At 71.0% G+C, this 112436-nt stretch carries 105 protein-coding genes and 1 pseudogene; 64 read left to right on the top strand and 42 right to left on the bottom strand.

The features are described 5' to 3' along the window. Positions 1-118: 118 nt before the first annotated feature. The 9 genes from ACWD3I_RS26980 to ACWD3I_RS26940 all read left to right on the top strand — a co-directional run bounded on the left by ACWD3I_RS26980 (position 119) and on the right by ACWD3I_RS26940 (position 9283). Entirely contained in the window at positions 119-2182 is a 2064-nt protein-coding gene (locus ACWD3I_RS26980) for a tetratricopeptide repeat protein (protein ID WP_365399280.1), read from the top strand. Positions 2183-2317: 135 nt separating this feature from the next. Beyond that, complete coding sequence (gene ald, locus ACWD3I_RS26975) at positions 2318-3442, top strand: alanine dehydrogenase (protein WP_365399282.1); 1125 nt, start codon at positions 2318-2320, stop codon at positions 3440-3442. Between the two features lie 346 nt (positions 3443-3788). After that, entirely contained in the window at positions 3789-4967 is a 1179-nt protein-coding gene (locus ACWD3I_RS26970) for a ParA family protein (protein ID WP_171145042.1), read from the top strand. Beyond that, positions 4952-5515 carry a hypothetical protein gene (locus tag ACWD3I_RS26965; protein WP_095046257.1) on the top strand — a complete coding sequence of 188 codons (564 nt, stop codon included), beginning with the start codon at positions 4952-4954 and terminating at the stop codon, positions 5513-5515. Before ACWD3I_RS26970 ends, ACWD3I_RS26965 begins: the two co-directional genes overlap by 16 nt. Positions 5516-5533: 18 nt before the next feature. Beyond that, positions 5534-6607 (top strand): segregation and condensation protein A, encoded by a 1074-nt coding sequence (locus tag ACWD3I_RS26960; RefSeq protein WP_365399286.1) that lies wholly within the window; start codon positions 5534-5536, stop codon positions 6605-6607. Then, the gene (gene scpB / locus ACWD3I_RS26955) at positions 6604-7260 is read left to right on the top strand and encodes an SMC-Scp complex subunit ScpB (RefSeq protein ID WP_365399289.1); all 657 of its coding nucleotides are present in this window, start codon (positions 6604-6606) and stop codon (positions 7258-7260) included. The genes ACWD3I_RS26960 and scpB overlap by 4 nt, the downstream gene beginning before the upstream one ends. After that, a complete protein-coding gene (locus ACWD3I_RS26950; RefSeq protein WP_365399292.1) occupies positions 7260-8384 on the top strand; it encodes a pseudouridine synthase in 1125 nt (374 codons plus the stop codon). The genes scpB and ACWD3I_RS26950 overlap by 1 nt, the downstream gene beginning before the upstream one ends. Positions 8385-8495: 111 nt before the next feature. Next, positions 8496-8741, top strand: a complete 246-nt coding sequence (locus ACWD3I_RS26945) for a hypothetical protein (RefSeq protein WP_365399295.1) — start codon at positions 8496-8498, stop codon at positions 8739-8741. Continuing rightward, positions 8738-9283 carry a TIGR03086 family metal-binding protein gene (locus ACWD3I_RS26940; RefSeq protein WP_365399298.1) on the top strand — a complete coding sequence of 182 codons (546 nt, stop codon included), beginning with the start codon at positions 8738-8740 and terminating at the stop codon, positions 9281-9283. Before ACWD3I_RS26945 ends, ACWD3I_RS26940 begins: the two co-directional genes overlap by 4 nt. Positions 9284-9304: 21 nt before the next feature. Here ACWD3I_RS26940 and ACWD3I_RS26935 read toward each other — a convergent pair whose 3' ends face one another. Further along, positions 9305-10273: a DUF72 domain-containing protein gene (locus ACWD3I_RS26935; protein ID WP_365399301.1), complete on the bottom strand. Its 969-nt coding sequence runs from the start codon at positions 10271-10273 to the stop codon at positions 9305-9307. 77 nt (positions 10274-10350) lie between these two features. Between ACWD3I_RS26935 and ACWD3I_RS26930 the strand changes: the two genes are divergently transcribed. Together ACWD3I_RS26930 and ACWD3I_RS26925 are read left to right on the top strand one after the other, a co-directional pair. Next, on the top strand, positions 10351-11070 hold the full coding sequence (locus ACWD3I_RS26930) for an NUDIX hydrolase (protein WP_365399304.1): 720 nt from the start codon (positions 10351-10353) through the stop codon (positions 11068-11070). Beyond that, entirely contained in the window at positions 11067-12086 is a 1020-nt protein-coding gene (locus tag ACWD3I_RS26925; protein ID WP_365399307.1) for an ADP-ribosylglycohydrolase family protein, read from the top strand. Before ACWD3I_RS26930 ends, ACWD3I_RS26925 begins: the two co-directional genes overlap by 4 nt. Here the strand turns inward: ACWD3I_RS26925 and ACWD3I_RS26920 are convergent. Genes ACWD3I_RS26920 through ACWD3I_RS26910 form a run of 3 tightly spaced genes read right to left on the bottom strand, consistent with a single transcriptional unit; the run spans position 12083 to position 13772 of the window. Continuing rightward, a complete protein-coding gene (locus tag ACWD3I_RS26920) occupies positions 12083-12502 on the bottom strand; it encodes a Rieske (2Fe-2S) protein (protein ID WP_365399310.1) in 420 nt (139 codons plus the stop codon). The two genes, ACWD3I_RS26925 and ACWD3I_RS26920, sit on opposite strands and share 4 nt — an antisense overlap. Next, positions 12499-13083, bottom strand: a complete 585-nt coding sequence (locus tag ACWD3I_RS26915) for a DUF6529 family protein (protein ID WP_365399314.1) — start codon at positions 13081-13083, stop codon at positions 12499-12501. Before ACWD3I_RS26915 ends, ACWD3I_RS26920 begins: the two co-directional genes overlap by 4 nt. A 26-nt stretch (positions 13084-13109) precedes the next feature. Beyond that, complete coding sequence (locus tag ACWD3I_RS26910) at positions 13110-13772, bottom strand: hypothetical protein (RefSeq protein WP_266894393.1); 663 nt, start codon at positions 13770-13772, stop codon at positions 13110-13112. 174 nt (positions 13773-13946) lie between these two features. Here ACWD3I_RS26910 and ACWD3I_RS26905 point away from each other — a divergent pair, with 174 nt between their 5' ends. The 6 genes from ACWD3I_RS26905 (at position 13947) to der (ending at position 18860) form a co-directional block, all read left to right on the top strand. Further along, positions 13947-14351 carry a YidB family protein gene (locus ACWD3I_RS26905; RefSeq protein ID WP_365399318.1) on the top strand — a complete coding sequence of 135 codons (405 nt, stop codon included), beginning with the start codon at positions 13947-13949 and terminating at the stop codon, positions 14349-14351. A gap of 91 nt (positions 14352-14442) precedes the next feature. After that, positions 14443-14805 (top strand): chorismate mutase, encoded by a 363-nt coding sequence (gene aroH, locus ACWD3I_RS26900; RefSeq protein WP_046256736.1) that lies wholly within the window; start codon positions 14443-14445, stop codon positions 14803-14805. Then, entirely contained in the window at positions 14802-15887 is a 1086-nt protein-coding gene (locus ACWD3I_RS26895; RefSeq protein WP_365399321.1) for a prephenate dehydrogenase, read from the top strand. Before aroH ends, ACWD3I_RS26895 begins: the two co-directional genes overlap by 4 nt. Positions 15888-15974: 87 nt before the next feature. Further along, positions 15975-16661: a (d)CMP kinase gene (gene cmk, locus ACWD3I_RS26890; RefSeq protein ID WP_365399324.1), complete on the top strand. Its 687-nt coding sequence runs from the start codon at positions 15975-15977 to the stop codon at positions 16659-16661. A gap of 53 nt (positions 16662-16714) precedes the next feature. Further along, positions 16715-17302, top strand: coding sequence for a lysophospholipid acyltransferase family protein (locus ACWD3I_RS26885; protein ID WP_365399431.1), 588 nt, complete (start codon positions 16715-16717; stop codon positions 17300-17302). A 79-nt stretch (positions 17303-17381) separates the two neighbouring features. Beyond that, on the top strand, positions 17382-18860 hold the full coding sequence (der, locus tag ACWD3I_RS26880) for a ribosome biogenesis GTPase Der (RefSeq protein ID WP_266894403.1): 1479 nt from the start codon (positions 17382-17384) through the stop codon (positions 18858-18860). Positions 18861-18912: 52 nt separating this feature from the next. On the opposite strand, the gene ACWD3I_RS26875 is transcribed toward der, so the two are convergent. After that, positions 18913-19302 (bottom strand): hypothetical protein, encoded by a 390-nt coding sequence (locus ACWD3I_RS26875; protein WP_046256781.1) that lies wholly within the window; start codon positions 19300-19302, stop codon positions 18913-18915. A gap of 68 nt (positions 19303-19370) precedes the next feature. After that, complete coding sequence (locus ACWD3I_RS26870; RefSeq protein WP_365399328.1) at positions 19371-20153, bottom strand: hypothetical protein; 783 nt, start codon at positions 20151-20153, stop codon at positions 19371-19373. 507 nt (positions 20154-20660) lie between these two features. Between ACWD3I_RS26870 and ACWD3I_RS26865 the strand changes: the two genes are divergently transcribed. Both ACWD3I_RS26865 and ACWD3I_RS26860 read left to right on the top strand, forming a co-directional pair. Continuing rightward, a complete protein-coding gene (locus tag ACWD3I_RS26865) occupies positions 20661-21290 on the top strand; it encodes a transglycosylase family protein (protein WP_365399331.1) in 630 nt (209 codons plus the stop codon). A 120-nt stretch (positions 21291-21410) separates the two neighbouring features. Further along, positions 21411-22034, top strand: coding sequence for a transglycosylase family protein (locus ACWD3I_RS26860; RefSeq protein ID WP_365399334.1), 624 nt, complete (start codon positions 21411-21413; stop codon positions 22032-22034). On the opposite strand, the gene ACWD3I_RS26855 is transcribed toward ACWD3I_RS26860, so the two are convergent. From ACWD3I_RS26855 to ACWD3I_RS26845, 3 genes are read right to left on the bottom strand one after another with little or no spacing between them, the layout of a single operon-like run. Further along, a complete protein-coding gene (locus ACWD3I_RS26855; RefSeq protein WP_365399337.1) occupies positions 21967-22641 on the bottom strand; it encodes an ATP-binding cassette domain-containing protein in 675 nt (224 codons plus the stop codon). The genes ACWD3I_RS26860 and ACWD3I_RS26855 overlap by 68 nt on opposite strands. Continuing rightward, positions 22638-25310, bottom strand: a complete 2673-nt coding sequence (locus tag ACWD3I_RS26850) for an ABC transporter permease subunit (protein ID WP_365399340.1) — start codon at positions 25308-25310, stop codon at positions 22638-22640. Before ACWD3I_RS26850 ends, ACWD3I_RS26855 begins: the two co-directional genes overlap by 4 nt. Further along, positions 25310-25783: a hypothetical protein gene (locus ACWD3I_RS26845; protein ID WP_365399343.1), complete on the bottom strand. Its 474-nt coding sequence runs from the start codon at positions 25781-25783 to the stop codon at positions 25310-25312. The genes ACWD3I_RS26850 and ACWD3I_RS26845 overlap by 1 nt, the downstream gene beginning before the upstream one ends. Positions 25784-25906: 123 nt before the next feature. On the opposite strand from ACWD3I_RS26845, the gene ACWD3I_RS26840 reads away from it, so the two are divergent. Both ACWD3I_RS26840 and ACWD3I_RS26835 read left to right on the top strand, forming a co-directional pair. Beyond that, positions 25907-26458 (top strand): hypothetical protein, encoded by a 552-nt coding sequence (locus tag ACWD3I_RS26840; RefSeq protein WP_365399346.1) that lies wholly within the window; start codon positions 25907-25909, stop codon positions 26456-26458. Then, positions 26427-27719 carry an ABC transporter substrate-binding protein gene (locus ACWD3I_RS26835; protein WP_365399349.1) on the top strand — a complete coding sequence of 431 codons (1293 nt, stop codon included), beginning with the start codon at positions 26427-26429 and terminating at the stop codon, positions 27717-27719. Before ACWD3I_RS26840 ends, ACWD3I_RS26835 begins: the two co-directional genes overlap by 32 nt. A 10-nt stretch (positions 27720-27729) precedes the next feature. Here the strand turns inward: ACWD3I_RS26835 and ACWD3I_RS26830 are convergent, their stop codons facing one another. Beyond that, positions 27730-28863 carry an epoxide hydrolase family protein gene (locus ACWD3I_RS26830; protein WP_365399352.1) on the bottom strand — a complete coding sequence of 378 codons (1134 nt, stop codon included), beginning with the start codon at positions 28861-28863 and terminating at the stop codon, positions 27730-27732. Between the two features lie 62 nt (positions 28864-28925). Between ACWD3I_RS26830 and ACWD3I_RS26825 the strand changes: the two genes are divergently transcribed. Further along, positions 28926-29966 carry a helix-turn-helix transcriptional regulator gene (locus tag ACWD3I_RS26825; protein WP_365399355.1) on the top strand — a complete coding sequence of 347 codons (1041 nt, stop codon included), beginning with the start codon at positions 28926-28928 and terminating at the stop codon, positions 29964-29966. Here ACWD3I_RS26825 and ctaD read toward each other — a convergent pair. Beyond that, positions 29965-31536 (bottom strand): annotated as a pseudogene (gene ctaD, locus ACWD3I_RS26820) (aa3-type cytochrome oxidase subunit I); the annotation flags it as partial. The gene ACWD3I_RS26825 and the pseudogene ctaD sit on opposite strands and share 2 nt — an antisense overlap. Positions 31537-31932: 396 nt before the next feature. Here ctaD and ACWD3I_RS26815 point away from each other — a divergent pair. Then, positions 31933-32148, top strand: coding sequence for an I78 family peptidase inhibitor (locus ACWD3I_RS26815; RefSeq protein WP_365399358.1), 216 nt, complete (start codon positions 31933-31935; stop codon positions 32146-32148). Between the two features lie 99 nt (positions 32149-32247). Here the strand turns inward: ACWD3I_RS26815 and ACWD3I_RS26810 are convergent, their stop codons facing one another. Both ACWD3I_RS26810 and ACWD3I_RS26805 read right to left on the bottom strand, forming a co-directional pair. Further along, complete coding sequence (locus tag ACWD3I_RS26810) at positions 32248-33246, bottom strand: phosphatase PAP2 family protein (RefSeq protein ID WP_365399361.1); 999 nt, start codon at positions 33244-33246, stop codon at positions 32248-32250. A gap of 237 nt (positions 33247-33483) precedes the next feature. Continuing rightward, positions 33484-34800, bottom strand: a complete 1317-nt coding sequence (locus ACWD3I_RS26805) for a mannosyltransferase family protein (protein WP_365399364.1) — start codon at positions 34798-34800, stop codon at positions 33484-33486. 262 nt (positions 34801-35062) lie between these two features. Here ACWD3I_RS26805 and ACWD3I_RS26800 point away from each other — a divergent pair, with 262 nt between their 5' ends. Beyond that, a complete protein-coding gene (locus ACWD3I_RS26800; RefSeq protein WP_365399367.1) occupies positions 35063-36658 on the top strand; it encodes an MFS transporter in 1596 nt (531 codons plus the stop codon). An 89-nt stretch (positions 36659-36747) separates the two neighbouring features. After that, the gene (locus tag ACWD3I_RS26795) at positions 36748-37938 is read left to right on the top strand and encodes an acyl-CoA dehydrogenase family protein (protein WP_365399370.1); all 1191 of its coding nucleotides are present in this window, start codon (positions 36748-36750) and stop codon (positions 37936-37938) included. A 39-nt stretch (positions 37939-37977) separates the two neighbouring features. Here ACWD3I_RS26795 and ACWD3I_RS26790 read toward each other — a convergent pair whose 3' ends face one another. Further along, positions 37978-38418 carry a cell division protein SepF gene (locus ACWD3I_RS26790; RefSeq protein ID WP_365399373.1) on the bottom strand — a complete coding sequence of 147 codons (441 nt, stop codon included), beginning with the start codon at positions 38416-38418 and terminating at the stop codon, positions 37978-37980. Positions 38419-38708: 290 nt separating this feature from the next. On the opposite strand from ACWD3I_RS26790, the gene ACWD3I_RS26785 reads away from it, so the two are divergent. From ACWD3I_RS26785 to ACWD3I_RS26755, 7 genes are all read left to right on the top strand, one after another. Beyond that, positions 38709-39884, top strand: a complete 1176-nt coding sequence (locus ACWD3I_RS26785; RefSeq protein ID WP_365399376.1) for a DUF5685 family protein — start codon at positions 38709-38711, stop codon at positions 39882-39884. A 591-nt stretch (positions 39885-40475) separates the two neighbouring features. Continuing rightward, on the top strand, positions 40476-42233 hold the full coding sequence (locus ACWD3I_RS26780; protein ID WP_365399379.1) for an FAD/NAD(P)-binding protein: 1758 nt from the start codon (positions 40476-40478) through the stop codon (positions 42231-42233). Between the two features lie 107 nt (positions 42234-42340). After that, positions 42341-43390, top strand: coding sequence for an LLM class flavin-dependent oxidoreductase (locus ACWD3I_RS26775; protein ID WP_365399382.1), 1050 nt, complete (start codon positions 42341-42343; stop codon positions 43388-43390). Continuing rightward, positions 43387-44691: an NtaA/DmoA family FMN-dependent monooxygenase gene (locus ACWD3I_RS26770; RefSeq protein WP_365399385.1), complete on the top strand. Its 1305-nt coding sequence runs from the start codon at positions 43387-43389 to the stop codon at positions 44689-44691. Before ACWD3I_RS26775 ends, ACWD3I_RS26770 begins: the two co-directional genes overlap by 4 nt. A 4-nt stretch (positions 44692-44695) precedes the next feature. After that, a complete protein-coding gene (locus ACWD3I_RS26765; protein ID WP_365399387.1) occupies positions 44696-45523 on the top strand; it encodes a DUF1684 domain-containing protein in 828 nt (275 codons plus the stop codon). Positions 45524-45688: 165 nt separating this feature from the next. Beyond that, complete coding sequence (locus ACWD3I_RS26760; protein WP_365399390.1) at positions 45689-46594, top strand: S1 family peptidase; 906 nt, start codon at positions 45689-45691, stop codon at positions 46592-46594. A gap of 123 nt (positions 46595-46717) precedes the next feature. Further along, positions 46718-47410, top strand: coding sequence for a hypothetical protein (locus ACWD3I_RS26755; protein WP_365399393.1), 693 nt, complete (start codon positions 46718-46720; stop codon positions 47408-47410). On the opposite strand, the gene ACWD3I_RS26750 is transcribed toward ACWD3I_RS26755, so the two are convergent. Further along, positions 47405-48274 (bottom strand): alpha/beta fold hydrolase, encoded by an 870-nt coding sequence (locus tag ACWD3I_RS26750; protein WP_365399397.1) that lies wholly within the window; start codon positions 48272-48274, stop codon positions 47405-47407. The two genes, ACWD3I_RS26755 and ACWD3I_RS26750, sit on opposite strands and share 6 nt — an antisense overlap. 90 nt (positions 48275-48364) lie before the next feature. Here ACWD3I_RS26750 and ACWD3I_RS26745 point away from each other — a divergent pair, with 90 nt between their 5' ends. After that, positions 48365-49255 carry a slipin family protein gene (locus ACWD3I_RS26745; RefSeq protein ID WP_365399400.1) on the top strand — a complete coding sequence of 297 codons (891 nt, stop codon included), beginning with the start codon at positions 48365-48367 and terminating at the stop codon, positions 49253-49255. A 233-nt stretch (positions 49256-49488) separates the two neighbouring features. Continuing rightward, positions 49489-50571: a S1 family peptidase gene (locus ACWD3I_RS26740; RefSeq protein WP_267016298.1), complete on the top strand. Its 1083-nt coding sequence runs from the start codon at positions 49489-49491 to the stop codon at positions 50569-50571. A 227-nt stretch (positions 50572-50798) separates the two neighbouring features. Here ACWD3I_RS26740 and ACWD3I_RS26735 read toward each other — a convergent pair whose 3' ends face one another. Continuing rightward, positions 50799-51848, bottom strand: a complete 1050-nt coding sequence (locus tag ACWD3I_RS26735) for an ABC-2 transporter permease (protein ID WP_365399404.1) — start codon at positions 51846-51848, stop codon at positions 50799-50801. A gap of 133 nt (positions 51849-51981) precedes the next feature. Between ACWD3I_RS26735 and ACWD3I_RS26730 the strand changes: the two genes are divergently transcribed. From ACWD3I_RS26730 to ACWD3I_RS26720, 3 genes are read left to right on the top strand one after another with little or no spacing between them, the layout of a single operon-like run. Beyond that, positions 51982-55437, top strand: coding sequence for a DNA polymerase III subunit alpha (locus ACWD3I_RS26730; protein WP_365399407.1), 3456 nt, complete (start codon positions 51982-51984; stop codon positions 55435-55437). Beyond that, positions 55434-56438 (top strand): DNA polymerase Y family protein, encoded by a 1005-nt coding sequence (locus tag ACWD3I_RS26725; protein ID WP_365399410.1) that lies wholly within the window; start codon positions 55434-55436, stop codon positions 56436-56438. The genes ACWD3I_RS26730 and ACWD3I_RS26725 overlap by 4 nt, the downstream gene beginning before the upstream one ends. A 14-nt stretch (positions 56439-56452) precedes the next feature. After that, positions 56453-57502: an NADAR family protein gene (locus ACWD3I_RS26720; RefSeq protein ID WP_365399413.1), complete on the top strand. Its 1050-nt coding sequence runs from the start codon at positions 56453-56455 to the stop codon at positions 57500-57502. Here the strand turns inward: ACWD3I_RS26720 and ACWD3I_RS26715 are convergent. Further along, a complete protein-coding gene (locus ACWD3I_RS26715) occupies positions 57480-57854 on the bottom strand; it encodes a cupin domain-containing protein (protein ID WP_266894460.1) in 375 nt (124 codons plus the stop codon). The genes ACWD3I_RS26720 and ACWD3I_RS26715 overlap by 23 nt on opposite strands. Before the next feature lie 104 nt (positions 57855-57958). Between ACWD3I_RS26715 and ACWD3I_RS26710 the strand changes: the two genes are divergently transcribed. After that, a complete protein-coding gene (locus ACWD3I_RS26710; protein ID WP_365399416.1) occupies positions 57959-58402 on the top strand; it encodes a MarR family winged helix-turn-helix transcriptional regulator in 444 nt (147 codons plus the stop codon). Positions 58403-58585: 183 nt separating this feature from the next. Further along, positions 58586-59446, top strand: coding sequence for an esterase/lipase family protein (locus ACWD3I_RS26705; protein WP_365399419.1), 861 nt, complete (start codon positions 58586-58588; stop codon positions 59444-59446). Between the two features lie 58 nt (positions 59447-59504). On the opposite strand, the gene ACWD3I_RS26700 is transcribed toward ACWD3I_RS26705, so the two are convergent. Continuing rightward, a complete protein-coding gene (locus ACWD3I_RS26700) occupies positions 59505-60503 on the bottom strand; it encodes a lytic polysaccharide monooxygenase (protein WP_365413703.1) in 999 nt (332 codons plus the stop codon). 159 nt (positions 60504-60662) lie between these two features. On the opposite strand from ACWD3I_RS26700, the gene ACWD3I_RS26695 reads away from it, so the two are divergent. Continuing rightward, the gene (locus tag ACWD3I_RS26695; protein WP_365413701.1) at positions 60663-61112 is read left to right on the top strand and encodes a GNAT family N-acetyltransferase; all 450 of its coding nucleotides are present in this window, start codon (positions 60663-60665) and stop codon (positions 61110-61112) included. A 29-nt stretch (positions 61113-61141) separates the two neighbouring features. On the opposite strand, the gene ACWD3I_RS26690 is transcribed toward ACWD3I_RS26695, so the two are convergent. Continuing rightward, on the bottom strand, positions 61142-61276 hold the full coding sequence (locus ACWD3I_RS26690) for a hypothetical protein (protein WP_365413699.1): 135 nt from the start codon (positions 61274-61276) through the stop codon (positions 61142-61144). 173 nt (positions 61277-61449) lie between these two features. Between ACWD3I_RS26690 and ACWD3I_RS26685 the strand changes: the two genes are divergently transcribed. Continuing rightward, complete coding sequence (locus ACWD3I_RS26685; RefSeq protein WP_365413697.1) at positions 61450-62064, top strand: class I SAM-dependent methyltransferase; 615 nt, start codon at positions 61450-61452, stop codon at positions 62062-62064. Here the strand turns inward: ACWD3I_RS26685 and ACWD3I_RS26680 are convergent. Together ACWD3I_RS26680 and ACWD3I_RS26675 are read right to left on the bottom strand one after the other, a co-directional pair. After that, positions 62061-62564, bottom strand: coding sequence for a DUF402 domain-containing protein (locus ACWD3I_RS26680; protein WP_365413695.1), 504 nt, complete (start codon positions 62562-62564; stop codon positions 62061-62063). The genes ACWD3I_RS26685 and ACWD3I_RS26680 overlap by 4 nt on opposite strands. Beyond that, complete coding sequence (locus ACWD3I_RS26675) at positions 62545-63474, bottom strand: GNAT family N-acetyltransferase (protein WP_365413693.1); 930 nt, start codon at positions 63472-63474, stop codon at positions 62545-62547. Before ACWD3I_RS26675 ends, ACWD3I_RS26680 begins: the two co-directional genes overlap by 20 nt. A gap of 72 nt (positions 63475-63546) precedes the next feature. On the opposite strand from ACWD3I_RS26675, the gene ACWD3I_RS26670 reads away from it, so the two are divergent. Next, positions 63547-63915: a GntR family transcriptional regulator gene (locus ACWD3I_RS26670; RefSeq protein ID WP_365413691.1), complete on the top strand. Its 369-nt coding sequence runs from the start codon at positions 63547-63549 to the stop codon at positions 63913-63915. Between the two features lie 107 nt (positions 63916-64022). Here the strand turns inward: ACWD3I_RS26670 and ACWD3I_RS26665 are convergent, their stop codons facing one another. Continuing rightward, positions 64023-65117: a DUF5925 domain-containing protein gene (locus tag ACWD3I_RS26665; RefSeq protein ID WP_365413689.1), complete on the bottom strand. Its 1095-nt coding sequence runs from the start codon at positions 65115-65117 to the stop codon at positions 64023-64025. 158 nt (positions 65118-65275) lie between these two features. Between ACWD3I_RS26665 and ACWD3I_RS26660 the strand changes: the two genes are divergently transcribed. Further along, positions 65276-66697, top strand: a complete 1422-nt coding sequence (locus ACWD3I_RS26660; protein ID WP_365413687.1) for a GH39 family glycosyl hydrolase — start codon at positions 65276-65278, stop codon at positions 66695-66697. A gap of 62 nt (positions 66698-66759) precedes the next feature. Here the strand turns inward: ACWD3I_RS26660 and ACWD3I_RS26655 are convergent, their stop codons facing one another. From ACWD3I_RS26655 to ACWD3I_RS26625, 7 genes are all read right to left on the bottom strand, one after another. Continuing rightward, positions 66760-70599: a lipopolysaccharide biosynthesis protein gene (locus tag ACWD3I_RS26655; protein ID WP_451084192.1), complete on the bottom strand. Its 3840-nt coding sequence runs from the start codon at positions 70597-70599 to the stop codon at positions 66760-66762. After that, the gene (locus ACWD3I_RS26650; RefSeq protein ID WP_365406519.1) at positions 70592-71392 is read right to left on the bottom strand and encodes a polysaccharide deacetylase family protein; all 801 of its coding nucleotides are present in this window, start codon (positions 71390-71392) and stop codon (positions 70592-70594) included. Before ACWD3I_RS26650 ends, ACWD3I_RS26655 begins: the two co-directional genes overlap by 8 nt. Then, positions 71385-72374: a glycosyltransferase gene (locus tag ACWD3I_RS26645; protein WP_365406516.1), complete on the bottom strand. Its 990-nt coding sequence runs from the start codon at positions 72372-72374 to the stop codon at positions 71385-71387. Before ACWD3I_RS26645 ends, ACWD3I_RS26650 begins: the two co-directional genes overlap by 8 nt. Further along, complete coding sequence (locus tag ACWD3I_RS26640) at positions 72371-73192, bottom strand: glycosyltransferase family 2 protein (RefSeq protein ID WP_365406513.1); 822 nt, start codon at positions 73190-73192, stop codon at positions 72371-72373. The genes ACWD3I_RS26645 and ACWD3I_RS26640 overlap by 4 nt, the downstream gene beginning before the upstream one ends. Positions 73193-73569: 377 nt before the next feature. After that, entirely contained in the window at positions 73570-74667 is a 1098-nt protein-coding gene (locus ACWD3I_RS26635; protein ID WP_365406510.1) for a GNAT family N-acetyltransferase, read from the bottom strand. A gap of 1 nt (position 74668) precedes the next feature. Continuing rightward, complete coding sequence (locus ACWD3I_RS26630) at positions 74669-75091, bottom strand: hypothetical protein (RefSeq protein ID WP_365406507.1); 423 nt, start codon at positions 75089-75091, stop codon at positions 74669-74671. A gap of 179 nt (positions 75092-75270) precedes the next feature. Continuing rightward, positions 75271-76473, bottom strand: a complete 1203-nt coding sequence (locus ACWD3I_RS26625) for a S8 family peptidase (protein WP_365406505.1) — start codon at positions 76471-76473, stop codon at positions 75271-75273. A gap of 317 nt (positions 76474-76790) precedes the next feature. Between ACWD3I_RS26625 and ACWD3I_RS26620 the strand changes: the two genes are divergently transcribed. Further along, positions 76791-77585 carry an SGNH/GDSL hydrolase family protein gene (locus tag ACWD3I_RS26620; RefSeq protein WP_365406502.1) on the top strand — a complete coding sequence of 265 codons (795 nt, stop codon included), beginning with the start codon at positions 76791-76793 and terminating at the stop codon, positions 77583-77585. Between the two features lie 4 nt (positions 77586-77589). Here ACWD3I_RS26620 and ACWD3I_RS26615 read toward each other — a convergent pair whose 3' ends face one another. From ACWD3I_RS26615 to ACWD3I_RS26600, 4 genes are all read right to left on the bottom strand, one after another. Beyond that, on the bottom strand, positions 77590-79185 hold the full coding sequence (locus ACWD3I_RS26615; RefSeq protein WP_365406499.1) for a serine/threonine-protein kinase: 1596 nt from the start codon (positions 79183-79185) through the stop codon (positions 77590-77592). Positions 79186-79242: 57 nt separating this feature from the next. After that, positions 79243-80964, bottom strand: coding sequence for an urease accessory protein UreH domain-containing protein (locus ACWD3I_RS26610; RefSeq protein WP_365406496.1), 1722 nt, complete (start codon positions 80962-80964; stop codon positions 79243-79245). Continuing rightward, the gene (locus ACWD3I_RS26605; RefSeq protein ID WP_365406493.1) at positions 80961-82328 is read right to left on the bottom strand and encodes a tetratricopeptide repeat protein; all 1368 of its coding nucleotides are present in this window, start codon (positions 82326-82328) and stop codon (positions 80961-80963) included. Before ACWD3I_RS26605 ends, ACWD3I_RS26610 begins: the two co-directional genes overlap by 4 nt. Positions 82329-82495: 167 nt before the next feature. Then, a complete protein-coding gene (locus ACWD3I_RS26600) occupies positions 82496-84031 on the bottom strand; it encodes a DUF4331 domain-containing protein (RefSeq protein ID WP_365406490.1) in 1536 nt (511 codons plus the stop codon). Positions 84032-84262: 231 nt separating this feature from the next. Here ACWD3I_RS26600 and ACWD3I_RS26595 point away from each other — a divergent pair, with 231 nt between their 5' ends. The 3 genes from ACWD3I_RS26595 (at position 84263) to ACWD3I_RS26585 (ending at position 86022) form a co-directional block, all read left to right on the top strand. Then, the gene (locus ACWD3I_RS26595) at positions 84263-84805 is read left to right on the top strand and encodes a sigma-70 family RNA polymerase sigma factor (RefSeq protein WP_266894506.1); all 543 of its coding nucleotides are present in this window, start codon (positions 84263-84265) and stop codon (positions 84803-84805) included. Beyond that, entirely contained in the window at positions 84802-85626 is an 825-nt protein-coding gene (locus ACWD3I_RS26590; protein WP_365406487.1) for an anti-sigma factor, read from the top strand. The genes ACWD3I_RS26595 and ACWD3I_RS26590 overlap by 4 nt, the downstream gene beginning before the upstream one ends. A gap of 126 nt (positions 85627-85752) precedes the next feature. After that, positions 85753-86022, top strand: a complete 270-nt coding sequence (locus ACWD3I_RS26585; RefSeq protein ID WP_095046249.1) for a hypothetical protein — start codon at positions 85753-85755, stop codon at positions 86020-86022. A 237-nt stretch (positions 86023-86259) separates the two neighbouring features. On the opposite strand, the gene ACWD3I_RS26580 is transcribed toward ACWD3I_RS26585, so the two are convergent. Both ACWD3I_RS26580 and ACWD3I_RS26575 read right to left on the bottom strand, forming a co-directional pair. Then, entirely contained in the window at positions 86260-87042 is a 783-nt protein-coding gene (locus ACWD3I_RS26580; protein WP_365406483.1) for an ABC transporter permease, read from the bottom strand. Then, complete coding sequence (locus ACWD3I_RS26575; protein WP_365406480.1) at positions 87039-87986, bottom strand: ATP-binding cassette domain-containing protein; 948 nt, start codon at positions 87984-87986, stop codon at positions 87039-87041. The genes ACWD3I_RS26580 and ACWD3I_RS26575 overlap by 4 nt, the downstream gene beginning before the upstream one ends. Before the next feature lie 62 nt (positions 87987-88048). Between ACWD3I_RS26575 and ACWD3I_RS26570 the strand changes: the two genes are divergently transcribed. Then, positions 88049-88768, top strand: a complete 720-nt coding sequence (locus tag ACWD3I_RS26570; RefSeq protein WP_365406477.1) for a TetR/AcrR family transcriptional regulator — start codon at positions 88049-88051, stop codon at positions 88766-88768. A gap of 64 nt (positions 88769-88832) precedes the next feature. Here the strand turns inward: ACWD3I_RS26570 and ACWD3I_RS26565 are convergent, their stop codons facing one another. From ACWD3I_RS26565 to hmgA, 3 genes are read right to left on the bottom strand one after another with little or no spacing between them, the layout of a single operon-like run. Further along, the gene (locus tag ACWD3I_RS26565) at positions 88833-89990 is read right to left on the bottom strand and encodes a type ISP restriction/modification enzyme (RefSeq protein ID WP_365406474.1); all 1158 of its coding nucleotides are present in this window, start codon (positions 89988-89990) and stop codon (positions 88833-88835) included. Positions 89991-90016: 26 nt separating this feature from the next. Continuing rightward, positions 90017-90766, bottom strand: coding sequence for a GntR family transcriptional regulator (locus ACWD3I_RS26560; protein WP_365406471.1), 750 nt, complete (start codon positions 90764-90766; stop codon positions 90017-90019). 27 nt (positions 90767-90793) lie between these two features. After that, positions 90794-92110 carry a homogentisate 1,2-dioxygenase gene (gene hmgA / locus ACWD3I_RS26555; protein ID WP_365406468.1) on the bottom strand — a complete coding sequence of 439 codons (1317 nt, stop codon included), beginning with the start codon at positions 92108-92110 and terminating at the stop codon, positions 90794-90796. 170 nt (positions 92111-92280) lie between these two features. Here hmgA and ACWD3I_RS26550 point away from each other — a divergent pair, with 170 nt between their 5' ends. From ACWD3I_RS26550 to ACWD3I_RS26495, 12 genes are all read left to right on the top strand, one after another. Continuing rightward, positions 92281-92880, top strand: a complete 600-nt coding sequence (locus ACWD3I_RS26550) for a hypothetical protein (RefSeq protein ID WP_365406466.1) — start codon at positions 92281-92283, stop codon at positions 92878-92880. Next, entirely contained in the window at positions 92877-93494 is a 618-nt protein-coding gene (locus ACWD3I_RS26545) for a TetR/AcrR family transcriptional regulator (RefSeq protein ID WP_365406463.1), read from the top strand. The genes ACWD3I_RS26550 and ACWD3I_RS26545 overlap by 4 nt, the downstream gene beginning before the upstream one ends. A 103-nt stretch (positions 93495-93597) precedes the next feature. Beyond that, positions 93598-95835: a molybdopterin oxidoreductase family protein gene (locus ACWD3I_RS26540; RefSeq protein WP_365406460.1), complete on the top strand. Its 2238-nt coding sequence runs from the start codon at positions 93598-93600 to the stop codon at positions 95833-95835. 139 nt (positions 95836-95974) lie between these two features. Further along, entirely contained in the window at positions 95975-97393 is a 1419-nt protein-coding gene (locus ACWD3I_RS26535; RefSeq protein ID WP_266894532.1) for a CitMHS family transporter, read from the top strand. 81 nt (positions 97394-97474) lie between these two features. Then, entirely contained in the window at positions 97475-98707 is a 1233-nt protein-coding gene (locus ACWD3I_RS26530; RefSeq protein WP_365406457.1) for an MFS transporter, read from the top strand. Between the two features lie 101 nt (positions 98708-98808). Then, positions 98809-99441: a hypothetical protein gene (locus ACWD3I_RS26525; RefSeq protein ID WP_365406454.1), complete on the top strand. Its 633-nt coding sequence runs from the start codon at positions 98809-98811 to the stop codon at positions 99439-99441. A gap of 58 nt (positions 99442-99499) precedes the next feature. After that, entirely contained in the window at positions 99500-100315 is an 816-nt protein-coding gene (locus ACWD3I_RS26520; RefSeq protein WP_365406451.1) for a class F sortase, read from the top strand. Positions 100316-100487: 172 nt separating this feature from the next. Further along, complete coding sequence (locus tag ACWD3I_RS26515) at positions 100488-101828, top strand: ABC transporter ATP-binding protein (protein ID WP_365406448.1); 1341 nt, start codon at positions 100488-100490, stop codon at positions 101826-101828. 108 nt (positions 101829-101936) lie between these two features. After that, on the top strand, positions 101937-102380 hold the full coding sequence (locus tag ACWD3I_RS26510; RefSeq protein ID WP_365406445.1) for a DUF3574 domain-containing protein: 444 nt from the start codon (positions 101937-101939) through the stop codon (positions 102378-102380). 106 nt (positions 102381-102486) lie between these two features. After that, positions 102487-103875: an aldehyde dehydrogenase family protein gene (locus ACWD3I_RS26505; protein WP_365406442.1), complete on the top strand. Its 1389-nt coding sequence runs from the start codon at positions 102487-102489 to the stop codon at positions 103873-103875. 11 nt (positions 103876-103886) lie between these two features. After that, entirely contained in the window at positions 103887-104966 is a 1080-nt protein-coding gene (locus tag ACWD3I_RS26500; RefSeq protein WP_365406439.1) for a Zn-dependent alcohol dehydrogenase, read from the top strand. 166 nt (positions 104967-105132) lie between these two features. After that, positions 105133-106455 carry an MFS transporter gene (locus ACWD3I_RS26495; RefSeq protein WP_365406436.1) on the top strand — a complete coding sequence of 441 codons (1323 nt, stop codon included), beginning with the start codon at positions 105133-105135 and terminating at the stop codon, positions 106453-106455. On the opposite strand, the gene ACWD3I_RS26490 is transcribed toward ACWD3I_RS26495, so the two are convergent. The 3 genes from ACWD3I_RS26490 to ACWD3I_RS26480 form a co-directional block, all read right to left on the bottom strand. Continuing rightward, complete coding sequence (locus ACWD3I_RS26490) at positions 106447-107361, bottom strand: DMT family transporter (RefSeq protein ID WP_451084194.1); 915 nt, start codon at positions 107359-107361, stop codon at positions 106447-106449. The two genes, ACWD3I_RS26495 and ACWD3I_RS26490, sit on opposite strands and share 9 nt — an antisense overlap. 136 nt (positions 107362-107497) lie before the next feature. After that, the gene (locus ACWD3I_RS26485; RefSeq protein WP_365406430.1) at positions 107498-108220 is read right to left on the bottom strand and encodes an ArsR/SmtB family transcription factor; all 723 of its coding nucleotides are present in this window, start codon (positions 108218-108220) and stop codon (positions 107498-107500) included. Positions 108221-108254: 34 nt separating this feature from the next. Then, positions 108255-108896 (bottom strand): TetR/AcrR family transcriptional regulator, encoded by a 642-nt coding sequence (locus ACWD3I_RS26480; RefSeq protein WP_365406427.1) that lies wholly within the window; start codon positions 108894-108896, stop codon positions 108255-108257. A gap of 78 nt (positions 108897-108974) precedes the next feature. On the opposite strand from ACWD3I_RS26480, the gene ACWD3I_RS26475 reads away from it, so the two are divergent. The 3 genes from ACWD3I_RS26475 (at position 108975) to ACWD3I_RS26465 (ending at position 111130) form a co-directional block, all read left to right on the top strand. Further along, positions 108975-110126: an acyl-CoA dehydrogenase family protein gene (locus tag ACWD3I_RS26475; RefSeq protein ID WP_365406525.1), complete on the top strand. Its 1152-nt coding sequence runs from the start codon at positions 108975-108977 to the stop codon at positions 110124-110126. Between the two features lie 61 nt (positions 110127-110187). Further along, a complete protein-coding gene (locus tag ACWD3I_RS26470) occupies positions 110188-110433 on the top strand; it encodes a YiaA/YiaB family inner membrane protein (RefSeq protein WP_365406424.1) in 246 nt (81 codons plus the stop codon). 70 nt (positions 110434-110503) lie between these two features. After that, positions 110504-111130 (top strand): TetR/AcrR family transcriptional regulator, encoded by a 627-nt coding sequence (locus ACWD3I_RS26465; RefSeq protein ID WP_365406421.1) that lies wholly within the window; start codon positions 110504-110506, stop codon positions 111128-111130. A 4-nt stretch (positions 111131-111134) separates the two neighbouring features. Here the strand turns inward: ACWD3I_RS26465 and ACWD3I_RS26460 are convergent, their stop codons facing one another. Further along, positions 111135-111596, bottom strand: coding sequence for a MaoC family dehydratase (locus tag ACWD3I_RS26460; RefSeq protein ID WP_365406417.1), 462 nt, complete (start codon positions 111594-111596; stop codon positions 111135-111137). A gap of 91 nt (positions 111597-111687) precedes the next feature. On the opposite strand from ACWD3I_RS26460, the gene soxR reads away from it, so the two are divergent. Beyond that, a complete protein-coding gene (gene soxR / locus ACWD3I_RS26455; protein ID WP_365406413.1) occupies positions 111688-112191 on the top strand; it encodes a redox-sensitive transcriptional activator SoxR in 504 nt (167 codons plus the stop codon). Positions 112192-112436 lie beyond the last annotated feature (245 nt).

Raw genomic sequence — 112436 nt, 5'->3', positions numbered from 1 at the left:
CTCCGTCCGTCACCGCCGCGCTCCTCACGGAACGTTGCAGAGCGTGAACTAGGCTCTGAAACTGCCCGGACCGGGGTCCCGGCGGGCTTGCGCGTGCGGTGGGACGGGAGTGTGGCCCGTGACGGATCAGGCGGTGGACACGGACGGCGTTCAGCTGTCGGTCGAGGGTCATTTCCTGGGCCGGACACGGGAGTTGAAGGAGCTGCTCGCCGACATCGAGCGAGCGGGCCTCGACACCCTCTCCGGGAAGAAGGCCCCCCGCGCGCGCGTGCTGCTCATCGCGGGCAGACCCGGCTCCGGCCGCACCGCGCTCGCCGAGGAACTCGTAGGGCAGGTCGCGGAGCGTTACGACGACGGAGTGCTGCGCGCCCGGCTCAGCGAACCCGACGGCACCCCCGTCCCCGTCGAGCACACCGCCCGCGAACTGCTCACCGCCCTGGACCTTCCGACGCCGGCCGGCGCTTGCGAGGACGACCTGACGGCAGCCCTCCGCGACGCCCTCGCCGACCGGCGCGCCCTGCTTCTGCTCGACGACGCGGTGAGCGCGGACCAGGTCGACGCCCTGCTGCCGGAGACCCCGGAGTGCCTGGTCGTGGCCGTTTCCAGCGGTCCGCTCACCGGTATCTCCGACGTCCGGCCCTGCACGCTCGGCGGCCTCGACACCAAGTCCGCCCTGGAGCTGCTGAGCCGCTCCACCGGCTCGGTCCGCATCACCGTCGACCCGGTGGCCGCGGAGGGCCTCGTCGAGGTCTGCCAGGCCCAGCCCGCCGCCATGATGCTCGCAGGCGGCTGGCTCGCCGCCCGCCCCAAGGCCGCCGTCGCCGACCTCGCCAAGCAGCTGCGCACGGAGGGTGACGAGGGAACCCCGCTCAGCCGCGTCTTCCGGTTCGCCTACTCCGCCCTGCCCAGCCCCGCCGCCCGGATACTGCGGCTGCTCTCCCTCGCCCCGGCGGGCCTGGTCGACCCGCACACCGCCTCCGCCCTCGCCGGCTGCTCCGTGGGCGGTGCCCGCACCACCCTGGACGACTTCGTCGGCCTCGGTCTGCTGCACGCCGTGGAGTCGCCGCTGCCGCAGTACGTGGTGCCGGGCTGTCTGCACCCCCTGCTCAAGGCGCTCACCGAGACCCAGGACCGCCCCGGCGAGATCCAGCTGGCCCGCGCCCGCATGCTGGAGCGGACCGTGCGGCTGCTGCAGTCGTCCCGCGCGATCACCGAGACCGACAGCCCCGAGGCCCGCGAGAAGCTCCAGGGCATGTCCCGCTCCCTGCGCTTCCCCAGCCCACGGGCCGCCGAGGACTGGCTGCGCATCCGCAGGTCCGCGCTGCTGGCCTCGGCCCGCCTGGCCGTCGCCGACGGGGAGCTCGACACCCTCGCCCGCCGTCTGATGTCCCAGCTGGTCAGGGCGCTGGTCGCGCACTTCGGCACCCAGGCCGCGGCAGCCGACCTGTACGGCCTGCACCGGCTCGTCCTGGATGTGGCCGAGCGCCGGGAGCTGCCCCGGGAGAAGGCGGCGGCGCTGCTGAACCTCGGCGACCTGGACGCGCAGACCGGTCGCACGCAGGAGGCGCTGACCCGGTACCGGGCCGCGCTGGACGCCGGGCGCGAGGCGAATGACCCGTATGCGACCGGTCGCGCGATGGAATCCGTAGGCGGTGCGCATCTGGAGCTCGCGGACTACGACCGGGCCGCCGACTGGTTCGGTCGCGCCCTCGCCCAGCGGCTGGCCCGGGACGAGCGTGCGGACGCCGCGCGGCTGTACGGCCGTATCGCCGCGGCGCACACCTACGCGGGCCGCTACGGCGAGGCGATGCGCGGGTGGCGGGCCGCGGTCGCCGGGCACCGCAAGAACGGCGATGTGGCCGCCCACGCACGGGCGTTGAGCGAACTCGCACGCGTCCAGGAGTACGCGGGGCGGCCCGAGGAGTCGCTGCGCACCTGCCAGGAGGCCGTCGAGTGGGCGCGGCGCGCCGAGGACGCACGGCTGCAGGCCGCGCTCCAGTTGAGGCTCGCCGACACGCTGGAACACCTGGGCGATCCGGCCGCGGCGGGGCTGCACCGAGGGGCCGCCGAGCGGCTGCTGGGAGAGGAACTTTCGGAGGCGGAACCGGAACCGGAACAGCCTGATCCTGCGAAACAAGACTCTGATGCCTGCGAAATCCGTAGTACATCCACTGAAGATTGATGCAATGAAAGGCTAGACAGCGGGAACACCTTCATTAGACTGGCTCTGCCGCACCTTCTCCTGCGGTGCATCCCGGTGTGCTCATGCGTGCCCGGGTATGTGTTGTATTGCCCCACACCCTCTGAGCCAAGGACCGTGATCGACGTGAAGGTCGGCATCCCCCGCGAGGTCAAGAACAACGAGTTCCGGGTGGCCATCACCCCCGCCGGCGTCCACGAGCTGGTGCGCCACGGCCACCAGGTCCTCGTCGAGCAGAACGCCGGTCTCGGCTCGTCGATCCCGGACGCGGAGTACGTCGCCGCGGGCGCGCAGATCCTTGCCACGGCCGACGAGGTGTGGGCCACCGCCGACCTGCTGCTCAAGGTCAAGGAGCCCATCGCCGAGGAGTACCACCGCCTCCGCAAGGACCAGACGCTCTTCACCTACCTGCACCTGGCCGCCTCCAAGGAGTGCACCGACGCGCTCATCGAGTCCGGCACCACGGCGATCGCCTACGAGACGGTCGAGCTGCCCTCGCGCGCGCTGCCGCTCCTCGCCCCGATGTCCGAGGTCGCGGGCCGGCTCGCCCCGCAGGTCGGCGCCTACCACCTGATGCGCTCGGTCGGCGGCCGTGGGGTGCTCCCCGGTGGCGTGCCCGGCACCCAGCCGGCGCGGGCCGTCGTCATCGGTGGCGGTGTCTCCGGCTGGAACGCCACGCAGATCGCCGTCGGCATGGGCTTCCACGTCACGCTGCTCGACCGCGACATCAACAAGCTGCGCGAGGCGGACAAGGTCTTCGGCACCAAGGTCCGGGCGATCATGTCCAACACCTTCGAACTGGAGAAGGCCGTCCTGGACGCGGACCTCGTCATCGGCGCGGTGCTCATCCCGGGCGCCAAGGCCCCGAAACTGGTCACCAACGAGCTCGTGGCACGGATGAAGCCCGGAAGTGTCCTTGTCGACATCGCGATCGACCAGGGCGGCTGCTTCGAGGACTCCCGGCCGACCACCCACGCCGAGCCGACCTTCAAGGTCCACGACTCGGTCTTCTACTGCGTCGCCAACATGCCCGGCGCGGTGCCCAACACCTCCACCTACGCGCTCACCAACGCGACGCTGCCGTACATCGTCGAACTCGCCGACCACGGCTGGGTCGAGGCGCTGCGCCGCGACGCCGCGCTCGCCAAGGGTCTCAACACCCATGACGGCAAGGTCGTTTACAAGGAGGTCGCCGAGGCGCACGGCCTGGAGCACGTGGAGCTCGAGGCACTGATCGGCTAAGTCACCTTTTCGTAAAGGCGATACGTCAACAAGGCGCGTCAACCACTCACAGGCGGCCGGACCTTGCCCGACAAGGTCCGGCCACATGTGTGTATGGTCACTTTGCGACGCTCGGTCAACTCGCCTCGAACGTAACCCTTTGGTCGATTCGCACACCGGTGAAACCTGCTGTGCGACGGCCGTACGCCCTTGACAGCGCGATGTTTGATTGCCGACACATCCTGCCGGGTCCGGCGGATTGTGTTGCTGTGAACACCCGACACGCCATAGAGTCGCCAACCGTCGGCATGGTGCCACGCTGACCTTGTCTAGAAGTTTCCTGGTCACCAAGGAGGTAAGACGACTTGTGAATGAGTCGACATTTACTCCCGGAGGTGGTCAACCAGGAACGCCTGCACGGGCTGAGGGCCCCGCGGGGTTCGAGGCTGTCGGCTCCGTCGCGGTGCGCACCTTCGCAGCCCACCAGAGCCACCTGAACCGAAGGGTGACTCTGTCAGCACACCAGAGCATGGATGGCCATCACGTGAACGCCATGGCCGGCGACGGAAGTGGCGCGCCCCACAGCCAGTTCGCCGACTACGACGAACTGCCCGAGGGGCACTTCTACGACCCCGACGCCGAATACGAGCCCGACCCGGAGTACGCGGCCACGCTCGCTCCCGACGCTGCCCGCCAGCGCCGTGAGCGCATCGGCCCGACCGGTCGCCCGCTGCCGTACTTCCCGATCCCGGGTCCGCTGACCGATCACGGACCCGCGAAGATCATCGCGATGTGCAACCAGAAGGGCGGCGTCGGCAAGACGACGTCGACCATCAACCTGGGTGCCGCGCTCGCGGAGTACGGACGTCGCGTGCTGCTCGTGGACTTCGACCCGCAGGGCGCGCTGTCGGTGGGCCTCGGTGTCAACCCGATGGAGCTCGACCTCACCGTCTACAACCTGCTCATGGAGCGGGGCATGGCGGCCGACGAGGTCCTGCTGAAGACCGCGGTTCCCAACATGGACCTGCTGCCGAGCAATATCGACTTGTCGGCGGCGGAGGTCCAGCTGGTCTCCGAGGTCGCGCGCGAGTCGACATTGCAGCGGGCCCTGAAGCCGCTCATGGCCGACTACGACTACATCGTGATCGACTGTCAGCCTTCACTGGGTCTGCTCACGGTCAACGCCCTGACGGCCGCGCACAAGGTGATAGTGCCACTGGAGTGTGAGTTCTTCGCCCTCCGTGGTGTCGCCCTGCTGACGGAGACCATCGAGAAGGTCCAGGAGCGGCTCAACCCGGAGCTGGAGCTCGACGGGATCCTCGCCACGATGTACGACTCGCGCACCGTGCACAGCCGTGAGGTGCTCGCGCGTGTCGTCGAGGCGTTCGACGACCACGTCTACCACACGGTCATCGGGCGCACGGTCCGCTTCCCGGAGACCACGGTCGCCGGTGAGCCGATCACCACGTACGCCTCCAACTCCGTCGGCGCCGCCGCCTACCGCCAGCTCGCCAGGGAGGTGCTCGCCCGGTGTCACGCCGAGTGAGTCTGCCGGGGGCCGACGAACTCTTCCGTACGACAGGGGGAATGGCGCTCCAGCCGTCCACTCCGCGGCGGGGGGCCAACGGCGAAGCCCGGGTGCCCGCACCCGCGGGGGAGAGCGACGGGGCCGCGGCCGGGTCGTCCGAGGACGCGCCGCAGTCGGTGCCCGCGCAGGGCGGTGACGGCGACGGGGCGGAGCATGTGGCCACGGAACCGGCCGCGGCCGGCGAGTCCCGCAGCCGGGACGCGGAGCGCTCCGGGCGACGTCAGGACGCGCAGGAAGGTTCTGCCGCGCCGCGCAAGCAGCGTGGCGGTGGTCGGGCGGCCTCACGCCGGCCCAGCGGGCGTGAGCGGCACGACGAGAAGATCACCGTGTACGTCTCCGCCGAGGAGCTCATGGATCTGGAGCATGCCCGTCTGGTGCTCCGCGGCGAGCACGGGCTGGCCGTCGACCGCGGGCGTATCGTCCGCGAGGCGGTCGCCGTGGTGCTGGCCGATCTGGAGTCCCGGGGAGACGCGAGCATCCTCGTACGCCGACTGCGCGGGCGGTAGCGGTAGCCTGCGGGGGCCATGACCTCGAACGACGTTCCCGCCCCCGGCGCACCTGCCGGTCGTCGGCGTGTGCTGGGGCGGGGCGCTCTGCGGGTTGAGCCGGAGAGCGAGTCGGTGGCTGAGGCCGAGTCTCCGGCCGAGGCCGGTGGGCCGTGGTGCCCACCCGTGCCGGTGGCGGCGGAACCGGAGCCGGAGGCCGCGGAGCCCGAGGCCGTCGTACCGGAACCCGAGCCGGAGCCCGTAGCCCCGCCCCGTGAGACCCCCGCCGAACCCCAGGAGCCCGACGACGGTGTCTTCAAGGTCCGTCTCTCCAACTTCGAAGGTCCCTTCGATCTCCTCCTCCAGCTGATCTCCAAGCACAAGCTGGATGTGACCGAGGTCGCCCTGTCCAAGGTGACCGACGAGTTCATGGCGCACATCAGGGCGATGGGGCCGGACTGGGACCTGGATCAGACGACCGAGTTCCTCGTGGTCGCCGCCACGCTCCTCGATCTCAAGGCGGCCCGTCTGCTGCCCTCCGCCGAGGTCGAGGACGAGGCCGACCTCGCGCTCCTCGAAGCACGGGACCTGCTGTTCGCGCGGCTGCTCCAGTACCGCGCGTACAAGCAGATCGCCGACATCTTCAACCATCGCCTCGACGAGGAGGCCCGCCGCTACCCCCGTACCGTCGGCCTCGAACCGCACCACGCCGAACTGCTGCCCGAGGTCGTCATCAGCATCGGCCCGGAGGGGTTCGCGAAGCTCGCCGTGAAGGCGATGCAGCCCAAGCCCAAGCCGCAGGTGTACGTCGACCACATCCACGCGCCGCTGGTCAGCGTGCAGGAGCAGGCCGGGATCGTGGTGGCCCGGCTGAAGGAGCTCGGCGAGGCCAGCTTCCGGACGCTGGTCGAGGACGTCGACGACACCCTCACCGTCGTGGCGCGATTCCTCGCGCTGCTGGAGCTGTACCGGGAGAAGGCCGTCGCGCTGGACCAGGAGACGGCCCTCGGTGACCTCATCGTGCGGTGGACCGGCGGGGAGGGCGACGCCGAGCCGATGGTGACCGACGAGTTCGACCGACCCCCCGAGCCGCCCAAGGAGGACAAGGCGTGAGCGAGGAGACCACCGACGTCCCGGCCGGGCAGCGCACCGTCGCCGACCTCGATCTCAAGCCCGCTCTGGAGGCCGTCCTCATGGTCGTGGACGAGCCCGCCACCGAGGAACACCTTTCGAAGATCCTCCAGCGGCCCAGACGGCAGATCGCGGACGCGCTGCGGGCACTGGCGGACGAGTACACCGTCCAGGGGCGCGGTTTCGAGCTGCGGCTGATCGCCGGCGGCTGGCGTTTCTACAGCCGGCCCGAGTTCGCGGCGGCCGTCGAGGGCTTCGTGCTGGACGGCCAGCAGGCCCGGCTCACCCAGGCGGCCCTGGAGACCCTGGCCGTCGTCGCCTACCGTCAGCCGGTGAGCCGCAGCAGGGTCTCGGCCGTACGAGGAGTCAACTGTGACGGGGTCATGCGGACCCTCCTCCAGCGCGGTCTGGTCCAGGAGGCGGGCGCGGAACCCGAAACAGGTGCGATCCTGTACGTGACGACGAACTACTTTCTGGAGCGGATGGGCCTGCGAGGCCTGGACGAGCTCCCGGAGCTCGCGCCCTTTCTCCCCGAGGCGGAGGCGATCGAGGCCGAGACGCTGGAAGGGGTCCCGTCGTTCGATCCGGACGCACCGGATGCAGATGCAGACGACACGACGACGACGGAACTTTGATGCGAAGCAGTGGCAGCGGCAGTGGCAACAACAGCGGGCGCGGCAAGCCCCGGGGAACCGGTGGGGGCGGCAACCCCCGCGGGACGGGTGGACGCGGCGGCTCCCAGCCGAAGGGCGGGGGAGGGCGCGACGACAAGCCGAAGCGCGAGGGCAAGCCCCGTCCCGAGGAGCGCCGCTATGACGTAGGGCCGGGCGGGACCCATGAGGGACCGAAGTCCGGGCGCGGCACCTCCGCGCGCGGCGGTGCCAAGGGCGGGCCCAAGCAGGGCCAGGGCACCGGGCGCGGCCGCTGGGTCCCCGCGACCTCCCGCGAGTACGAGGCGCGGGCCGAGGAGCGCAACCGCGAGCGGTACGCGAACAAGAAGGACGTCAAGCTGCCCAAGACCTTCCCGGGCGCCGAGCAGGAGGGCGAGCGGCTGCAGAAGATCCTCGCGCGCGCGGGCTACGGCTCCCGGCGGTCCTGCGAGGAGCTCATCGAGCAGGCACGGGTCGAGGTCAACGGCGAGATCGTCCTGGAGCAGGGCAAGCGTGTCGACCCGGAGAGGGACGAGGTCAAGGTCGACGGCCTGACGGTCGCGACGCAGTCGTACCAGTTCTTCTCGCTGAACAAGCCGGCCGGTGTGGTCTCCACGATGGAGGACAACGAGGGCCGTCAGTGCCTCGGCGACTACGTCACCAACCGTGAGACGCGGCTCTTCCACGTCGGTCGGCTCGACACCGAGACCGAGGGTGTCATCCTGCTCACCAACCACGGCGAGCTGGCGCACCGCCTGACCCACCCCAAGTACGGCGTGAAGAAGGTCTACCTCGCGCACATCGTGGGTCCGATCCCGCGGGACCTGGGCAAGCGTCTGAAGGACGGCATCCAGCTGGAGGACGGGTACGCGAAGGCGGACCACTTCCGGGTCGTCGAGCAGACCGGCAAGAACTACCTCGTCGAGGTCACCCTGCACGAGGGCCGCAAGCACATCGTGCGCCGCATGCTGGCGGAAGCCGGCTTCCCGGTCGACAAGCTGGTGCGGGTCGCCTTCGGCCCGATCACCCTGGGCGACCAGAAGTCGGGCTGGCTGCGGCGGCTGTCCAACACGGAGGTCGGGATGCTGATGAAGGAAGTCGACCTCTAGGCCTCGCCGTCTCGTCCGTACGACGGCCGGTTCCGGATTCTTCTCCGGGGCCGGCCGATTCGGTTTCGCGCTCCCGCCGGTCTCTGTCCCACACGGACGAAGGGAGCGGGCATGACCGCGACGACGGATCTGAGGGCCCGGCGGGGCCACGACGGGGACGAGGGCCGGGCGCCCTCACGGACCGGGCCGCACCGGATCGCCGCCGGCACGTGTCTGACGGACCTGGGGAGCCGCGCGCGGCGTCCGGTGCCCTCCGGGCTCGGCGGGCCGTCAGAGGCGCCTGAGGAGCCACTGAGGGCCCCTGCGGCGGGTGCGGGGCTGTTCGCCCGCGTCGGGCTGCCCGAGGTGCGGTCATGAACCCGGGGGAGCTGCTGGAGCGTTCGCTCGCGTATGCGCTGGGGAGCGTGGCCGTGGTGGGGGATGCCGGACCGGGCCGGGCGACGCCCTGTGCGGCGTGGGATCTGGGGGAGTTGCTCGAGCATCTCGACGATTCCCTGGACGCGTTGCACGAGGGGCTGACCGGCGGTCGGATCGGACTGCTGCCGCAGAGCGACCGCGTGTGCGGCTTCCGTACGCGCGCGTGTGCGGTGCTCGGTGCCTGGGCGGCCGGCCCTCGTGATCCGGTCCTGGTCGGAGAACGGCCGCTGGACGTAAGGGTGTTGGGCGCGGTCGGCGCTGTCGAGATCGCCGTGCACGGCTGGGACGTGGCGCAGGCCAGTGGGCGGTCGCGGCCCTTCCCGGTCGCGCTCGCGGCCGAGTTGCTGCCCATCGCGCGGTGCGTGGTCACCGAGGAGGACCGCGGGGTGCGGTTCGCGGAGCCGGTCGCCGTTCCGCCCTGTGCGCCGCCCGACGCCCGGCTCCTGGCCTTCCTGGGGCGGCGCGATTCCTTCCCGGGATGAGTCCGGTGGGTTCTTCGGCGGCTAGGACTCCCGGGCCGCCTTCCCCGACGGCCGCGGGGCCGCGCTCCAGGTGACGGCGGTCGGTGCGGCATGCGCATCGCCCGTCCGGGCGGGCTCACCGTCGTCGAGCGCCCAGGAGCGACCGGCGCCGGCCAGCAGGCGCCGCATCGTCTCCGCGGCACGGACGGACGCGGTGCCGCAGCAGTTGTCGAACAGGACGTGGAGCTGCTCGACCCGTCCGGCGAGCGAGCGCAACCGGGGCAGCCACTCGGCGAGTTCGTCCTCGCCGTACTCGTACCGGAAGCGGTCCTCCTTGCTCTCCGGTCCCCAGGCGGCGCTGCGACCGTGGAAGCGGACGACGGACAGCCGCGGTGAGGTGACGGGAGCGACGGGCGGGATCGAGGAGGGGAGTGTCTGGGCCATGTCGACGGCCACGGCGGTCATGCCGTACCGGGCGAGCAGCGCGCAGGTCACGTCCGCCCACTCCCTGCGCCACCAGCCGGGATGCCGGAACTCCACGGCGATCGGCCACCCGGCGGTCCGCTCGGCGCAATCCCGCAGGAACTCCCCGGCCCGCTGTCCGGGCCGGAACCACGGCGGGAACTGGAACAGCACGCTGCCGAGCCGGCCGGCCGCCCGGAGCGGCTCGATCCCCTCGGTGAACCGCGCCCACACCTCGTCCAGCACCGCAGGGTTCCCGGGTTCGGCGGGCAGCCCGCCCGGCATCGCGGAAATCCGTGTCGGATGCCCGGTGAGCAGCGAGAACGCCTTCACGTCGAAGACGAAGCCCGGTGGCGTCCGCTCGGCCCACTGCCGGCTGGTGCGGGCGTCGGGCAACGCGTAGTACGCCGAGTCGACCTCGACGACCGGGAACCGCTCGGCGTAGTGCCGCAACCGTCCCTCGGCGTCTCGTCGCCCCGGCGGATACCAGCCGCTGCCGGTCAACGCCCGGTCCGTCCACGAACACGTGCCCACCAGGATCTCGCTCATTCGGTGCGGTTACCCGGGTTGCGCGATCCCATCCGGCGACTTTATAGTCCTACTGACCATTAAAGGGGTGGGTGCACGTGGCCGCATACGACAAGTACGCCTACGAGCCCTTCGCCGTCACCGTCGATCTCGCCGTCCTCACCGTCACCGAGGGCGCTCTGCACGTCCTGCTCGTGGAGCGCGGACAGGAGCCGTACGCCGGGCGCTGGGCGTTGCCCGGCGGCTTCGTGCAGCCCGACGAGTCCGCCGAGACGGCCGCCCGGCGTGAACTCGCCGAGGAGACCGGGCTGTCGGACGTCTCCGGGCTGTACCTGGAACAGCTGCGCACCTACAGCGAGCCCGACCGCGACCCCCGGATGCGCGTCGTGTCCGTAGCCTTCGCCGCGCTGCTGCCGGACCCGCCCGAGCCGCACGGCGGCAGCGACGCCGCGGACGCCCGCTGGGTGCCGTACGGCACAGCGCGACCGCTCGCCTTCGACCACGACCGGATCCTGGCCGACGCCCAGGAACGCGTCGGCGCCAAACTCGAGTACACCTGCCTCGCCACCGCCTTCTGCCCGTCCGAGTTCACGCTCGGCGAGCTGCAACAGGTCTACGAGACCGTGTGGGGCACCGCCCTCGACCGCCCCAACTTCCGGCGCAAGGTGCTCGCCACGCCCGGCTTCGTCGAACCGGTCCCGGGCGCCGCGCGACTGACCGGCGGCCGCGGCAAACCGGCCGCGCTCTACCGTGCGGGCACGGCCACGACGCTCCATCCGCCTCTGCTCCGAACGCCTCGGGAAGGACGTCCCGCATGACCGCCACGACCGTCAGGAAGCGTGCCGCCACGGGGGCCCTGCTGGGGCTAGCCCTGGGTGACGCGCTGGGCTTCCCGACCGAGTTCAACGACGTGCCGTCGATCCTCGCCAAGTGCGGGCCGTGGCGGGAGATGGAGCTGCCGAGGCCGGCGATCGTCACGGACGACACGCAGATGACGCTGGCGCTGGGACGAGGGCTGCGGACGGCCATGGACCGCGGGCTGCTCGCGCCCAAGCGGATGGAGCGTCCGGTGCGCGAGGAGTTCGTGGACTGGTACCAGTCGCCGGAGAACAACCGCGCGCCGGGCCGGACCTGTCTCGTCGCGTGCAATCTGCTGAAGACCGAAGGACGGCTGTGGCAGGACGCCAGCCAGATCCACTCCAAGGGCTGCGGCGCCAACATGCGCGTCGCCCCCGTCGGCCTGGTCCCCGGTCTGAGCGACGAACAGCGCTCCGGCGCCGCCCAGTTGCAGTCCGCGCTCACCCATGGGCACCCGACCGCGCTCGCCGCGTCCGACCTCACCGCGCACGCCGTGCGGCTGCTCGCCCAGGGGGCCGAGCCGACCGGACTGGTCGGGCTGCTGCGGTCGTACGCCGTCGAGAACCGCACCCGTTACCACGACCGCTGGCTCGGCGACCTGTGGACCCGCAGCCAGGACCCGACGCCCGAGCACTTCATCGCGCGCGGCTGGGACGAGTGCCTGGAGATTCTCGCGCGCCTTCAGGAGGCGGTCCGTTCGGTGTCCCCGGAGACCGATCCGTGTCTGGCCACCGGCGAGGGGTGGATCGCCGAGGAGGCGCTGGCGACCGGGCTGCTGTGCTTCCTGCTGTTCGTCGACGAGCCGGTGACGGCCCTGCGGCGGGCCGCCTGCACCGCCGGGGACTCCGACTCGATCGCCTGTCTGGCGGGGGCCTTCGCGGGGGCGTACCACGGGGCCGACGTATGGCCCACCGAGTGGGCGGACCGGATCGAGTACCAGAGCGAGTTGGCGACGCTCGGCGCCCTCTGGGACTAGGCCAGCTGGATCGAGTCGCCCTGCACCGCGATCTTCTTCTCGGCCAGCGGCTGGGTCGCCGGCGGGTTCTCCACCGAGCCGTCCGTGATGCTGAACTTGCTTCCGTGGCAGGTGCAGTTGATGGTGCCGCCGTCGACGTTGGCCACCGGGCACTGCTGGTGGGTGCAGATGTTGGTGAAGGCCTTGAACTCGCCTTCCTTCGGCTGGGTGACGACGACCTGCTCGTCCTTGAAGATCTTGCCGCCGCCGACCGGGATCTCACTGGTCTTCGCCAGTACCTGACCGGCGGAGGCCTCGACGGTGTCGGACCCGGAGTCGCTGTCGCCTTCGTTGCCGTACTCGCCGCAGCCGACGGTGAACGCCGCGGCCCCCGTCGAGAGGAGGACCGTACGTCGCGTCGGGCCGTGAGTCGTCATGTAGTCACTCCGAAGGTGCGGAAGAACCAGAGGGCGGAGGTCAGCCAGACGATCGTGAGCGCGGTGAAGACGAGCCCGCCGACGATCGGCAGCAGCCAGTTGGGGAGTCGCTCCGAGCGGAGCAGCAGCATCTTGGCACTGAACACTCCGAAGAAGAAGCAACCCAGGAGGGAGTGCCAGAAAACGCGCGTTTCGTACGTCTGATAGCCCAGCGCGTACAGACAGTGCACCGCCACCGGCACCGACACCAGGAACGCCACCCGGCCCGACCAGCGGTGCAGCACCCCTGACCAGCTCGGGCCCGGCAGCCTGCCGTACATCATCAGCGCGGAGAAGAACTGGACGACGGCGAAGAAGATCGCGACCGTCGCCATCCAGGACTTCACCGCGCCCGTGCTGCTGAAACCGGCGAGGTTGAAGGCGGTCCCCGCCGGGTCGTGGACCTTGCCGTACACGCCGAGGGCGACCGCCACCGCGGCGGCGACCAGCGCGGGGACCAGATAGCGCGCCGGGCTCGGCCGCGGCTCGGAGGGCTGGGGAGAGGGGAATCCCTGGGTGGCGGCGTTCGGGTCGACGGTCATGTCGGCTCCCTCGTACGGACTGGAGTTCAGGGGGTGACGGGGCGGGCAGTGAGCTGCTGTCCGTCGACCGTCACCACGCCGGTCTCCGGGTCGATCTCGGGCGCGGGGGAGGGCTTGCCGTCCTTCTTGAGGATGCCGACCTGGCTGCCGTCCTTCAGCACGATCCAGCCGCCGTCGAACTTCGCGTCGCGCACGGTGGCCGTCGCCCGGTACAGGCCGGACGGCTTGATCGCCTTGTCGGCGGTGAAGGTGTAGTGCCCGCCGCCGATGTCGACCGTGCCGCTGATCCGCTTGCCCTCCTTGAGGGTGCCGTTCAGCTTCGAGCCGTCCTTGGCGGTGAGTTTCATGGTGCCGTCGTCCTCGACGTCGCCCTTGAGCCACGACTCCTTGTCGCGGCCGTCGCAGAAGTACGCGATCGCCCGGCCGTCGCGCAGGGACACGGCGATCGCGGAGGAGTCGTCGTCGGTGCGGCCCGCGTAGTCGGCGTTCGGGACGGGCACCTTCGACGGCGAGGGTGACGGAGACGGGGTCGTCCGGGTGGGAGTCGGGCTCGGTGACGCCTTCGTGCTCGGCGACTCCTGCACCGACGACGACGTGGTCTTCTCGCCCGTCGTCGCGTTCAGCGACAGCATGAACAGGCCTACCAGCAGACCCGCGAGAAGGGTGAGCAGCGGTCCGGAGCGCTTCATACGGGCCTCCCCCGAGGCGAGCTTCCTGCCATGAGAGCGGACCCGGGGCCTTGAGTCCAGAGGCGCACGGGCGCGTTCTCACCACAAGTAGCGGAATAGGGCAATCTGGGTGACATTGGCAGAGTTCGGCGCCGGGTTCCCCCGGGCTCGGCCGACCTCGCGAAAGGCACGACCATGGCGGGTAACGACCTCGGCAGTCTTCTGGGAGGACTCCTCGGCTCGGGCAACGGTTCCAGCGGGAGCAACATCCTTGGCGCGCTGCTCTCCGCGCTCGGCAAACAGGGCGGCAACGGCAACAACCCGCTGGGCGGACTGCTCGACACCCTCGCCAGGTCCGGCCTCGCCGAACAGAAGGACTCCTGGGTCGGCACCGGCGCCAACCAGTCCGTGACCGGCGCGCAGATCCAGCATGCACTGCCCGACGAGACCCTCCAGCAGGTCGCCGAGGAGACGGGCGTCTCCACGGACAAGGCCGCGGACGAGCTGGCCCAGGTGCTGCCGCGGGTCGTGGACAGACTGACGCCGGACGGACAGGTGCCGGCCAGCCTCGAAGAGCTCGCCAGGCAGCAGAATCTGTAGGTGTCTCAGCGGGCGGGCGGCGCACACCGGCCCGACGCGGGCTGACTAGGCTGGATGTACCAAGAGCCGTACATCAGCAAGGAGCAGAGCCGTGGCGGTACGAGCTGTCCGGGGCGCCGTCCAACTCGAACGGGACGAAGCCGGTCACATGGACGAGCAGGTCGGAGCGCTGCTCACCGCCGTCCTGGAGCGGAACGACCTCACCGCGGACGACCTGATCAGCATCTGGTTCACGGCCACACCGGATCTGCACAGCGACTTCCCGGCGGCCGCGGCCCGCAAGCTCGGCATCGTGGACGTCCCGCTGATCTGCGCCCAGGAGCTCGACATCGAGGGCGCCATGCCCCGCGTCGTGCGGATCCTCGCGCACATAGAGTCCGACCGGTCCCGTACCGAGATCAACCACGTCTACCTGGGCACCGCGGCCGCCCTGCGCAAGGACATCGCCCAGTGAGAACCGCACTCGTCATCGGCACCGGCCTCATCGGCACGTCCGCCGCGCTGGCGCTGGTCAGCCGGGGCGTCCACGTCCACCTGGCCGACCACGACCCCGAGCAGGCCCGCACCGCCGCCGCGCTCGGCGCCGGCACCGACGAGGAGCCCGAGGGACCCGTCGACCTCGCGATCGTCGCCGCCCCGCCCGCCCATGTGGCCGCGGTGCTCGCCGACGCCATGCGCCGGGGCGTGGCCCGCGGCTACATCGACGTGGCGAGCGTCAAGGGCGGACCGCGCCGCGAGCTGGAGGCGCTCGGCGTCGACCTCGCCTCGTACATCGGCACGCACCCGATGTCCGGCCGTGAGAAGTCCGGCCCGCTGGCCGCGACCGGCGACCTCTTCGAGGGCCGCCCCTGGGTGCTGACGCCGACCCGGGACACCGACACCGAGGTGCTGAACCTCGCCCTGGAACTGGTCTCGCACTGCCGTGCCGTACCGGTCGTGATGGACGCCGACGCCCACGACCGTGCCGTCGCGCTGGTCTCCCACATGCCCCACCTGGTGTCGAGCATGGTCGCCGCGCGGCTGGAGAGCGCCGAGGAGGCCGCCGTACGACTGTGCGGCCAGGGCATCCGTGATGTGACCCGGATCGCCGCGTCCGACCCCCGGATGTGGATCGACATCCTCTCCGCGAACCCGGGACCGGTCGCCGACCTGCTCACCGACGTCGCCGCCGACATCGAGGAGACGGTGCAGGCGCTGCGGTCCCTGCAGTCCTCCGACGAGGCCAAGCGCGGTGAGGGAGCCGTGGGCATCGAGGACGTGCTGCGGCGCGGGAACGCGGGCCAGGTGCGGGTACCCGGCAAGCACGGGTCCGCCCCGCGCACCTACGAGGTCGTGGCCGTCCTCATCGACGACCAGCCCGGTCAGCTGGCCCGTATCTTCGCGGACGCGGGACGGGCCGGGGTCAACATCGAGGACGTGCGCATCGAGCACGCGACCGGACAGCAGGCGGGTCTGGTGCAGCTGATGGTGGAGCCGCAGACGGCGCCGGTCCTGACGGCGGCACTGCGGGAGCGTGGCTGGGCCATCCGCCAGTAAAGAGGCCGTCGGCGAGCCAGTACCCTTGTGCGGGGCCCCATCGCGCCCCGCACTCCCCACCACACCGCACCAGGAAGGTGTCCTCCCGTGGAAAACGGCGCCGCCCAGCCCGTGATCGTCGCTATCGACGGTCCCTCCGGCACCGGCAAGTCGAGCACGTCGAAGGCTGTCGCGGCGCAGCTCGGTCTGAGCTACCTGGACACCGGCGCCCAGTACCGGGCGATCACGTGGTGGATGGTGACCAACGGGATCGACATCGAGGACCCGACCGCGATCGCCGCCGTGGCGGGCAAGGCGGAGATCATCTCCGGCACCGACCCGGCCGACCCGACGATCACCGTCGACGGCACCGACGTCGCGGGGCCGATCCGCACCCAGGAGGTCACCTCCAAGGTCAGTGCGGTGAGCGCGGTGCCGGAGGTGCGGGCGCGGATCACCGAGCTGCAGCGCTCGATCGCCGCCTCGGCGGAGCAGGGCATCGTCGTCGAGGGCCGCGACATCGGTACGACCGTGCTGCCCGACGCCGACCTCAAGATCTTCCTCACCGCCTCCCCGGAGGCGCGTGCCGCCCGCCGCAGCGGTGAGCTGAAGGGCGCGGACGTCAACGCCACCCGCGAGGCCCTGGTCAAGCGGGACGCGGCCGACTCCAGCCGGAAGACCTCGCCGCTCGCCAAGGCAGGCGACGCGGTCGAGGTGGACACCACCGAGCTCACGCTGACGCAGGTCATCGAGTGCGTCGTCACCCTCGTCGAGGAGAAGCGGGCCGGGAAGTGACCGTGCCTTCGGAGCGGGGTGCCGAGGTCGGGCGGCGCATCGGCGTCGGCCTGATGTACGGGCTGTGGAAGCCGCGCGTGCTGGGCGCCTGGAAGGTGCCCGCGACCGGCCCGGTGATCTACGCCGTCAACCACTCCCACGCCATCGACGGCCCGATGGTCATGGGCGTGGCGCCCCGGCCGACGCACTTCCTGATCAAGAAGGAAGCGTTCATCGGCCCCCTCGATCCGTTCCTGCTCGCCATCGGGCAGGTCAAGGTCGACCGGTCGGGCACCGACCGCACGGCCATCACCCAGGCCCTGGACGTGCTCTCGGCCGGCGGTGTCCTCGGGATCTTCCCGGAGGGCACCCGTGGCGAGGGTGACTTCGCCGCGCTGCGCGCCGGGCTCGCGTACTTCGCCGTACGCACCGGCGCCGCGATCGTCCCGGTCGCCGTGCTGGGAAGTTCCGACCGTCCCGGACGGTTGATAAAGGCGCTGCCTCCGTTGCGCAGCCGTGTCGACGTGGTCTTCGGTGACCCGTTCGAGGCGGGCGACGGCAGCGGGCGGCGTACCCGTAAGGCGCTCGACGAGGCGACCGAGCGCATCCAGAAGCAGCTCACCGCGCACCTGGAAAACGCCAGGCGCCTGACCGGGCGCTGAGCGACACTAAGTAGTGGATCAAACCGGAGAAACCGGGTGGTCCACCGATCACCACGATGAACGACGAGGTACGGACTTCATGAACGACCACATCCACTCCGACGGCTCGGGCGAGCAGCACGACCACGGAGCGCTTGGCGATGCCGAGTACGCGGAGTTCATGGAGCTCGCCGCGGAAGAGGGCTTCGATCTCGAGGACGTCGAGGGCGCGATCGAGGAGGCCGGTCACGGGCCGCTGCCCGTGCTCGCCGTCGTCGGCCGCCCGAACGTCGGCAAGTCGACTCTGGTGAACCGCATCATCGGCCGCCGCGAGGCCGTCGTCGAGGACAAGCCCGGCGTCACCCGCGACCGCGTGACCTACGAGGCCGAGTGGGCGGGCCGCCGCTTCAAGGTCGTCGACACCGGTGGCTGGGAGCAGGACGTCCTCGGCATCGACGCCTCCGTGGCCGCGCAGGCCGAGTACGCGATCGAGGCCGCCGACGCGGTCGTCTTCGTCGTCGACGCCAAGGTCGGCGTCACCGACACCGACGAGGCCGTCGTCCGGCTGCTCCGCAAGGCCAACAAGCCCGTGGTGCTCTGCGCCAACAAGGTCGACGGCCAGAGCGGCGAGGCCGACGCCACCGCTCTGTGGTCCCTCGGCATCGGCGAGCCGCACCCGGTCTCCTCGCTGCACGGCCGCGGCACCGGCGACATGCTGGACGCCGTCCTGGAGGCCCTGCCGGAGGCGCCTGAGCAGTCCTTCGGCACCGCTGTCGGCGGTCCGCGCCGCATCGCTCTCATCGGCCGCCCGAACGTCGGCAAGTCCTCCCTCCTGAACAAGGTGGCCAACGAGGAGCGCGTCGTCGTCAACGAACTCGCGGGCACCACCCGTGACCCGGTCGACGAACTCATCGAACTCGGCGGTGTGACCTGGAAGTTCGTCGACACGGCGGGCATCCGCAAGCGCGTCCACCTCCAGCAGGGCGCCGACTACTACGCCTCGCTGCGCACCGCGGCCGCTGTCGAGAAGGCCGAGGTCGCGGTCATCCTGATCGACGCCTCCGAGTCCATCTCGGTGCAGGACCAGCGCATCGTCACCATGGCGGTGGACGCGGGCCGCGCGATCGTCATCGCCTACAACAAGTGGGACACCCTCGACGAGGAGCGCCGCTACTACCTGGAGCGGGAGATCGAGACCGAGCTCGCCCAGGTCGCCTGGGCGCCCCGGGTCAATGTCTCGGCGCGCACCGGCCGTCACATGGAGAAGCTGGTCCCGGCGATCGAGACAGCCCTGGCAGGCTGGGAGACGCGTGTTCCGACGGGCCGCCTGAACGCCTTCCTCGGCGAACTGGTGGCCGCCCACCCGCACCCGGTCCGCGGCGGCAAGCAGCCCCGCATCCTCTTCGGCACCCAGGCCGGCACCAAGCCCCCGCGGTTCGTCCTCTTCGCCTCCGGCTTCATCGAGGCGGGCTACCGGCGCTTCATCGAGCGCCGGCTGCGTGAGGAGTTCAGCTTCGACGGCACGCCGATCCATATCTCGGTGCGGGTGCGCGAGAAGCGCGGCGCCAAGAAGAAGTAAGCGCGGAAACGCAGGAAGGGCGGCCCCGACAGGGGCCGCCCTTCCTGCTGCGTCAGAAGCCGCGGCGTTGGCCGGGCGGCAGCGCCGGCACATGCTGCACCATCGTGCCGTGCTGCCCGATCTGCCCGACGCGCTGCCACTGCGACTGCTGCTGCCCGACGCGGGCACTGTGCGCGCCCGCGCTGTAGGCGCTGTACGAGCTGCTGAACGACCCCGGCCGGTGGCCGCCGTACGCGTCCTGCGGAAGGTTCCCGAACGCGGTGAACCCCAGCTCCTCCTCGCCACTGCGGTCACCCGGCAGCGAGCGGAACGACTTGACGTACTCGGCGTAGAGCGCGTCGTAGATCGGCGTGGCCGATGGGCCGCACAGCGGGTCCGGAGTCGGCCGCGAGGACGGGATCGACTGGTAGGACTGGCGGCGGGGAACGTCGTAGGTGTGCACGTATGTCCAAACGACCCTGAGCATCAGGAGATGCGGCCGCTCTCAGGGGCGCGGGACCGCAGGCGTCCTCAGGTCCCGGCGAGAGGCATCGCGGAAGCGACCAGCTTCCCGTTCGCCGCAGCCTTGTCGATCGCGTCCCGCAGCAGGTCCTCACGGGGCTGACGCCCGATCGATCCCACCGGCGCCGCGAACATCAGCACCTGCTGATGCTTGTTCGCGGCGGCCCGCCAGCTCTCCGTGACCTGGAGCGGCTGATGCGCCTGCCACCACGCGACCGGCTGCCCACCGGTCGGTCCCGGCTGAAGGACCGCGTGCAGCTGGCCCATCGCCAGCAGCACCGACCACCCGTGCAGCACCGGCGGCACCTCCGTCAGCTGCGTCACCGGCATGAACCCCTGCTCGATGAGGAGCGGCAGGAAGTCGTCGCCGACGTCGGTCGCGCCGGGGCGCACGATGGGGGCCGTCGGTTCGACCACGAGCGCCGGGTGCAACTCCCCGGCGATCAGCACGAGTCCGCTGGTGACGCCGAGCACCGCCTGCTCGGGTACGGCCTTCTCGGGGTTCGGCTCGACATGGTCGCCGTTGATGGAGCGCACGGCTCCCTGGAGCTGCTCCTCGGTGACCTGGACGATCTGCGAGGGCAGACAGGTGGCGTGGGCGAAGGCGAGGACGGCGGTCTCGTCGCCGATGAACAGGACGGTGCTGGTGCGCTCCGCTTCGGAGTCGCCCGGGGTGCGGCAGGACGTGCAGTCGTAACTGCCGGGGGCGTTCTCTCCGGCGAGCAGCCGGTTGGCCTCATCGTCGCCGATCTCGGCGCGAACCTCGTCGCTGACGTCGAGCATGCGCGGCACGGGTGACTCCCTCAGGAAGCGGTGCCCGGGTGGGTCCCGGGCTCATGAAGAAGACAACGGGCGATCTGTGGCGGGAGTCACGCTCCAGAGCGAACGGAATCGAACCATCCGGCGCACAGGGTCACGTCGGGTCCGGAATCGGGCACTCAACGTCAATTCCTGGGAAATCCAAGGAAGTTGGTTGCGTGAAGTGGGTCACAGATCACCAGCGCGACTGGTCGACAAATCAGGAAATCAGGGAATGAAGTGGGTGGCCGAAAAAAGTTACTACCTGCGGTAACGGCGAACTGGCCTGGAGTGACAAGCGATTGGTTGATACCGGGCGGTCGCCCTCCCTAGATTCCTCGGCCGTGTGCAACGAGCACCGCTCGGGTTCGTCCGCCGGCCGTACCAAAGCCAGCTCGCAGCACCAGCCTCCGGCGGACGGGGCGGAGCGCGACGACCCTGCCCCTGCGCAGGGAGCGCGCCCCGCTTGGGGGGACCCCGGGTCCTTCGAGAGGGAATTACATGTCCGAATGTGCCGATACCACTCGCGACAACGTTCGTAAGACGCGTACGACAGCGGTTCTCGCCGGGGCGGCCCTGCTCGCCCCTCTCGGACTGCTGGCCGCGACCGGCAACGCCGCGGCGGCGGACGGCGGAGTGTGGGACCGCATCGCCCAGTGCGAGAGCGGCGGCAACTGGCACATCAACACCGGCAACGGCTACTACGGCGGCCTGCAGTTCTCTCCTTCCACCTGGCGCGCGTACGGCGGCAGCGCCTACGCGGCGACGGCGGACAGGGCGAGCAAGTCCCAGCAGATCGCCGTGGCCACCAAGGTCCAGCGCGCCCAGGGATGGGGCGCCTGGCCCACCTGTTCCGCCCGGGCCGGGGCCTCCGGCAGTGCCCCCTCGGTCTCCTCCGGTTCGGCCACCACGAAGGCCGCTCCGTCCAAGCCGTCGAAGGCGCCGGCACGTTCCCAGAGCCACTCGGGCCGCAGCGCGTCCCGTGGCGACTACACCGTCCGCAAGGGCGACACGCTGAGCGGTATCGCCGCCCGGCACGGGACCACCTGGCAGCGGATCCACGCCGCCAACAAGGCCGTCATCGGCGGTGATCCGAACATGATCGTGCCCGGGCAGCGTCTCGAGATCTGAGCTGCTCCCCCCTTTCCGGGCACGGGGCCCCGCCCGTTCGGTGCGCCGACCGGGTGGGGCCCCTGGGGTCTTCCGCCGCGTATCGACGGCCGTCCGCGCGGCACTGCTTAGCGTGGGCCGATGTACCGCACGCCGATCAAGCTCCTCCTCGCCGCCGCCTGTCTGTTCGCCGGAGCGGCGCCCACCCCGGCGTACGCGGCACCACCGCCCCCGGCCCCCGGTCCGTCGCCCGTCTCCGTGCCGTACGACTGTGCCCGCGACGGGTGGCCCTGGAGCTGTGTCGCGCTGTGCGAGAGCAGCGGGCGCTGGGACGCCGACACCGGCAACGGCTTCTACGGCGGACTGCAGTTCTGGCAGCCCACCTGGGAGGAGTTCGGCGGCCTGACGTACGCCCCGCGCGCGGATCTCGCCACCCGTGAGCAGCAGATCGCCGTCGCCCAGGAGGTGCTGGCCGTGCAGGGCTGGGAGGCCTGGCCGGTCTGTTCGAAGCGGTACGGGCTCAAGGGCCGTATGCACACGGTGAAACCCGGCGACACGCTCTCGGCGATCGCCCGCAAGTACGGCGTCCAGGGCGGCTGGCGGGCGCTCCACCAGGCCAACAAGGAGATGATCGGCGACTACCCGGACCGGCTGAACGTGGGCACGCTGCTGGTCGTCCCGAAGGAATCGAAGAGTGCTACCCGGGACTCGGCCGTGTTCGGTCCGCCCCTGTCGGCGGGCCCAGTTCGGCCGCCTCTCCGCTGAACACGACCGTGCCGCGGCGCAGTTCGTACACGACGGCCCTCCGGCCGTGCAGGACGGGCGGCAGCCGCTGCTCGGCGACGACCACGCAGGCGTCGAGCCCGCTCAACAGGTCGTACGTGCGGGCCGCGACCGTCGGCGACATGCCCTGCGTCGGTTCGTCGACGAGCACCACGCGCGCGCGTGCCAGCAGGGCGCGCGAAAGGGCCAGCATGCGCTGCTCGCCGCCGGAGAGGGTGCCCGCGCGGCGCGGGAGCAGCGCGGCGAGCTGGGGATAGGCGTCGAGGGCCCGGTCGTACGACGGTGCGGCCAGCGCCAGGTTCTCGCGCACCGTGAGCGAGCCGAACACCGCCTGCCGCTCGGGGACCAGGCACAGGCCGTGCCGGGCGCGCTCGTGGGCGGGCACGCGGGTCACATCGGTGCCGTCCCACACCACGGCGCCGCCGGACAGCGGCACGGTGCCGGCGAAGGCGCGCAGGGCGGTCGTACGGCCGCTGCCGTTGCGGCCCAGCAGGACGGTGAGGCCGGGGCCCGGGGCGGCGAGGGTGATGCCGTGGAGGGCCTCCAGAGGGCCGTAGCGCACGCGCGCGTGGCGCAGGGAGATGGTCATGGGGCGGCTGTCCGGGCGGTGTCCAGGACATGGTCGGGCGGGCCCGAGGCGACGATGCGGCCCGCCGACATGACGTGCACGACGTCGGCGAGGCCGGCGACCAGGTCGAGGTCGTGTTCCACGACGAGGAGGGCCGTGCCGTCGGCGGCGAGGGCCTTCAGCACACGGGTCAGGGCGGTCACTTCAGCCGTGTCCAGGCCGGCGGCGGGTTCGTCCAGGAGGAGGACCCGGGGGCTGCCGGCGAGGGCTCTGGCGAGTTCCACGCGCCGCAGGGTGCCGGTGGGGAGGTCTGCGGCGGGGAGGTCTCGGAGCGGGCCGTCCAGGGCGAGGAGCCTGAGGGTTCGCTCTGCGGCGGCCGGGTCGGGGAGGCGGCCCTGTTCGGCGCCCACGTGAACGTTTTCGGCGACGGTCAACGAGGGGAAGACCGCGAGTTGCTGGAAGGTGCGGGCGATGCCGAGGCGGGTGCGGGCGTGGGCGGGGAGGCGGGTGATGGTGCGAGTGCCGAGGAGGATCCTGCCGCTGGTGGGGCGGAGCGTTCCGGCCAGGCAGTGGAACAGGGTGCTCTTGCCTGCGCCGTTGGGGCCGATGATCGCGGTGACACTGCCTGGTGCGATGTCCAGGTCGACCCCGTCCAGGGCGGTGAAACTGCCGTAGCGGGCTTCGAGGTTGCGGGCTCTGAGCGTGGGTGCGGATGGCCCCTGTGGGGGTGGAGCGCCACCGGCGGCTGCGACATGCATGGCGGCGGCCGACGGTCGTCCTGCCTGTGCCCCGCTCGCCGCTCCGGACAACACCGCTGCACGCGCGGGGCGTTGCTCCACCGGCCGCAGCCTTCCCCGCACCCGCTCCCCGAGCGGTGTCAGCGCCGCTCGCCGCCGCAACCGCAGTCTTCCCGCCGCCGTTCGCAACGCCTCGTACGGGCCGCCCGGGAAGCGGCCGACCAGTACCGCGAGTACGCCGATCAGGGCCGCCGCCATCCCGCCCCGGGCGCCCGCGTCCAGTCCCACCAGGAGTGCCGCTGCCAGCAGTGCGCCCAGGGTGCTGTCGGCGCCCAGGACCACCACGGCCGCGAACCACAGCAGCCCGCGGACGGGGTCGTAGGCGCCGGGGTCGAAGGCGCGCAGGCCCATGCCGAGCATGCCGCCGCCTAGGGCGGCCAGCGCGGCGCCCGCCACGAACGCCAGGAGTTTGAGGGACGGGACCCGGACGCCGGCTGCCGAGGCGCCCGCCTCGTGGTCCCGCATCGCCGCGAGGGCCCGGCCCGTGCGGCCCCTGCGGAGGAGCCGTGTCGCCAGCAGGGCTCCGGCCAGCAGCGCCAACTCCAGGACGTAGTACGCCCGGTCGCCGTCGAAGCCCGACGGGCGGCCCAGCGACAGCCCCGACGTGGCGTACGGCTGGGCGAAGACGAAACGGCTCACCCCCACGCCCACCGCGAAGGTGGCCAGGGCCAGCGCCAGGCCCCGGCGGTTGATCGCCGGCCAGCCCGTCAGCAGGCCCAGGGGCGCCACCAGCACGACGGCCACCGCGAGCGCCGCCAGCTCGGGCAGGCGAGGCAGTCCGGGGAAGCGGCCCGCCGCCAGCAGCGCCGTGAACAGGGCGCCCAGTCCGGCGTACGCCGCCTGCCCCAGCGAGATCTGACCGCCGCGGCCCGTGACCACCACCAGCGACAGCAGCACCACGCCCAGCGCCGGCACCTGCACCGACGTCTGCAGATCCGAGCCCGCGAAGCCCAGCGGCAACAAGAACAGCACCACCGCCACGATCCACGCGCCCGGCGGAGTCGCCACGCGCGCGGTGGCCGTGCGCGGGAGGGCGTCGCGGGTGCCGATCCGCGGCAGCACGAGCGCCGCGACCAGCAGCGCCACCACGAACAGGTTCGCTCCCACCGCCTGCAGCAACGGCTCGCCCCAGCCCGACGGATGCAGTCGTGTCAGCTGGCTCTGCGCCACTCCGATGCCCAGCGCGACCACCACGGCGACCGGCAGACTGCGCATCCGCGCCGCCACCGCGACCGCCACGACCTCCATGACCAACAGCGGCAGCCCGTACGGGTCCAGACGTACGAACGGCGCCAGCAGCACGCCCGTCAGGCCCGCCGTGAACGAGCCGAACGCCCAGCCCGCCGCGGCCACCCGGTCCGCGTCGATCCCGCCCAGCACGGCCAGTTGCCGGTCGTCCACCACGGCCCGCAGCTCCCGCCCGAAGCGCGTCCAGCGGATCACCGCCCCCACTCCCACGGCCAGCACCAGCACCACGGCGAGCTGCCCCCACGGGTCCGCCGACACCAGCTCCGGAGCGTCGTCCCGCGCCCCCTGCCCCCACACCAGCGCCGCCCCGCCCACCAGCAGCACGAACACCCCGATGGACGCGACCAGTGTCTGCGCCGGGTCGCCGCCCAGGACCGACAGCGGACGGAAGACGAAACGCTCCAGCACCACGCCAAGGCCCGGCGCCAGGACCAGCAGCGTCAGCGTGGCGCCCGCCCACAGGGGCCAGCCCCACTCCACCACGCACTGCCGCAGCACGAACGCGCACACCATCGCGATCGCCCCGTGCGCGAAATTCAGCACCCCCGTCGCGCGGTACGTCACGATCAGGCCGATTCCGGTGAGTGCGGCGGCGCTGCCGACCGAGAGGCCGGCGAGTGTCAGGTCGTACGTGAGGGACGACATCAGTCGGTTTCTTCGGCGGGCTCGCAGATGGGACAGGGGCCCAACTCGCCGCTCGCCGCCGGCTTGGCGTCCACCGGCACGGCCTCCGCCTTTCCGGAGACCAGCGGGCAGTCCGCGCGGTGCCACAGGGTGCCGCCCGGCACCATCAGCAGGTCCCCGCTCACGGCGATCGGCGCCGTGGCCCGGCCGGGCTCCTCGGCGTCCGCGGGTTCCGTGGCGACCAGGAGGCCGTACAGCTCCTCCACGCGCAGCGCGGCGATCGTGTCGCGGCCGTGCGCGAGCAGCACCGCTCCGGCGATGATCAGTGCGGCGCCGGGGACCGTGCAGGAGGCCAGGTAGGGCAGCTGACGTTCGGCGTAGCGCTCACCGGAGACGCCGTACCAGCCGATGACGCAGAGCACCGCACCCGCGGCGAGCGCGGCCCAGCCGGCCCACAGAACGGGGTGCACGGTCCGCAGTCGGCCTGTCCGCATCTCTGGCTCCCACGTGTCATGTGTCTGTCCATGTCAGCCAATGGCTTGCACTATGCCTTCTGGAAGCTGACCCTGAAAGCACCGGGCGCACATGGCCCGGACCGACACCCGGTGGTGAGCCAGATGGTTCTCGGGAGCGACCGCAAGTGGGAGAACGGCAGCCGAGGGCTGGTGGCGGTGGTGTTCGTCCTCGCCGCGGGCCTCACGGCGTGCAGCGACGACAGCGGCGGGACCGAGTCGCCGTCCGTGCCCCCGACCCCGGAGACGACGACCAGCGCGCCGCAGACGAGCGCACCGGCCAGTGGGCCCGCCGACCAGGCGGCGGCCGAGAAGGAGGTCAAGGAGAACTGGGAGAAGTTCTTCGACCCGAAGACCTCCACGAAGGAGAAACAGGCCGTCCTGGAGAACGGCGAGGCGATGGGCCCGGTCATGGCCGCCTTCAGCGGTGACGAGCGCGGCGGACAGGTGGAGGCGCAGGTCACCGAGGTGGAGTTCACCTCACCGACCAAGGCGACCGTGACGTACACACTCCTCATGAACGGCGCCACCGCCCTGCCGGACACCTCCGGGACGGCGGTCGAGGACGACGGCACCTGGAAGGTGTCCGTCAGCACGCTGTGCGCTCTGGTCCAACTGAGCGGCAATGCGTCGGCGTCGGCCCTTCCGGGCTGTTGAGGCCGCGGCCGCGGTGCTGCTGCTCGCCCTCAGCGCGGCCTGCGGCAGCCGGCTGCCGGAGAGCGACTTCGAGCACGGGGAGCGGGCCGGTCCCGCGCCGGACGGCACGCCGATCCGCGTCGGCGTCATCACCAGCGCCACCAGCCCGGTCGGCGGCGACACCTTCGTCGGCCCCCGCGACGGCGCCAAGGCCTGGTTCGACCGGCTCAACGCGCGCGGAGGCATCGACGGGCGCCGCGTCGAGGTCCGTGAGTGCGACGACGGTGGCAGCGGCGTCGGCAACAACACCTGTGTGCACCAGCTGATCGACGAGGACGAGGTGGTGGCCCTGGTCGCCACCACCGCCCTCGACTACGCGGGCGCCTCCCGCGTCTCCCACGCGCGGGTGCCCGACATCGGCGGCCAGCCCATCGGGGCCGCCTACGACACCTATCCGCACCTGTACGGCATCTACGGCAGCCTCGCGCCCCGCGACGGCACCAAGGGGTGGAACGGCAAGCAGTACGGCGGCACGGAGGTCTACCGCTACTTCAAGCGGGAGCACGGGGCACGTACGGCCGCCGTCGTCTCGTACAACCAGGCCGCCTCGGCCGCCTACGCCCGGCTCGTCGAGCGGGGGCTGGAGGCCGAGGGCTACGAGGTGGTGAGCGAGCAGGTCGACTTCGCGCTGCCCAACTTCCGTGCCGTCGCGGCCGATCTGAAGGAGCAGGGGGCGGACCTGGTCTTCGACGCCATCGACTCCCATGGCAACGCCCAGCTGTGCGAGGCGATGGACGACGTCGGTGTGCGGGTCACCGCCAAGGTCACCAATGTGCAGAACTGGAGCTCCACCGTCCCCGACGACTACAAGGACTCCCCGCGCTGCCGCAACGCCCTGTGGGCCACCGGGTCCAGCCGCAACTACGAGGACACGGACCAGAAGGCCGTACGGGAGTTCCGGGACGCCACGAAGGGTCTGGAGACGCACTCCCAGTGGCAGTTGGAGGGCTGGGCGGCCGCGATGTGGTTCACGCAGGCCGCCGAGTCCTGTGCGGAGAGCGGCGGTGGTGTCACGCGCGCGTGCGTGGACGAGTTCATGAACCGCAGGGAGGACTACACCGCCGACGGGCTGCTGGTTCCCGTCCGGTTCGAGCGGTCGGCCGGGCCACCGACGACCCGCAGGACGTGTCTGTCGGTGGCCCGGTGGCAGGACGGCAAGGGGTGGGTGTCGCAGGGCGACATGGACGACACCTGCTTCGACGTGCCGCAACTGCCCTACTGACCCGTCGCGCTCACCGCAGCGAGTCGAAGAACTCCCTGACGTCGCCGGCCAGCAGATCCGGGACCTCCAGGGCGGCGAAGTGGCCGCCGCGGTCGAACTCGGTCCAGCGGGCGAGGGTGTTGGCCTGCTCGGCCCAGCGGCGGATCGCCACGTCCTCGCCGAAGTTCGCCACCGCCGTGGGCACACCGGAGTTCGTGACCGGGAACCAGTCGCCGACGTGGCTGTTCTCGTAGTACATGCGCGCCGCCGAACCGGCCGTACCCGTCAGCCAGTACAGCATCACGTTGGTGAGCAGGGTGTCCCGGCCGATCGCGTCCTCGGGCAGCGCGGCCGAGGAGTGCGTCCAGGCCTGGAACTTCTCCATGATCCAGGCGAGTTGGCCGACGGGGGAGTCGGTGAGGGCGTAGGAGAGGGTCTGCGGGCGGGTGGACTGGAGCGCGTTGTAGCCGAAGCCGTCGGTGGTGAACTCGGCGATGCTCGCCAGGCTCCGCACCTCGCGGTCGGTGAGCCCCGCCCGCTCCTCCTCGCTCACCGGGCCGAGCGGGATGAAGCCGACCGACGCTGCGTTCACATGGACGCCGACCACCGACTCGGGGGCGATGCGGGCCAGCGCGGGGGAGATCAGCGCGCCCAGGTCGCCGCCCTGCGCGCCGTACCGCTCGTAGCCGAGCCGGCGCATCAGCTCGGCCCAGGCGCGGGCGACCCGGTTGACGTTCCAGCCCTTCTCGCGGGTGGGGCCGGAGAAGCCGAAGCCCGGGATGGCGGGGATGACCAGGTGGTGGTCCTCGCTCAGCCGGTCGATCACGCCGAGGAACTCCACGATCGAGCCCGGCCAGCCGTGCGTCAGGATCAGCGGCAGGGCGTCCGGAGCGGACGAGCGGATGTGCAGGAAGTGCACCTGGGCGCCGTCGATCTCCGTGACGTACTGCGGGATCTCGTTGAGGGCCGCCTCGTGTTTGCGCCAGTCGTAGGCGCCCCGCCAGTAGGCCGCGAGGTCGCGGAGATACGGCAGTGAGGCGCCGTACTCCCAGCCCGCGTCCGGCAGTTCGTCCGGCCAGCGGGTCAGGTCCAGGCGGGTGTGCAGCTCGTCGAGCCGGGCCTGGGGGATGTCGATCCGGTAGCTGTGCACGCTGTTGTCTGCCATGAGTCCAAGGTAGGAACCCTTGCGGACAGCGACTGTCCGCAATGCCTGCCAGACTCGGATTCATGTTGGAGACCTCGGCACGACTCCTGCGCCTGCTCTCGCTGCTCCAGGCCCACCGCGACTGGTCCGGCGCCGACCTCGCCGAACGCCTCGGCGTCACCCCGCGCACCGTGCGCCGGGACGTCGACCGGCTGCGCGAGCTGGGCTACCCGGTCAACGCCAGCCCCGGCACCGGTGGCGGCTACCAGCTGGGCGCGGGCGCCGAGCTGCCGCCGCTGCTCCTGGACGACGACGAGGCGGTCGCCGTCGCCGTAGGGCTGCGCACGGCCGCCGGGCAGGGCATCGAGGGCATCGGCGAGACCTCGGTGCGCGCCCTCGCCAAGCTGGAGCAGGTCCTGCCGAGCCGGCTGCGCCGTCGCGTGGGCGCCCTGAACGCCTTCACCGTGCCGATGCTGCGCGGCCCGCAGCCCTCCGCGGTGGACCCGGCCGTGCTGACCGAGCTCGCCAACCTCTGCCGGGACGCCGAGCGCCTGCGCTTCGCGTACCGCAGCCACAACGGCGACTCCACCCGCCGCACCGTCGAGCCGCACCGTCTGGTGTGCACCGAGCGGCGCTGGTACCTGGTCGCCTGGGACCTCGACCGCGACGACTGGCGGACCTTCCGCGTCGACCGCATCACCCCCAGGCCGCCGCACGGCCCCCGCTTCACCCCGCGCACACCCCCGGCGGAGGATCTGGCCGCGTTCGTCTCCCGGGGCGTTTCCACGCGCGCGTACGCGGCGCACGCCGTCGTACGGCTCCTGGTGCCCCTGGAGGAGGCCATCGGGCGCGTCTCGCCCTCCGCCGGGCAGCTGGAGGCCGACGGGCCGGACGCCTGCATCCTGCGCACCGGGGCCGCGAGCCTCGACGTGATGGTGATCCACGTGATGCTGATGGGCTTCGAGTTCGAGGTGCTGGAGCCCGCCGAGCTGACCGAGGCGATCAGGACGGCTCGGGACCGGCTTGCTCGCTCTTTGGCTCGGGCTGAGACGTCAGCGCCGCGTACTCGGGATGGTGCAGATCGAACGCCGGAGACTCGGAGCGGATCCGCGGCAGCGTCGTGAAGTTGTGCCGCGGGGGCGGGCAGGAGGTCGCCCACTCCAGGGAACGGCCGTAGCCCCAGGGGTCGTCGACCTCGACCTTCTCGCCGTACTTGGCGGTCTTCCAGACGTTGTAGAGGAACGGCAGCGTGGAGATGCCCAGCACGAACGCGCCGATCGTCGAGATCGTGTTGAGCGCGGTGAACCCGTCGGCGGCGAGATAGTCGGCGTACCGGCGCGGCATGCCCTCCGCGCCCAGCCAGTGCTGCACCAGGAACGTGGTGTGGAAGCCGATGAACAGCGTCCAGAACTGGATCTTGCCGAGCCGCTCGTCGAGCATCTTGCCGGTGAACTTGGGCCACCAGAAGTAGAAGCCGCCGAAGATCGCGAACACGACGGTGCCGAACACGACGTAGTGGAAGTGCGCGACGACGAAGTACGAGTCGGAGACATGGAAGTCCAGCGGCGGCGAGGCCAGGATCACCCCGGTCAGACCGCCGAACAGGAACGTCACCAGGAAGCCGGTGGCCCACAGCATCGGGGTCTCGAAGGACAGCGAGCCCTTGAGCATGGTCCCGGTCCAGTTGAAGAACTTCACGCCGGTCGGCACCGCGATCAGGAAGCTCATGAACGAGAAGAAGGGGAGCAGCACCGCCCCGGTCACGAACATGTGGTGCGCCCACACGACCACGGACAGCCCGGTGATCGCCATCGTCGCCCCGACCAGCGTCAGATAGCCGAAGAGCGGCTTGCGGCTGAAGACCGGGAGGATCTCCGTGATGATGCCGAAGAACGGCAGCGCGATGATGTACACCTCGGGATGGCCGAAGAACCAGAACAGGTGCTGCCACAGCAGCGCCCCGCCGTTGGCCGAGGCGAACACCTGGGAGCCGAACCGGCGGTCCGCCTCCAGACAGAGCAGGGCGGCCGCGAGCACCGGGAACGCCATCAGGATCAGGATCGACGTGAACAGCGTGTTCCAGGTGAAGATCGGCATCCGGAACATCGTCATGCCGGGGGCGCGCATCCCGATGATGGTGGTGATGAAGTTGACCGCACCGAGGATCGTGCCGAAGCCGGCCAGTGCGAGACCCATGATCCACAGGTCCGCGCCGATGCCGGGCGAGCGCTCCATGCTGTTGAGCGGCGCGTAGGCGAACCAGCCGAAGGCCGCGGGCCCGGACGGCACGAGCAGCGAGCCCAGCACGATCAGACCGCCGAAGAGGAACAGCCAGTAGGACAGCATGTTCAGCCGGGGGAAGGCCACGTCGGGAGCGCCGATCTGCAACGGCATCAGCTCGTTGGCGAAGCCCGCGAAGCTCGGGGTCGCGAAGAGCAGCAGCATGATCGTGCCGTGCATCGTGAACATCTGGTTGAACTGCTGGTTGTCGATGATCTGCATCCCGGGCCGGGCGAGCTCGGCGCGCATCAGCAGCGCCATGAGACCACCGGCCAGGAAGAACACGAACGACGTGATCAGGTAGAGATGGCCGATCTTCTTGTGGTCGGTGGTGGTCAGCCAGTCGACGATCACCCGGCCGTGGCTCTTGCTCCGCACGGGTCGCACCGTCGTCTGCACGGTCTCGGTCCCCATCGCTCGCTCGCCCCTTCGCTCGTCGCGTCCCGGGTCCGCCGTCATGATGCTCGCGTCGTCGCGTACAGCGACAGGGGGCGTACGGGGATTCTGTGTCGGATCCGTGTTTTTCCTACGCGGTGTCAGCTCCCGTGACCCCACACCGAATCGGAATGCAAAGGCTCCGGCGGCATGTCTTCCGGCACTTTCCGTCCGGTTATTCGAAGAGCCGCTCCGACACGCGGGAATTCCGTTTGATTGCGCGCGGAAGGCCTACGGAACCGCCCGTACGTGTGACGGAGTTCGACGGAAACGGCTGTCGGCATCCTGTGACAGAAGCGTGACCGGAGAGGGATCAGTGACCCACAGTGTCCTGGTTCCTGGCCCCACCCCACGGACAGGGCCTAGCGTGGCGGTATGGCACCGATACCGACACCACCCGCCGAACCCCACGACAGCCCCGACGCGTACGTGGGTCTGGAGTCCGCCAGGGCTGAGCGACTCGCCCGCGAGAAGGGCTGGCCGAGCGTGCGCTCGCTGCCACCGGGGGCGATCATCACGATGGAGTACCGCGCGGGGCGGCTGAACTTCGAGGTGAAGGACGGCCGCGTGGCCCGCGCCTGGAAGGGCTGACACCCGTCCTGGAACACGACGACGGCCCCGGCTCCTGAGAAGGAACCGGGGCCGTCGTTGCGGGGTGGGTGGGTGCGTACCGTCCCCGCTGTCCGCCGGCTAGCCGCCTGTCAGGGGGCGGGCCGCCGAGGTCGTGCCGCGTGCGACGCGGTCCGGGTGGGGTGGCCGGCGAGGGCCGACCGGGGTGACCGGGGTGCGCTCCGAGCGGGTCGTGTGCGGGCCCGGTGCCAGATAGGCGGGCGCCCGGGCCGAGCGGGCCGCGGGCTCGCTCTGGGTGGCGGGGGTGCGCGGCTTGAGCGGCATCGGGACCTCGACGGGCTTGACGGACGCCGGTGCGCTGCGGCGGGTCCGCCAGCGGTCGCGCAGGTCGAAGATGGCGGTCTCGGTACGGGCGATCAGCGGCTCGCACCACGGCAGCGCCAGCAGGACCAGCAGCCCCGCGACCCAGCCGAGAACGACGTCGCTCAGCCAGTGCGTACCGAGGTAGACGGTGGCGAGGCCGACGCCGAGCGAGGTCACCGCGGAGACGGCGGACAGCCATCTGCGGGCTCTCGGGGTGGAGGCCAGATAGGCCAGGATGCCCCAGGTCACCACGGCGTTCGCGGTGTGGCCGCTGGGAAATATATCGCCGCCCAGACCCATCTCGTTCGCGCCGATGGTGGTCGCGTAGTGCGGGCCGAGCCGGCCCATGCCGAGCTTGGCGGCGCCCACGGTGATGTTCAGCAGGAGCAGCACGGCCCCCAGGGTGAGCAGCGGGCGCAGGGTGTGCTGCCGCCAGGAGCGCCAGCCCAGCCAGGCCGCGACCATCACCGCGGTCGGGCCGCGCTGGCCGAGCACCACGTAGTAGTCCACGAACCAGTGGATCTCCGCCCACTGCTGGTACGGCCGGAAGAACATGACCTGCCAGTCCAGGCGGACCAGCCACGATGTGTCGACCACGAGCCACACGATCGCCAGATAGAAGGCGAGGCCTCCGGCGATCAGGGCGACCCGGTGCCGGGACATCCTGGGCACGTCAATGTGAGCCGGTCGTTCCGGCTCACGGTCCAGCCTCGCGAACACCCGGTCCAGACGGGTGAGGTTTCGTTCGGTACGCACCCAATCGACGTTACAGCGAGTGAGGTCCGATGCCCGTCGAATCCACGGCTTTGTGATGACGATGTGATGTGGGATTCCTCTCAGGGAGACGTTTATTTCCGAGGAATCCACTATCCGGCCCGGTTGCCCCCTTCAATTCCTTTGATCGTTCCGGGTTCCGGTTTATGGCCGCTTATGAATTCGTTCACCGAATCATGGGGCGGAATTCTCCCGGTGCTCATCGGACCCGCGAGTCGATCATGGCGGTCCTGAGCCGTTCAGCCAGAACGCCCCGTACACGGCCGACGCGAGGGCGATACCGCACACCACCAGCACGGACCTCGACGTCCGCAGCCTGGCGAGGGCCAGGGCGAGGGGGAACAGAAGGGGGAAGGCGGGCAGCAGCAGGCGCGGTTTCGAGCCGAAGTAGCTCGACGCGCACAGGGCGAGCGTGGTGACGACACCCGTGTACACCAGAAGCGGCAACGGCTGACGCTGCCGTACGCCGACGACGTACAGCCACACCACGAGCCCGACCCCGACGATCAGTCCCACTCCGGCGAGCGCCGACGGGAACGACGTGAACTTCTCGCCGACGAACCGGGCGAAGGCGTAGCCCCCGTCGAACCCGTTGCGCCAGCCGGCCTGGACGTCGAGATACCCGAGAGGGCCCTTGCCGGTGTGATGGCCGACCCAGAGGACGTAGGCGGCGGCACCGAGGGGGGCGATGAGCAGGGCCAGGGCGCGGGGGAGGGGGTGTGCGCCGGCCGCTGCCCGCACGCCCGGGGCGCGCGGCGGGTGTTGGGTGTCGTCCGTTCCCGGGTCGCGCCCGTCCGTGACCTCGGCCGCCGGTTCCGGGGCGCGTTCCCCGGTGTCCGCGCCGCTCTTCCGTGCCGCGCTTCGCTCCCGCTCGGACGGGGGACCGCCCGCGACTGCCCGGTCCCGCCTGAACGCGACGATCGCCGCCACCCACACCGCCGCGACCACCGCGAGTCCCACCGGCCGGGTCAGACCCGCGAGGGAAGCGAGAACGCCCGCCGTCACCCAGCGGCCCGTCAGCACCGCGTACAGCGACCACGCGGCGAGGGCGGTGAACAGCGACTCGCTGTACGCCATCGACTGCACGATCCCGACCGGCAGCACCGCCCAGACCAGCACCGCGCAGACCCCGGCCCTGCGGCCGTGCACATGGTCCGCCACCGCGAAGACGCCCCAGGCCGCCGCGAGCGAGGCGAGCAGGCTGACGCCGAAGCCCGCGTCGGCGTGGGACAGGGGCGTCACCGCCGCGATGCCCCGCTCCAGCCACGGCAGCAGCGGGAAGAAGGCCAGGTTCGAGTGGACGTCCCCGTTGGGCAGCCGCACCTCGTAGCCGTACCCCAGCTCGGCGACCCTCGTGTACCAGAGGGAGTCCCAGCGGGCCGTCAGCAGCGTGTACGCGCTCTTGTCGCGCGCGGCGCTCCACAGGACCAGGGCGAGCAGGCCCAGGGCACGGACGGCCGCGTACCCGAGGAGGGCCGGGGCGGCACGGCGCAACGCGCTCTCGGGTGGCGCCGGGCGCGTCTCAAGATCGGTCACGGGTCCGATTATCGACCGCCCGCCGAACCGCACCGCCCACCGGGGCGTGTAGGGAGGGGAGGGGGAGTGGTGTACGCCACACGTGTTCTCCGCGGAGTGTGAGAGGTCCACCACTTGGCCGACGCGTGAACTCGCGTACGCTGACGTGTCACTCGCCTTCGTTGCGCGGGCCGGAGATCACCGCTCCTCTCCGGCCGAGATCACGGGGAGTCCCCACCCCGTGTGCCCGCCGACCGCGAGGGAACATCTGGGAGGTACGTGCATGTCCGGGACGACCACGGCCGCCGCTGCGCTGCGCCGTCGGGCGGCCGGGGCCGGTGCAAACCGCTGGGTCGTCCTCGTCGTCCTCTGCGTGAGCCTGCTGCTGGTCGCGGTCGACGCGACCGTGCTGCACGTGGCGGTCCCCGCCGTCACCGAGGACCTCAAGCCCGGCGCGATAGAACTGCTCTGGATCGTCGACGTCTACCCCCTCGTCTGCGCCTCGCTGCTGATCCTGTTCGGCACGCTCGGCGACCGTGTCGGCCGCAGACGGGTCCTCCTTCTCGGCTACGCCCTGTTCGGCGTCGCCTCCGGCATGGCCGCCCTCGCCGACAGCGCCCAGGTGCTGATCGTGGCGCGGGCCCTGCTCGGCGTCGGCGGCGCGATGATCATGCCCGCCACGCTCTCGATCCTCCGCCAGGTCTTCCCCGACCGGCGTGAACGCGCCCTCGCCATCGGCATCTGGAGCGCCGTGGCCGCCGTGGGCGCCGCGGTCGGGCCGCTGCTCGGCGGCTTCCTCCTCGAGCACTTCTGGTGGGGCTCGGTCTTCCTCGTCAACATCCCGCTGATGCTGGTCAGTCTGCCGGTGGGCCGCCTCCTGCTGCCCGAGTCGAAGGGCACCGCCGACGGTCCCTGGGACGTGGTCGGCGCGCTGATGGCCGCGGCCGCACTGTTCGGCCTGGTCCTCGGCGTGAAGCGGCTCGGCAGCGGGGAACTCGACGGGATCACGCTGCTGCCGCTGGTCGTGGGCGCCGTGCTGCTGGTTCTCTTCGTGCGACGGCAGCGGCGCCGTACCCATCCGCTCGTCGACCTGCGGATGTTCTCGCGCCCTGCCTTCAGCACGTCCGTCGGCTGCATCGTGCTGGCCATGCTCGCGCTGGTGGGCCTGGAGCTGATCGCGGCGCAGTATCTGCAGTTGGTGCTGGGGCTCTCCCCGCTGGAGACCGGGCTGCGACTGCTGCCGCTCACCATCGCGGCGATGGCCTCCGGACTCGCCGGCGCCCGGATGCTGCGGCGCTTCGGACCGCGTCGGATGGTCTGCTTCGGCTTCGTCCTGACGGCGGTCGCCGTACTGACCCTCATGGCGATGGGCGGCGAGGACAACGCGCCGTTGCTGCTCTTCGGCTTCCTCCTGCTGGGCTTCGGCCTGGAGACCACGCTCTTCGGGGCGTACGAGTCGATGCTGAGCGAGGCACCGCCGGAGCAGGCGGGCGGGGCCGCGGCGATCGGCGAGACCTCGTACCAGCTGGGCGCCGGTATCGGCATCGCTCTCCTCGGCAGCGTGATGAACGCGGCGTACGCGCCCGGCCTTTCGTCGGTGCCGGGTGTCCCGGCGTCGGACTCGGCCGCGGCGGGGCATTCGCTGGGCGAGGCCTATGAGATCGCCGAGCGGCTCGGCGGGTCGGCCGGGGAGGCCCTGCGCCGTACCGCGCGGGACTGCTTCGTGCACGGGCTGCATGTGACGCTGCTGGTCAGCGCGGGTCTGCTGCTGCTCGGCGCGGCGATGGCGCTGCGGCTGCCGCGGGCCATGCAGTGCGAGCCGATGGCGGTCGAGGTGCCCGCGCCCCGGGAAGTCGCCGAGGCCCGCGTCTCCGCCTGAGGTACTGGACGTGCGCGACACTGCACCCGTAACGTCGGCCGGAGAGTCGTAACTAGCACTGCTAGTTTTCAGTTGCCGGAGGGTGCCCCATGTCCGCGTCCGTGAAGCTGCCCCCGTTCGATCCGACCGACCCGCTCGGCCTCGACGACCTGCTGGACCCGGAGGACCTCGCCATCCGGGACACTGTGCGGTCGTGGGCGGCGGACCGGGTGCTGCCCCACGTCGCCGAGTGGTACGAGAGCGGCGAGCTGCCCGGCATCCGCGAACTCGCCCGTGAGCTCGGCGGGATCGGGGCGCTCGGGATGTCGCTCGACGGGTACGGGTGCGCCGGGGCCAGTGCCGTGCAGTACGGGCTCGCCTGTCTGGAGCTGGAGGCCGCCGACTCCGGGATCCGCTCCCTCGTCTCCGTGCAGGGCTCCCTCGCCATGTACGCCATCCACCGGTTCGGCTCCGAGGAACAGAAGCAGACCTGGCTGCCGCGGATGGCCGCCGGCGAGGTCATCGGATGCTTCGGGCTGACCGAGCCCGACCACGGGTCCGACCCCGCGGCGATGCGGACCTTCGCCAAGCGGGACGGCACGGACTGGGTGCTCAACGGGCGCAAGATGTGGATCACCAACGGGTCCGTCGCCGGGGTCGCCGTCGTGTGGGCACAGACCGACGAGGGGATCCGCGGGTTCGTCGTACCGACCGACGTGACCGGCTTCTCGGCACCCGAGATCAAGCACAAGTGGTCGCTGCGCGCCTCCGTCACCAGCGAACTCGTCCTCGACGACGTGCGGTTGCCCGCGGACGCGGTACTGCCGGAGGTCGTCGGGCTCAAGGGCCCGCTGAGCTGTCTGTCGCACGCCCGCTACGGCATCGTCTGGGGTGCGATGGGGGCGGCGCGGTCCTGCTTCGAGGCGGCCGTCGACTACGCGAAGTCTCGGGAGCAGTTCGGGCGGCCCATCGGCGGCTTCCAGCTCACCCAGGCCAAGCTCGCCGACATGGCGGTCGAACTGCACAAGGGGATTTTGCTCGCCCACCATCTGGGGCGGCGGATGGACGCCGGGCGTCTGCGTCCCGAACAGGTCAGCTTCGGCAAGCTGAACAACGTACGGGAGGCGATCGAGATCTGTCGTACGTCGCGCACCATCCTCGGGGCCAACGGGATCTCCCTCGAATACCCCGTCATGCGGCACGCGACCAACCTCGAGTCGGTGCTCACCTACGAGGGCACCGTCGAGATGCATCAGCTGGTACTGGGCAAGGCGCTCACCGGGCTCGACGCCTTCCGGTGAAAACCCTGCGCGGGGGCAGGGCCGGTGAGCGGCCCTGCCTCAGCTCTGGTTGAAGAAGCCGTCCGTGCGGTGCGCGGCCGGGTCGCCGTTCACGATCTCCGTGTTGGCGGGGGTCAGCAGGAACACGCGTGTGGACACGCGCTCGATCGAACCGCGCAGCCCGAAGATCAGGCCGGCAGCGAAGTCGACGACCCGCTTGGCGTCGCCGGCCTCCATCGCGGTGAGGTTCATGATGACGGGCACCCCGTCCCGGAAGAGCTCGCCGATGGCGCGCGCGTCCCGGAAGCTGTCCGGAGTGACCGTGCCGATGCGACGGCCCTTCTCCTCGGCGACATCCGTGGCCACCTTGACCCGCGGGTCGGTGACCCAGGCATCCCCGGGCTCGGTTCCTTCGGAGTAGCCGTCGTCGTCGTAGTAACGCTCGTCATCGTTGTCGTCAACGAGGCCCAGCCAGGCACTCGCCTTGCGCACCGATCCCATGGACGCCTCCTCTCACAGCGGTCTTTCTCGCTTTACGTATCCCTATGGTCATCCATGATGCGGATGACGCGCCATGTGGATAGACGCCGCGCGGGGGGTTTGTGACGGTACTGGTGCACAGCGCATTCGTCGAGAGCCCGGCATTCACAAGGGCCGTTCCCCATACGGCTGCTGACTGTGAGTGAAATATGATTCTTCGCGGCGTATGGGTGACGGTCGGGGCGTACGGGTGAACGACAGGGTCGATACGATGCCGCCGCTCAATGTCGCATTGACCACGGGGGATCGTCGTGTTCGGAATCGTCAGGCCCTGCCGCCATCGGCTCGGTGAAAATCTCAAGACCCAGTGGATGGCGCATTTGTGCGGGCTGTGTCTCGCGCTGCGCAAGGACCACGGGCAGTTCGCGCGCATCGTCACCAACTACGACGGCCTGCTCATATCGGTTCTGACGGAGGCTCAGGCCGAGCGGGGGGCTTCAGGGCGTCGTACGGCGGGCCCGTGCCCGTTGCGCGGAATGCGCACCGCCTCCGTCGCCGACGGCGAGGGCGCACGGCTCTCGGCCGCCGTCTCGCTCGTGCTCGCCTCCGCCAAGGTCCGTGACCATGTCGCCGACGGGGACGGACTGCTGGCCCGCAAGCCGGTGGCGCTCGCCGCCCGCCGGGTCGCGTCGAGCTGGGGTGCGGCGGGGGCCCGTAGCGGGTCCGCGGTCGGGTTCGACACCGCCGTGCTCGTCGATGCCGTGGACCGGCAGCTCGGCATCGAGACCCTGGCCGGGCCCGGGACGCCGATCCTGACCGTCACCGAGCCGACCGAGACGGCCACCGCGGCGGCCTTCGCGCACACCGCGGTCCTCGCCGGGCGGCCGGGCAACGCCGAGCCGCTCGCCGAGGCGGGGCGGCTCTTCGGGCGGCTCGCGCATCTGCTGGACGCCGTGGAGGACCGGGAGACCGACGCCGCGTCGGGGGCGTGGAACCCGCTGACGGCCACCGGGACGTCCCTGGGTGAGGCGCGGCGGCTCGCGGATGACGCGGTGCACGGGATACGGCTCGCGCTGCGGGAAGCCGAGTTCGGCGATCAGAAGCTGGCACATGTGCTGCTCGTGCATGAGCTGCGGACGTCCGTGGACCGGGTCTTCGGCGCGACGTCCTGTGGGCACGGGGCCGGGCCGGCCGGGTTGTCGCACCCTTACGCGCCTCCCGGACCGGGTGGTCCGGGTGTTCCGCCGCCCCCGGAGCCGCCTCGCCGGGACCGGCGCGGGCTGCTCGCGGGGTGTGCGGTGTGGATGGGGCTGGCCTGTACGTGCCAGATGTGTTGCGGGGAGTTCGAGGACCCGTGGACGCGGCAGCGTCGGGAGGGACTGTGCAGTCAGTGCGACTGCGGCGATTGCTGTGACTGTTGCGAGTGCGGCGATTGCTGCGGGAACTGCTGTGACGGGTGCGACTGCGGGTGTGACTGCGGCTGCTGATTCGCCGCAGGGGCGTGGGTTGTTCGGCGGCTGCGGGTCCGGCGTGGCTGGTCGCGCCCACGAGGAGACAGCCGCAAATCGATACAGTCCCGCGCCCCTTCAGGTGGGTGCTGGGCCGTCGGCGATGGAGGACAAAGGGGGCTGTACGGAAGCGCGAGGTGAGGGGAGGCGCGTGTGAAGGCGGGGAAGGAGAACGTGAAAGGGCGCCCGGGAATCAGGGCGCGCAGGGGGTCAGCTCAACAGGAACAGGACCACACGCGACCGAAGTCGATGTGGGAGCGCTTGACCAGCCACTGCTGTGGATGCATGGGGTAAGTGGAACAGGCATCCGGTTGTGCGTCAACCGACTTGAGACGTACGGCTCACAGTATGGACAGCCTTGACAGTGAGGGGAAACGCCCCCGTAGTCTCAAGGAGCGGCCCTGCTGAGGGGCTCGGCCGCGATCCGCGCCGCGCGGCGCGCTTGTGTGAAGGCACCCGTCCGAGTTCGAACGACTCGCTGCCACGGAGCCTTCACATGCCCTCCGACACCCTCGCCGAACCCGCCGCCCTCCGGGGCCAGGCTGACCGACACCCCCAAGAGCTCCTCCGATGACCCGGCACTCTCTGGTGATCGTCGGCGCCGGGCCGCGGGGGGCCGGTCTGATCGAACGGATCGCGGCCAACGCGCCCGAGCTGTACGACGGCTCGGGCTTCGACATCCATCTCGTCGACCCGCACATGCCGGGTGCCGGGCGCATCTGGCGCGAGGCGCAGTCGCCGCTGCTGTGGATGAACTCGCACGCCGAGGACGTCACGATGTTCACCGACGAGACGGTGGACATGGCCGGACCGGTGCGTCCCGGACCCACGCTGCACGAGTGGGCCGGCATCGACGGCACCACCTTCGCGGACCGGCAGCTCCAGGGCGGATATCTGCGATGGGTGCACGAGCGGGCGGTGGCCGAGCTGCCTGCGTCGGTGCGGGTGCACCACCATCCGCGGCGCGCCCTGCGGGTCAGCGGGCCGCGCGAGGGGCGCCAGCAGGTGTGGCTGGAGGGCCGCCCGCGCCCGCTCCTCGCCGACCTGGTCGTCCTCGCGCTCGGTCATGTCGACGCCGAACTCGACGACGAGCAAAGGGCGTTGGCGGCCTACGCGGCAGAGCACGGTCTCGTCCACCTCCCGCCCGACTTCACCGCCGACAGCGACCTGTCCGCGCTCACGCCCGGCTCGCAGGTCCTCGTCCGCGGCTTCGGGCTCGCCTTCGTCGATCTGATGGTGCTGCTGACCGAGGGACGGGGCGGGCGGTACGAGGGCGACACCTATGTGCCGTCCGGACGCGAGCCGGTGCTGTACGTCGGGTCGCGGCGCGGAGTGCCGTACCACTCGAAGATCGGCTACGACTGGACCGGTGAACGGCCGCCGCTGCCCCGGTTCTTCGGGCCCGCCGAGGTCGACGAACTGCTTGCCCGGCCGGCGGGGTTCGACTTCCGGCGGGACGTGTGGCCGCTGGTGGAGAAGGAGTTGGGGTTCGCGCACTACCACCGGTTGTTCACGGTGCACGGGGAGCGGACCGCGATGTCCTGGGCCGACTTCGAGGAGAAGTACGCGGTCGGCGACCGCGCGGATGTCGAGGCCCTCGTGGAGGCCGCCGTGCCCGACCCGGCCGACCGGCTGGACCTGGGCACGCTGGACCGGCCGCTGGAAGGGGTGCGGTACGGGTCGTTCGAGGAGCTCCAGGAGGGGCTGCGGGGGTATGTCGAGCGGGATCTGAGCAGACGGCACGACCCTGCGTACAGCCAGGACCTGTCGGTCTTCCTCGGGTTGCTGTCCGTCTACGGCCAGTTGGTCCGGCTCGGGGGCACCGGGCCCTGGTGGCACGGCTTCTTCAGCTATCTGGCCTCGGGGCCGCCCGGACCCCGGCTGCGACAGCTGCAGGCTCTCTCGCGGGCGGGTGTCGTCAGGTTTCTCGGCGCTGACGTCTCGGTGGCGGCGGAGGACGGTGTCTTCCGGGCCGCGAGCGCGAGTCTGCCCGGGTTCTCCGTCGAGACACGCGCGCTGGTCGAGGCGCGGTTGCCCGAGCCCACGGTCGGGCGGGCCCGCGACGCCCTGCTGCGCGAGCTCCGGGAGGACGGGGCCGCCGAGACCCCGGAGGGGCTGCTCCGGGTGGACCCCGGCGACGGGCGGATCCTGGACCGGGCCGGCCGGCCGCATCCCCGGCGCTTCGCGCTCGGCCCCTTCACCGACGGCCGTACCCCCGGCGCCTTCACCCGGCCCCGCACCGGCGGCCCGGCGTTCCGGCAGAACGACGCGACGGCCAGGGCGGCACTGGAGTTCCTCGCCGCCCTCGCCGGGCGCGCGGCCGCCTGAGACCCCGCCGGCCACTCAAGACACCCCCTACTCCGAGGATTTCCCGCGATGAGCGTCATGGCCGACATCGGATCCGTCCACAAGAGCTTTCTCTCGAAGGTGCTGTGATGTTGCATCTCTCCGCCGCTGTCGATCAGCCGTCGGCCCAGGACGCCGACTCCTACGTCGAACTGGCCCGGCTCGCGGAAGACGGTGTCCTCGACTTCGTGACGCTGGACGACACCTTCGCCCGCCCCGGGCTCGACGCGCTCGCCGTCCTGTCCCGGGTGGCCCCGGCCACCCGCCGGATCGGTCTCGTGCCGACCGTCACGACCACCCACACCGAGCCCTTCCACGTCCAGGCGGCCGTCGCGACCCTCGACTGGGTCAGCCGGGGCCGGGCCGGCTGGCGGCTCGACGTGTCGACCACCGAGGGGGAGGCCCGTCTCTTCGGCCGCCGGCACGCCGCCCCCGCCGACGCGCTGTGGCAGGAGGCCGGTGAAGTGGCCGACGTGGCCGCGAAGTTGTGGGACAGCTGGGAGGACGACGCCGAGATACGGGACGAGCCGACCGGCCGTTTCATCGACCGGGACAAGCTGCACCACGTCGACTTCGAGGGCACGGAGTTCTCGGTGCGGGGCCCCTCGATCGTGCCGCGCCCTCCGCAGGGCCACCCGGTCCGGGTGGTCGACGCCTCCGAGGGGCAGGCCCGGGACACCGCCGCCCGGTACGCGGACGTGGCCCTCGTACGGTCCGTGAGCGCCGCGCACACCCGTGCCGTGCGGGATCAACTGCGCGCCGCCGCAGTGAGGTTCGGGCGCGATCCCGACGGACTGCGGGTCCTCGCCGGCCTCGTCGTCGACCTCGGCGACGGGGAGCACGCGGCCGAGCCGGGCCACGGCGGGGGCGGCCCCCGGCAGACCGCGCAGGGCCCGCTGTACCGCGGCGGCCCCGTCGACCTCGCGGACCTGATCGCCTCCTGGCACGGGGAGGGCGCCGTCGACGGCTTCCACCTCACGCCCGCCGAGCCACGCCGTGACCTGGAGCGGCTCGTCAACGGCACGGTGGCGCTCCTCCAGCACCGCGGACTGTTCCGCACCTTCTACCCGGGCAGCACGCTCCGGGAGCACCTGGGTCTGGCCCGGCCCGCCAACCAGTACGCGGGGGAAGCGTCATGACCGTACGACCGCTCAAACAGATCCGTCTCGCGGCGCACTTCCCGGGCGTCAACAACGCCACCGTCTGGGCCGACCCGCGCTCGCGGTCCCAGATCGAGTTCTCCTCCTTCGAGCATCTGGCCCGCACGGCCGAGCGCGGTCTGTTCGACTTCTTCTTCCTCGCCGAGGGGCTGCGGCTGCGCGAACACAAGGGCCGTATCCACGACCTGGACGTGGTGGGGCGCCCGGAGTCGATCACCGTGCTCAACGCGCTCGCCGCCGTCACGGAGCACCTGGGGCTCGCCGCCACCGTCAACGCGACCTTCAACGAACCGTACGAACTCGCCCGCAGGCTCGCCACGTTGGACCATCTCAGCGGGGGCCGGGCCGCCTGGAACGTGGTGACCTCCTCCGACGCCTTCACCGGGGAGAACTTCCGGCGCGGCGGCTTCCTCGACCGGGCCGAACGGTACACACGGGCGGCCGAATTCGTCGCCACCGCACGGGAGTTGTGGGACTCCTGGACACCGGACGGACTGTCCCGGCCGTTCGCCCACCGCGGGCGGCACTTCGACATCGCGGGCGAGTTCACCGTGCCGCGCTCGCCGCAGGGGCATCCGGTCGTCATCCAGGCCGGGGACTCGGACGAGGGGCGGGAGTTCGCCGCCGCCACGGCCGATGTGGTCTTCACCCGGCAGAGCTCGCTGGAGGGCGGTCGCGCCTTCTACGCCGATGTGAAGGGGCGCCTCGCGAAGTACAGCCGTACCTTCGAGGACCTGAAGATCATGCCCGGGGTCAGTGTCGTCCTCGGCGACACCGCCGCGGAGGCGCAGGAGAAGGCCGCCGAGATCCGCCGGCAGCAGACCTCCCCGCAGACCGCGATCCTCACGCTGGAGCAGATCTGGGGTGTCGACCTCTCCTCGTACGACCCGGACGGCCCGCTCCCCGACATCGACCCGGTGGCCGAGCCGACACTCACCCAGGGCCGGACCCGGCGCGGGAACACCCTCGAGATCGCCGAGAAGTGGCGGGCAATGTCGAAGGAGAAGGGGCTGTCCATCCGGGAGACCGTCATCGAGGCGGGCGGCCGGCAGTCCTTCGTGGGGACCCCGCAGGCGGTCGCCGCCGAGCTCGACGAGTTCGTGCAGCGCGATGCCGCCGACGGCTTCATCCTCGTACCGCATCTCACCCCGGCCGGACTCGACGAGTTCGTGGACCGGGTGGTGCCGCTGCTCCAGGAGCGCGGGGTGTTCCGTACCGAGTACAAGGGCACCACGCTCCGCTCCCACCTCGGGCTTTCCGAACCGGTATGGAAGGGTTGATCACATGACTTCGGACGCGTCCGACGAGTGGAAGAAGTGGCACGAACACCGTGTCGAGACGGTCTCCGCGCCCTACGGACCGCTCTCGCTCACCGGTACGTACTGGCTGGAGGACTATCTGGACGGACGGCTTCCGGATGCTCCCGGGACCTGGTCGGCCGACGGCGACGCGGTGCTGCTCAGAGCCGTCGAGGAGGACGGGCTGACCGTCGACGGCCGGCCCCTCGACGGTGCGGTACGGCTCGGCGCCGACCCCGGACCGGTGGGCGCGAGCCGGGTCGCGTACGGCGAGCGGCGGCTGGTCGTGCTGGTGCGCGAGGGGGTGTGGGCCGTACGGGACTTCGACCCGGCCTCCGAAGCGCGGCGCGCGTTCCGCGGTATCGCGGCCACGCCCCATGAGCCGCGCTGGTCGGTGCCGGGGCGCTTCACGCCGTACGACGAACCGCACAGCGTCCGCGTGGAGAACGCGGACGGACGGCCGCGCGGCCTCGGGCTGGGCGGAGAACTGGCGTTCACCCTCGACGGACAGGAGCTCACGCTCCAGGTGACGGTCGAGGCGGACGGATCGCTGTGGGCGGTTTTCGGCGACGCGACGAGCGGGTCCGGCAGCCACCGCTTCCGGTTCCTGCGGCCAACCGCACCCGACGCCGAGGGGCGCACGACGGTCGACTTCAACCGCGCTCTGCTTCCGCCGTGCGCATTCGCCGACCACTTCATCTGCCCCTTCCCGCCGCCGGGGAATACGCTGGGCATCGCCATCGAGGCGGGGGAGCGCACCCTGCTCCGAGGAGCGGTCGGCTCACGGGGAACGTATGGGTGGTTCAAAGGTTGACGGCCGAAAGGCGCCCTTGCGGCTACCGGTCGTTCGGCCGAATACTCCCCCTCAGCGCTTGTCAGGGGCACGGCGTGTTCGGAATCCGGACATTCGGGCCTCTGGCTGCGCCTCACGGGCCCCGACCCCACGCGGGCCCCCAACCTCCCTGGGAGGGAACGAAAAGTGAGGATCAAGCGCACCACCCCCCGCAGCGGCATTACGAGACGGACCCGGCTGATCGCCGTATCCTCCGGACTCGTGGCCGCCGCCGCGATCGCGATCCCCAACGCGAACGCCGCCCCGGACGCGACCCCCTTCAGCGCCAACGAGTTGAAGAGCGCCAACAGTTCGGTGCTCAAGGCCGATGTCCCGGGCACCGCCTGGGCCGTCGACAGCAAGACCAACCGTGTCGTCGTCACCGTCGACAGCACGGTCTCCAAGGCGGAGATCGCGAAGATCAAGCGGCAAGCCGGCGCCAACGCCGACGCGCTGACGATCAAGCGGACGAACGGCACGTTCAGCAAGTTCATCCAAGGCGGCGACGCCATCTATGCGAGTAGCTGGCGCTGCTCGCTCGGCTTCAACGTCCAGGACAGCAGCGGCACCCAGTACTTCCTGACCGCCGGTCACTGCACCGACGGCGCGGGCACCTGGTACTCCAACTCCGGGCGCACCACGGTCATCGGCTCGACCGCCGGCTCCAGCTTCCCGGGCAACGACTACGGCATCGTGCGCTACTCCGGGTCCGTCAGCCGGCCCGGCACCGCGAACGGGGTGGACATCACCCGCGCCGCCACGCCGGCCGTGGGCACCACCGTCATCCGCGACGGCTCCACCACCGGCACCCACAGCGGCCGGGTCACCGCCCTCAACGTGAGCGTCAACTACGGCGGCGGCGATGTCGTCGGCGGTCTGATCCAGACCACCGTCTGCGCCGAGCCCGGCGACTCCGGAGGCTCGCTCTACGGCAGCAACGGCACCGCGTACGGTCTCACCTCCGGCGGCAGCGGCAACTGCACCTCCGGTGGCACGACCTTCTTCCAGCCGGTCACGGAGGCCCTGAGCGCCTACGGCGTCAGCGTCTACTAGTCCCGACCGGTCAGCTGCGCCTGTACGGCCTGAATCGCAGCCTGCACCTGGTGAGCCCCCGCACGCGCCTGCCGTGCGGGGGCTCGCTATCGTCTGCGCCAAGACGGGGGAGAGGAAGCGGAGTTGGAGTTCGACGACCGGCAACGGCGGATACGGCGCAGCCCGTTGCTGTTCGTGGCGCCGCTGGTGCTGCTGATCCTGCTGACGCTGGTGCTGCTGTGGGAGATCGTGCGGTCGAACATCACCGGCGACCTGGCCCGGCAGTGGCCCTGGCGGCTACGGCTCATGGACATGAACCCGCTGGGCGCGCTGCTCGCGGTGGCGCTCGCCGCGGTCTTCGGGAGAGCCCAGTACGCGCGGACGGTCCAGCCCGTGCTGGGCTGGAGCTCCTCCTGGACGGTCGGCGACCTCGGCCCGGACGAGCCGGGCTGGCGGGTGGAGGTGGTGAACGGCGGCTCGCAGCACGCGGTGGTGGAACAGCGGGACTTCTGCTTCGTGCCGTGCGACGGGGAACCCACCGAGTGGACCGACCACGACGGACTGCTCCGGGCACTCGCCGGCCGGGGGCTCGTGGCGGGCAAGGACTACTACCTGTGGCTGACCGGCGCCGGCTTCCCGCTGGGCACGGGTGGCATGCGGGCGGGGACGTACGGTCAGCGGTTCGTGGACGAGATCGACCAGCTGCGCATGCGGCTGCGTGTCACCGACGCCGTGGGTGACAGCCATGAGCGGGTCATGGACCTGATGCGTGGCGCCCGGATGGAGCGCCCCGGAGGGCCCGTGCGCCCCGGAGGGCCCGTGCGCCCCGGATCATGACGCCGGGCACAGCCAGTCCAGTACGGCGGGCAGCGCCTCGATCGCCCCGAAGTGACCGGCGTCCGGGTCCAGGACGGGACGGGCGCGGGGGACGCGGTCCAGGAGCCACTCGAAGTGGCCCACCGGGGAGAACCGGTCCTGGGCGCCGTGCCACAGCAGGACCGGCCGCGTGATGTCCGCCGGGTCGAAGCCCCAGTGGCTCAGCAGCGCGAGGGCGTCGTCGAGCCAGCCGTACGCCGAAGTGCGCAGTGCCTCGCGGTAGTTGCGCAGCAGCATGTCGCTGACGGCCGGCTGGGAGACGATCCGCCGGTCGGCGTCGGTGAGCCCGTCGCGGATGGTCACGAGCAGCTGGGCGGGGTCCTGGCGGATGGCGGCGGCGCGGGAGGCGAGCCGCTCCGCGAAGGCGAGTGTGTCGGTCAGCGCCAGGGTGTAGTCCTCGACATTGGAGGCCGCCATGCCGTCGAACCAGCTCAGCCCCTCCGCGTCCGGTGGCGCGAGGGACACCAGCGCCGCCGCCCGCCGTATCCGCGCGGGCATCAGCGCCGCACAGGCCAGGGCGTGCGGGGCACCGCCCGACCGTCCGAGGACGGAGAACTTCTCCAGCCCGAGGGCGTCGGCCAGATCGGCCACGTCGTGGGCCGCGTCGGCGACCCGGCGTCCCGGGTGCCGGTCCGAGTCCGCGTAGCCGGGACGGTCGTAGGCGATGAACCGCACCCATGGGTGCGCCTTGACGACGTCGTCGGGCACGACCCCGGACCGGCAGCCCGGGGTGCCGTGCAGCAGCACCACCGGTGTGCCGTCCCGGTCGCCGTACTCCTCGACCGTCAGCCACCTGCCGTCGCGCGTCTGTATGCCGTCGAGCACCTGTGTCCTCCGTCTCCCCATCGTGTACATCGCGGAGTTACCGTCGAAGTACACACCTTGAGCGCCTGATTCGGACCCTGGGGGGCCGTCATGGTCGAGGAGCTGGTGGCAGCGGGCGTGACACTCGCCTCCGCCGGAGCGGTGTACGTGATGGCGGCGGCACGGGTCGTCAAACAGTACGAGCGGGGCGTGGTCTTCCGTCTCGGCAAGCTCCGCTCGGAAGTGCGCGGGCCGGGGTTCACGATGATCGTTCCGGGCATCGACAAGCTCCGGAAGGTCAACATGCAGATCGTGACGATGCCGGTGCCCGGGCAGGAGGGCATCACCCGGGACAACGTCACGGTGCGGGTCGACGCGGTCGTCTATTTCAAGGTGACGGCGCCGGCCGAGGCGATCGTCCGGGTGGAGGACTACCGGTTCGCGGTCGCGCAGATGGCCCAGACCTCGCTCAGGTCCATCATCGGCAAGAGCGAGCTGGACGATCTGCTGTCCGACCGCGAGAAGCTCAACCAGGGACTGGAGTTGATGATCGACAGCCCCGCCGTGGAGTGGGGCGTCACCATCGACCGGGTCGAGATCAAGGACGTCTCCCTGCCCGAGACCATGAAGCGGTCCATGGCCCGGCAGGCCGAGGCCGACCGGGAGCGGCGGGCCCGGGTCATCAATGCCGACGCCGAGCTCCAGGCGTCGAAGAAGCTCGCCGAGGCGGCCAAGGAGATGTCCGAGCAGCCGGCCGCGCTGCAACTGCGGCTGCTGCAGACGGTGGTGGCGGTGGCGGCCGAGAAGAACTCGACGCTGGTGCTGCCCTTCCCCGTCGAGCTGCTGAGGTTCCTGGAGAGGGCGGCGCCGGTGCCCGGACCGGTGCAGCAACCGCAGCAACCAGTGCGTTCTGTCGAGGAGCAACCGGTGCAGGAGCAACTGCCTTCGCCCCAGCCTCGTTTGGATCCGGGCTCCGAGGGGTCGAATTCAAGACAGGACTAGACCTCACAGGCTGCTCATTGATTACCCGCGCGTAGTGTTTGCACTGCGAAGCCGCCTGGTGTGACTGTGCACGGTCAATCCGGCAGGGGCGCGCAACCGCGTTCTACGCGCGTCCGGAACTCAACCTTGTGCGCCCCCCGCCGGGTTCGAAAGAGTAAGGGCTCGTCAACCAGCCTTCCGGCCCGCGAGGTCCCCACAACCGACCGGGCCGACCCCCCACAGGAGGACCCGAGTTGAAGCACCGACGCATACCCAAGCGGCGGGCAGCCCTGGCAGGTGCGGGAATCACCGCACTGGTCGCCGCGGGCATCACCTTCCAGACTGCGAACGCCAGCGAGCCCACGAAGAGCCCCGCACCCGAGACCCTGTCGGTCGCGGCGGCCGGAAAGCTCGCCTCGACGCTCGGCCAGGACCTCGGAACCGCCGCGGCGGGAACGTATTACGACGCGAAGACCAAGAACCTCGTCGTGAACGTCCTCAGCGAGACCGCGGCCGACACCGTCGAGGCGGCCGGCGCCAAGGCGCGGGTCGTGGCGAACTCCCTCGCCGAGCTGAAGAGCGCCCGCGGCACGCTCAAGCAGGACGCGACGATCCCGGGTACGTCCTGGGCGACCGACCCGACCACCAACAAGGTGGTCGTCACCGCCGACCGCACGGTCTCCGACGCGGAGTGGGCCAAGCTCACGAAGGTCGTCGACGGGCTCGGCGCCAAGGCCGAACTCCAGCGCACGAAGGGGGAGTTCAAGCCCTTCGTGGCCGGCGGTGACGCGATCACCGGTGGCAGCGGGCGGTGCTCGCTCGGATTCAACGTGGTCAAGGGCGGGGAGCCGTACTTCCTCACCGCCGGGCACTGCACCGAGTCCATCTCCACCTGGTCGGACTCGAGCGGGACCGAGATCGGCACGAACGAGGTGTCCAGCTTCCCGGACAACGACTACGGGCTGGTCAAGTACACCGCCGAGGTCGACCACCCGAGCGAGGTGAACCTCTACAACGGGTCCTCGCAGGCGATCACGGGGGCCGCGGCGGCGACGGTCGGGCAGTCGGTCACGCGCAGCGGCTCCACGACGCAGGTGCACTCCGGGAAGGTCACGGGGCTGGACGCGACCGTGAACTACGGAAACGGTGACATCGTCAACGGGCTGATCCAGACGGACGTCTGCGCGGAGCCCGGGGACAGTGGTGGCTCGCTCTTCTCCGGAAGCAGCGCGATCGGGCTCACCTCGGGTGGCAGCGGTGACTGCACCTCCGGTGGGGAGACGTTCTTCCAGCCGGTGACCGAGGCGTTGTCGGCCACGGGGACGTCGATCGGCTGACGGTTCGTGGTGTGCGGAGTCCCGCCCCTTCGGGGGGCGGGACTTTCGTTTCCACCCGCACCGCCCGTGCGGGTTTCGTGGTCGGGTGCGGGTGGCCCTGGTGGGGGCGGAGCGCCGTCGGCGGATGCGGGTCGACCGTGGCGGTCCGCTGCCGGCGGCGGGTGCGGGTTCGGTAACCGGCGGCCGCCCAGGCGTACTGCGGCATCCGAGTCGGCGGCAGTTCGCCCTCAGACTTCCTGCGCAGTCCCGCCGCGAGCCGGCAGCGGTTCGCCTTCGCGTCTGTTGCGCAGTCCCGCCGCCCCCAGCGTGACCGCGATCCCGGCCGCCGCCCATGCCGACAGCACCAGCAGGGAGGCGGTCATGTCGTTGCCCTTGAAGTAGGCGATCGAGCGGGCCGCCCAGGTCCCCGCGCCCGGTGGCAGCGCCGGGCCGATCGCCTGCCAGAACGGCGGCAGCATCGGCAGCGGGAAGGCCCCGCCCGCGCTCGGGTTGCCCGCGATCACCACGAGCAGGATCGCGATGCCGATGCCGATGATCCCGAAGATCGCCTGGAGGGCGAGGGTCGCCGCCCCCACCGCGAAGGTGACCAGCGCGCCGAGCCCCCAGAGGGCGAGCACGCTGCCCGGCAGCGCGCCCAGGATCGGCCCCACGATCACCGCGCCGCCCAGTCCGCCGACGATCGACACCAGCGCCATCACGATCAGCCGGATCGCCGCGCGGCGTGGGTTGGCGGGCCGGGCGCCGGCGCTGATCGCCAGGATCGAGGCGCACAGATAGCCGCCGACGCACCAGCCGACGACCAGGTAGAAGGCCGACAGGCCGTCGAAGTCCTGGGGCGAGGCCGGGGCCACGTCCACCGTCTTGATGCTCCGCTTCTGAGGGGCCTCCAGGGCGGTGAGGTACTTCTCCAAGGTCGTGGCGAGGACGGTGCCGCCGCCGCTCGCGACGAGGAGCGTGTCGGTCGTCCCGGCCGGGTCGATGACCAGCGCCCCGTCGATGTCCCGGTTCAGGATCTGCTTCCGGGCCGTCGCCTCGTCGGCCACCGTGCGCGGGTCCAGGGGTGAGCCGGGCAGCTTCTCCATCCGGGCCACCGCCTGCTCGGCGGCGGCCCGCGGCGCGGCCACCGCGAACGGCACGTCCTTCGCCTTCGGATCGTGCAGCGCCCCCACATAGGAGGCGATGAACAGCAACTGGAGTGCGATCACTCCGATGACCAGCAGCGTGGCCCGCGGGGTGACCGCGTCCTTCACCTCGGCGAGAAAGCTGTTCTGTGTCATGTCCTCACAGTCCGAGGTGAGGGGCGTTTCCGCAGGTGGGAGGCGGCCGAATGGCTGTCGTACACATGTTCGAGATTGGGGGTATGGTGGGGGTGAGGCAGTTGGGAACTGATGTTCGAAAATGGAGGCGCGGGTGCCAGGGTTCACGCATCTGCACACCGTCTCCGGGTTCTCCCTGCGCTACGGCGCCTCCCACCCGGAGCGGCTGGCCGAGCGCGCCTTCGAGCGGGGCATGGACGCCCTCGCCCTCACCGACCGCGACACCCTCGCGGGCGCGGTCCGCTTCGCCAAGGCCTGCGCGAAGGCAGGGGTGCGGCCGGTGTTCGGTGTGGAGCTGGCGGTGGAGGAACCCGCGCCGGAACCCGTACGGCAGGGTGATTCCGTACGACCCGAGAAGCGCCGCGCGCCCGTGCGCGGAGGTGCCTTCATCGATGAGTCGACGCCCCGCGTCACCTTCCTCGCCCGGGACGGCGCCCACGGCTGGGCCGACCTGTGCCGGCTCGTCACGGCCGCACACTCCGAGAAGGGGGGCAAGGGTGCGGAGGGCACGCCCCTGCTGCCCTGGACCGAGAACAAAGGGGACGGCCTGACCGTCCTGCTCGGCCCCGCCTCCGACGTCGGCCGCGCCCTCGCCGCCGGACGTCCCGACCGGGCGGCCCGGCTCCTGGCCCCCTGGCGCGAGACCTACGGCGACGCCCTCAGGCTGGAGGCCGTCTGGCACGGCCGCGAGGGCACCGGCCCCGGCTCCCTGCGCCTCGCCGCCCGTACCGTCGGCTTCGCCGCCGAACAGCGTGTGCGTCCCGTGCTCAGCAACGCCGTCCGCTACGCCGACCCCGGCCAGGGCCCGGTCGCCGACGTCCTGGACGCCGCTCGTCTCCTGGTCCCCGTCGACCCGACGAAGGAGCTGGACTCCGGCGAGGCCTGGCTCAAGGACCCGTCCGCCATGCTGGCGGCGGCCGAGCGGATCGTGGAGGCCGCGGGCTTCAGGCGCGACACCGCCCACCGGCTGCTGGAGCAGACCCGGGCGACGGCCGCCGAGTGTCTGGTCGACCCCGAGGACGACCTCGGCATCGGCACCGTCCACTTCCCCGAACCGCGCCTCGTCGGCGCGAGCCGCCGCACCGCCCAGCGGACGCTCGCCTCACGGGCGGCGGCGGGGATGGTGCTGAAGGGGTACGCCGGTCAGCGCGCCTACTGGGAGCGGATGCACCGAGAGCTGGACATCATCGCCCACCACGGCTACGCCTCCTACTTCCTGACGGTCGCTCAAGTGGTGGACGACGTACGGGACATGGGCATCCGGGTGGCCGCGCGCGGCTCCGGTGCCGGTTCCCTCGTCAACCACCTCCTCGGCATCGCCCACGCCGACCCGGTCGAACACGGGCTGCTGATGGAGCGGTTCCTGTCCAAACGCCGGCTCGTGCTGCCCGACATCGACATCGACGTGGAGTCCGCCCGTCGCCTGGAGGTCTACCGCGCGATCATCGGCCGGTTCGGCACCGAGCGGGTGGCGACGGTCGCGATGCCGGAGACGTACCGGGTGCGGCACGCGATCCGGGACGTGGGCGCGGCCCTGTCCATGGACCCCGCCGACATCGACCGCATCGCCAAGTCGTTCCCGCACATCCGGGCCCGGGACGCCCGCGCGGCACTGGATGAGCTGCCCGAACTGCGCGCTCTGGCAGGGGAGAAGGAGCGGTACGGACGGCTCTGGGAGCTGACCGAGGCCCTCGACGCCCTCCCGCGCGGAGTCGCCATGCACCCGTGCGGGGTGCTCCTCTCCGACGCCTCCCTTCTCGCCCGTACGCCGGTCATGCCGACCAGTGGCGAGGGCTTTCCCATGTCGCAGTTCGACAAGGACGACGTCGAGGACCTCGGGCTGCTCAAGCTCGATGTGCTGGGAGTGCGGATGCAGTCGGCGATGGCGCACGCGGTCGCGGAGGTGGAGCGGGCGACGGGGGACCGGATCGACCTGGACGCCGTGCCACCGGGCGACCCGGCTACGTACCGGCTCATCCGCTCCACCGAGACGTTGGGCTGCTTCCAGATCGAGTCGCCGGGCCAGCGGGACCTGGTCGGGCGGCTCCAGCCGGCCACCTTCCACGACCTCGTCGTCGACATCTCGCTCTTCAGGCCGGGCCCGGTCGCCGCCGACATGGTGCGGCCGTTCATCGAGGCGAGGCACGGACGGGCGCCCATCAGGTATCCGCACCCGGATCTGGAGGAGCCGCTGAAGGGGACGTACGGGGTCGTCGTCTTCCACGAGCAGATCATCGACATCGTCGACATCATGACCGGCTGCGGCCGCGGCGAGGCGGACCGGGTGCGGCGCGGGCTGTCCGACCCGGAGTCGCAGGGGCGGATCCGGTTCTGGTTCGCGCAGCACGCGGCGGTGAACGGATACGACGCGGAAACGATTCAGCGGACCTGGGAGATCATCGAGGCCTTCGGTTCGTACGGCTTCTGCAAGGCGCACGCGGTCGCCTTCGCCGTACCGACGTACCAGTCGGCGTGGCTGAAGGCGCATCACCCGGCGGCCTTCTACGCGGGGCTGCTCACGCACGACCCCGGGATGTATCCGAAGAGGCTGCTGCTGGCGGACGCGCGACGGCGCGGGGTGCCGATCCTGTCGTTGGACGTGAACCGGTCGGCGGTCGCACACAGTATCGAACTGGTGTCTGAATCCCCTGTGGTGTGGGGGCTGAGGCTCGCCCTCTCCGACGTGTACGGCATCAGCGAGGCCGAGGCGGCGCGGATCGCGGACGGGCAGCCGTACGACTCGCTGCTGGACTTCTGGGAGCGGGCGCGCCCGAGCCGACCGCTCGCCCAAAGGCTGGCCCAGGTGGGTGCGTTGGACTCCTTCGGCGCCAACCGGCGTGATCTGCAACTGCACCTGACCGAGCTGCACCGGGGAGCACGAGGTGCGGGCGGCGGGCAACTGCCCCTGGCCGGCGGGCGGAGGACCGCCCCCGCCGGGCTGCCGGACCTGTCCTCCACCGAGAAGCTCAGTGCCGAGCTGGGTGTGCTGTCGATGGACGCTTCGCGCAACCTGATGGACGACCACCGGGACTTCCTGGGGGAGTTGGGCGTGGTCGACGCACGCCGGCTGCGGGACGCGCGGCACGGTGAGACGGTCCTCGTCGCGGGCGCCAAGGCGGCCACCCAGACACCGCCGATCCGGTCCGGCAAGCGGGTCATCTTCAGCACCCTGGACGACGGCACCGGCCTGGTCGATCTCGCCTTCTTCGACGACTCGCACGACGCCTGCGCCCACACCGTCTTCCACTCCTGGCTGCTGCTGGTGCGCGGGGTGGTGCAGCGCCGCGGCCCGCGCAGCCTCAGCGTGGTGGGCGCCGCCGCCTGGAACCTCGCCGAGCTGGTCGAACTGCGCGCCGAGCACGGCCTCGACGCGGTCTCCGCCCGGCTGGCGGAGCCCGTGCCGGAAGGGGCCGGTGATTCGACCGGCGGCCGACGCATCCAGATGCCGACGGGATACGAACTGCATCCGTGGGCGGATCTGCGACCTGCGGGTCAAGAGCCTTCACAGGTACGGAAGTTGTGGCACCAGAGTCCGGGGAGTGCGGGATGACCATCCTCTGCGTACGTTTCCAGCTGCCGCCGACGGGCGAGGCGGCCCTGTCGGGTCTGCTCGGGTTGCTGGAGGAGTTCACGCCGGTCGTCGAGGCGCTGCCACCGGACGCGGCGCTGGCCGATCTGCGGGGCGCCGAACGGTACTTCGGGCGGGACGCCGTCGAGCTGGCCTCGGTGATCCGGGTCCGCGCCCTCGCGCTGTACGGGGTCGACTGCGTGATCGGCGCGGGGCCGGGCCGGATGCTCGCCCGGATGGCGATGAAGGACGCGCGGCCCGGGCTGACCTGCGCGGTGACCGAGGAGGAGGGCGCGGACTTCCTCGCCGGGAAGCCCGTCGCCGCGCTCCCCGGCGTCGGTACGGCCACCGCCCGCACCCTGTGCGAGTACGGCCTCGACACCCTCGGCCTGGTCGCCGCCGCACCGCTGTCCACGCTCCAGCGTCTGGTGGGTGCGCGGGTCGGCCGCGAACTGCGCGAGAAGGCGAGCGGAGTCGACCGCGGCCGGGTGGTCCCGAACGCGATCTCCCGCTCCCTGGCCGCCGAACGCCCCTTCACCCGCGACGAGTTGGACCCGGACAGGCACCGCCGCGCCCTGCTCTCCGCCGCCGACGAACTGGGCGCCCGACTGCGCGCCCTGGACAAGATCTGCGGCGCCCTCACCCTCACCGTCCGCTACGCCGACCTCCCCCACTCTCGAACAGGCTCGAGCGGGGGGACCCCCACCGCGACGACCCGCACCCGCACCCTGAAGGAACCCACCGCACACTCGGCCGCGCTGACCAGGACGGCCTATGAGATGTACGAGGCACTCGGCCTCCAGCGTGCCCGGGTCCGCTCGCTGTCCCTGCGCGCCGAGAGCCTCGGCCCCGCCGAACAGGCCTCCCATCAGCTCACCTTCGACCCCGCCGACGAGAAGCTCCGCCGCATCGAGGAGGTCGCGGACCGTGTGCGAGCCAGGTTCGGGCCGCACGCGGTGATGCCGGGATCGCTGGCGGCGTGACATAGGGTGCCCGAATGACATGGCGGGGGCCGACGTATCGGACGGTGGACGGGGAGAAGGTCGACGGGGTCTGGTGCCATGTGTGGCGCCGGCACCAGTTGGACGACGTGTACGACGTGCACGACCTCGTCGTGTACGCGGACGGCGCGATCGAGTGCGAGAGAACCGACCTCATCGACCTGGCCGGGCTGGAGCGCAGGCTGGCCAAGGGGATCATCGCGGTGCGGGACCCCGGAGCGCCGCCGTCTCCCGAGCCGCCGTCCAGATGGGGCGCCCGGTACCCCGAGCCGCTCACCCCGGAGACCTTTCTCCTCGAAGTGGCCGACCGTATCGAGGAGTTGAGCGGCAGACCGACGACGGTCCAGCGCTGCCACGAGGCGATCCGGCACTACCGGCAGGAGCCGACCGAGCTCGGCCGTGAGGCCCTTCGGCAGGCATACCTGGCGATTCCGGCGCACCTTCGCGTCTACATCCTGGGCGACATGGAACGCCAGGACCGCCCCTTGCGGATCCTGCTCACCGACGTGGGCGAGCCCGTGGACGGGGACGGCCCGGTGGTGACGGAGGAGATGCACCGGGACGTTCTGGAGTTCTTCGACGAGTACGACCACGGAGTCACGGAGCGGCCGCGACCGGTGTACGCGGACGACCCGGCCGAGGCCGTCCCGCCACCCGTCGTCCTGCGCGATGTGATCTACCCCCGAGGCTGGCCCGAGGAGCTCGACCTCTTCGTGCTGCGCAACAACTACCCCGCGGAGATCCACTTCGCCGGGGCCACCCATCCCTCCGTGCACGACGGCTACCGGTACCTGGCCGAGCGCCACCAGGGCGACGACTGGCCCGACGTGCGCCTCGCCGTCATGGCCGGCCTGTTGCGCGCGAAGTTCACCCAGCACCCCGACCTCGCCGAGATCCTCCTTGCCACCGGCGACGCGACGATCAGTTACACCGGCCACAAGGAGTCCCCCTACTGGCGGGACGCCGGCTCCCGCGGCGGCCGCAACTGGATCGGCCGGCTGCTGGAGTTGGTCCGCTCCGAGCTCAGTTGGCCCACGGGGGAGTGATGACCGTGCCGTCGGCCAGCTTCGCCTGCAGGCCGATGGACGTGGTGACCCAGGAGACCGCGGTCCGGTCGGTCGGGTTCTCGACGCTCAGGGTCGCGCCGGGGTTGATGATCAGGGTGTCACCCGCCGTGATGCGGTGGGTGTCGTCGTCGAGGGTGATCAGGAGTTCGCCGTCGAGGAGATGGAAGATCTCCTCGCGGTTGACCGTGTGAGCGGGGGCTTTCGTCCCCGCCGGGATCTCGCCGCGCCAGGCGCACAGCTCCTTGCTGCCGGTGAGGGGCGTGGCGTACGAGACGAAGCGGGCTCCGTGGATCTCGTGCGTGACGGCTTCGGACGAGCGGATGACGGGCATGGAGTGCCTCCGAATCGGCAATCGGTAATTGGTCAAGCTGCTTGACTATGTGACTCTATGGTCAAGCTGCTTGACCAACCTGTCAAGGGTGTTTCAATGCATCCGTGCAGAACTCCGAAGCCCTGGCCCTGTCCGCCGTCCTGCTCGCCGCCGCGGGCGAACTGACGCATCGCATCAACGACGGTGTCGTCGCGCGGGGGTTCGAGGCGCGACCCATGTACGGGTTCGCCTTCACCCGGCTCGCCCCGGACGGGGCCACGGTCACCGACCTCGCCGTCCATCTGGGAGTGACGAAGCAGGCCGCCAGCCAGCTCGTCGAGGACCTCGTGCGGAAGGGGTACGTCGAGCGGCGGCCGCATCCCGACGACGCGCGGGCCAGGCTCGTCGTGCTGACCGAGCGGGGGTGGGCGTGCACCCGGGCCGCGGAGGAGGCGGCCGCGGAGGCCGTTCGGGTGTGGGTCGAACTGATCGGTGAGGGTGAAGTGCGGGCGTTGCGTGATCAATTGGCGCGCATCGCACCCTATGGTCCCATCAGGCCTGCCTGGTGATGGTTCATCAGGGAACGCACTTGAGTCGCGCTCGCCTCCGGTTAGCACTGGAAGTTTTTACTGACGCGTAACTTCACAAGTGCACTACCCGTTCGTAACTTGACGAGTGAACAGCATCCTCGTGATCCGGATCACAGGGCGTAAGGCCATCGCAACTCCCTTGAGCCGCAAGGAGATCACCCGATGCTGCCCTGGAAACGACTGCTCAGACCCCTGACCGCGCTGCTGCTGACCGCATCGGTCGCCCTCGTCCCCGCCGCCAGCGCCCATGCCGCCGACGCTCCCAGCCGAGGCTGGAACGACTTCTCCTGCAAGCCGTCCGCCGCCCATCCCCACCCCGTCGTCCTCGTGCACGGCACCTTCGCCAACTCCGTCGACAACTGGCTGGCCCTCGCGCCGTACCTGAAGAACCGCGGGTACTGCGTCTACTCCTTCGACTACGGCCAACTGTCCGGCGTCCCCGTCTTCTACGGACTCGGCCCCATCGACAAGTCGGCCGAGCAGCTGTCCGCCTTCGTCGACAAGGTGCTCGGCTCGACCGGCGCCACCGAGACCGACCTCGTCGGCCACTCGCAGGGCGGCATGATGCCCCGCTACTACCTCAAGTTCCTCGGCGGAGCCGCGAAGGTGGACGCCCTCGTCGGCATCGCGCCCAGCAACCACGGCACCACGCTGGGCGGCCTCACCCAGTTGCTGGACTACTTCCCCGGAGCCGGCGACCTGCTCTCGCAGAGCACCCCGGCCCTCGCCGACCAGGTCGCCGGCTCGCCCTTCCTCACCAAGCTCAACGAGGGCGGCGACACCGTCCCCGGTGTGAAGTACACGGTCCTCGCCACCAAGTACGACGAGGTCGTCACGCCGTACCGGAGCCAGTTCCTCAGCGGATCCGGCGTCAACAACGTGGTGATCCAGGACCTGTGCCCGCTCGACCTCTCCGAACACGCGGCGATCGGACTGTTCGACCTGATCGCCTTCCACGAGGTCACCAACGCCCTCGACCCCGCGCACGCCACCCCGACCACCTGTGCGTCGGTCCTCGGATAGGCATGACCGGGGGCTGTCCGGCCTGAGCCGCCGGACAGCCCCCGCCCCCGTGGTGGTCTCAGCGGCCGTGCCGACCACCGCTCATCGCGCGCCGGCGGACCGACCCGAAGAGGATCGCCGCACCCACCGAGAGAACGGCCGCGCCGCCCATGGCGACATACGCCGTGCTGCTGTCACCACCGGTCTCGGCGAGGTCCTCCGTGGCACCGGCCGCCTTCACCTCGTTCGCGGGCACGGCGGCGGTCGTCTCCGGCACCGTCGCGGTCGGCTCCGCCGAGGTGTCGGCGTCCTGGTCGCCGTGGCCGTGGTGCTCGACCGTCGACTCGTCCTCGCCCTCCTCGATCTGCTCCTCGGAAGGGGCGGAGGCGCTCGGGGCCGGGGACGCGCTGCTCTCCGAGCCGGCCCCGGAAGAGCCGCCACTGCCGCCGAACGTCACGTCCGAGCAGGAGTAGAAGGCCTCCGGGCTGTCCGAGCGCTGCCAGATCCCGTACAGCAGCTGTGCGCCGGAGCGCTTCGGGAGGGTGCCGGAGAACGTGTAGTAGCCGTCCGTCGCGGTCGGGTCGGTGGCCGTCGCCACCGGGTTGTCCAGGTCCAGGTCGTCCCAGGCCAGCGGCTGCTTCGGGTCGTAGCCCTCCTTGGTGAGGTACACCTTGAAGGTGCCCTTGTGCGGGGCGGTGACGCGGTACTTGAAGGTGTACGAGCCACTGCTCACGCTCGTCGCCGGCCAGTCCGCGCGGGCCAGGTCGAGGCCCTTGAACTCCTCGCTGTTCGCGCTGCACAGCTTGCCGTCCGGGATCAGCGACTGGTGCTGTCCGTTCGCGTCGCCGATGCGGATGCCGTTCCAGTCGTAGAGCGCCTGCGTGCCGCCGGCCGCGACCGCCGCCTTGCACGCGGCGGACTTCGGGCTCTCGGGACCCTCCGCGTAGCACTGCGCGACCCGGCTGACCGGGTCACCCATCGTGCCGTGCGCCGACGCGGGCGCGGTGGCCAGCGCGGTGAGGGCGAGCGGGGTCAGGCCGAGGGTGGCGACGACGGCGACCTTACGGCGTGCAGGCATGGGGAGACTCCTCGCAGCGGTTCTTGGGGATCGCGTGGGGGCGATCAGCAAGCTAGCCCCAAGAAACCGCGGAATCGCCTGCTGAGAGCGGCTGACGGAGATCCTTATGGTGCCGTTAAGGGAGTGCTCAGACTGCGATCAGGTAGGTACCGTCGCGGCATGACCGACGAGGAGATCCGGCAGGCCGTCGCCGCCGACGTGGTGGCCGTGAAGAGCGTGACCGATGCGGCGTATCGCCACTACATCGAGCGCATCGGGGTGGTTCCGCAGCCCATGGAGGCGGATCACGCGGCGAACGTGGCCGCGGGGCGGGTGTTCGTGACAGGGGAACCCGTGGTCGGGTTGGTGGTCGTCGAGGAGTACGCGGATCATCTGTACCTCGACAACATCGCCGTCCACCCCGACGCCCACGGCAAGGGCGTCGGCGGACGGCTGCTGCGGTTCGTGGACGCACACGCGCGTGCGCGGGGACTGGCCGAGGTCAGGCTCTGCACCAACGCGATGATGTGGGAGAACCAGAAGATCTATCCGAGGTACGGATACGAGGTCGTGGAACGGCGAGTGGACGGGCCGTACGACCGCGTCCACTACCGCAAGCGACTGGACTGAGGCGTCTCATGCGCCGGGTCATGTCGGCGTCAGCCGTCCGGCCACCAGGTGCGCGCGATGTCCTTTCGCACCTCGGGGCGTCCGGTGGAGCTCTCGTCGGCCTCCTCGCGGATCCGACGGCTGTCCGACTTCTTCAGGGGCTTCTGCACGGTTACGCGGCGCATGGCTGCCTCCTTCAGTGCCTACCGTGTTCCGCGTTCTCGCGGAGGTAGACCCTTTTGGGGAGAGTTACTCATCGGAGCGAATCTGTCAGTGGTGACCATCACGATTTCGACTGGCTTTCGAGTGGTGTTCCACCGCCGTCTGATTGTCAGTGCCGGGTGGCACGCTGTGGACCATGGCGAATCACAGGGAATTCGACGCCGACGAGGGCATGGATTGGGACGCGGAAGCCGCTTCTTTCGACGACGAGCCGGACCACGGCCTGCGGGACCCCGAGGTGCGCGCCGCCTGGGCCGATCGGCTGCGCTCCTGGCTGCCCGGCCGCGCCTGCGACATCCTCGACCTGGGCTGCGGCACCGGCAGCCTGTCGCTCCTCGCGGCCGAGCAGGGACACCGCGTCACCGGTGTGGACGGCTCCCCGGCGATGGTGGACCTCGCCCGCGCCAAGCTCGCCGGACGCGACGCGGCGTTCCTGGTCGGTGACGCTGCGACACCGCCGGTGGGGGAGCAGCGCTTCGACGTCGTTCTCGTACGGCATGTGCTGTGGGCGCTCCCGGACCCCGGCCGCGCCCTGCGCCACTGGCGCGAGCTGCTGCGGCCGGGCGGCCGGCTGGTGCTGATCGAGGGCGTCTGGGGTGCGGTCAGCCCGGTCGGGATACCGGCCGAGCGGCTGACCGCCCTCCTGGAGTCCGTCGCCGCACAAGTGCGGGTCGAGCGGCTGTCCGGCGATCCCCTGTTGTGGGGCAGGGCCGTGGCGGACGAGCGGTACGCGGTGGTGGCGGCCGTCTAGGCCAGCAGCGACTCCAGACCGCCGTCGACGGAGGCGAGCACCTCCAGCTCGTCCAGAGCCGTCATGGCGGACCCCGCCGCCTCGGGATCCCGCTCCGCCAGACCGCTCTCGGCGAACTCGTCCTCGTCCAGGCGCAGTACGTCCGTCCCGTCGGCGGAGCGCCACAGGTCCAGGTCGAGATCCTCCACGACGAGTTCGGCGCCGGAGCGCGCGGCCGGGCGGGTGACATCGCAGTACCAGCCCTTGAGCGTGCCGTCGCCGGCGCGGACCTCCTTCACCGCGTACCAGCGGTCCCGCCAGTAGTGCTCCGTGAAGACGTCCCCGGGCTCGAAGCGGACGAAGCCGAAGTCACGGACGCCCTCGCCCGCCCAGGCGGCACGGACCGTGATGTGGTTGCCGTCGTCGCCGACCAGCTCGGCCGGGTAACGGATCTTCGTGCGGCCTGCCTTGACCAGCACCACGTCCAACTGCTCCGTCGTCTCAGCCGAGTTCGCGGACATACCGAACCTCCGTGGCGCGGATCTCGTATCCGAACCATGTGTTGATGGCGATCATCGGGCCGTTCCCGGCGTCGTTGCCGGTGAACGCCTGGGTGAACCCCGCGGCGCGGGCGCGGTGCAGGGAGTCGTTCTTGGCGAGCTTGGCCAGGCCCTTGCCGCGGTGGGCGCGGGCCGTGCCGGTCATGGCGGTGCCGTAGCGGGTGCCGCCGTCGGTGCGGGCCAGGCTGAAGGCGGCGGGGCGGCCGTCGACCACGGCGACCGAGGTCAGCTCGGGGCTCATCAGCGGCTGGTGCCAGGTCTCCCGGAGCCACGCCTCGTAGTCCGTGAACTCGTGGTCGACATCGCTCGGTTCGTCCGCCAGCGTCTCCGAGTCCAGCTCGAACAGCGGGCGCGGATCGTCCGCGAAGTCGGCGCCGGTGCGCAGCTCGACGCCCGGCGGCGGGTCCTGGAGCGGGGGCAGTGTGCCGTTCGCCAGGTCCAGGCGGAGGAAGTGCGCGGAGCGGCTCGCGCGATAGCCGTGCCGCTCGGCGAAGGCGCGGTTGCCCGGCTCGTCCAGGACCCAGGCGAACAGCTTCGTCGCTCCGTGGGCCGCCAGATGCTCCTCGGCGGCGCGGACCAGCAGCGCGCCGGCACCGTGCCGTGTCCGCTCCGGGTGGACGTACACGTTGACGTAGCCCTGGCCGGGCTCCGGACTGTCGTGCACGAGGCCGACCTGGGCCGTGCCGATCACCTTGCCGTCCTCCTCGGCGACGAGGGGGCGGTAATGGGCCTCGGGGTGCATGTGGGCGATGTCGTAGGCGACGGAGTCCGAGGTGTACAGCATGAAGGGGAGGGCGCGGTCACGGACGTGGACGAAGCCCTCCAGGTCGGCCCGTACGTCGGGGCGCAGGTCGCGCACGATCACAGTCATGTGGTCGGACGCTACGGGGCGGATGTGTCCCGCTGCCTCTCATTTTCCGGTGGGTGCGGGACAATCGACCCCGTGACCTTGAAGATCCACATCGACGACAGCGCACCGCCGTACGAGCAGGTGCGGGCGCAGATCTCCGAACAGGCGCGATCGGGGGTGCTGCCGGTCGGGTACCGGCTGCCGACAGTACGCGGACTGGCCGAGTCGCTGGGGCTCGCCCCGAACACGGTCGCCAAGGCGTACCGGGCGCTGGAGAGCGACGGCGTGATCGAGACACGGGGGCGCAACGGGACGCTCGTGGCTGCCGCCGGCTCGGCCGCCGAGCGGGAGTTGGCGTCGGCCGCGCAGGTGTACGTGGAGCGGGCCCGGAGGTTGGGGCAGACCGAGGCCGATGCGCTGGCGGCTGTGCGGGATGCCCTGCGGGCGGCTTACGAGGGGTGAGTGTTCGGTTTCGTCTGCTGCGCCGTTGGGGCTGGTCGCGCCCGCGCGGCGGAGCCGCAGATTGACACAGCCCCGCGCCCCTATGGGGCGCTCCAGCGAACCGGCGACTATAGGTACAGCCCTGCGTCTGCGCCCTCCCTTGGCTCCGGCAATGTCGTCGGTGACGTGCCGCGGCGCAGCGCGTACAGCTCCGCCAGCGTCGCCCCCTCGCGGCCCACGCCCTCCTCCGTGCCCAGCCAGTCGACCGCCTCGCGGCGGGTCAGCGGGCCCACCTCGATGCGGGCCAGACAGCGGCCGGGGCGGACGACGGCAGGGTGCAGCCGCTCCAGGTCCTCGTTGGTGGTGACACCGACCAGGACGTTGCGGCCCTGGCCCAGCAGGCCGTCGGTCAGGTTCAGCAGCCGTGACAGGGCCTGGCCCGCCGTGTGCTTGGCCTCGCCACGGATCAGTTCGTCGCAGTCCTCCAGGAGCAGCAGCCGCCAGCGGCCCTTGCCCGTCGAGTCGTCCTCGCCGATCGCGATGTCCATCAGATAGCCGACGTCGGTGAAGAGCCGCTCGGGGTCCAGTACGCAGTCCACCTGGCACCAGTCCCGCCAGGACCGGGCCAGGGTCCGCAGCGCCGACGTCTTGCCGGTGCCCGGCGGACCGTGCAGCAGGAGCAGCCGGCCCGCGATGCCCTCCGGGGTCGTGCCCATCAGGCTGTGCATCGCCTCCGCCACCGGCGCCGTGTAGTTCTCCCGCACCTCGTCCCAGGTGCCGGCCGCGATCTGCCGGGTCGTGCGGTGCGGGCCGCGGCGCGGCGAGTAGTACCAGAAGCCCATGTTCACGTTCTCGGGCTGGGGCTCGGGCTCGTCCGACGCGCCCTCGGTGGCCTGGTCGAGGACCTTCTGCGCGAGCTCGGCGCTGGTCGCCGTGACGGTGACGTCCGCGCCGCGGTTCCAGCGGGAGACCAGCAGGGTCCACCCGTCGCCCTCCGCCAGGGTCGCGCTGCGGTCGTCGTCGCGGGCGATGCGCAGCACCCGGGCGTTGTCCGGGAGCAAGGTCGCTCCGGACCGTACACGGTCGATGTTCGCCGCGTGCGAGTACGGCTGCTCGCCCGTCGCGAAGCGGCCGAGGAACAGCGCGTCGACGACGTCGGACGGCGAGTCGCTGTCGTCGACGTTGAGCCGGATCGGCAGTGCGTCGTGCGGGTTGGCAGACATGCCCGCCATGATCCGGCACGGGGGCGTCGCATGCATCCGGTTTCCGCGTTGCGTCCGGTGTGTCGGGTGCGACCGTTTGCGGGGCCTCCGTCCTGTTACAGAGCTGTGCATCTCAAAGCTCTGCCGTAGCTGTGGCCCCCCGATTACTGTTGCCCTTGATGGGACGTCATGGGTGGAATTCGGGGGCACGGCGGTGGCGGCTCACCGCACTGCTCGGAGTGGGTGCGGCGGCGCTGGCCCTGGTCGTGACCCTCCTCAACACGCTTCCCGGGAACGGCGCGAGCACCGACGGCACCACACGCAACGGCAGCAAGGCGCACGGCACTCCTACCAGCACGCCGGACGCGGAGACCCCTGAGGTGGGGTGGGGCTTCACCCACACCCAGTTCAGCGCCGACGAGGGCGCCGCCACCGCGATCGAGCGGGTCGAGGGGCGGCTCACGGACCTCGGCGGGCTGCCGCAGAACCAGCACATCATGGGCTGGGGCGCCGACAACCCCGAGCCGGTCAAGGGGCGTTACGACTTCGAGGACATGGACCGCCGGATCGATTTCATCCGGGCCGCCGGCTCCACCCCGGTCGTCACGCTGTGCTGCGCCCCGGACTGGATGAAGGGCGGCGAGTCCGGCGTCGGCAACACCGACTGGAGCCAGGCCTCGCTGGAGACCGCGCCCGAGCCCGCGCACTTCAAGGACTACGCCGCGCTCGCCGCCACGGTCGCCAAGCGCTACCCGGACGTCCGGCACTTCGTCGTCTGGAACGAGTTCAAGGGCTTCTGGAACGACGCCGAGGCCCGCTGGGACTACGAGGGCTACACCCAGCTCTACAACCTGGTCTACAAGGCGTTGAAGAAGGTCAACCCGCAGATCATGGTCGGCGGGCCGTATCTCGTGATGGATAGTCTCGACCCGCGCTCCGCGGACGCCTCGAAGACCTTCAAGGGCCCGTGGGGCGCCATGGACCAGCGGATCCTCGACGCCTTCGACTACTGGAACAAGAACAAGGCCGGCGCCGACTTCGTGGTCGTGGACGGCTCCAGCTACACCAACGACGACGAGCTGCTGCCGGACGAGTTCGCGGCGACCGACAAGTTCACCGCGGTCAGCAAGTGGGTGCGCGAGCAGACCGGCGATCTGCCGCTGTGGTGGGCCGAGTACTACGTCGAACCCTCCGACAGCAGGGACGAGCGTGAGGGCTGGTCGGAGAACCGTCGCGTCGCCGTGCAGGCGGCGGGGATGATCGCGCTGGCCAAGGGCGGCACCACCTCCGCCTTCTACTGGAACCCGGAGAACGAGAAGGGCACGGACTGCGCGGGCTGTCTCTGGACGCCGACCAGCGGCAAGGACGGCGGCCAGAAGCTGCCGATGTTCGATCTCGTCAGCCGGTTCAGCAAGGAGTTCCCGCCGGGCACGTCGTACAAGACCGTGTCCGTGGCCGCGGACGACGTGCCCAATGTGCGGATCCTCGCGACCGACGACACGGTCCTGGTGGTCAACACCCTCGACCGGCAGATCAGCGCGAAGGTGGACGGGAAGACGTTCGACATGGCGGCCTACGAGGTCAAGTGGCTCAGCCGCTGAGCCACGCAGAGGTCGAGTGGCTCACTCACTGAGCCACTCGACCACCGTCACCGCAACCGCCCTCACTTCATCGTCACGAACCGCTGCACCAGCGAGGCCAGCAGCACCGCCAGCAGCGGCAGCGAGAACCAGAAGCTGCTCTGCAGCCACCGCAACTGCCGCACGCTCGGCCGGACCGCGACCCGGACCACCTCGCGTGCCGTCAGCAGCACGATCAGCGCCAGCGCCGCGAGGCCCCCGACCACCGACCAGGGCGTCCACGTCACCTGCGGCCCGATCGGACCCGGATCCGCCTTCGGCGCCTTGCCCGCGGGCTGCTTGGCCAGCGCGTACATGGTCACGTCCGCGTTGACGAAGACCTTCTTCAGCTCCGCCCGCTTGTCCAGGTTCCGGATCAGCCGTGGCTCCCACGTCTTCGAGTAGCCGACGTCCAGCTCCAGATACGTCACCTGACTGCGGTTGATCATCAGATACGAGTTCGGTCCCGCGTCACTGAGTGCCTTGACCAGGCTCGACACCAGCACCGGGTCGGTCGGCGCCAGCGTCGGCACATACTCGACCCTCTCCATGTCCCGGGCACCCCACGGCATCGCCGGCGTCACGTTGTCGACCGTGTCGTTGCTCAGCCACAGCAGCCGTACCGTCGGATCGTCGTGGGCGTACACGTACTCCATGGCGGCGACCTCGCCGGGCCGGATCCGCTCGAACGGCTCGTTGCCCCAACGGGCGATCAGGAAGCCGCCCATGAGGAGCAGACCCGCCATGAGGGCGGCCAGCGGGGCCAGGCTCACCCGGTCCTTGTCGCGTTCCTTCGCCGTGATCCCGGTGCGCGGGAACAGGGCGAGCCCCATCAGCAGGGCGGCGCCGGGCAGCGCGAACATGAAGACCCGCAGCGCCATCTCACCGCCGTAGGACTGCATGCCGAAGCCCAGGAACGGCACGAAGGTCAGGACGAGCAGCGAGCGCTCCCGGTAGTGGTGGTCGCGCCGGCGCCACCAGCCCCAGCAGGCGAACGCCATCACACCACCGGCCAGCAGCACGCGTGTGTAGAGGACGAGCTTGTGCGTCGAACTGCCGCCCTCGATCCGGCCGCCCACCGACGACTGCACATTGCCGCCGACGCCGCCGACCCCGCCGAACAGTTCGTCGAAGTGCCCGGACCAGTACGGCTCGGCCATGAAACCCACCCACACGGCCACCATGACGGCGAACAGGATGGGCAGGCCGCGCAGTTCGGACTTGCCGATCATCACGAGGGCCGCCAGCAGGCCCAGCATCACGAACGGGGTGAGCTGGTGGGCCGGGACGCTCGCCGCGAACAGCCCTATGACGACCATCAGCAGCACAGCCCGCTGGCGCCGGTTCGTCGGCTCGACCTCCGCCTCGCCGGGCCGCTTCTTCGTCCAGATCACGCGCGGGGCGCGGAAGTAGACCAGCAGGAGCGCCGCGAACACCAGATAGAGGAGATACGTGAAGCCCTGCGGGGAGAAGTAGTCCTGGCCGACCCAGCCGCTGAGCACGAACACCCACAGGCCGGTCCACTTGGCCCGCCAGCTCGCCCGCATCGAGCGGACCAGCAGGAACATCGGGGCCAGGTAGAGGAGTTGGATGGCCAGCGGCCACCAGCGGATCACCTCGGTGAAGTCCGTGACCCCGCAGGCCTCGGCGACGAACGCGGCCGCCGCGAAGAAGCCCGGCCAGCTCCAGCGCGCGTCCAGGTCGGGCACGGCGGAGCCGGTCCGGTCGATGTAGTCGAGGAAGCCCAGATGCTGCCAGGCGGTCGCGAACCGGGGTTCCGTCTCGATCACCGCGGGCAGCGCGTGCAGCGACACGACCGTCGCCAGCAGCGTGATCAGCAACAGTGCCTTGTGCTCACGGGCCAGCCACAGCAGCGAGGCGAAGGCCACGGCCAGCAGCGCGGCGCCGACCAGCGTGGGCAGCGGCAGCACGGAGATCAGACCGAGCCCGCCCATCTCGTCGAGGTCCGTCTCGCCGAGGCGCAGCGCGGGCACCCAGTACAGCAGCAGCGCGGCGGTCAGCAGGCAGCCGAGCACGACTCCGACCCGGCTGGGCTGAAGGCGCTCGCGCCACGACAGGAGCGGCGGCTCCTCGGACACCGGCACCTCTTCCCGTACGGGTGGCTCCTCCCGTACGACCGGACGGGCGGTCTCGAACGGTGCGTCCACCTCCACCTCGGACGACGTCTCGGAAGACACCCCGGACGACGTCTGGACCGGTCCCAGTGACGCCTCGGACCCCGGTTCCCGCGCCTCCACCGGCAGCCCCACCTCGGGCAGCTTCGCCCAGGTCGGCCGGTGCGGCTCGGCAGGCGGCCGGGGACGCACCACGGGCGTACCCGTGGGCGGTGTGCCCGGACCCGGCCGGACGTCGGGCCGGCGTTCCAGGTGGTCGAAGTCGACGTGGATGCCGAGGCCGAGCGTGTCCTGGTCGAGCGCCCAGGCGGGCCCGCGCCTGCGGACGCCCAGCGGGACGGTGGCCTCGCGCGCCCCCAGGTCGGCGAGGTCCCCGTCGGGCGCCGCGTCCTCGGGGACGGTCCCCGCCGGCGAGGCCTTGAGGATCTTGTACAGCTTGGGCGCGGCGATCGCCACGATCACCGCGAGTGAGGAGATCTCCGCGACACCGGCGCCGGTCAGCCCCATACGGGGGAGCAGCACCAGGGTCAGTCCGAGCACCAGGGCGCACAACAGGCCCTGGAGCCAGGCCAGTCCGGCGGTACGGCTCTGGGCGCGCAGCACCGCGAAGTACGTCTCCATGACGACCCGCAGCACCGCGCCGATCGCGAACCAGCGCAGCAGCGGGGTCGCCGCGTCGGCGTAGCCCGAGCCGAAGACACCGAGGATCCAGGGCGCGCCGAAGAACAGGACCGCGCACACCGGCAGCATGATCCGGGCCATGCGCCTGAGCGCCGCGCGGGTGTTGGAGGCGAGCCGGCCCGGGTCGTGGGAGCCCTCGACCGTGAGGGAGGCGCCCATGTTGATGGCGAGCAGGTTGACCGTGCCGCCGATCGTGGTGGTGATGTAGAAGTACGCGTTGTCCTCGGAACTGACCTGCGCGGCGACGATCACCGGGACGAGGTAGACCACGGCTAGCGAGAACAGGGAGCCGGTGTAGTCGCCCGCGAGGAAGCGCCCGATCTCCTTCACCGACGGCGGTCGCGCGTGGTTCTCGGTCGCCTTCACATGCCGGGTCACCAGCCGCCGGAACACCAGCCAGCCCAGCGGCAGCACCGACACCGCGATGGCCGCGACCCACGACACGAACACACCCATGGTGGGGATCGCGGTGGCGAAGGCGACCAGCAGCACCAGCTTCACCGCGGAGAACACGGTGTTGCCGACCGGCACCCACAACGCGCTGCGCAGCCCGGTCAGCACCCCGTCCTGAAGGGTCAGCACCGACCAGGCGACCACCGCGAGCACGAAGAACAGGGCGTGCGAGGGGTCGTTGAGGAATCCGTACGACGGCCCCCACAGGCCCAGCGTGAGCAGGAAAGCGCCCGCGGCCAGCGCCACGACCACCGAACTGCCCGCGTAGGTACGGAAGATGAGCCGTCCGGTGGCCCGGCCCGCGACCGGGATGAAGCGGGCCAGGGCGCCGGTCAGGGTCACCGCGGTCAGCCCCGCGAGGAGCTTCATCGCGGCGATCGCGGCGGAGCCCTGGCCCACCGCGGACTCGGAGTAGTAGCGGGCCGCGGCCAGCCAGAAGCCGAGGCCGAGCACGGCGGAGATCCCCGTGTTCAGCATCAGGGCGTAGGCGTTGCGGAACAGCTGGCTGCCGCCCGGCGACCGGCCGAGCCCGGGCAGCCGGAGGCGGCGCCCCGGCTGCTCGGGCGCCTTTGTCGCGGGCTCGGTGGCCTCAGGGGTGGTTGTCGTGTCAGACACGGGAACGGATGGCCTTCCGGCGGACCTGTCGTGCTCTGCGGACCATGGCGTACCCCTTGGTGAACGCGCGGTCCCGGGCGAAGTTCCGGGCGATGGCCCGGCCTTCGATCAGCCGACGGAACTCCTCGGCGTCCGTGCCGCGGCGCACGGTGACCCGCAGCAGCGCGTACGGCCCCTGGTGGCGGCGGGCGAGCCCGTTGCCGACGGCGAGGGCCTGGGCGTACCCCGTCTCGCGGACCTTCTCGCGCACCCGGCGGCTGGAGTAGCCGTACGGGTAGGCGAACGAGGCCGGGACGGTGCCGAGTTGATCCGTCACGATCTCCTTGCAGAGGATCAGCTCACGGCGCAGCGCGTCGTCGTCGAGCTGGTCGAGCTGCGGGTGGGTGTGGCTGTGCCCGCCGATCTCGACGCCCTCCGCGGCGAGTTCGCGGACCTGCGGCCAGTCCAGCATGGTGTCCAGGGCGTGGCCGTTGTCGTGCGGGCCGCGCAGCCACCCCGTGGACACGAACAGCGTGGCCGCGAAGCCGTGCTTGGCGAGCACGGGCAGGGCGTGCCGGTGCACACCCTCGTAGCCGTCGTCGAAGGTGACCAGGACGGGCCGCTCGGGCAGCGGACGGCCCGAGCGCCAGCTCGCCGCCAGCTGCGCGGTGGTGATCGGGGTGTGCCCCAGGTCGCCGACGATCTCCATCTGCCGGGCGAACGCCTCGGGGGACACGGACAGTTCGCGGGTCGCCTCGTTCGGGTCGGCCGCGATCGCGTGGTACATGAGAATCGGCACACGTGCGTCACCCATGCGCGTCCCCCTCGATCCGCGCCACCTGGAACGTGGCGCCGCCCCTGCGGGCCCGGACGCTGCCCACCACGTACCCACCGGCGGCCGTCAGCACCCCCGCGACGATCGCGCCCGCGCGGCCCGCGCCGCCCGGCCGGGCCAGCGCCGCGTCGCGCAGCCCGCGCACCACCCCGGCGGGCAGCACCCGGGTGGTGTACCGGCGTTCGGACTCGAGCCCCTTGTCCGCGCCGACACTGCGCGCCACCAGCGCCTTCGACAGTCCCTCGGCGTAGGAACGCGTGCGGAAGTACCCGAAGTGCTCACGCGCCTCGGGCACCCGGTGGTGGATCACCGCCCGGTCGTCGATCAGCAGGACCGCGTCCGGTCTGGCCCGGGTGAGCCGGATGCACAGTTCGGTCTCCTCGCAGCCCAGCGGCCGCTTGTCGCCGTCCCGTCCGATACCGGTGGCGAAACCGCCGGCCGCGTCGAACGCCGTACGGCGGAACGAGGCGTTGCCGCCGAGTACGTTGCGGACCCGGACCAGACCCGGCGGCAGACCCCTGTACGTGCAGCCCACCACCCAGTCGAACTCCTCGGGGAACCAGGCAGGACGGCACCCCGACGCCCAGATCGGCACCGTACGACCGCCCACGGCCATCACCCGCGGATCGGCGTACCCCGCGGCGAAGTGGCGCAGCCAGTCGCGTTCGGCGACGGCGTCGTCGTCGAGGAAGGCGATCACCTCGCCGCGCGAGGCGGCGATCCCGGTGTTGCGGCCCGCGGACAGGCCGCGGGGACCCGCGTTGGCGAGCACCCGCACCGTGTCGGCTTCCTTGTACTCCTTGGCCAGCCGGTCCAGGAGCGCCGCGTTGTGGTCGACGACCAGCAGCGTCTCCCGTGCCGGAAACGACTGCGCCGCGACCGAGGAGACCGCCGCGAGGATGTCCTCCCAGCGGTCCTCGGTGTAGACGCAGATCACGACGGAGATGTCGGGATCGCTCAAGACACCTCTCCCCGGACCGAGTCGAGCATCGGGGAGTGATGGGCCTGGCGGCGCAGCTCACGCCGGTTGGAGCGCTCGCCGAGGATCACCTTGAGCACCCGGAACCCGTCGCGCACGGCACGCAGATTGCTCGTGCCGTGGATGCGCAGGTACTCGTGGCTGGGTATCTCCTGGACCTTCAGGCCCGCCTTGACCACCCGGATGTTGATCAGGGTCTCGATCTCGAAGCCCGTGCAGTCGAGGTCGATCTTGCCGAGGCAGTGCCGCCAGAACGCGTTGTATCCGTAGCAGAGATCCGTGTAGCGGGCGCCGAACTTGCGGTTGACGATCGTGCACAGCGCCCAGTTGCCGAGCTTGCGGATGAAGGTCATGTCGTCCGTGCCGCCGCCGTTGGCGAAGCGGGACCCCTTCGCGAAGTCCGCGCCCGAGAGCAGGGCGGAGACATAGCTGAGGATCTCGTTGCCGTCGGCCGAGCCGTCCGCGTCGACCATCACGATGATGTCGCCGGTGCACGCCTCGAACCCGGTGATCAGCGCGTCGCCCTTGCCCTTGCCGCGCTGCTTGACGACCTTGACCTCGGGCCACAGCCCACGGGCCACTTCGACGGTGTCGTCGGTGGAGTTCCCGTCCACCAGGACCACTTCGTGGATCCAGTCGGGCAGGGTCTTGAAGACGTACGGAAGATTCTCCGCCTCGTTCATGGCGGGAATCACGACACTCACCGGTGGCGCTATCGCCAGGTGAGTGGAGACAGGCCGGTACTTCGCGGCCGTGGACAGATCCTGGCCCGTGGTCGCCGAGCGCAGAACAGAGCTCATGAGTCTGGTTCCCTCTCGTCCGGCTGGACCGCCCGCCCCTGGGCGGCCCGGCTGTTGTCCGGTTCGAAAGGGGGGTTTGTTTCACCTACGGCATGCCGAAAGGGATCTCCGAACACGCCCGGGTGAGCTGGCAAAGCCGGCCGACAACCGAAACGGCCGCCGGTCGCGCGGCACGACTCGGTCACAAGTGCTGTCACCGAGCACGGCACCCCCCTACCGCGCCCCGCCCCGGTCCGTCGCGGTCCTTGAGCCCTCCCCTAGTACCGCTGGGTGACGTTCCGATGCGGGTGAGATGTACGACGGTATTGATGATTGAACCCGTATGGCAAGACCTGGAACCAGGCCTCACGTTTTTGATGGTTTGACCGTTACGGAACCTATTGGCTCCGCGAGCGGATCCTTCCCATCCTCTTGAGAATCCGGTCCGCCGGCTCGAAGAGCTCCGGCCGTGACTGGACGGTGTTGCGCAGCGCCCGGACCGGGGCGCGGCGCGCCCTGTGCCCGAGTGCGACCGGGTGACGCCGGGTCACCCACCCCTCCGACACGGTGATCTCCCGTGTCTTCAGGGAGTCCTTGTACTCCTTCTGTCCCCGCCCCAGATCCAGATACGCGATGCCGTCCGCGGCGGCCGCCTCCGCCATCCGCAGATGCAGGACCAGGCCCGGCGAGTACTTCGAGAACGCCGGGTCGTACGCCGGGAACCAGCAGGCCAGCACCCGTTCGGTGCGCAGCCCGAAGTGCGCCGCGATCGGCTTGCCGCCCGCGTACAGCACCGACAGGATCCCCGCGAACGGATCGGAACGGGTGTGGAACAGCCGCTCCACGAGATGGGTGATCCACTCGTGCGCGAAGCGGTCGCTGCGCCCGGTCCTGCGGTACTGCGCGGACTTCCAGCCCATCAGGGTGCGCAGGGCCGCCGGATCGCGCTCGTCGTGCACATAGCGCATCTCGCCGGCGTCCCGGCCGAGCCTGCGCTCCTTGGCGAGCGTGGTCCTGGTGAACTTCGGCGCGTGGGAGCGCAGATGGGCCAGATAGGCCTCGTAACCCTGGTCGACGTCCATGACCGGCGACGGGAAGCCGCCGGTGGCCCCGACCGCGAACGCCTCCTGGCCCTCCACCAGGTGGTCGAACTCCCATACGGCGAGCCCACAGGCGCGCAGCAGCTCCTGCGCGTCCCACGCGAACCCGGGCCGGTGCACCAGACCCTGGGCGTCCGAGACGCCGAGTCCGACGGCCCGGCCCACTCCGGTGACGCTTCTCTGGTACGGGAAGAACGCGGCGGGCTCCCCGCCCTCGCGCACCACCGCGATCCGCACACCCCGCCGGTACCGGCCCACCGCGAGCGCGAACTCGGGGGACAGGAACGGGTTCGCCAGCTCCGGGGAGCCCTGCAGATGGGCCTTGGACTGCAACGACGTCCACGCCGCCCGGTCGGCGGCGGTGAGCTCGCCGGGGCGGTACACGCTGATGTCCACGTCAGGGAGTCCGTCCCGTCGTCGTACGGCCGCCGCGCCGCCGCACCCAGACCAGCAGGAGAAGAAGGGAGCTGATCGCGGTCACGGCCACGATCCCGCCGCGCCACGACCAGCGGTGCGTGGCGAGCATGCCCTGCGCCACCAGCATGTTGACGACGACCGAGCCCGCGAGCGCGGCGAGCACCCGGCCGAGCGGTTCGAGCCCGCGCAGCGCGGCGCCGATCGCCACGGCAGGTGCCATCAGCAGGAAGAACAGGGTGAACGGGCCGCGCAGCGGTGAGTCCGAGCCCACGAGCGCGAGGATCGCGCCGAACCCGCCGACAGCCGTCGCGGCGCCCGCGAGCAGCGGCGAGAGGTCTCTCTCCGGTCCTGTCCGCGCGGGCTCGCTGTCCGTTGAAGATCCTTTGACACGTATCGTCTGCATTGGCGACTTTGCCCCCCGAAGCGCCGGATGCGAGGCTTCAATGTCGCGCAGGGGCGCCGCGGCCGTCAAGACCGAAAAGGGCCGCGTATCACGGTTGGTACGGACAATGAGACAAGTGTTCCCCGGAGGCGGAAGTCGCCTCCGGGGAACGGCCGTTCAGGTGGTGTGCTCCGGGAGCGTTACGGGACGAGCTTCAGGAGCCGGTTCGGCGAACCGGTGCCCGGGCTGGTGACCACGTTGGTGGTGGCACCGCCGGTGAGGGCCGTGGCGACCTGGGCCGGGGTGGACGAGGTGTGGCCCGCCAGGTAGACGGCGGCCGCGCCCGCGACGTGCGGGGTGGCCATCGAGGTGCCGGAGATGGTGTTCGTCGCGGTGTCGCTGGTGTACCAGCCCGCCGTGATCGAGGAGCCCGGCGCGAAGATGTCCAGGACCGAGCCGTAGTTCGAGTAGCTGGCCCGGGCGTCGGTGCTGGTGGTGGCGCCGACGGTGATGGCCTCGGTGACCCGGGCCGGGGAGTACGAGGAGGCGTTGGCGCTGCTGTTGCCGGCCGCCACGGCGTAGGTCACGCCGCTGGCGATGGAGTTGCGCACAGCCGTGTCCAGGGCGGTCGAGGCGCCGCCGCCGAGCGACATGTTGGCGACCGAGGGACCGGAGTGGTTGGCGGTCACCCAGTCGATGCCCGCGACCACGCCCGCCGTGGTGCCGGAGCCGGCGTTGTCGAGCACCCGGACCGCCACGATCTTCGCCTGCTTGGCGACACCGTAGGTGGAACCCGCGATCGTGGTGGCCACATGGGTGCCGTGACCGTTGCCGTCGGAGGCGGTGGTGTCGCCGTCGACCGCGTCGTAGCCGTACGAGGCGCGGCCGCTGATCTGCGCGTGGGTGATGCGCACACCGGTGTCGATGACGTAGGCCGTCACGCCGGCGCCCGCGGTGTCCGGGTAGGTGTAGGTCCCCGAAAGCGGAAGCGCGGCCTGGTCGATGCGGTCGAGGCCCCAGGGGGCGCTGGACTGGGTGGCGTCCACGTGGACGCGCTGGTTCTGCTCGACGGAGGCGACGGCCGGGTCCGCCGCGAGTCTCTTCGCTTCGGCTGCGGAGAGGGTGGCGGAGTAGCCGTTCAGGGCGGTGCCGAAGGTCTTCTTGACGGCGCCGCCGTACTCCTTGACGAGGTTCTTTCCGGCGGCCGAGGTCGACTTGAAGCCGGTGGAGCCCTTCTTCAGGGTGACGATGTAGCTGTCCTTGATCGCCGTGGGGGAGTCGGCGGCAAGGACCTTGCCCTCGGCCGGAGCGGCCTCGGCGGGGAGGGTGGTGAGCCCGCCCATGAGGGCGGCGGTCGCCAGGCTGGTTATCGCGGCGAACCGGAACTTACGCAGTTGTGCCATGCGAGGGAGTCCTCCTCTTAGGCGACGCGCGTTTCGTGTGGGGCGCGCGTCCGTGGGGGGTGCGCGCGTGATCGCGCACACGACCCGGAACGTCGCGTTCCCGTCCCGGGCTGGAGTAAAGACTGGGTGATCTACGGGGGTAGATCAAGGGAGTTGAGGGGTTGTCAACAAATCTGTCATGTACGCGCAATCAAACACGCCATGAACATATGCGGGTGCGTTGAGTAAGGACGGAAAAGTCTTGGCATGGACACTTCCCGTCAACACGCGTAGTTGCTACGACGGTTGAGGCAGAGATCCTGCTAAAGGGAGGTTCCATGAGACGTTCCCGATTTGCCGCTTACGTCACCACGCTCCTCCTCGCCGTCGGCGCCGCACTCGCGGGGGCAACCCCCGCGCAGGCCGCCGTCGGCCCGTACGTGGCCCTCGGCGACTCCTACTCCTCGGGAGTGGGCGCCGGCAGCTACATCTCCTCCAGCGGCGACTGCAAGCGCAGCACGAAGGCGCACCCCTACCTCTGGGCCGCCGCCAACTCACCCTCGTCGTTCGCCTTCACGGCCTGCTCGGGCGCTCGAACGGGTGATGTTCTGGCGAACCAGCTGGCCCCGCTGAACAGTGCCACCGCCCTGGTCTCCCTCAGCATCGGCGGCAACGACGCCGGCTTCTCCGACGTCATGACCACCTGTGTGCTCCAGTCCGACAGCTCCTGCCTGTCCCGCATCAACACCGCGAAGGCCTACGTCGACGCGACGCTGCCCGGCCAACTGGACAACGTCTACGCGGCGATCAGCACCCGCGCCCCGAACGCCCACGTCGTCGTCCTCGGCTACCCCCGCTTCTACAAGCTCGGCACCACCTGCGTCGGCCTCTCCGAGACCAAGCGGAAGGCGATCAACGACGCCGCCGACCACCTCGACGCCGCCATCCAGAAACGCGCCGCGAACCACGGCTTCACCTGGGGCGACGTCCGCTCCACCTTCACCGGCCACGAGCTCTGCTCCGGCAGCTCCTGGCTGCACAGCCTCAACTGGCTCAACATCGGCGAGTCGTACCACCCCACCGCGGCCGGCCAGTCCGGCGGCTATCTGCCCGTACTGAACAGCGCGGCCTGACCCGTCACTCGGTAGGCGAAGGAGAAGGGGAGGAGGCCCCGTCCGTCGGGGTCTCCGTCTCGCACGTCACCGAGAACGGCACCGAGTTGGACGTCACGTGCTGCGGGTCCTGGACCTCGACACTGATGTCGCTCTCGAACGTCCCGCTGTCGTTGTTCGTCGTCGCGACCACCTTGTCCTGCTTGGAGGTGCCGCCGCCCGCCGGGAACGACAGCGTCTTCCAGCCGTTGTCCATGACATCGCCGTCCGACGACACCCAGCGGTAGCGCACCTCCGCAGGCACCCGGCTCACCGTGATCGTCGCCGTGAAGGCGGGGGCCTCCGCGTTCGGCGGCGGACAGGTCCCCGCGTACTCCGTGTTCGCCCCCGCGAGCGTGGCCTTGACGGTCACCGGCGGCGGAGCGCTCGTCGTGGTCCTGTCCGGGGTGGAAGGAGGCGGCGGCTCCTCGCTGTCCTCGTCCGTCTCGGTCGGCGTGTTCTCACCCGTCGACCGGCTCGTCTCGTTGTTCCCCTGCTTGCCCCCGTTGTCGTCGCGGTTCAGCAGTGCGTACGTCAGCCCCGCGATCGCGAACGCCAGAGCGGCGAGGCCCGCGATCAGAACCACCGCGGCACGGCGGTTGCGGTCGGGAGGCCCGGAGGACGTCCTGGTCGTCGGAGCGGCCGGCGTGGGGGATGTGGGCGCCGTCGGGAAGGGCGTGGTCGACGGCTCCTCCCGGTAGCCGGCGATCGTCGGCGGGTACGGGACCGGCGGGACGGGTTCGGCGCGCGTGGTGCCCCCCGCCGCGATGAGCCGCAGGTCCTGCTCGGCACGGTCGGCCGGCAGCCGGTCCGCCGGGTCCTTGCGCAGCAGCCCCTCGATGACAGGAGTGAGCGGGCCGGCCCGGTGCGGGGTCGGCAGCTCCTCGTCGACGATCGCGCGCAGGGTGCTCAGCGGGGTGTTCTGGCGGAACGGCGAGTTGCCCTCCACCGCCGCGTACAGCAGCACGCCCAGTGACCACAGGTCGGACTCGGGGCCGGGGGTACGGCCCAACGCCCGTTCCGGCGCCAGGAATTCGGGCGAGCCGATGACCTCGCCGGTCATCGTGAGCGCCGAGCTGCCCTCCACCTGCGCGATGCCGAAGTCGGTGAGCACCACGCGGCCGTCGTTCGACAGCAGCACGTTGGCCGGCTTCACGTCCCGGTGCAGCACCCCCGCCTCGTGCGCGGCCCGCAGCGCGGAGAGGACCTCGGCGCCGATGTGCGCGGCCCGCTGCGGGGGCAACGGGCCCTCCGCGTCCAGGACGTCGGCCAGTGAGACACCGCGGACCAGCTCCATGACGATCCACGGGCGGCCGTCCTGCGTGGCCACGTCGTACACCGTCACCACGTTGCGGTTGGAGACCCGGGCCGCGGCCCACGCCTCGCGCTCCAGCCGGGCGTACAACCGCTCGACGTCCGAGACCGCGAGGCCCGAGGGCGCGCGCACCTCCTTGACCGCGACCTCACGGTGCAGCACCTCGTCGCGGGCGCGCCACACGGTTCCCATGCCGCCCTCGCCGAGCGGGGACAGGAGGCGGTAGCGGCCCGCGATCAGACGTTCACTGCCCGGATCTTCGGACACGGGCGTCCCCCATTCGCAATTCCGCGTGACTTCGCGTCATTTCTCCCCAAAAGTAGCTCAGCCAAGTGCGGATGCCGCCCCCTTGAGCACCAATCCGGCCCCGAGCGTCACGACGAGGAGCGCCGACATCAGGGGTGCGGACCTGCGGACGAGCGCCGTCACCGGATGCGTGGTCCAGCGGGGACGCCGCTCCAGCAGCCGATTCATCCCGGTACCCAGCTTCACGACGGCGAACCCCGCCGCGGTGAGAGTGAGCGCGAGACCGACGCCGTACGCGACGACCAGGAGGAAGCCGAACCAGGCCTGGCCGAGCGCCATGGCGCCGACGAGGACGACGACCGCGGAGGGGCTGGGGACCAGGCCACCGGCGAAGCCGAGGAGGATCGTGCCGCGGAGGGTGGGGGCGGTGGAGTGGGTGTGGGTGAAGCCGCCGTGGGTGTGCTCGACGGTGTGCGAAGGGGCGTGGGGACGGGGGTGCGGGTGCTCGTCGTGGCCGTGGCCGTGGTCGTGCGAGTGGTGCGGGTCGTCGTGCGTGTGGCCGGGAGTGTCGGTGGTGGGGTGGCTGTGCGCGGCGGCCAGGGCCAGTTGGCGCGCGGGGGCCGGGGCGGGTTCGTGCGCATGGTCGTGCCCGTGCCCGTGCCCGCCGTCGTGCCCGTGCCCGTGCCCGCCGTCGTCGTGCCCGTGCTCGTGTCCGTGGTCATGCTCATGGGAGTGTCCGTGCGTGTGCCCGTGGCCCTGCGCGTGCCTGCGGTGGTGCCAAGCCCGTCGTACGAGGGTCAGCCCGGCCCCCGTCACCAGCACCCCGCTCGCGATGCCCAGCCAGGTGATCACCGAGGGCGCCGCCCCCGAACCCGCCGTGACCAGCAGGCCCAGGGCGACCACGCCGAGCGTGTGGGTCACCGTGACCGACGCGGCCAGGGGCATGACGTCCTTGAGGCGGGCCTTGCCGCCGCGGGCCGTCGCCACCGCCGCCATGAGGGTCTTGCCGTGGCCGGGGGCGAGCGCGTGCAGCGCGCCCAGGGCTATGGCGATGAAAAGGGCCAGCGCGGCGAAGCCGAAGGTGAGGTCGTGGCGGGCCACCAGGGAGTCCAGCGCCCGGGTCCAGCGGTCGGCGCCGCGGGGGAGTACGGAGGCCGCCGGAGCGTCCGTCCGCTCCTCGGACAGGGCGGGGCCGCCGGGGCGTACACGCAGGTCCGCCCTCGTCGTGTCGGCGGGGGAGGAGAGCAGCTCCTGCGGGTATTCGGTCAGTTCGCTGGAGAGCGACTTCGTCGGTACGTCCGATGCCGTGAGTGTCATCCGGTCACCGCGCGCGGTGACCTCCCGCCAGCCGGGCCCGGAGTCCGTGCCCGCGCTGCGGAAGCCGAGGGCGACCGTGGCGTCCTCGGGGAGCGGTGCCGTCAGCTCGCACTCCACGCGCAGGGTGTCGAGCCCCGCCTGACCGGGCCGTACACGGGCCTTGCTGTCCTGGACCGTCAGGGCGGCCGTACGGCCGTCGACGGTGACCTCGCTGTCCCGTGCGGCCGTCTCGCACCGCTGCGCGGCCCAGCCGGCCATGCCCAGCTTCTCGATGTCCGGCTTCGCCTGGGTCGCCGGGATCTCGGCGAGGTCCTCGACGTGGTCGACGCGCAGTTGTCCCGGGGCGGCGACGAGACCGTCGTAGCGGTTGACGGTGAAGTTGCCGAGGGGGTGCGCGCTCGCGGCTCCGGAGGGGAGGAGTACGAGCGCGCAGGCGGCCGTGAGCACGGCCGCACCGGAGGCGAACAGACGACGGGACCTCACTTGGCCGCCTCCAGGTCCTTGAGCGCCTTGCGGGCCTCGCCGGCACCCAGGGTCGAGAAGCCGGGGTTCAGTTCCAGGGCCGCCTCGAGATGGGTGCGGGCGTCCTTCTCGTGGCCCGTGGCGCGTTCGACGACGCCTCGGTGGTAGAGGAACGAGGCGTTGCGGTAGCCGGTCGCGGTGGCCCGGCGGGCGTACGGCAGGGCCTCGTCGTCCTTGCCGTTGACGTGCAGGGCCCAGGCCAGGGCGTCCGCCGTGTGCACGGTGTGCCGGCGGTCCCACTCGGCGCGGGCCGCGCGCAGCGCCGCCTTCTTGTCGCCGTGGTCGGCGGCGGCGAGCGCGGTGTCCAGGTCGGCGTTGACGCCGTTGGCGCGGGCGAGCGCCGTCCAGGCGTCGACGAGGGCGTACTGGTCGTCGGCCTCGGCCGTCTCGCCGCGCTCGTCGTACAGCTCGCCGAGCTCGACGAGCGGGCCGGGCAGCGGGTAGCGGGCGACGACGTTCTCGAGACTGCGGACAGCGTCCTTCTCGTCGCCGCTCGCGGCCTGCGCACGGGCGCGGCCCTCAAGGGCGGGCAGGTAGTCCTCGTCGGCGGCCAGGGCCCGCGCGTAGTGGTCGAGGGCTTCCTTGTACTCGCCCTGGTTCCAGGCGAGTTGGCCGAGCTGTGTGGCGACGTACGCGACGTCACCGGGGGTGGAGGCCGACGCGAAGGCCTGCTTCAGCACCCGCTTCGCCGTGGTCACGTCGCCGCGCAGCTCATGGACGTACGCGTACCGCGTGAAGACCGGGATGCCCGGCTTCCGGGAGTCCGCCGTGTCGGCGGCCTTCGCGGCGTCGGCGTAGCGGCCGAGCTCGACGAGGGCGTCGATACGGGTGGACAGGGCGCGTTCGTTGTAGGGGTTCTGCTTCAGCGTCCGGTCGGCGTACTTCAGGGCGTCCTCGAAGTCGTGCCGGGCCGCCGCGAGGGCGGCACGGCCGGCGAGGGCCTGCTCGTTGTCGGCCTTCAGCTCAAGCGACCGCTTCAGGGCCTTGTCGGCCTGCGGGTAGCGGGAGGGGTCGCCCTTGGTGCGGGCCTGCTCGACATAGGCGAGCCCGAGGGTGGCCCAGCCGCCGAAGTCCTTCGGCTGGGAACGGAGATGGGCCTGCAGCGAGGCGATGCTCGCGTCCAGGTCCCCACTGGAGAGCATCGCCGGCGACATGGCACTCGGCGCGGCGGCGACGGTCGTACCGCCGTCGTCGCGCAGGGCACCGACGGCGATGGAACCGGCGGTGAGGGCAATGGCCAACAGAACGGCAGAACCGCCGAGTTGTACGGCGCGCAGCCGCCCTCCGGTGGCTGTCGTCTCGCCGTCGTTCGTACCCGGGACCATTGCCCTCTCCTAGAGATCGGTTACTCGGATGTGCGGCGCGGCCCGCGCCGTGGGGGATGAGTACGAGCGGGCCGCGCCAGTTCAAAGCGGACGGTGGGAGCAGCGCCCCCTCAGGGGCGCGGGGAACTGTGCGACAAGCCCCCACCGGCCCGCACCGTGGATACGGCCTAGTACGGCCGAGTCCGCATCCGACGCCACCACATGAGACCCGCACCGATCAGAGCGATACCGGCCGCACCGGCACCGGCGGACGCGGCGACCAGAGTGGTGTCGTCCATCCCGGTCGAGGAGCCGGCCGGCTGGAGCGCGTCGCCCAACTGGTTGCGGACGTCGTTCCCACCGCTCGTGCCCTTGGCCAGCGCCCCGCGGGACCCCGCGGTCGGGTTGGCCAGGTACGGGAAGGACTTCTTGAACTTCTTGTCGTTCTTGTCGACCGCGTCGCCCAAGTCGTTCTTGGCACCGAGGAGTTCACCCTCGACGACCTGCAGAGCGGCGTCGAGCACGTCGTCGGAGAGCCGACGCCCGTTCGGGAAGCCCGCGTTGTCGCCGTCCAGCACACCGAGCCGCTTGGGATCGTGGGTCGGCTTGATGGACGTGTTGAGCCGCAGCTCCTCCGCCGCCCGTACGTTCGGCGGTTGGTTGAGGCCCTCGACGCCCTTCAGGAAGACGTCGACGAGGTCGTTGCGCGGCTCGTCGGGCGCGTCGATCTTGTAGATCGCCTCGATGAGCTTCGGCAGCTCCGGGTTCGTGACGTTCTTCAGGAACTGGCCGTCGTCCCAGGGCGCGGACGCGTTGAACTTGTCCTTGTCCTTGATGGGGTTGACGACCTCGTTGACCAGCGGCATGCCCAGGCGCGAGACCTGTGAGTAGTACCCCTGCGCGTTCTTGCGCTGGGTCGTCGACCAGATGCCGACGATCGGCTGCTCCTTGGACTCCGTGATCATGTCCGTCGGCACCTGGAGGGCGACCGAGTTGACGTTGTAGCCCTTGAGGGTGTCACGGCCGACCTCGGAGAGGTTGCCGCCGTACAGCAGGTCGAAGACGCGCAGGTCCAGGAAGAACGGGTCGTCGGCCTGGCCGGCGAAGGTCTGGGCGCCGTTGGGCAGCTTGTAGATCGCTTCCTTGCGCAGCTTGTTGTAGTCCGGCATCGACGCCTTGCCGACGTTCGACGGCGCGACCGGCACGTCGTCGGCGACCTTGGTCTTCGACACCACATGCTGGTTCTTCAGCTTGATGAGTTCGATGTCGTAGGTCTGCGTGATGTTGAGGTCGGGGTCGTCGAGGCTCTCGACGGGACCCGTGTTGTACAGGAACGTCTTGTCGTTCTTCACATGCGTCTTGAAGGTGTAGCGGAAGAGCAGCTCGCCCTGCGCGTCACCGTTGTTGTCGATGTGGATGTCGTACTGGGCGTCCTCGGCGAACGTGAAGAAGTTCGGTCCGCCGGCCGGTTCCTCGAAGGGGATCCAGTTCGCGATGAGCGTCGTCGTGTCCGGCTTGTCCGGGCTGACGAAGGCGTACACGTCCGTGTTGTCGTACTGCGGGTCCCCGGAGATGAGCGGGGCCTCCCGGTGACTGGAGGCGGTGGCCGCCCCCGGTTCCAGCGCGGCCACACCGGCGGCTGCGAGCCCTCCGGCGGCCAGCGAAGCGCATATGAGGGTCGCGACGCTCCTGCGCCCCGCACCGCTCCTGGAGATAGGTGTCATGCCGTCCGTCCTCAGTCCCAACTTGCCTGACGAACGCTGATTCGGAGCGGTCGGCAGGGCGGATTGGTCGAATCCCAAACGTTCTTACGGCGGATTCGGGATCATGTTTCATCGAACGGCGACCCGCGTTTTCGGCTCGACGATCCGTAACCCCATCCGGAGGTGTGTTCGTTGCGAATACCTCGGGGGGCCGGACGGCCCAGATGCGGTTTTGCGGGAGGGGGAGGCGACTTGGAGGCGGACGAGCTCCTGGTGCTCGTTGCGGGCGGGGACCAGAAGGCATTCGAGGAGCTGTACGGACTGGTCTCCGGGCCGGTGTTCGGGCTGGTGCGCCGGGTGGTGCGGGATCCCGCGCAGTCGGAGGAGGTGGCCCAGGAGGTGCTGCTCGAACTCTGGCGGTCCGCGGCGCGGTTCGACCCCGGCCGGGGCAGCGCGCTGTCCTGGGTCCTCACCCTCGCCCACCGCCGGGCCGTCGACCGGGTGCGCAGCGCCCGCGCGGCCGGCGAGCGCGAGCTGCGGGTGGCCCGGCGGGGCAACGGACCGGCCTTCGACCACGTCACCGAGGAGGTCGAGGCCGGACTCGAACGCGAGTGGGTGCGCCGCTGTCTGGAACGGCTCACCGAGCTCCAGCGCCAGTCCGTCACCCTCGCCTACTACGACGGCTACACGTACCGTGAAGTGGCCGAGCGGCTCTCGCTGCCGCTGGGCACCGTCAAGACCCGTATGCGCGACGGACTCACCCGGATGCGCGAGTGCCTGGGAGGTGTGGCGTGAGCCTCCTCGACAAACTGCTCCGCCGCGACGACCCGCACTCCCTGGCCGCGCCCTACGCGCTCGACGCCCTGGAGCCCGCCGAGCGGACCCGCTTCGAGAAGCACTTGAAGGACTGTCCGGTCTGCGCCGCCGAGGTCCGTGCCCTGACCGAGGACGCCGTGCGCCTCGCCTGGTCGACGGCCGCCCCGGCGCCGGCCGCGATGCGCGACCGGGTCCTGGCCGCCGTACGCACCACCGCGCAGGAACCGGTGCGCGCGCAACCGCTGCGTGCGCACGAGCCACAGCTGCCGCCGCACGTCTGGGGCACGCAGGCACCACCCGCGCGCACCCGTGCGCCCCGGCAGCGCCGCCCCCTCTTCGTGCCGTTCGCCACCGCCACGGCCGCCGCGGCCCTCGTGGTCGCGTCCCTGTTCGCCGTACAGGCGAATGACACCCGGGACCAGCTGAACGCCGAGCGCGCTCGGGCGAGTGAGATCGCCCACGTTCTCGCAGCTCCCGACGCCCGGGCGAGCACCGGCAGGGACGCACAGGGCCGCAGTATCGGAATTGTCGCGTCCGCATCGGAGGGCAGAGCGGTCGTCACCCTCAGCGGATACGACGACATCCCGACCGACCGCGTGAACCAGTTGTGGCTCATGCGCCCCGGCGCGCAACCACGCTCCCTCGGTCTCTTCGACGCCGACACGCCCTTGGTCACGTCCGGTCTCGACAAGTCCGCCACGTCACTGGCTGTAACCGTCGAGCCCGACGGAGGATCGGTGCAGCCCACTACCCAGCCAGTTGTCCAACTCGCCCTGAAATCGGTTGGATTCGGAGAGTAATCACGGAGGGGTCGTCAACACCCTTACGGGGAAGGTGAATCCTGTGACCGCGATACACGAGTGCCCCCAGGGGGCGATAGGGTTACCCTGCCCGGGCCGGGTGGACTCGTACGGGTGGGGAGTGACATGGAACAGATAACAGTGCGCAGCAGGGCGAGGGTCCCTGCGATCACCTGCGGGAGCAGCGCGACCAGTTCGCGCCTCGACCGCCATCTCTCGGTGCTGGGCGGTCCTGTCGTCCCGCAGCGTGAGGCGGCCGAGGCGACTTCGCTGATGCGTGAGCTGACCGCCCGTGAACCCGCGCAGAACCGCAGCGACAGGGGTGCGCGCGTCCGTCGCGTCTCGCTCTTCGCTCCGCTGCGTCGACTGCGCCGGTCGCTGTTCGGCGGGCGGTAGCCCGCACGCTCAGGCGTTCTTGACCCGCGCCCGGCCGGCCCTACCGCCCCGGCGCCCTGCCGCGACCCCGTCGTCCGTCATCCCCACGGCATGCGGCAGCGCCAGGTACGTCCACCGGGCGCGGGTACACCACCCACCCCGCCCCACCCCGCTCGAATTCACCGGCAGGGCCCGTCAGTTGGGTCGCGCGCCCTCCGAAGTCACCTCCGGCGAACAGTAGTTCAGCGCTTCCCTGTTTCAACGCTCCCCTCGCGCATACCGACGAACGGCGAGCGGCGCGCACACGGCGATCAGCACCGCACACCACACGAGCGACCCGGCGACCGGATGTGCCACCGGCCAGGCAGCCCCCTCCGGAACCGGCGCGTTGCCGAAGAGATCCCGTACGGCCGTGGTGACCGCGCTGATCGGGTTCCACTCGGCGAGTGTGCGCAGCCAGCCCGGCATGCCGTCGACGGGGATGTACGCGTTCGACAGCAGCGGCAGCATGAAGGTCGCGCCGCCCAGCTGCCCGGCCGCCTCCTCGCTGCGTGAGGCGAGCCCCAGCAGGATGCCCACCCAGGTGGCGGCCAGCCGGAAGAGCAGCAGCAGGCCGAACGCGCCCGCCCCCGCGAGCCACCCGCCCTCGATCCGCCAGCCCATCGCGAGCCCCACGAGAAGCAGCGGAACCAGCCCGACCGCCGTCACCAGCAGATCGGCGACCGCCTGGCCGGCGGGGACCGCCGAGCGGCTCATCGGCAGCGTGCGGAAGCGGTCCATCACCCCGCGATGGGAGTCCGCGGCGGCGGTGAACATCCCGGTCATGATCCCGTTCGCGACCGTTGCCACCAGCATCCCCGGCACCAGGAACGCGCGGTACTCCTCGCCCGGCATGGCCAGGGCGCTGCCGAAGACGTAGCCGAAGAACAGCAGGAAGACGATCGGCATGGTCTGCGTCATGACCGTGATCGCGGGAGCGTGCCGGACCTTCTGGAGATGGCGGCCCAGCACCGCCGTACCGTCGTGGATCACCGCGCTCATGCGGCGACCTCCTCTCGTGCGGTGAGGCGCAGGAACACCTCGTCGAGGGTGGGCGGGCGCAGGCTCGCGTCGACGACCGGTACCCGGCCGGCGTCGAGTTCGCGGACGATGCGGGGGAGGGTGAGGTCGGGGTCGAGGACGACCGCGCCCGCGGTGCGCCGCTCGGCGTCGAGCACCGGACGGGCGCCGGTCAGCTGGTCGAGGACCACGGCGGCCGCGTGCAGCGCGGGGGTGCCGCCGTCCTCGGCGACCACCACCTCGGCGTACCGCCCTGTCTGGGCCTTGAGCTCGGCGGGAGTGCCCTGGTGCGCGACCCGCCCCTCGTCGATCAGTACGACGCGGTCGGCCAGCCGGTCGGCCTCCTCCAGGTACTGCGTGGTCAGCAGCACGGTGGTCCCCTCGCCCACCAACTCCCGTACGGCGTCCCAGATCTCGTTCCTGCTGTGCGGATCGAGCCCGGTCGTCGGCTCGTCCAGGAACAGCACGGTGGGCCGGGTGATGAGGCTCGCGGCGAGGTCGAGGCGGCGGCGCATGCCGCCCGAGTAGGTGCGTGCGGGCCGGTCGGCGGCGTCGGTCAGTCCGAACCGCTCCAGCAGCTCGGCGGCGCAGGTCCGCGGGGCGCGCAGCAGTCGCGCGAACAGGCGCAGGTTCTCGGCGCCGGTGAGGTCGCCGTCCACCGAGGCGTACTGCCCCGTGACCGCGATCCGGCGGCGGACCTGCGCGGCCTCGCGCACCACGTCGTACCCGGCGACCCGCGCCGTCCCGGCGTCCGGCCTCAGCAGTGTGGTCAGCACCCGCACCGCGGTCGTCTTGCCGGCGCCGTTCGGCCCGAGCAGCCCGCAGACCGTGCCCTCCTCGACCCCGAGATCGAGTCCGCGCAGCGCGTGGACATCGCGGAAGCGGCGCTCCAGACCCTCACTAAGTACAGCGTACGTAGAAGTCATGCGGTCACCGTACCGCACTACGTACGCTGTACGTAACTAAGATGGTGGCGAGGTGATGATCAATGGCGGGCCGAGCGGCCGAACCCGAGGTGATCTGGGCGCGCCCCGAGCGCACGGGCCGAGGCCCGAAACCGGCGTACAGCCGTGCGGACATCGCCGCGGCGGCGGTCCGTATCGCCGACGCGGACGGGCTGGACGCGGTGTCGATGCGGCGGGTGGCGGCCGAGATCGGCTGCGGCACGATGTCGCTCTACAACTACGTGCCGCGCAAGGAGGACCTGTACGAGCTGATGGTCGATCTGATCAGCGGCGAGTACGAGCTGTCCGGTGTGCCGAGTGGGGACTGGCGGGCGGACATGCGCGACTTCGCCCGGCAGGCGCTCGGCATCATGCGGCGCCATCCCTGGGTGGTGCGGGTGATGTCGACGGTGTACGCCATCAGCCCGAATGCCCTACGTGTTCTCGACCGGGTGCTCGCCTGTCTGGAGGGCCTCGACGTGCCGCCCGGCACCAAGCTGGAGCTGTTCGGGATGGTGAACGGGTCGGTGATGACCTTTGTCGCCAACGAGCAGGCGATCGCCGAACGGTCGCGGTCCGTGCCCTGGTCGGCGGAGCAGGAGCAGGCGGTGCGGGGGGCGTACATGATGGGGCGGGTCGGGACGGGGGAGTATCCGCACCTGGCCGCGTTGTTCGCGCAGGGGATGGCTCCGCCGGATGATCCGGAGGGGACGTTCGACCGGATGATCGGGCGGTTGTTGGACTCGTTCGCGCCGCGGGGGTGATGGTCGCATTCGGACTGCCGGCCCGATGTGGCCGGTCGCGCAGTTCTCCGCGCCCCCAGGTGGGCTACAGCAACCCCAACTGGCCTTCTGGACCTTCCTCGTGGTGGTCCAGGACCGACGCCGGTCTGCGTGCCGCTTCCGGTACCGGGAGCACGCCCGCCTTGCGCAGGTCTGTCGCCGCGATCCGTGCCGTCACCGTCAACTCGGCCTGCTGCTGGGTCACTTCCGCGGTGAGTGCCAGGATCGTGATCAGTTCCAGCAGCTCCGACGTCCAGGTCTGGGGCCAGGTCGCCGGGCGGATGGCCGACAGGGTGCCCGGCTCCGGCTCCGCAGTCCTCGCCGTGAACCACTCCTCCAGGACACGTACGCCGTTGACCTCGAAGTCCCAGGCCTCCGGGGGCACGGGGGAGATGCGGCCCTCGTCGAGGTGAAGGGTCTCCTCGTCGCGGTCGTAGTGGAGGCCTAGGGGGCGGGTCGGCAGCGGGGCACGGACGTAGGGGCGGCGGCCGCCGGGGAGCTTGGGACGGTCGCCGTCGCGGCGCATGAGCCACAGCAGGCGGTGGCCCAGCTCGGTGCCCCGGGCCCAGAGTTCGGGGTCGTCGGTGAGGGGGACGGCGAGGTCCGGGCGTACGGCCGTCAGGGCCCAGGCGAGGACATCCGGCGCCGTCACGGAGCGTCCGAGCCGCTCGCCCAGATACTCCGGCAGGCCCGGTGCCAGGTTGGGTTCCATCCCGTCCGGCCGTCGGAACAGGGGGCGGACGCGGCCGGGGCGGAGCAGCGGGAGCAGGGGCGTGGCGATCAGCACCGGGCCCGGGTCGCCGGCCGTCTCCGCGACGAAGACCTGGTGCTCGTCCGCCACCCGCCACAACTCCGGCCGGGCCGTGTCGATCAGCCGGTGGTCCGGGATCAGCCAGTGCTCGTCGAAGGGAGCGTGCAGGACGCGTACCGGCTCGGCGCAGGGCCCGGCCGCGCGGGCGAGCTTCTCCGTGCCGCCCGGCTGCCCCGGCAGCTGCCCCACCGCGGAACGCAGGGTGCGCGAGCGCGTCGGCTCGAACAGGGCCTCCCGATCCGGGCCCTCGGCTTTCAGCAGGGCGTCCCAGCGGGCTTTCAGGGATGCCGGGTCGGGTCCCGTCGGCCACCCCCGGCCGAGCCGCGGCGGTGCGACGGACCACGGCATGAGGTCCGCGAGCAGCGGAGCGTCGTCGTGCGTCACGCTGGGCATCGTACGACTTGGCGATGGCACACGGGTCAGTTGGCTTCCAGGGTCACCGTGAAGGAGAAGCGGTCGCCCCGGTAGTGGATCACCGCCACGTCCAGCACCCGTCCCTCCCCGTCGTACGTCACACCCGTGTAGTGCAGGATCGGGCTCAGCAGCGGCACTTGGAGCAGCCGAGCCGTCTCCGGGTCCGCCAGCCGCGCCTCCACCGTGTCCGTGATGCGGCTGATGTCCGCCCCGACGGCATCCCGCAACACCTTGGTCATCGGCCAGCGGACCAGGTCGTGCAGATCGATGCGCGCGCCGAGTTCGGGGCGGATCCAGTTGCGGGCGTGGTTGGTCGGCTCGCCCGTCTTCTCGTCGCCGCGCAGGCGGTGGTACGTCGCCACCTCGTCCAGGTCCGTGAAGTACTCGGCGAGTTCGGCCGGAACGGGACCCTTGCCGTGGTCGAGCAGTTCTGTGGCCATGCCCGACTGCTGGGCCACGATCGCGTCCACCGAGCCGAGCAGCCGAACAGGGGCGCCCCGCAGCGCGTTCGGCTCGATGAAGGTGCCGCGCCTGCGATGGCGGGTGATCAGCCCCTCGTCCTCCAGCTCCTTCAGCGCCTGCCGCATGGTCAGCACGCTCACCCCGTAATGGCCCGCCAACTGCTCCTCGGTGGGCAGCCGCAGCGGATCCTGGGGCGAGCGGCCGAGTATCGAGGCGCGCAGCGACTGCGAGACCTGGTACCAGAGCGGCAGCTTGCGGTTCAGGACGATCGAGTCCGGGGCGAAGGAGGTCACGGGGCTATCCGTACCGGTCGCCGACGATCAGTGCAACGGGCGGAAGTGGCGTTCCAGCCCCTGCCACACGTCGTCGTAGTGCCGTTGCAGATGATCCGCCTGGGCCGCGTGCGCGGTCAGCGTCACCGGCCAGCGCGTCTCGAACATGAACGCGAGCCCGTCGTCGACCTTCTGGGGCTCGAGGTCTGCCGCGCTCGCCCGGTCGAACGTCTCCCGGTCCGGACCGTGCGCCGACATCATGTTGTGCAGCGAGCCGCCGCCGGGCACGAAGCCCTCGGCCTTCGCGTCGTAGGCGCCCTCGATCAGGCCCATGTACTCGCTCATCACGTTCCGGTGGAAGTACGGCGGCCGGAACGTGTCCTCGCCGACCAGCCAGCGCGGCGCGAAGACGACGAAGTCCACGCCGGCCAGCCCCGGGGTGTCCGACGGGGACGTCAGCACCGTGAAGATCGACGGGTCGGGATGGTCGTACGAGATCGTCCCGATGACGTTGAAGCGGCGCAGGTCGTAGACGTACGGCACATGGTTGCCGTGCCAGGCGACCACGTCGAGCGGGGAGTGGTCGTAGACGGCCGTCCAGAGGTTGCCGCAGAACTTGTTGACCACCTCGACCGGGCCGTCGACGTCCTCGTAGGCGGCCACGGGGGCTTTGAAGTCACGGACGTTGGCGAGGCCGTTGGCGCCGATCGGGCCGAGGTCCGGGAGCTGGAAGGGGGCGCCGTAGTTCTCGCAGACATAGCCGCGGGCGGAGGGGTCGAGGAGCTCCACGCGGAAGCGGACCCCGCGCGGGATCAGGGCCACCTGCCCGGGCTCGGCGTGCAGCAGGCCGAACTCCGTGCGCAGCAGCAGGCCGCCCTGTTCGGGGACGATCAGCAGCTCGCCGTCGGCGTCGCTGAAGACGCGGTCCATGGAGTCGGTGGCGTGGTAGACGTGCACGGCCATGCCGGTGCGCTGGGTCGTGTCGCCGTTGCCACCCAGGGTCCACAGGCCGGCCAGGAAGTCGGTCCCCTCCCTCGGCTCCGGCAGGGGGTTCCAGCGCAGCCGGTTCGGGTCGGGCACGGACTCCGTGAAGGGGGCCGAGCGGATCCAGCCACTGTGGGTGTGGGTGAACGCCGGATGCGCGGCCGAGGGGCGGATCCGGTACAGCCAGGAGCGGCGGTTGTGGGCCCGGGGCTCGGTGAACGCCGTGCCGCTGAGCTGCTCCGCGTAGAGGCCGAGGGGCGCGCGCTGTGGTGCGTTGCGACCCTCGGGCAGTGCCCCGGGGACGGCCTCCGAGCTGTGCTCGTTGCCGAAACCGGAGAGGTAGGTCAGCCCCTCCGCGGTCTTCCGCGCTTCCCCGCTCATGATCGCTCCCTTGCGACTCTGATTCCTATGTATCACCGTAGGATTGCGGTTTCGCGGGCGCAAGGGGGCCGTGGGAGGTGCTTTCGTCGGACGGGCCTCCTCATCAGGGAGGAGGAGAACCAGACTCCAGGGGGATTCGGCTTTCGGAACGTTGTTCTAGTCTCCCGGGCATGTCGTGGACGCGGACGCTGCCGGCCGCGCTCGCGGTCTGTCTCCTCCTGTGGGCCGGAACCGCGAGCTGCGGTTCCGATCATGCGCGGGAACAGGAGAACAGCGCGGTGTCGCCCTCACCGGTGGGCAAGGTGCTCGACGACACCGACGAGGAGGGGCGCCACTACCGCGAGGTGGAGGACCAGAACGCGCCCGAGGTGGACATCGAGGTGCAGCCGGACAGCGACGACGACAGCTGGGACGTGCACCTGAGCGTGCAGAACTTCCGCTTCTCCCCGTCCGGTACGAAGCCGAAGGCGGTCAAGGGCCGCGGCCTGGTGTACCTCTTCGTGGACGGCACCCTCGTCTCCCGGCTGCGCACCCCCGAGTGCCACATACCCGGCGACCTCGTCCCGCGCGGCACGCACACCGTCACCGCTCGGCTCTACGCCGACGACGGCACCGTATGGGTCGTCGACGGCGACCCCGTCGAGAGCGCGGCCGACATCACGGCGTCGGGTGCCGAGGCCACCGCAGGACCGTCCGCACTGAGTGCACCGGCCAACCATCTTCGTACAGGGGGGCGAGGTTCACCGGACCGCGGCGGAAAGGCATCATGAAGTCCGTGCCCCACGCGACATCGCTACGCCGAGCGCCCGTGCAGCGGCGCAGTGCCGAACGGCTGACCAGGATCCTCGACGCCTGCGCCGACCTGCTCGACGAGGTCGGCTACGACGACCTGAGCACCCGGGCCGTCGCCCAGCGCGCCGGCGTCCCCATCGGCTCCGTCTACCGCTTCTTCGGCAACAAGCGGCAGATGGCCGACGCCCTCGCCCAGCGCAACCTCGAACGGTTCACCGCCCGCGTCACCGAGCGCCTCGCGGACGCCGCGGGCGGGGGCTGGCGGGACGCGATGGACGCGGTCCTCGACGAGTACCTCGCCATGAAACGCACCGCCCCCGGCTTCTCCCTCGTCGACTTCGGCAACCAGATCCCGGTCGGCGCCCGCCACGCCGAACCGAACCACCGCGTCGCCGACCGCCTCACCGACCTCCTCTCCGGATACATCGACCGCGAGCCGGACGAGGACCTGCGACGCACCTTCCTGATCGCGGTGGAGACGGCCGACACCCTCGTTCACCTGGCCTTCCGGGTGGCCCTCGAGGGGGACGAGCGGATCATCGAGGAGGCCCGGGAGATGCTGCGGGCCTATCTGGCGCGCGTGCTCGACTGACGCCGATACGCGGTTTTACGACCTCACCCCCCGCAGGGCCTCCCCACCATGCCTACCGGTCGGTATCCTCGCCGGAACAGGCACCGTCGCCCCTGGAGGACCCGTGTCCCGCACCGCTCTGCGTATCTGCCCCCTGTGCGAGGCCACCTGCGGCCTGACGCTCACCATCGAGGGGACCCGGGTCACCGGCGCCCGCGGTGACCGGGACGACGTGTTCAGCAAGGGGTTCATCTGCCCCAAGGGCGCGTCCTTCGGCGCCGTCGACGGAGACCCCGACCGGCTGCGCACCCCGCTCGTGCGCAAGGACGGTGAGCTGCGCGAGGCGACCTGGGAGGAGGCGTTCGACGCGGTGGCCGCGGGGATCCGGCCGGTCGTCGAGCGGTACGGGCCGAACGCCGTGGGTGCCGTCCTCGGCAACCCCAACGTCCACACCATGGCCGGCGCCCTCTACCCGCCGGTCCTGCTCGCCGGCCTCGGCACCCGCAGCGTCTTCACCGCCTCCACGGTCGACCAGATGCCCAAGCACGTCTCCAGCGGGCTGCTCTTCGGAGACGCCAACGCGATCCCCGTGCCGGACCTGGACCACACCGACCATCTGCTGCTGATCGGCGCCAACCCCCTGGAGTCCAACGGCAGTCTGTGCACCGCCCCCGACTTCCCCGGCAAGCTCAAGGCGCTCAAGGCCCGCGGCGGCACCCTCACCGTCATCGACCCCCGCCGCACCCGCACCGCCAAGCTCGCCGACCGCCACCTCGCGATCCGCCCCGGTACGGACGCACTGCTGCTGGCGGCGATGGCGTACGTGCTGTTCGAGGAAGACCTCGTGGACACCGGGGAGCTGGCCCCGCACCTCCTGGGGCTCGACGAACTCCCGCGAGAACTGGGCGACTTCACCCCCGAGGCCGTCGCCGGAGCCTGCGACATCGACGCCGATACCATCCGCACCCTGGCCCGCGAGCTCGCCGCCGCCCCCACCGCCGCCGTCTACGCCCGCATCGGGAGCTGCACGGTCCCGCACGGCACCCTCGCCAGCTGGCTGGTCGACGTGCTGAACATCCTCACCGGCAACCTCGACCGCCCCGGCGGCGCGCTCTTCCCGCAGGCGGCCACCGACCGGACGCCCCGGCCCGCCGGACCGAGCCACGGCTTCGCGCTCGGACGCTGGCACTCCCGGGTGAGCCGGTACCCCGAGGCGAAGGGCGAGCTGCCGATCTCCGCGCTCGCCGAGGAGATCGACACCGCCACGCCCGAGGGCGAGCCGATCCGCGCGCTCATCGCCGTGGCCTCCAACCCGGTGCTGTCCGTGCCCGACGGCGACCGGCTCGACAAGGCGCTCGACTCGCTCGACTTCATGGTCAGCGTCGACCCCTATCTCAACGAGACCTCGCGCCACGCCGACGTCGTACTGCCGCCGCCCCCGCCCTCCCAGAGCCCGCACCACGACTTCGCCTTCAACACCCTCGCCGTCCGCAACCAGGTCCGCTACAACCGCCCCGCGGTCCCCCTGGAGCCCGGCCGGATGGCCGAGACCGAGATCCTGGCCCGGCTGGTCCTCGCCGCGACCGGTACGCACGGCGCCGACCCGTCGGCCGTCGACGACCTGGTCATCGGGCAGACCCTCGGCAAGGCCGTCAAGGAGGCGCACTCCCCGGCGCACGACCGCGACCCGAAGGAGCTCGCCGCGCAGCTCACCGGTGTCAGCGGGCCCGAGCGGCGGCTCGACATGATGCTGCGCCTCGGCCCGTACGGCGACGGGTTCGGCGTACGGCCGGACGGGCTGACCCTGGAGCGGCTGCTGGCGCATCCGCACGGCATCGACCTCGGGCCGCTCGCGTCGCGGCTGCCGCAGCCGCTGAAGACGCGCAGCGGCAAGGTCGAGCTGCTGGCACAGCCGATCGTCGACGATCTTCCGCGACTGCGGCAGGCCCTGGCCGAGCGGCCCGAGGGACTCGTCCTCGTCGGCCGCCGCCATCTGCGCTCCAACAACAGCTGGATGCACAACGTCCCCGCCCTCACCGGCGGCACCAACCGCTGCACCCTCCACATCCACCCCGAGGACGCCGAGCGGCTCGGGGTGGCGGACGGGGCGGCCGTACGGGTGAAGGGGGCCGGGGGAGAGGTGATCGCGCCCGTCGAGGTCACGGACGGCGTGCGGCCCGGCGTGGTGAGCCTGCCGCACGGCTGGGGTCACAACCGGCCCGGCACCCGGCTGAACCATGCCGCGGTGGACCCCGGCGTCAACGTCAACCAGCTCCTCGACGGCAGCCTGCTCGACCCCCTGTCAGGCAACGCGGTCCTCAACGGCGTACCCGTAAAACTGGCCACCGTAGCGGCGCTGTGAGCAGCGCAAAGCTGTGACCTGGGGTTTTGCGCTTATTGCTCGCACGTCAACGTCTTGTTAACACTGGTTGAAGAGACCTAACGTCCATCGCACCGCCGGCCCTGGTGGGAGTTCAAGGGCGAACGTTAGGTATCCACTCATGCTGACCATCCTCGGCTTCGCCATGATCGCGACCTTCCTGGTCCTGATCATGATGAAGAAGATGTCGCCGATCGCGGCGCTCGTGCTGATCCCGGCACTGTTCTGCGTCTTCGTAGGGAAGGGCGCCCACCTCGGTGACTACGTCATCGACGGCGTCACCAGCCTCGCCCCCACCGCGGCGATGCTCATGTTCGCGATCGTCTACTTCGGTGTGATGATCGATGTCGGTCTCTTCGACCCGATCGTCCGGGGGATCCTGAAGTTCGCCAAGGCCGACCCGATGCGGATCGTGGTCGGTACGGCGATCCTCGCCGCGATCGTCTCGCTCGACGGCGACGGCTCGACCACCTTCATGATCACGGTCTCGGCGATGTACCCGCTGTACAAGCGCCTGAAGATGAGCCTGGTCGTGATGACCGGTGTGGCCGCCATGGCCAACGGCGTCATGAACACCCTGCCGTGGGGCGGCCCGACCGCCCGCGCCGCCACCGCGCTCAAGCTCGACGCCAGCGACATCTTCGTCCCGATGATCCCGGCCCTGCTCGTCGGCCTGCTGGGTGTCTTCGTCCTCTCGTACTTCCTGGGTCTGCGCGAGCGCAAGCGGTTGGGCGTGCTGACGCTGGGCGAGATCCTGGTGGAGGAGAAGGTCGAGGAGAAGGAGTCCGAGACGGTTCTCGTGGGTGCCGGTTCCGGCTCCGGCGCGTCCGGCACCGAGAAGGTCACCGGCGGCTCCGGCTCCGGCACCGACGCCGAGGATGACGACGACGAGGAGCGTTTCACGGTCCTCGACCCGAACCGCGCCACCCTGCGCCCCAAGCTCTACTGGTTCAACGCGCTGGTCACCGTCACCCTGCTCACCTCCATGATCATGGAGTGGCTGCCGATCCCGGTGCTGTTCATCCTCGGCGCCGCGCTCGTGCTCACCGTGAACTTCCCGCACATTCCTGACCAGAAGGCCCGGCTCGCCGCCCACGCCGACAACGTCCTGAACGTCTCCGGCATGGTCTTCGCCGCAGCCGTCTTCACGGGCGTCCTCCAGGGCACCGGCATGGTCGACCACATGGCCCGCTGGATGGTCGACGTCATCCCCGAGGGCATGGGCCCGCACATGGCCCTCGTCACCGGTCTGCTGAGCCTCCCGCTCACCTACTTCATGTCGAACGACGGCTTCTACTTCGGCGTCCTTCCGGTCCTTGCCGAGGCCGGTGCCGCGCACGGGGTCTCGCCGCTGGAGATGGCCCGCGCCTCCCTCGTCGGCCAGCCGCTGCACATGTCGAGCCCGCTCGTCCCGGCCGTCTACGTCCTCGTCGGCATGGCGAAGGTCGAGTTCGGCGACCACACCAAGTTCGTGGTGAAGTGGGCCGCGCTGACCTGCCTCCTCATCCTGGCGGCGGGGATCCTGTTCGGCATCATCTGACCGGGTTCACGGGGGACTTGAACCCGTGGACCTCAACCAGGGGCTCCGAAACAGGGGGGCTCGAAAACGGAGGACTTGAACATGGCGCCCGGTGGGAACCGCGGCTGGCTGCTCCGCCTCGTCATCGCCTTCAGCTTCGCGCAGGGGGCGGTGTCGATGGCCCGGCCCGCCGTCTCCTACCGGGCGCTGGCGCTGGGCGCCGACGAGCGGGCGATCGGTGTGATCGCGGGGGTCTACGCCCTGCTCCCGCTGTTCGCCGCGGTCCCGCTGGGGCGCCGCACCGACCACGGCCGGTGCGCGCCCCTGCTGCCGGTCGGCGTGGTCCTGATATCCGGCGGCTGCGCGCTGAGCGGCATCGCGGACTCCCTCTGGGCGATGGCCGTGTGGAGCGGAGTGATGGGCCTCGGCCACCTCTGCTTCGTGATCGGCGCCCAGTCCCTCGTCGCCCGCCAGTCCGCCCCGCACGAACAGGACCGCAACTTCGGCCACTTCACCATCGGAGCCTCCCTCGGCCAACTGGTCGGCCCCGTCGCGGCGGGCGCGCTGATCGGCGGCCCGGACATGGCGGGCACCAGCGCGCTCGCGCTGATCGTGGCGGGGGCGGGCGGCGCGGTCGCGCTCACGTCGTTGTGGCGCATAGAGCGGCGCGACACGGCGGCCAAGTCCCGTGCGGGGCACGGCGATCGCGTCCCCGTCCAGCGCATCCTCCGGGCCCGGGGCGTGCCCGCCGGCATCTTCGTCAGCCTCGCCGTGCTGTCCGCGACCGACATCCTCACCGCCTACCTTCCGGTGGTCGGCGAACACCGCGGCATCGCGCCCTCCGTCATCGGTCTGCTGCTCAGCCTCCGCGCGGCGGCCACGATCGCCTGCCGACTGGTGCTGACCCCACTGCTGCGACTGCTGGGCCGCTCGCTCCTGCTCACCGTCACCTGCCTGCTGGCGGCCCTGCTGTGCGCGGGGATCGCCCTGCCCGTGCCGGTGTGGGCGCTCGCCCTGATGCTCGCCGTACTCGGCTTCTGCCTCGGTGTCGGACAGCCGCTGTCCATGACGACCGTCGTCCAGGCGGCCCCCGACGGCGCCCGCTCCACGGCCCTCGCGCTGCGTCTGACCGGCAACCGACTGGGCCAGGTCGCCGCCCCCGCCACGGCGGGCCTGGTCGCGGGCGTGACAGGCGTGGCGGCACCGTTCGTGATGCTGGGCGTGCTGTTGCTGCTCTCCTCGGGCGTCGCGCTGCGCTCACCGGCGAGGCCGGTCGCGGAGCCTGTCGCGCCCTCCCGGCCGGGGGTCGCTTTGGGCCGGAAGAGCGATGACTGACGGGTCGTAGGGCGAGGTTCCCCCCCTTGGCGGGCGGCATGTGAAAGAGAGTCAGGTGAAGTGTGATTTGTACGACAATCACCTGACTCGGAGGACTTTGTATGCCCACCACGTCTCTTGCACGCCGAGCCGGAGCGCGTACCGCCGCGCTCGCGGCACTCACCGTCGCGCTCGGCCCGCTGTCCGGGATGGCCACGGCGGGTGCCGTGCCACTGGCGCCCGGGGACAACGGCACCGTCAAGATCCACACGGCGCCCTTCGGAAACGTAGCGCGCACGCCGTACGGCGACCCGCGGGACGAGCCGAAGGTCTGCAAGTTCTACATCGACGCCGCCAACTTCGACCGGGGCCAGGAGATCACCTGGAACATCGAGACCCAGCCCCCTGTCGCGAACGGCGCCACGCTCTCCGGTGAGATCGCGCTCCCGACCGGTGCCGGGCACACGCTGGACTACACGCTGCCCGACGGGCAGTACAAGCTCACCTGGAACATCACCGGTGGGATGGGCGCGGGCAAGCACAAGGTGTTCAAGGTCGACTGCGTCACCCCGCCCGGCGGCCCCGGTGGTCCCGGCGGTGGCCCGGGCGGGCCGCACGGCGGTCCGCCCGCGGGTGGCGGCGGCATCGCGCGCGACGAGGCGTTCGCCCCGGTCGCCGGCGCCGCGGCCGTAGGTGTGGCCGCGGTCGGCGGGGTGGTGTGGTTCCGGCTCCGCCGCCGCCCGCATGGCGCGTAGTCGTCGACGCAGGCCCTGGTACCGGACGCGCGCCTACCGCCTGGCGAGAACGGTCGTGATGACCGTCTCGCTGGTGGCGGGCGGCGTCTGGTGGACCCAGGGCGAGGAGTCGGGCGGGGCGGTCGAGGCCGCCCGGCCCGGCTCCCCGGCGGCAGCGCCCGCCACGGACCGGACCGACGCCCGGGGGGCCGCGCAACAGGGTCCGCGGGGCACCGGGGTGTCGACCCCGCGGCGTCCGGACACACGGCCGCGAAGCCAGGAGCCGGCCCCGCGTCGTCCGGGTGCACCGCCGCGTACCGGGGAGCCGGCCCCGCACCGCCCCGCCGTGCCGCGGCGGTCCCCGCCGAAGGCCGCCCCGCCCTCGTCACCCGCACCGCGGCCCCGCTCCCTGCCGCGCTCCCGCGCGACCCGTCTCGCCATCGACTTCCTCGATGTCGACGCCCCGGTCATGAGCCTGAGGCTCGACCGCGAACGGCGGCTGCCCGCACCTCCCGACGACGACGCGAACCGGGTCGGCTGGTACGAGGCCGGCCCGTCCCCCGGACAGCAGGGCACCGCAGTCGCCGTGGGCCACCTCGACACCGACACCGGACCGGCCGTATTCGCCGGTCTCGGCGAACTGCGGCGCGGCCGCCTGGTCGAGGTGACGCGCGCCGACGGACGGGTCGCCGTCTACGCCGTCGACGCCATCAAGTCGTACGAGAAGGACCGCTTCCCCAACCGCGAGGTGTACGGCAACCGGGGCCGCCCCGAACTGAGGCTGATCACCTGCGGCGGCGACTACAACCGCAGGACCGGCTACTCGGGCAACGTGGTCGTCTTCGCCCACCTCGTCGAGACCCGCGAACCGTCCGCGACCGCCGCCCGGCGCTGAATGCGAGCGTCCGTTTTCTCACCTGCTGGACGGCACCGTCCGATCCTGCCCATTCTCTTCCCCCCGGCGCGCACATTCCGTTAACTTCCGTGACCCACGAGCCCCGTTCGACTCGGGCGGGGCATCCGACCACCGGGCATCAGCGCTCAGCCGGCCCTCGGGGACACCTGCCATGACACGCGCCATCTCGTTGCACGACGTGAGCAAGAGTTACACCCGGGGCACCCGCGTGGTGGACCGGATGTCGCTGGACATCGAGCCCGGCGAATTCCTCGTCCTGCTCGGGCCTTCCGGCTGCGGCAAGTCCACCGTGCTCAGGATGATCGCGGGCCTCGAGGAGATCGACGAGGGCCAGTTGCTGCTCGACGGCGAGTACGCCAACGAACTGCCGCCGTCCGGCCGGGACATGGCGATGGTCTTCCAGAACTTCGCCCTGTACCCGAGCATGACCAGCCGCGACAACATCGGCTTCCCGCTGCGCTTCGAGGCCCCCGGCGCCGACCCGCGCCCCCGCGTGGACGCCACCGCCCGCATGCTGGGCATCGAGGAGCTCCTGGACCGCTTCCCCGCCCAGCTCTCCGGCGGCGAACGCCAGCGCGTCGCCATGGGCCGGGCCATCGCCCGCCACCCCTCCGCGTTCCTGATGGACGAGCCGCTGTCCAACCTCGACGCGAAACTCCGCAACCATCTGCGCGCCGAGATATCCGCACTCACCCGCGAGCTGGGCGTCACCACGATCTACGTCACCCACGACCAGTCCGAGGCCATGTCCCTCGGCGACCGGGTCGCCGTCATGCGCGGCGGCGTCCTGCAACAGGTCGGCCCCCCGCGCTCGGTGTACGCGCTGCCCCGCAACGTCTTCGTCGCCGCCTTCATCGGTACCCCGCGCATCAACCTCCTGCGCGGCATGGTGCGCGCTCCGCTGGGCGGCGCGATGACCATCAGCCTCGGCAAGCAGTTCCTGCGTCTGCCCGAACCGCTCTCCATGGACCACCAGTTGCTCCGGGTCCAGCAGGGCCGGGAGGTCATCGTGGGCCTGCGCTCGGAGGCGGTGCGGATCGCCAAGCCGTCCGCCGCGCGACCGGGCGAGATGGCGCTCACCGGTCTCGTGGAGCACGTGGAGTTCCAGGGGCACGAGGTCCTCGTCCACTTCAACACCGGCTCGAGTCCCGCCGTCGTGCCGGACCTGGAGGCCCCGCGCCCCGCCGCCCGCCCCACCCGGCGCCGCCGCCGCGAGGGCGGCCCCCGCGTCCTGGGCCGGCTCAGGGAACGCGCGGGCACCCTTCGGGCGGGTCCGGTGGTCGTCCTCGACGAGCCGAGGGACAGCGCCCCCGTGACACCCCCGGACGGCCGCCTCCCCGGTGACCTGATCGTCCGCACCACCCCCGACATCGACTTCCGCCAAGGCATGCAGGTCCCCCTTCTCGTCGACCTCGCCCATCTCTTCGTCTTCGACCAGCACGGCGAACGCGTCTGCCCGGCCCCGGCCCGGCTGCCGGACCTGGAGGAGTGAGCGGAAAGAGCGCGGTCCCGTCGGCTGTTCCGCCGGACAGGCCCCGCATCCGCCCCGTCCGGCGCGGCTCCCCGATCCCGGGGAGCGAGGCCCGCTAGGCATGGGCACATGAACGTGCAATTCACCCGGACCCGGGCCGTCCTCACCGCCGTCGGTCTCCTGCTCGCCGTCGGCGCTCCCACCGCGTACGCCACCCTCGACGACGGGACACCGCAGCGCGGGGAGCCGTACATCGAGACCTCGCTCCTCTTCGGCACCGAGCGGCCCGACGGCGGCCCGGCGGTCACCGACAAGCAGTTCATGAGCTTCGTCGACAAGGAGGTCACGCCCGACTTCCCGGACGGCCTCACGGTGCAGACCGGCCGCGGGCAGTGGCGGGACGCCGGCGGGACGATCGAGAAGGAGCGGTCCTACGAACTGATCCTGCTCTACCCGGTCGCGCAGGCGGGGGCGAGCGACCGGAAGATCGAGGAGATCCGGCGGGCGTACGAGAAGGCTTTCGGCCAGGAGTCCGTGGGGAGGGTGGACGACAGGGCCCGGGTCGACTTCTGATGGCATGAGTCACGTACCGGGGCGTCTGGCGCGCGAAAACTATCGCCGCTAGTTTATGAACCGGACTGAGCCGGACGACGACACGGCCCCGCCGGGAGGAAGCACGATGAAGGCACACGACGGCATGTACATCGACGGCGAGTGGCGGCCCGCCGCCGGCCGGGACGCGATCGAGGTCGTGAACCCGGTCGACGAGCAGGTGATCGGCCGGGTCCCGGCCGGCACCGCCGAGGACGTCGACACCGCCGTACGGGCCGCCCGTGCCGCTCTCCCGGCCTGGGCCGCGACGGCACCGGCCGAGCGGGCCGCCCGCCTGGCCGCCCTCCGGGACGTCCTGGTGGCCCGCAAGGGCGAGATCGCCGAGACGGTCACCGCCGAGCTGGGCTCGCCCCTGAAGTTCTCCGAGAACGTCCACGCCGCCGTCCCCCTCGCGGTCGCGGGCTCGTACGCCGAGCTGGCGGCGACGTACGCCTTCGAGGAGCAGGTCGGCAACTCGATCGTCCGCCAGGAGCCGATCGGTGTGGTGGGCGCGATCACGCCCTGGAACTACCCGCTGCACCAGATCGTCGCCAAGGTCGCCCCGGCGCTGGCGGCGGGCTGCACGGTCGTCCTGAAGCCCGCCGAGGACACCCCGCTCGTCGCCCAGCTCTTCGCCGAGGCGGTCCAGGAGGCCGGCGTACCGGCCGGCGTCTTCAATCTCGTCACCGGCCTCGGTCCGGTCGCGGGACAGGCCCTCGCCGAGCACCCGGACGTCGACCTGGTCTCCTTCACCGGCTCCACGGCCGTCGGCAGGCGGATCGGCGCGACGGCCGGTGCCGCGATCAAGAAGGTCGCCCTGGAACTCGGCGGCAAGTCCGCCAACGTGATCCTGCCGAGCGCCGACCTCGCCAAGGCGGTCAACGTCGGCGTCGCCAACGTGATGTCCAACTCCGGTCAGACGTGCAGCGCCTGGACGCGGATGCTCGTGCACCGGGAGCAGTACGAGGAGGCGGTCGAACTCGCCGCCACCGCCGCCGCCAAGTACGGCGAGCGCATCGGCCCGGTCGTCAACGCCAAGCAGCAGGCCCGCGTGCGGAGTTACATCGAGAAGGGCGTCGCCGAGGGCGCGCGACTCGTCGCCGGTGGCCCCGAATCCCCGCGTGAGCAGGGCTGCTTCGTGTCGCCCACGGTCTTCGCCGACGTCACGCCCGACATGACGATCGCGCAGGAGGAGATCTTCGGCCCGGTCCTGTCGATCCTGCGCTACGAGGACGAGGAGGACGCCCTGCGCATCGCCAACGGCACGGTGTACGGCCTCGCGGGTGCCGTCTGGGCCGGCGAGGAGGCGGAGGCGGTGGCCTTCGCGCGCCGGATGGACACCGGCCAGGTCGACATCAACGGCGGCCGCTTCAACCCCCTTGCCCCGTTCGGCGGTTACAAGCAGTCCGGCGTCGGCCGCGAGCTCGGCTCGCACGGTCTCGCCGAATATCTCCAGACCAAGTCCCTGCAGTTCTGAGGAGCCTTCACGTGGTTCGCGCAGCAGTCCTTCCCGCCGTGGGCGCTCCTCTGGAGGTCACCGACATCGAGCTCCCGGACCCCGGTACCGGCCAGGTCCGCGTCCGCCTCGCCGCAGCCGGCGTCTGCCACTCCGACCTGTCCCTGTCCAACGGCACGATGCGGGTGCCGGTCCCGGCCGTCCTCGGCCACGAGGGCGCGGGCACGGTGGTCGCCGTCGGCGAGGGCGTCACGGGCGTGGCGCCCGGCACCGAGGTCGTCCTCAACTGGGCTCCGTCCTGCGGCAGTTGCCACGCCTGCTCGCTCGGCGAGGTCTGGCTGTGCGCCAACGCGCTCAACGGCGCGGCGGACGTCTACGCCCGCACCGCCGACGGCACCGACCTCCACCCCGGCCTGAACGTCGCCGCGTTCGCCGAGGAGACGGTCGTCCCGGCCTCCTGCGTCCTGCCGCTCCCCGAGGGCATCCCCCTCACGGACGCGGCCCTCCTGGGCTGCGCGGTCCTCACCGGGTACGGCGCCGTCCACCACTCGGCACGGGTCCGCGAGGGCGAGACGGTCGCGGTGTACGGCGTCGGGGGAGTGGGCCTCGCCGCTCTCCAGGCGGCCCGGATCGCGGGCGCCGCGAAGATCGTCGCGGTCGATGTCTCCCCGGCGAAGGAGGAGTTGGCCCGCGAGGCCGGCGCCACCGACTACGTCGTCGCCTCGGAGAACACGGCCCGCGAGATCCGCGGCCTGACCGGCAAGCAGGGCGTCGACGTCGCCGTCGAGTGCGTCGGCCGCGCGACGACGATCCGCACCGCCTGGGACTCCACCCGCCGCGGCGGCCGTACGACGGTCGTCGGTATCGGCGGCAAGGACCAGCAGGTCACCTTCAACGCCCTGGAGATCTTCCACTGGGGCCGCACCCTCTCCGGCTGCGTCTACGGCAACTCGAACCCGGCGGAGGATCTCCCGGTGCTCGCCGAGCACGTCCGCGCGGGCCGTCTGGACCTGGGCGCGCTGGTGACGGAGCGGATCGCCCTGGACGGCATCCCGGCGGCCTTCGAGAACATGCTGGCGGGCAAGGGCGGCAGGGCGCTGGTCGTCTTCTAGAGCCCCATGTGCCGGCCCCGACCTCATGGGAGGCCGGGGCCGGCGGCATGCCCACGGGCCCCCTGAGTGCTCCGGGCAACCTTCCGGCACAACCATTGCCTCCATACCGTCCGGTTAGTATGTTCGCCGCCAACGTCCCCACCGCACCCATCGGAGTGTGCACCGCATGGACATGGCCCCCTCCGCTCAGCCCATCACCCCGACCGCCCTCCCCACGGTCAACCGTCGCCGCGTCGCCACGGCGGCCGCGCTCGCCTCAGCCGTCGAGTGGTACGACTACTTCGTCTTCGGCATCGCGGCCGCCCTCGTCCTCGGCGACCTGTACTTCCCGGCGGGCAGCTCCACCGCCGGAGTCCTCGCCTCCTTCGCGACCTTCGCGGTCGGCTTCCTCGCCCGTCCGATCGGCGGCATCGTCGCCGGCCAGCTCGGCGACAAGCGCGGCCGCAAACCGATGCTGGTCCTCGCGCTCGCGCTCATGGGCCTGGCGACCACGGGCATCGGTCTCCTGCCGACGTACGAGACGATCGGCGTCGCCGCGCCCATCCTCCTCGTGACCCTCCGCGTCCTCCAAGGCATCGCCGTCGGCGCGCAGTGGGGCGGCGCGATGCTGCTGGCCACCGAGTACGCCCCCGAGGGCAAGCGCGGCATCTACGGCAGCGTCGTCCAACTCGGCGTCCCCATCGGCGTCGTGACCGCCAACACGGTCTTCCTGCTGGCGGGCGCCTTCACCACGGACACCCAGTTCGCGGCCTGGGGCTGGCGAGTGCCCTTCCTCATCGGCCTGTTCGTGCTCGGCCTCGCCTGGTACATCCACGCCAAGGTCGAGGAGACCCCCGAATTCCGCGACGCGGAAAAGGCGTTGGCCGAGAAGGAGAAGTCGCAGCAGAGCTCCCCGCTGCGCACGATCCTGCGCGACCACCTCGGCACGGTCCTCCTGGCCGGCGGCTCCTTCGCCGTGAACACCGCGACCTTCTACATCCTCATCACCGGCGTCCTCGACTACACGACCCGCGAACTGGACATGAAGAAGAGCGCGGTCCTCACGGTCTCCCTCTGCGTCAGCCTCACCCAGCTCGTCCTGATCCCGGCGGCCGCGGCGCTGTCCGACCGTTACGGCCGTATCCGGATCTACACGCTCGGCGCGGTGGGCATCGCCCTGTGGGCGATACCGCTCTTCCTCCTGATCGACACCGGCTCGCTGCTCTGGCTGGCGGTCGGCACGTTCGTCGCCAGCTGTTTCCTCAGCATCATGTACGGCCCCCAGGCCGCCCTGTTCGCCGAGCTGTTCACGGCGGAGATGCGCTACACCGGCGCCTCCCTCGGCTATCAGATAGCGGCGGTCTGCGGCGGTGGCCTCGCGCCCTTCCTGATGGTGCTGCTGCTGGAGACGACGGGCACGTCGATGTCGGTGTCCGCCTACATCATCGCGCTCTCGGTGATCGCCCTGATCTCCATCAAGGTCCTTGCGGACCGGGCGCGTTCACGCTGATTCGGTGGCCTTCGCGGGCCGTGGCCCAGCGGCCGCGGCCCGCGAACGGGAGACCGCGACACCGGCGAGACACAGCACCCCGCCCGCCAGGGTGAGCAGCCCCGGCACCTCGCCGAGCGCCAGCCAGGACATCAGCACGACGAGCGCGGGCACGGCGTAGGTGGTGGCGCCCATACGTCCGGCCGTGGTGCGGGCCAGCGCATAGGCCCAGGTCGTGAAGGCGAGCGCGGTCGGGAAGACGCCCAGATAGACCATGTTGAGGGTCGCCGACACGGGCGCGTCAGCCACCTCGTGGACCAGCTGCCCCGCGAACGGCAGACAGACCACGGCCCCGACGAGACAGCCGTACGTGGTCACCTGCAGTGCGCTCGCCGAACCGAGAGCGGGCTTCTGCGCCACGACACCGCCGGCGTACGCGACCGCGGCGAGCAGACACAGCGCGACGCCGAGCACGGACGACTTGCCCTCACCCGACATGGACAGCCCCACCGCGACCGCTCCCGCGAACGACACGGCCATCCCCGCGAGCAGCCTCGGCGGCAGGGCGTCGCCGAGTATCCGTGCGCCGAGCAGGGCGATCAGGATCGGGCCGATGTTCACGACGAGCGCGGCGGTCCCGGCGTCCACCTGCTGCTCGCCCCAGTTCAGGGCGACCATGTAGAAGCCGAACCACAGGAGGCCGGAGACCAGGATGCCGGGCCACGCGGCCCGGGCCGGCAACCCTTCCCGTCGTACGACACAGATGGCGCCCAGCGTCACGACTCCCGCCAGCAGTCGCCCGAGAGCCAGGGCGCCCGGTGAGTACTCGGTGCCGGCGCTCCGGATGGAGACGAAGGCGGAGGCCCAGAGGACCACGGTCACCAGGGCGGCGCCGGCTGCGAGGAGGTCGGGGCGGCGGGGGTTCATCATGCTCCTGAGGCTAGGAAGGGTTTCGAAGAAGAGCTCGCGGCTTTCGGACGGTGTGTGTCTGCGGGTGTGCGGGGGCTGGTCGCGCCCACGCGGCGGAGCCGCAAATGGATACAGCCCCGCGCCCCTGGGTGGGTCAGCGCAACGCTGTTGCCGAGATGCCCAGCAGTTCGGCCAGCGCCTTCTCGCCCGCCCCTGTCACCTTCACCGCCCTCTCGGAGCCGATGCGTACGCACCACCCCGTGTCCAGCGCATGCCGACACAGGGCCGCACCCGCGACTCCCGCGAGATGAGGCCTCCGCTCGGTCCAGTCGAGGCAAGCCCGGGCCAGCGGCCGCCGTCCCTTGCGGTCGAGGGCGATGCCGACCTCGCCGAACCACTTCAACCCGGCTTCCGTCAGCGCGAACCCCGTGTCCTGGCGCAGCAGTTCACAGGAGGTCAGCGCATCCGTCACCGCGATCCCGAGCCGCCCCGCGAGGTGGTCGTAGCACGTGCGCCCCCGCGCCATCGCCGACCCGGCACTCGACTCGCGCAGATTCCGCGGCCGTACGACGGAACCCGGTGCCACATGGGAGGCGAGTTCCTCGACCAGCTGAGCCACCCGCGCGTCCGCGAGCCGGACGTACCGATGCCGCCCTTGCCGCTCCTCGGTCAGCAGCCCGCCGGCCACCAGCTTGCCCAGGTGCTCGCTCAGGGTCGACGCGGCAACCCCGGCATGCCGCGCCAGCTCACTCGCGGTCCAGGCCCGACCGTCGAGCAGCGCCAGCAGACAGGAGGCCCGTGTCTCGTCGGCGACGAGCGAGGCCAGCCGGGCCAGTTCCGCCGCCTGGGGATCTCTGGAGGTCATGCCTCCCAGCATGGGCCTCGGACACTTCGGCGCCCACCGAAGCGTGCTACACGGTCCGCCTGACCTGCTCGTACTGCTGGACCAGCCCGTCGAGCAGCGCCGTGAGCCCGGTCTCGAAGGCCCGCTCGTCGATCTTCTCCTGCTGCTCGGCCAGCAGATGGGCCTGCCCGAGATGGGGATAGTCGGCGGGGTCGTACGCGCTCTGGTCGTCGACGAAACCGCCGGCGAACGAACCCAGCGCGGAGCCCATGATGAAGTACCGCATCAGCGCACCGATCGACGTGGCCTGCGCGGGCGGCCAGCCGGCGTCGACCATCGCGCCGTACACCGCGTCCGCGAGCCGCAGGCCGGCGGGCCGGCGCCCGGGTCCCTGGGCCAGCACCGGGACGATGTTCGGGTGGTCCCGCAGGGCGGCTCGATAGGACACGGCCCAGTCGTGCAGGGCGGTCCGCCACTCCCGTCCGTCCTCGAACATCGACAGGTCGACCTGCGAGCTGACCGAGTCGGCGACCGCTTCGAGGATCTCGTCCTTGGTGCGGAAGTGGTTGTAGAGCGAGGGCCCGCTGACCCCCAGCTCCGCGGCGAGCCGGCGTGTGGAGACGGCCGCGAGGCCCTCCGCGTCCACGAGCGCGCGTGCCGTGTCGACGATCCGGTCGGTGCTGAGGAGGGGCTTGCGCGGTCGGGCCATGGCGCACATAGTAGGGCTGCGACAAGAAACTAGCAGTGCTAATTTAAATGTACGGTTTTCAAGTGAGGTGATCTCGTGGTGAACCTGGGGCTCAGCGAGGAGCAGGAGGCCGTACGGCAGCTCGCCCGGGACTTCGTGGACCGCGAGATCGCTCCGCACGTCATCGCCTGGGACCGTGCCGAGGAGGTCGACCGCTCGATCGTGAAGAAACTGGGCGACGTCGGTTTCCTGGGTCTGACGATCGACGAGGAGTACGGCGGCTCGGGCGGCGACCACCTCGCGTACTGCCTGGTCACGGAGGAGCTGGGACGCGGCGACTCGTCGGTCCGCGGCATCGTGTCCGTCTCCCTCGGCCTGGTCGCCAAGACGATCGCCGTGTGGGGGAGCGAGGACCAGAAGCGCCGGTGGCTCCCGGGTCTCACCGCCGGCTCGCTCGTCGGCTGCTTCGGCCTCACCGAACCGGGCACCGGCTCCGACGCGGGCAACCTCGTCACCCGCGCCGTGCGCGACGGCGACGACTACGTCATCAACGGCACGAAGATGTTCATCACCAACGGCACCTGGGCGGACGTCGTCCTCCTCTTCGCCCGCTCCACGGACGCCCCCGGCCACAAGGGCGTCTCCGCCTTCCTGATCCCCACCGACACCCCCGGACTGAGCCGCCGCACCATCCACGGCAAGCTCGGCCTGCGCGGCCAGACGACCGCCGAACTGGTCCTGGAGGACGTACGGGTCCCCGCGACCGCGATGCTCGCTCCCGAGGGCAAGGGCTTCTCGGTCGCGATGTCGGCGCTCGCCAAGGGCCGGATGTCGGTGGCCGCGGGCTGCGTGGGCCTGGCGCAGGCGGCCCTGGACGCGGCGGTGAAGTACGCCGGCGAACGCGAACAGTTCGGCAGGACGATCGCCCACCACCAGCTGGTCCAGGAACTGATCAGCGACATAGCCGTGGACGTCGACGCGGCCCGACTGCTGACGTGGCGGGTCGCCGACCTGATCGACCGGGGCGAGCCCTTCACCACCGAGTCGTCCAAGGCCAAGCTGTTCGCCTCGGAAGCCGCGGTCCGAGCCGCCAACAACGCCCTCCAGGTCTTCGGCGGCTACGGCTACATCGACGAGTACCCGGCGGGCAAACTGCTCCGCGACGCCCGCGTGATGACCCTCTACGAGGGCACCAGCCAGATCCAGAAACTGGTCATCGGCCGCGCGCTGACCGGGGTCTCGGCCTTCTGAGTACGGGACCTGAGTATCTCGACGGATGTGGCCCGCCCCCCCGCCCGCCCACACTCGACCCATGAGTGACACATCGGGCAAGCCCCAGAACACCGCCGCCTTCTACGGCCAGGCGGTCGCGTCCTTCGCCGTCGCCATGGCCGCCACGGCGATCGGCATCTTCAAGCTGAACGCCGACGCCTGGGTGCGGGCCTTCTTCGCGATCGCCGTCCTGTACCTGGTCACCTCCGCCTTCACCCTGGCCAAGGTCATCCGGGACCGGCAGGACGCCCAGACCCGCGCATACAGCCCGTTCGAAAAGCTCTGAGCGGCCAGGCTAAGCGCTCGCTCAGCTTCGGCGGTATGGTGGTGCCTCTGTCAGTGGAGAGGGGCAAGCGATGGGTACGGCGGAGGACACGGCCGGCGGCGAGACGCAGGCGTGGGGCGAGGTCACGCCCGACGCGGCACGGAGGCTGCTGGTCGCCGCGGTGGAGGCCTTCGCCGAGCGCGGGTACCACGCCACGACGACCCGGGACATCGCGGGCCGCGCGGGCATGAGCCCTGCAGCCCTCTACATCCACTACAAGACCAAGGAAGAGCTGCTCCACCGCATCAGCAGGATCGGCCACGCCAAGGCCCTGGAGATCCTCCGGACCGCGGGCCGCCGAGAGGGCACCGCGACCGACCGCCTCGCGGACGCGGTCAGCTCCTTCGTCCGCTGGCACGCGGGCGGCCGTACCACGGCCAGGGTCGTCCAGTACGAACTGGACTCCCTCGGTCCGGACGCCCGCGCCGAGATCCTCGCCCTGCGCCGCCAGTGCGACGCCGAGGTGCGCGGCATCATCGAGGACGGCGTGACATCCGGCGAGTTCGACGTCCTGGACGTCAAGGGCACGACCCTCGCCGTCCTCTCCCTCTGCATCGACGTGGCCCGCTGGTTCACCGTCGACGGCCCCATGACGCCCGACGAGGTCGGCGCGCTCTACGCCGACCTCGTACTGCGGATGGTGGGAGCGGCGAAGTAGCCGCTCAGAGGTAGTAGCGCGACACCGACTCGGCGACACACACCGGCTTGTCGCCACCCTCGCGCTCGACGCTGAAGGCGACGGTGACCTGGACGCCACCGGCGACGTCGTCGACCCCGGTGATCGTTGCGGTGGCCCGCAGTCGCGAGCCGACCGGCACGGGCGCGGGGAACCGCACCTTGTTGGTGCCGTAGTTGACCCCCATCTTCACGTTCTCGACCGTGATCAGCTGCGGCCCGAACAGCGGCAGCAGCGACAGGGTCAGATACCCGTGCGCGATGGTGGTCCCGAACGGCCCGGCGGCGGCCTTCTCGGGGTCGACATGGATCCACTGGTGATCGCCGGTGGCCTCGGCGAAAAGGTCGATCCGCTTCTGATCGACCTCCAGCCACTCGGTGTATCCCAGCTGCTCACCCACCGCGGCCTTCAGCTCGTCGGCCCCTGCGAACACCCTCGGCTCTGCCATGTCCCGCCTCCTCGTCCCGAACTCTAAGCGACTGCTTAGCATGGTCGGCCGCAGGGCCCGTGTCAACGGAGGCATGGGTAGGCTTCGAGGGGTGCCCCAGATTCCCGAGAAGATCCACGAACTCACGGTCGGCCAGCTCGCCGCCCGCAGCGGCGCCGCCGTCTCCGCCCTGCACTTCTACGAGTCAAAGGGCTTGATCACCAGCCGCCGCACCACCGGCAACCAACGCCGCTACCACCGCGACGCCCTCCGCCGGGTCGCCTTCGTCCGAGCCGCCCAACGCGTGGGCATCCCCCTCGCCACGATCCGCGAGGCCCTGGCCGAACTCCCCGAGGAGCGCACGCCCACCCGAGAGGACTGGGCCCGCCTCTCCGAGGCCTGGCGCTCCGAGCTGGACGAACGCATCAAGCAGCTCAACCGCCTCCGAGACCACCTCACCGACTGCATCGGCTGCGGTTGCCTCTCCCTGGACACCTGCGTCCTGTCCAACCCCGACGACGCGTTCGGCCAACGCCAGTCGGGCTCGAGGCTGCTGGTCGAACGATCGAGGAACGCGAGCAGGGCACAGCAGGAGGACGCGGACAGCTGCTTCTGACGAACACAAGCCAGGACGCACCCCGCACCGACGCACCCTCCCCAGCCGGCACGCACCCCGCGCTGGCGCACCGTCCTCAGCCGGGATGCACCCGCACCGACGCATCGTCCCCAGGCGGGACGTACCCGGCGCTGGCGGACCGTCCTCAGTCGGGATGCACCCGCACCGACGCATCGTCCCCAGGCGGGACGTACCCCGCGCTGGCGGACCGTCCTCAGTCGGGATGCACCCGCACCGACGCATCG

This window comes from Streptomyces sp. NPDC002817 (assembly GCF_053592055.1).
The sequence above is the reverse complement of the archived record's forward strand: the minus strand, read 5'-3'. Positions and strand labels throughout refer to the sequence as shown.

What these genes read in the sequence shown, in the direction of transcription:
- ACWD3I_RS26960 (WP_365399286.1), top strand. Translation starts at nt 5,534, where the DNA reads ATGACCTCGAACGACGTTCCCGCCCCCGGCGCACCTGCCGGTCGTCGG.
- ACWD3I_RS26950 (WP_365399292.1), top strand. Translation starts at nt 7,260, where the DNA reads ATGCGAAGCAGTGGCAGCGGCAGTGGCAACAACAGCGGGCGCGGCAAG.
- ACWD3I_RS26945 (WP_365399295.1), top strand. Translation starts at nt 8,496, where the DNA reads ATGACCGCGACGACGGATCTGAGGGCCCGGCGGGGCCACGACGGGGAC.
- ACWD3I_RS26940 (WP_365399298.1), top strand. Translation starts at nt 8,738, where the DNA reads ATGAACCCGGGGGAGCTGCTGGAGCGTTCGCTCGCGTATGCGCTGGGG.
- ACWD3I_RS26935 (WP_365399301.1), bottom strand. Translation starts at nt 10,273, where the DNA reads ATGAGCGAGATCCTGGTGGGCACGTGTTCGTGGACGGACCGGGCGTTG.
- ACWD3I_RS26925 (WP_365399307.1), top strand. Translation starts at nt 11,067, where the DNA reads ATGACCGCCACGACCGTCAGGAAGCGTGCCGCCACGGGGGCCCTGCTG.
- ACWD3I_RS26920 (WP_365399310.1), bottom strand. Translation starts at nt 12,502, where the DNA reads ATGACGACTCACGGCCCGACGCGACGTACGGTCCTCCTCTCGACGGGG.
- ACWD3I_RS26915 (WP_365399314.1), bottom strand. Translation starts at nt 13,083, where the DNA reads ATGACCGTCGACCCGAACGCCGCCACCCAGGGATTCCCCTCTCCCCAG.
- ACWD3I_RS26910 (WP_266894393.1), bottom strand. Translation starts at nt 13,772, where the DNA reads ATGAAGCGCTCCGGACCGCTGCTCACCCTTCTCGCGGGTCTGCTGGTA.
- ACWD3I_RS26905 (WP_365399318.1), top strand. Translation starts at nt 13,947, where the DNA reads ATGGCGGGTAACGACCTCGGCAGTCTTCTGGGAGGACTCCTCGGCTCG.
- ACWD3I_RS26885 (WP_365399431.1), top strand. Translation starts at nt 16,715, where the DNA reads ATGTACGGGCTGTGGAAGCCGCGCGTGCTGGGCGCCTGGAAGGTGCCC.
- der (WP_266894403.1), top strand. Translation starts at nt 17,382, where the DNA reads ATGAACGACCACATCCACTCCGACGGCTCGGGCGAGCAGCACGACCAC.
- ACWD3I_RS26865 (WP_365399331.1), top strand. Translation starts at nt 20,661, where the DNA reads ATGTCCGAATGTGCCGATACCACTCGCGACAACGTTCGTAAGACGCGT.
- ACWD3I_RS26860 (WP_365399334.1), top strand. Translation starts at nt 21,411, where the DNA reads ATGTACCGCACGCCGATCAAGCTCCTCCTCGCCGCCGCCTGTCTGTTC.
- ACWD3I_RS26855 (WP_365399337.1), bottom strand. Translation starts at nt 22,641, where the DNA reads ATGACCATCTCCCTGCGCCACGCGCGCGTGCGCTACGGCCCTCTGGAG.
- ACWD3I_RS26850 (WP_365399340.1), bottom strand. Translation starts at nt 25,310, where the DNA reads ATGTCGTCCCTCACGTACGACCTGACACTCGCCGGCCTCTCGGTCGGC.
- ACWD3I_RS26845 (WP_365399343.1), bottom strand. Translation starts at nt 25,783, where the DNA reads ATGCGGACAGGCCGACTGCGGACCGTGCACCCCGTTCTGTGGGCCGGC.
- ACWD3I_RS26840 (WP_365399346.1), top strand. Translation starts at nt 25,907, where the DNA reads ATGGTTCTCGGGAGCGACCGCAAGTGGGAGAACGGCAGCCGAGGGCTG.
- ACWD3I_RS26835 (WP_365399349.1), top strand. Translation starts at nt 26,427, where the DNA reads ATGCGTCGGCGTCGGCCCTTCCGGGCTGTTGAGGCCGCGGCCGCGGTG.
- ACWD3I_RS26830 (WP_365399352.1), bottom strand. Translation starts at nt 28,863, where the DNA reads ATGGCAGACAACAGCGTGCACAGCTACCGGATCGACATCCCCCAGGCC.
- ACWD3I_RS26825 (WP_365399355.1), top strand. Translation starts at nt 28,926, where the DNA reads ATGTTGGAGACCTCGGCACGACTCCTGCGCCTGCTCTCGCTGCTCCAG.
- ACWD3I_RS26815 (WP_365399358.1), top strand. Translation starts at nt 31,933, where the DNA reads ATGGCACCGATACCGACACCACCCGCCGAACCCCACGACAGCCCCGAC.
- ACWD3I_RS26800 (WP_365399367.1), top strand. Translation starts at nt 35,063, where the DNA reads ATGTCCGGGACGACCACGGCCGCCGCTGCGCTGCGCCGTCGGGCGGCC.
- ACWD3I_RS26795 (WP_365399370.1), top strand. Translation starts at nt 36,748, where the DNA reads ATGTCCGCGTCCGTGAAGCTGCCCCCGTTCGATCCGACCGACCCGCTC.
- ACWD3I_RS26790 (WP_365399373.1), bottom strand. Translation starts at nt 38,418, where the DNA reads ATGGGATCGGTGCGCAAGGCGAGTGCCTGGCTGGGCCTCGTTGACGAC.
- ACWD3I_RS26780 (WP_365399379.1), top strand. Translation starts at nt 40,476, where the DNA reads ATGACCCGGCACTCTCTGGTGATCGTCGGCGCCGGGCCGCGGGGGGCC.
- ACWD3I_RS26775 (WP_365399382.1), top strand. Translation starts at nt 42,341, where the DNA reads ATGTTGCATCTCTCCGCCGCTGTCGATCAGCCGTCGGCCCAGGACGCC.
- ACWD3I_RS26770 (WP_365399385.1), top strand. Translation starts at nt 43,387, where the DNA reads ATGACCGTACGACCGCTCAAACAGATCCGTCTCGCGGCGCACTTCCCG.
- ACWD3I_RS26765 (WP_365399387.1), top strand. Translation starts at nt 44,696, where the DNA reads ATGACTTCGGACGCGTCCGACGAGTGGAAGAAGTGGCACGAACACCGT.
- ACWD3I_RS26745 (WP_365399400.1), top strand. Translation starts at nt 48,365, where the DNA reads ATGGTCGAGGAGCTGGTGGCAGCGGGCGTGACACTCGCCTCCGCCGGA.
- ACWD3I_RS26735 (WP_365399404.1), bottom strand. Translation starts at nt 51,848, where the DNA reads ATGACACAGAACAGCTTTCTCGCCGAGGTGAAGGACGCGGTCACCCCG.
- ACWD3I_RS26725 (WP_365399410.1), top strand. Translation starts at nt 55,434, where the DNA reads ATGACCATCCTCTGCGTACGTTTCCAGCTGCCGCCGACGGGCGAGGCG.
- ACWD3I_RS26720 (WP_365399413.1), top strand. Translation starts at nt 56,453, where the DNA reads ATGACATGGCGGGGGCCGACGTATCGGACGGTGGACGGGGAGAAGGTC.
- ACWD3I_RS26715 (WP_266894460.1), bottom strand. Translation starts at nt 57,854, where the DNA reads ATGCCCGTCATCCGCTCGTCCGAAGCCGTCACGCACGAGATCCACGGA.
- ACWD3I_RS26705 (WP_365399419.1), top strand. Translation starts at nt 58,586, where the DNA reads ATGCTGCCCTGGAAACGACTGCTCAGACCCCTGACCGCGCTGCTGCTG.
- ACWD3I_RS26700 (WP_365413703.1), bottom strand. Translation starts at nt 60,503, where the DNA reads ATGCCTGCACGCCGTAAGGTCGCCGTCGTCGCCACCCTCGGCCTGACC.
- ACWD3I_RS26695 (WP_365413701.1), top strand. Translation starts at nt 60,663, where the DNA reads ATGACCGACGAGGAGATCCGGCAGGCCGTCGCCGCCGACGTGGTGGCC.
- ACWD3I_RS26690 (WP_365413699.1), bottom strand. Translation starts at nt 61,276, where the DNA reads ATGCGCCGCGTAACCGTGCAGAAGCCCCTGAAGAAGTCGGACAGCCGT.
- ACWD3I_RS26685 (WP_365413697.1), top strand. Translation starts at nt 61,450, where the DNA reads ATGGCGAATCACAGGGAATTCGACGCCGACGAGGGCATGGATTGGGAC.
- ACWD3I_RS26680 (WP_365413695.1), bottom strand. Translation starts at nt 62,564, where the DNA reads ATGTCCGCGAACTCGGCTGAGACGACGGAGCAGTTGGACGTGGTGCTG.
- ACWD3I_RS26675 (WP_365413693.1), bottom strand. Translation starts at nt 63,474, where the DNA reads ATGACTGTGATCGTGCGCGACCTGCGCCCCGACGTACGGGCCGACCTG.
- ACWD3I_RS26665 (WP_365413689.1), bottom strand. Translation starts at nt 65,117, where the DNA reads ATGTCTGCCAACCCGCACGACGCACTGCCGATCCGGCTCAACGTCGAC.
- ACWD3I_RS26660 (WP_365413687.1), top strand. Translation starts at nt 65,276, where the DNA reads ATGGGACGTCATGGGTGGAATTCGGGGGCACGGCGGTGGCGGCTCACC.
- ACWD3I_RS26650 (WP_365406519.1), bottom strand. Translation starts at nt 71,392, where the DNA reads ATGGGTGACGCACGTGTGCCGATTCTCATGTACCACGCGATCGCGGCC.
- ACWD3I_RS26640 (WP_365406513.1), bottom strand. Translation starts at nt 73,192, where the DNA reads ATGAGCTCTGTTCTGCGCTCGGCGACCACGGGCCAGGATCTGTCCACG.
- ACWD3I_RS26630 (WP_365406507.1), bottom strand. Translation starts at nt 75,091, where the DNA reads ATGCAGACGATACGTGTCAAAGGATCTTCAACGGACAGCGAGCCCGCG.
- ACWD3I_RS26625 (WP_365406505.1), bottom strand. Translation starts at nt 76,473, where the DNA reads ATGGCACAACTGCGTAAGTTCCGGTTCGCCGCGATAACCAGCCTGGCG.
- ACWD3I_RS26620 (WP_365406502.1), top strand. Translation starts at nt 76,791, where the DNA reads ATGAGACGTTCCCGATTTGCCGCTTACGTCACCACGCTCCTCCTCGCC.
- ACWD3I_RS26605 (WP_365406493.1), bottom strand. Translation starts at nt 82,328, where the DNA reads ATGGTCCCGGGTACGAACGACGGCGAGACGACAGCCACCGGAGGGCGG.
- ACWD3I_RS26600 (WP_365406490.1), bottom strand. Translation starts at nt 84,031, where the DNA reads ATGACACCTATCTCCAGGAGCGGTGCGGGGCGCAGGAGCGTCGCGACC.
- ACWD3I_RS26585 (WP_095046249.1), top strand. Translation starts at nt 85,753, where the DNA reads ATGGAACAGATAACAGTGCGCAGCAGGGCGAGGGTCCCTGCGATCACC.
- ACWD3I_RS26580 (WP_365406483.1), bottom strand. Translation starts at nt 87,042, where the DNA reads ATGAGCGCGGTGATCCACGACGGTACGGCGGTGCTGGGCCGCCATCTC.
- ACWD3I_RS26575 (WP_365406480.1), bottom strand. Translation starts at nt 87,986, where the DNA reads ATGACTTCTACGTACGCTGTACTTAGTGAGGGTCTGGAGCGCCGCTTC.
- ACWD3I_RS26570 (WP_365406477.1), top strand. Translation starts at nt 88,049, where the DNA reads ATGGCGGGCCGAGCGGCCGAACCCGAGGTGATCTGGGCGCGCCCCGAG.
- ACWD3I_RS26565 (WP_365406474.1), bottom strand. Translation starts at nt 89,990, where the DNA reads ATGCCCAGCGTGACGCACGACGACGCTCCGCTGCTCGCGGACCTCATG.
- hmgA (WP_365406468.1), bottom strand. Translation starts at nt 92,110, where the DNA reads ATGAGCGGGGAAGCGCGGAAGACCGCGGAGGGGCTGACCTACCTCTCC.
- ACWD3I_RS26550 (WP_365406466.1), top strand. Translation starts at nt 92,281, where the DNA reads ATGTCGTGGACGCGGACGCTGCCGGCCGCGCTCGCGGTCTGTCTCCTC.
- ACWD3I_RS26545 (WP_365406463.1), top strand. Translation starts at nt 92,877, where the DNA reads ATGAAGTCCGTGCCCCACGCGACATCGCTACGCCGAGCGCCCGTGCAG.
- ACWD3I_RS26535 (WP_266894532.1), top strand. Translation starts at nt 95,975, where the DNA reads ATGCTGACCATCCTCGGCTTCGCCATGATCGCGACCTTCCTGGTCCTG.
- ACWD3I_RS26530 (WP_365406457.1), top strand. Translation starts at nt 97,475, where the DNA reads ATGGCGCCCGGTGGGAACCGCGGCTGGCTGCTCCGCCTCGTCATCGCC.
- ACWD3I_RS26525 (WP_365406454.1), top strand. Translation starts at nt 98,809, where the DNA reads ATGCCCACCACGTCTCTTGCACGCCGAGCCGGAGCGCGTACCGCCGCG.
- ACWD3I_RS26520 (WP_365406451.1), top strand. Translation starts at nt 99,500, where the DNA reads ATGACCGTCTCGCTGGTGGCGGGCGGCGTCTGGTGGACCCAGGGCGAG.
- ACWD3I_RS26515 (WP_365406448.1), top strand. Translation starts at nt 100,488, where the DNA reads ATGACACGCGCCATCTCGTTGCACGACGTGAGCAAGAGTTACACCCGG.
- ACWD3I_RS26510 (WP_365406445.1), top strand. Translation starts at nt 101,937, where the DNA reads ATGAACGTGCAATTCACCCGGACCCGGGCCGTCCTCACCGCCGTCGGT.
- ACWD3I_RS26505 (WP_365406442.1), top strand. Translation starts at nt 102,487, where the DNA reads ATGAAGGCACACGACGGCATGTACATCGACGGCGAGTGGCGGCCCGCC.
- ACWD3I_RS26495 (WP_365406436.1), top strand. Translation starts at nt 105,133, where the DNA reads ATGGACATGGCCCCCTCCGCTCAGCCCATCACCCCGACCGCCCTCCCC.
- ACWD3I_RS26490 (WP_451084194.1), bottom strand. Translation starts at nt 107,361, where the DNA reads ATGAACCCCCGCCGCCCCGACCTCCTCGCAGCCGGCGCCGCCCTGGTG.
- ACWD3I_RS26485 (WP_365406430.1), bottom strand. Translation starts at nt 108,220, where the DNA reads ATGCTGGGAGGCATGACCTCCAGAGATCCCCAGGCGGCGGAACTGGCC.
- ACWD3I_RS26480 (WP_365406427.1), bottom strand. Translation starts at nt 108,896, where the DNA reads ATGGCCCGACCGCGCAAGCCCCTCCTCAGCACCGACCGGATCGTCGAC.
- ACWD3I_RS26470 (WP_365406424.1), top strand. Translation starts at nt 110,188, where the DNA reads ATGAGTGACACATCGGGCAAGCCCCAGAACACCGCCGCCTTCTACGGC.
- ACWD3I_RS26465 (WP_365406421.1), top strand. Translation starts at nt 110,504, where the DNA reads ATGGGTACGGCGGAGGACACGGCCGGCGGCGAGACGCAGGCGTGGGGC.
- ACWD3I_RS26460 (WP_365406417.1), bottom strand. Translation starts at nt 111,596, where the DNA reads ATGGCAGAGCCGAGGGTGTTCGCAGGGGCCGACGAGCTGAAGGCCGCG.